The 96460-nt window shown below is 54.0% G+C and carries 82 protein-coding genes; 37 read left to right on the top strand and 45 right to left on the bottom strand.

What is annotated here, in order from left to right; translation table 11 throughout:
• On the bottom strand, positions 1-962 hold a 962-nt coding region (locus AAAH10_RS15035), incomplete at its 3' end, for a hypothetical protein (RefSeq protein ID WP_343565050.1).
• Between the two features lie 286 nt (positions 963-1248).
• On the bottom strand, positions 1249-2175 hold the full coding sequence (locus tag AAAH10_RS15030; protein ID WP_343565048.1) for an OmpA family protein: 927 nt from the start codon (positions 2173-2175) through the stop codon (positions 1249-1251).
• Between the two features lie 504 nt (positions 2176-2679).
• Here AAAH10_RS15030 and AAAH10_RS15025 point away from each other — a divergent pair.
• Positions 2680-3279 carry a trypsin-like serine peptidase gene (locus AAAH10_RS15025; protein ID WP_343565046.1) on the top strand — a complete coding sequence of 200 codons (600 nt, stop codon included), beginning with the start codon at positions 2680-2682 and terminating at the stop codon, positions 3277-3279.
• Positions 3280-3358: 79 nt separating this feature from the next.
• Here AAAH10_RS15025 and AAAH10_RS15020 read toward each other — a convergent pair whose 3' ends face one another.
• From AAAH10_RS15020 to AAAH10_RS15000, 5 genes are all read right to left on the bottom strand, one after another.
• Positions 3359-4354, bottom strand: a complete 996-nt coding sequence (locus tag AAAH10_RS15020) for a hypothetical protein (protein WP_343565044.1) — start codon at positions 4352-4354, stop codon at positions 3359-3361.
• Positions 4355-4490: 136 nt separating this feature from the next.
• Positions 4491-4862: a hypothetical protein gene (locus AAAH10_RS15015; RefSeq protein WP_343565042.1), complete on the bottom strand. Its 372-nt coding sequence runs from the start codon at positions 4860-4862 to the stop codon at positions 4491-4493.
• Positions 4863-4899: 37 nt separating this feature from the next.
• Positions 4900-5235: a hypothetical protein gene (locus AAAH10_RS15010; RefSeq protein ID WP_343565040.1), complete on the bottom strand. Its 336-nt coding sequence runs from the start codon at positions 5233-5235 to the stop codon at positions 4900-4902.
• 93 nt (positions 5236-5328) lie between these two features.
• On the bottom strand, positions 5329-6093 hold the full coding sequence (gene panB / locus AAAH10_RS15005; protein ID WP_343565038.1) for a 3-methyl-2-oxobutanoate hydroxymethyltransferase: 765 nt from the start codon (positions 6091-6093) through the stop codon (positions 5329-5331).
• 167 nt (positions 6094-6260) lie between these two features.
• Complete coding sequence (locus tag AAAH10_RS15000) at positions 6261-7592, bottom strand: acetyl-CoA hydrolase/transferase family protein (RefSeq protein ID WP_343565036.1); 1332 nt, start codon at positions 7590-7592, stop codon at positions 6261-6263.
• A gap of 296 nt (positions 7593-7888) precedes the next feature.
• Here AAAH10_RS15000 and AAAH10_RS14995 point away from each other — a divergent pair, with 296 nt between their 5' ends.
• The 3 genes from AAAH10_RS14995 (at position 7889) to AAAH10_RS14985 (ending at position 9945) form a co-directional block, all read left to right on the top strand.
• Positions 7889-8224, top strand: coding sequence for an ArsR/SmtB family transcription factor (locus AAAH10_RS14995; protein WP_343565034.1), 336 nt, complete (start codon positions 7889-7891; stop codon positions 8222-8224).
• Positions 8225-8227: 3 nt separating this feature from the next.
• Complete coding sequence (locus AAAH10_RS14990) at positions 8228-9436, top strand: MFS transporter (RefSeq protein ID WP_343565032.1); 1209 nt, start codon at positions 8228-8230, stop codon at positions 9434-9436.
• A gap of 95 nt (positions 9437-9531) precedes the next feature.
• Positions 9532-9945, top strand: a complete 414-nt coding sequence (locus AAAH10_RS14985) for an OsmC family protein (protein WP_343565030.1) — start codon at positions 9532-9534, stop codon at positions 9943-9945.
• Between the two features lie 65 nt (positions 9946-10010).
• On the opposite strand, the gene AAAH10_RS14980 is transcribed toward AAAH10_RS14985, so the two are convergent.
• The 5 genes from AAAH10_RS14980 to AAAH10_RS14960 all read right to left on the bottom strand — a co-directional run bounded on the left by AAAH10_RS14980 (position 10011) and on the right by AAAH10_RS14960 (position 17926).
• A complete protein-coding gene (locus AAAH10_RS14980; protein WP_343565028.1) occupies positions 10011-11132 on the bottom strand; it encodes a M48 family metalloprotease in 1122 nt (373 codons plus the stop codon).
• 431 nt (positions 11133-11563) lie between these two features.
• Positions 11564-14233, bottom strand: coding sequence for a pyruvate, phosphate dikinase (gene ppdK / locus AAAH10_RS14975; RefSeq protein WP_343565026.1), 2670 nt, complete (start codon positions 14231-14233; stop codon positions 11564-11566).
• A gap of 105 nt (positions 14234-14338) precedes the next feature.
• Positions 14339-16438 (bottom strand): glycine--tRNA ligase subunit beta, encoded by a 2100-nt coding sequence (gene glyS, locus AAAH10_RS14970; protein ID WP_343565024.1) that lies wholly within the window; start codon positions 16436-16438, stop codon positions 14339-14341.
• 5 nt (positions 16439-16443) lie between these two features.
• Positions 16444-17424, bottom strand: coding sequence for a glycine--tRNA ligase subunit alpha (locus AAAH10_RS14965; protein WP_343565022.1), 981 nt, complete (start codon positions 17422-17424; stop codon positions 16444-16446).
• 250 nt (positions 17425-17674) lie between these two features.
• A complete protein-coding gene (locus tag AAAH10_RS14960) occupies positions 17675-17926 on the bottom strand; it encodes a hypothetical protein (protein ID WP_343565020.1) in 252 nt (83 codons plus the stop codon).
• Positions 17927-18092: 166 nt separating this feature from the next.
• On the opposite strand from AAAH10_RS14960, the gene AAAH10_RS14955 reads away from it, so the two are divergent.
• Positions 18093-18752, top strand: a complete 660-nt coding sequence (locus tag AAAH10_RS14955; protein WP_343565019.1) for an SDR family NAD(P)-dependent oxidoreductase — start codon at positions 18093-18095, stop codon at positions 18750-18752.
• Between the two features lie 129 nt (positions 18753-18881).
• On the opposite strand, the gene AAAH10_RS14950 is transcribed toward AAAH10_RS14955, so the two are convergent.
• The 3 genes from AAAH10_RS14950 to AAAH10_RS14940 all read right to left on the bottom strand — a co-directional run bounded on the left by AAAH10_RS14950 (position 18882) and on the right by AAAH10_RS14940 (position 20870).
• The gene (locus tag AAAH10_RS14950) at positions 18882-19736 is read right to left on the bottom strand and encodes a S49 family peptidase (protein WP_343565017.1); all 855 of its coding nucleotides are present in this window, start codon (positions 19734-19736) and stop codon (positions 18882-18884) included.
• 85 nt (positions 19737-19821) lie between these two features.
• Entirely contained in the window at positions 19822-20592 is a 771-nt protein-coding gene (locus tag AAAH10_RS14945; RefSeq protein ID WP_343565015.1) for a tRNA1(Val) (adenine(37)-N6)-methyltransferase, read from the bottom strand.
• Entirely contained in the window at positions 20589-20870 is a 282-nt protein-coding gene (locus AAAH10_RS14940) for a putative signal transducing protein (protein ID WP_343565012.1), read from the bottom strand. Before AAAH10_RS14940 ends, AAAH10_RS14945 begins: the two co-directional genes overlap by 4 nt.
• 110 nt (positions 20871-20980) lie before the next feature.
• Between AAAH10_RS14940 and AAAH10_RS14935 the strand changes: the two genes are divergently transcribed.
• Positions 20981-21988: a polyprenyl synthetase family protein gene (locus tag AAAH10_RS14935; protein WP_343565010.1), complete on the top strand. Its 1008-nt coding sequence runs from the start codon at positions 20981-20983 to the stop codon at positions 21986-21988.
• A gap of 32 nt (positions 21989-22020) precedes the next feature.
• Here AAAH10_RS14935 and AAAH10_RS14930 read toward each other — a convergent pair whose 3' ends face one another.
• Positions 22021-22500, bottom strand: coding sequence for a cupin domain-containing protein (locus tag AAAH10_RS14930; protein WP_343565008.1), 480 nt, complete (start codon positions 22498-22500; stop codon positions 22021-22023).
• A gap of 93 nt (positions 22501-22593) precedes the next feature.
• Between AAAH10_RS14930 and AAAH10_RS14925 the strand changes: the two genes are divergently transcribed.
• Entirely contained in the window at positions 22594-23346 is a 753-nt protein-coding gene (locus tag AAAH10_RS14925) for a hypothetical protein (protein WP_343565006.1), read from the top strand.
• A gap of 5 nt (positions 23347-23351) precedes the next feature.
• Here AAAH10_RS14925 and fahA read toward each other — a convergent pair whose 3' ends face one another.
• Genes fahA through hppD form a run of 3 tightly spaced genes read right to left on the bottom strand, consistent with a single transcriptional unit; the run spans position 23352 to position 27070 of the window.
• Complete coding sequence (gene fahA, locus AAAH10_RS14920) at positions 23352-24569, bottom strand: fumarylacetoacetase (protein WP_343565004.1); 1218 nt, start codon at positions 24567-24569, stop codon at positions 23352-23354.
• A gap of 27 nt (positions 24570-24596) precedes the next feature.
• Positions 24597-25970: a homogentisate 1,2-dioxygenase gene (gene hmgA / locus AAAH10_RS14915; protein ID WP_343565002.1), complete on the bottom strand. Its 1374-nt coding sequence runs from the start codon at positions 25968-25970 to the stop codon at positions 24597-24599.
• Positions 25967-27070 (bottom strand): 4-hydroxyphenylpyruvate dioxygenase, encoded by a 1104-nt coding sequence (hppD, locus tag AAAH10_RS14910; protein WP_343565000.1) that lies wholly within the window; start codon positions 27068-27070, stop codon positions 25967-25969. The genes hmgA and hppD overlap by 4 nt, the downstream gene beginning before the upstream one ends.
• A gap of 108 nt (positions 27071-27178) precedes the next feature.
• On the opposite strand from hppD, the gene AAAH10_RS14905 reads away from it, so the two are divergent.
• The 3 genes from AAAH10_RS14905 to AAAH10_RS14895 all read left to right on the top strand — a co-directional run bounded on the left by AAAH10_RS14905 (position 27179) and on the right by AAAH10_RS14895 (position 29920).
• Positions 27179-27637 carry an Lrp/AsnC family transcriptional regulator gene (locus AAAH10_RS14905; RefSeq protein ID WP_343564998.1) on the top strand — a complete coding sequence of 153 codons (459 nt, stop codon included), beginning with the start codon at positions 27179-27181 and terminating at the stop codon, positions 27635-27637.
• A gap of 193 nt (positions 27638-27830) precedes the next feature.
• Positions 27831-28724, top strand: coding sequence for a DMT family transporter (locus AAAH10_RS14900; RefSeq protein ID WP_343564996.1), 894 nt, complete (start codon positions 27831-27833; stop codon positions 28722-28724).
• A gap of 80 nt (positions 28725-28804) precedes the next feature.
• Positions 28805-29920 (top strand): methyl-accepting chemotaxis protein, encoded by a 1116-nt coding sequence (locus AAAH10_RS14895; RefSeq protein WP_343564994.1) that lies wholly within the window; start codon positions 28805-28807, stop codon positions 29918-29920.
• A gap of 98 nt (positions 29921-30018) precedes the next feature.
• Here AAAH10_RS14895 and spbR read toward each other — a convergent pair whose 3' ends face one another.
• Complete coding sequence (spbR, locus tag AAAH10_RS14890; protein ID WP_343564992.1) at positions 30019-31128, bottom strand: SpbR family protein; 1110 nt, start codon at positions 31126-31128, stop codon at positions 30019-30021.
• A 311-nt stretch (positions 31129-31439) separates the two neighbouring features.
• Here spbR and AAAH10_RS14885 point away from each other — a divergent pair, with 311 nt between their 5' ends.
• From AAAH10_RS14885 to AAAH10_RS14860, 6 genes are all read left to right on the top strand, one after another.
• A complete protein-coding gene (locus tag AAAH10_RS14885; RefSeq protein ID WP_343565056.1) occupies positions 31440-31958 on the top strand; it encodes an adenine phosphoribosyltransferase in 519 nt (172 codons plus the stop codon).
• 252 nt (positions 31959-32210) lie between these two features.
• Positions 32211-32885 carry a transglutaminase-like cysteine peptidase gene (locus tag AAAH10_RS14880; protein ID WP_343564990.1) on the top strand — a complete coding sequence of 225 codons (675 nt, stop codon included), beginning with the start codon at positions 32211-32213 and terminating at the stop codon, positions 32883-32885.
• Between the two features lie 50 nt (positions 32886-32935).
• Complete coding sequence (locus AAAH10_RS14875; RefSeq protein WP_343564988.1) at positions 32936-35032, top strand: HD-GYP domain-containing protein; 2097 nt, start codon at positions 32936-32938, stop codon at positions 35030-35032.
• 138 nt (positions 35033-35170) lie between these two features.
• A complete protein-coding gene (locus AAAH10_RS14870; RefSeq protein ID WP_343564986.1) occupies positions 35171-36229 on the top strand; it encodes a trypsin-like serine peptidase in 1059 nt (352 codons plus the stop codon).
• Between the two features lie 218 nt (positions 36230-36447).
• Entirely contained in the window at positions 36448-36867 is a 420-nt protein-coding gene (locus AAAH10_RS14865; RefSeq protein ID WP_343564984.1) for a hypothetical protein, read from the top strand.
• A 172-nt stretch (positions 36868-37039) separates the two neighbouring features.
• Positions 37040-37357: a PilZ domain-containing protein gene (locus AAAH10_RS14860; RefSeq protein WP_343564982.1), complete on the top strand. Its 318-nt coding sequence runs from the start codon at positions 37040-37042 to the stop codon at positions 37355-37357.
• An 81-nt stretch (positions 37358-37438) separates the two neighbouring features.
• Here AAAH10_RS14860 and AAAH10_RS14855 read toward each other — a convergent pair whose 3' ends face one another.
• The 3 genes from AAAH10_RS14855 to AAAH10_RS14845 form a co-directional block, all read right to left on the bottom strand.
• Complete coding sequence (locus AAAH10_RS14855; protein ID WP_343564980.1) at positions 37439-41662, bottom strand: ATP-binding protein; 4224 nt, start codon at positions 41660-41662, stop codon at positions 37439-37441.
• Positions 41663-41755: 93 nt separating this feature from the next.
• Positions 41756-42691 (bottom strand): GlxA family transcriptional regulator, encoded by a 936-nt coding sequence (locus AAAH10_RS14850; protein WP_343564976.1) that lies wholly within the window; start codon positions 42689-42691, stop codon positions 41756-41758.
• Positions 42692-43208: 517 nt separating this feature from the next.
• On the bottom strand, positions 43209-44408 hold the full coding sequence (locus AAAH10_RS14845; protein ID WP_343564973.1) for a glycerophosphodiester phosphodiesterase family protein: 1200 nt from the start codon (positions 44406-44408) through the stop codon (positions 43209-43211).
• 260 nt (positions 44409-44668) lie between these two features.
• On the opposite strand from AAAH10_RS14845, the gene AAAH10_RS14840 reads away from it, so the two are divergent.
• Positions 44669-45931, top strand: a complete 1263-nt coding sequence (locus AAAH10_RS14840; protein WP_343564970.1) for an aminotransferase class V-fold PLP-dependent enzyme — start codon at positions 44669-44671, stop codon at positions 45929-45931.
• Positions 45932-45973: 42 nt separating this feature from the next.
• Here AAAH10_RS14840 and AAAH10_RS14835 read toward each other — a convergent pair whose 3' ends face one another.
• The gene (locus tag AAAH10_RS14835; RefSeq protein ID WP_343564967.1) at positions 45974-46885 is read right to left on the bottom strand and encodes a LysR substrate-binding domain-containing protein; all 912 of its coding nucleotides are present in this window, start codon (positions 46883-46885) and stop codon (positions 45974-45976) included.
• A 183-nt stretch (positions 46886-47068) separates the two neighbouring features.
• On the opposite strand from AAAH10_RS14835, the gene AAAH10_RS14830 reads away from it, so the two are divergent.
• Together AAAH10_RS14830 and AAAH10_RS14825 are read left to right on the top strand one after the other, a co-directional pair.
• A complete protein-coding gene (locus tag AAAH10_RS14830) occupies positions 47069-48415 on the top strand; it encodes an MmgE/PrpD family protein (protein ID WP_343564964.1) in 1347 nt (448 codons plus the stop codon).
• A 31-nt stretch (positions 48416-48446) separates the two neighbouring features.
• Positions 48447-49412, top strand: coding sequence for a D-2-hydroxyacid dehydrogenase (locus AAAH10_RS14825; RefSeq protein WP_343564962.1), 966 nt, complete (start codon positions 48447-48449; stop codon positions 49410-49412).
• A 64-nt stretch (positions 49413-49476) separates the two neighbouring features.
• On the opposite strand, the gene AAAH10_RS14820 is transcribed toward AAAH10_RS14825, so the two are convergent.
• Genes AAAH10_RS14820 through AAAH10_RS14805 form a run of 4 tightly spaced genes read right to left on the bottom strand, consistent with a single transcriptional unit; the run spans position 49477 to position 55032 of the window.
• Positions 49477-50217 carry a maleate cis-trans isomerase family protein gene (locus tag AAAH10_RS14820; protein ID WP_343564960.1) on the bottom strand — a complete coding sequence of 247 codons (741 nt, stop codon included), beginning with the start codon at positions 50215-50217 and terminating at the stop codon, positions 49477-49479.
• Complete coding sequence (locus tag AAAH10_RS14815; RefSeq protein WP_343564958.1) at positions 50214-51281, bottom strand: pyridoxal phosphate-dependent aminotransferase; 1068 nt, start codon at positions 51279-51281, stop codon at positions 50214-50216. The genes AAAH10_RS14820 and AAAH10_RS14815 overlap by 4 nt, the downstream gene beginning before the upstream one ends.
• Positions 51278-52933 carry a hydantoinase B/oxoprolinase family protein gene (locus tag AAAH10_RS14810; RefSeq protein WP_343564956.1) on the bottom strand — a complete coding sequence of 552 codons (1656 nt, stop codon included), beginning with the start codon at positions 52931-52933 and terminating at the stop codon, positions 51278-51280. Before AAAH10_RS14810 ends, AAAH10_RS14815 begins: the two co-directional genes overlap by 4 nt.
• Positions 52933-55032 carry a hydantoinase/oxoprolinase family protein gene (locus AAAH10_RS14805; protein WP_343564954.1) on the bottom strand — a complete coding sequence of 700 codons (2100 nt, stop codon included), beginning with the start codon at positions 55030-55032 and terminating at the stop codon, positions 52933-52935. Before AAAH10_RS14805 ends, AAAH10_RS14810 begins: the two co-directional genes overlap by 1 nt.
• 377 nt (positions 55033-55409) lie before the next feature.
• Here AAAH10_RS14805 and AAAH10_RS14800 point away from each other — a divergent pair, with 377 nt between their 5' ends.
• Complete coding sequence (locus tag AAAH10_RS14800; protein ID WP_442490279.1) at positions 55410-56603, top strand: GNAT family N-acetyltransferase; 1194 nt, start codon at positions 55410-55412, stop codon at positions 56601-56603.
• A 56-nt stretch (positions 56604-56659) separates the two neighbouring features.
• On the opposite strand, the gene clpA is transcribed toward AAAH10_RS14800, so the two are convergent.
• Both clpA and clpS read right to left on the bottom strand, forming a co-directional pair.
• Positions 56660-58963 carry an ATP-dependent Clp protease ATP-binding subunit ClpA gene (gene clpA / locus AAAH10_RS14795; RefSeq protein ID WP_343565054.1) on the bottom strand — a complete coding sequence of 768 codons (2304 nt, stop codon included), beginning with the start codon at positions 58961-58963 and terminating at the stop codon, positions 56660-56662.
• Positions 58964-59412: 449 nt separating this feature from the next.
• Entirely contained in the window at positions 59413-59739 is a 327-nt protein-coding gene (gene clpS, locus AAAH10_RS14790) for an ATP-dependent Clp protease adapter ClpS (RefSeq protein WP_343564952.1), read from the bottom strand.
• Between the two features lie 391 nt (positions 59740-60130).
• Here clpS and AAAH10_RS14785 point away from each other — a divergent pair, with 391 nt between their 5' ends.
• Positions 60131-60502, top strand: a complete 372-nt coding sequence (locus AAAH10_RS14785; RefSeq protein ID WP_343564950.1) for a helix-turn-helix domain-containing protein — start codon at positions 60131-60133, stop codon at positions 60500-60502.
• Positions 60503-60575: 73 nt separating this feature from the next.
• On the opposite strand, the gene AAAH10_RS14780 is transcribed toward AAAH10_RS14785, so the two are convergent.
• The gene (locus AAAH10_RS14780; RefSeq protein WP_343564948.1) at positions 60576-61304 is read right to left on the bottom strand and encodes a hypothetical protein; all 729 of its coding nucleotides are present in this window, start codon (positions 61302-61304) and stop codon (positions 60576-60578) included.
• A 434-nt stretch (positions 61305-61738) separates the two neighbouring features.
• Between AAAH10_RS14780 and AAAH10_RS14775 the strand changes: the two genes are divergently transcribed.
• Positions 61739-62983 (top strand): serine hydrolase, encoded by a 1245-nt coding sequence (locus AAAH10_RS14775; protein WP_343564946.1) that lies wholly within the window; start codon positions 61739-61741, stop codon positions 62981-62983.
• A gap of 151 nt (positions 62984-63134) precedes the next feature.
• Here AAAH10_RS14775 and pgmG read toward each other — a convergent pair whose 3' ends face one another.
• From pgmG to AAAH10_RS14755, 4 genes are all read right to left on the bottom strand, one after another.
• Positions 63135-64529 (bottom strand): phosphoglucomutase/phosphomannomutase PgmG, encoded by a 1395-nt coding sequence (gene pgmG / locus AAAH10_RS14770; protein ID WP_343564944.1) that lies wholly within the window; start codon positions 64527-64529, stop codon positions 63135-63137.
• Positions 64522-65850 carry a UDP-glucose dehydrogenase family protein gene (locus AAAH10_RS14765; RefSeq protein WP_343564942.1) on the bottom strand — a complete coding sequence of 443 codons (1329 nt, stop codon included), beginning with the start codon at positions 65848-65850 and terminating at the stop codon, positions 64522-64524. Before AAAH10_RS14765 ends, pgmG begins: the two co-directional genes overlap by 8 nt.
• A gap of 57 nt (positions 65851-65907) precedes the next feature.
• The gene (gene galU / locus AAAH10_RS14760; RefSeq protein WP_343564940.1) at positions 65908-66780 is read right to left on the bottom strand and encodes a UTP--glucose-1-phosphate uridylyltransferase GalU; all 873 of its coding nucleotides are present in this window, start codon (positions 66778-66780) and stop codon (positions 65908-65910) included.
• Between the two features lie 65 nt (positions 66781-66845).
• Positions 66846-67328 (bottom strand): DnaJ domain-containing protein, encoded by a 483-nt coding sequence (locus AAAH10_RS14755; RefSeq protein WP_343564937.1) that lies wholly within the window; start codon positions 67326-67328, stop codon positions 66846-66848.
• A 175-nt stretch (positions 67329-67503) separates the two neighbouring features.
• Here AAAH10_RS14755 and AAAH10_RS14750 point away from each other — a divergent pair, with 175 nt between their 5' ends.
• Together AAAH10_RS14750 and AAAH10_RS14745 are read left to right on the top strand one after the other, a co-directional pair.
• Complete coding sequence (locus tag AAAH10_RS14750) at positions 67504-68301, top strand: type 2 periplasmic-binding domain-containing protein (RefSeq protein ID WP_343564934.1); 798 nt, start codon at positions 67504-67506, stop codon at positions 68299-68301.
• A gap of 278 nt (positions 68302-68579) precedes the next feature.
• On the top strand, positions 68580-69149 hold the full coding sequence (locus AAAH10_RS14745) for a type 2 periplasmic-binding domain-containing protein (RefSeq protein ID WP_343564931.1): 570 nt from the start codon (positions 68580-68582) through the stop codon (positions 69147-69149).
• A gap of 9 nt (positions 69150-69158) precedes the next feature.
• On the opposite strand, the gene AAAH10_RS14740 is transcribed toward AAAH10_RS14745, so the two are convergent.
• Positions 69159-70043 carry a division plane positioning ATPase MipZ gene (locus AAAH10_RS14740; protein ID WP_343564929.1) on the bottom strand — a complete coding sequence of 295 codons (885 nt, stop codon included), beginning with the start codon at positions 70041-70043 and terminating at the stop codon, positions 69159-69161.
• A 238-nt stretch (positions 70044-70281) separates the two neighbouring features.
• On the bottom strand, positions 70282-72348 hold the full coding sequence (locus AAAH10_RS14735) for a methyl-accepting chemotaxis protein (RefSeq protein WP_343564928.1): 2067 nt from the start codon (positions 72346-72348) through the stop codon (positions 70282-70284).
• Positions 72349-72507: 159 nt separating this feature from the next.
• On the opposite strand from AAAH10_RS14735, the gene nth reads away from it, so the two are divergent.
• The 5 genes from nth (at position 72508) to AAAH10_RS14710 (ending at position 77125) form a co-directional block, all read left to right on the top strand.
• Entirely contained in the window at positions 72508-73161 is a 654-nt protein-coding gene (gene nth, locus AAAH10_RS14730; protein WP_343564925.1) for an endonuclease III, read from the top strand.
• Between the two features lie 137 nt (positions 73162-73298).
• Positions 73299-74846 (top strand): amino acid permease, encoded by a 1548-nt coding sequence (locus tag AAAH10_RS14725; protein ID WP_343564924.1) that lies wholly within the window; start codon positions 73299-73301, stop codon positions 74844-74846.
• A 21-nt stretch (positions 74847-74867) separates the two neighbouring features.
• Positions 74868-75674 (top strand): SDR family NAD(P)-dependent oxidoreductase, encoded by an 807-nt coding sequence (locus AAAH10_RS14720; protein WP_343564921.1) that lies wholly within the window; start codon positions 74868-74870, stop codon positions 75672-75674.
• A gap of 61 nt (positions 75675-75735) precedes the next feature.
• Positions 75736-76344: a hypothetical protein gene (locus AAAH10_RS14715; RefSeq protein ID WP_343564919.1), complete on the top strand. Its 609-nt coding sequence runs from the start codon at positions 75736-75738 to the stop codon at positions 76342-76344.
• Positions 76345-76441: 97 nt separating this feature from the next.
• The gene (locus AAAH10_RS14710) at positions 76442-77125 is read left to right on the top strand and encodes an orotate phosphoribosyltransferase (RefSeq protein ID WP_343564917.1); all 684 of its coding nucleotides are present in this window, start codon (positions 76442-76444) and stop codon (positions 77123-77125) included.
• Positions 77126-77153: 28 nt separating this feature from the next.
• On the opposite strand, the gene AAAH10_RS14705 is transcribed toward AAAH10_RS14710, so the two are convergent.
• From AAAH10_RS14705 to AAAH10_RS14695, 3 genes are read right to left on the bottom strand one after another with little or no spacing between them, the layout of a single operon-like run.
• Positions 77154-79472 (bottom strand): ABC transporter ATP-binding protein/permease, encoded by a 2319-nt coding sequence (locus AAAH10_RS14705; RefSeq protein ID WP_343564915.1) that lies wholly within the window; start codon positions 79470-79472, stop codon positions 77154-77156.
• Positions 79469-80521 carry an ABC transporter permease gene (locus AAAH10_RS14700; RefSeq protein ID WP_343564913.1) on the bottom strand — a complete coding sequence of 351 codons (1053 nt, stop codon included), beginning with the start codon at positions 80519-80521 and terminating at the stop codon, positions 79469-79471. Before AAAH10_RS14700 ends, AAAH10_RS14705 begins: the two co-directional genes overlap by 4 nt.
• 14 nt (positions 80522-80535) lie before the next feature.
• Positions 80536-82149, bottom strand: a complete 1614-nt coding sequence (locus AAAH10_RS14695; RefSeq protein WP_343564911.1) for an ABC transporter substrate-binding protein — start codon at positions 82147-82149, stop codon at positions 80536-80538.
• Positions 82150-82328: 179 nt separating this feature from the next.
• On the opposite strand from AAAH10_RS14695, the gene AAAH10_RS14690 reads away from it, so the two are divergent.
• From AAAH10_RS14690 to AAAH10_RS14680, 3 genes are all read left to right on the top strand, one after another.
• Entirely contained in the window at positions 82329-83843 is a 1515-nt protein-coding gene (locus tag AAAH10_RS14690) for a thioredoxin-like domain-containing protein (RefSeq protein WP_343564909.1), read from the top strand.
• Positions 83844-84264: 421 nt separating this feature from the next.
• Positions 84265-85497, top strand: a complete 1233-nt coding sequence (gene hemA, locus AAAH10_RS14685) for a 5-aminolevulinate synthase (RefSeq protein WP_343565053.1) — start codon at positions 84265-84267, stop codon at positions 85495-85497.
• Positions 85498-85637: 140 nt separating this feature from the next.
• Positions 85638-86198: a hypothetical protein gene (locus tag AAAH10_RS14680; protein WP_343564907.1), complete on the top strand. Its 561-nt coding sequence runs from the start codon at positions 85638-85640 to the stop codon at positions 86196-86198.
• Between the two features lie 176 nt (positions 86199-86374).
• Here the strand turns inward: AAAH10_RS14680 and AAAH10_RS14675 are convergent, their stop codons facing one another.
• The 3 genes from AAAH10_RS14675 to pdxH form a co-directional block, all read right to left on the bottom strand.
• Entirely contained in the window at positions 86375-87139 is a 765-nt protein-coding gene (locus tag AAAH10_RS14675) for an SDR family oxidoreductase (protein WP_343565052.1), read from the bottom strand.
• A gap of 107 nt (positions 87140-87246) precedes the next feature.
• A complete protein-coding gene (locus tag AAAH10_RS14670; protein WP_343564905.1) occupies positions 87247-88173 on the bottom strand; it encodes a cation diffusion facilitator family transporter in 927 nt (308 codons plus the stop codon).
• A 36-nt stretch (positions 88174-88209) separates the two neighbouring features.
• The gene (pdxH, locus tag AAAH10_RS14665; RefSeq protein WP_343564903.1) at positions 88210-88824 is read right to left on the bottom strand and encodes a pyridoxamine 5'-phosphate oxidase; all 615 of its coding nucleotides are present in this window, start codon (positions 88822-88824) and stop codon (positions 88210-88212) included.
• 323 nt (positions 88825-89147) lie between these two features.
• Between pdxH and AAAH10_RS14660 the strand changes: the two genes are divergently transcribed.
• From AAAH10_RS14660 to AAAH10_RS14650, 3 genes are all read left to right on the top strand, one after another.
• Positions 89148-89627 (top strand): RT0821/Lpp0805 family surface protein, encoded by a 480-nt coding sequence (locus AAAH10_RS14660; protein WP_343564901.1) that lies wholly within the window; start codon positions 89148-89150, stop codon positions 89625-89627.
• Between the two features lie 135 nt (positions 89628-89762).
• On the top strand, positions 89763-90746 hold the full coding sequence (locus AAAH10_RS14655) for a DnaJ C-terminal domain-containing protein (protein ID WP_343564899.1): 984 nt from the start codon (positions 89763-89765) through the stop codon (positions 90744-90746).
• Between the two features lie 98 nt (positions 90747-90844).
• Positions 90845-91186 (top strand): chaperone modulator CbpM, encoded by a 342-nt coding sequence (locus AAAH10_RS14650; RefSeq protein WP_343564897.1) that lies wholly within the window; start codon positions 90845-90847, stop codon positions 91184-91186.
• Positions 91187-91287: 101 nt separating this feature from the next.
• Here the strand turns inward: AAAH10_RS14650 and AAAH10_RS14645 are convergent, their stop codons facing one another.
• A complete protein-coding gene (locus tag AAAH10_RS14645) occupies positions 91288-92523 on the bottom strand; it encodes a YihY family inner membrane protein (RefSeq protein ID WP_343564896.1) in 1236 nt (411 codons plus the stop codon).
• 179 nt (positions 92524-92702) lie between these two features.
• Between AAAH10_RS14645 and fabI the strand changes: the two genes are divergently transcribed.
• Both fabI and aroC read left to right on the top strand, forming a co-directional pair.
• The gene (gene fabI, locus AAAH10_RS14640) at positions 92703-93542 is read left to right on the top strand and encodes an enoyl-ACP reductase FabI (protein ID WP_343564894.1); all 840 of its coding nucleotides are present in this window, start codon (positions 92703-92705) and stop codon (positions 93540-93542) included.
• Between the two features lie 119 nt (positions 93543-93661).
• Positions 93662-94744 carry a chorismate synthase gene (gene aroC / locus AAAH10_RS14635; RefSeq protein ID WP_343564892.1) on the top strand — a complete coding sequence of 361 codons (1083 nt, stop codon included), beginning with the start codon at positions 93662-93664 and terminating at the stop codon, positions 94742-94744.
• A gap of 424 nt (positions 94745-95168) precedes the next feature.
• Here aroC and AAAH10_RS14630 read toward each other — a convergent pair.
• The coding region (locus AAAH10_RS14630; RefSeq protein WP_343564890.1) for a hypothetical protein at positions 95169-96460 on the bottom strand (1292 nt) is incomplete at its 5' end.

Below are 96460 nucleotides of genomic sequence, written 5' to 3'. Positions count from 1 at the left end.
GACCCAAAGTTTTCAGGCGTGATAATAACAGGCAGGGCAGTCACTTCGAACTCGGGCCCAAAACCACCAACAAACAGACGCGTTGTTCCTGCATCTCCGGAGCCGTCAAAACCTTCAATACCTGCCAGTGTCACAGTATCCAGCGTTTCGTTATCGGCCGGAGCAAAGGTAAAGATCAGCTGCATCGGTGCTGCAACGGCTTCCTGAGAACCCTCAACAAAGGGATTGTCATCAGTGCCGTCATCACCTTCACTGCTCTGGTCGCCATCAAGATCGAGATTCTGGTTTGGCAGGGCATCTTCAAAACCGCCGGCAAAAGTACCGGAAATCCCGGCTCCTTCCAGAGAATCAACCACAGGAACAACGGTCGCGGCAGACAGGAAGCTCAGGGTAAAGACACCTTCGGCAGGATCGGGAACAACCGTTTCAAAGCCGACACCATCCAGCGGGCCACCGTCTGTGCCGTCCAGACCATCCTGGGCATCCAGCAACCCGATAACGCTGCCCAGATCATCGTTGTAGGAGGAACCACCGCCCCCCTGGGGACCGGCAGCAGCACCGGCGGCTGTTTCAAGAGCGGCTTCGGAGGCCAGCGCAATCACCTGCTCGATCAGCTGATCAGCCGGAACTTCAACGCCACCAACAATCAGTGTCGGCATGTTGGCTGCAGAGCTCTCGCTTGCAATCCCGACGAGGTTTTCAAAAACGATGGACCGTTCGGACACACCATCACCATCCTCGTCAAAGGACAGGACAAAGTTTGTTCCATCAACGGACGGCGTCGCGGCATCAGCAGGGAAATCAAGCGAGATTTCCTGCCCCGGAGAAACAGAAACAATCTCCGCTCCTTCGGAAGAGGGAACCGATACGGCCTGGCCAATCAGGGATGCACTCCCTTCCTGACCCGAGAGACCCTCTTCAACTGAAGAAACGCCAGAAACATTGATTTCATTTTTGTCCATCGTCGTGTACTCCGGATTTTGAACCACATACCCCCGGAGTGGTTGCGACAGCGCTTGCATATCAATATCGCGATACCACTCCTATTCTCGAAGATAGTAGGGTTTGCAGATAAAGATCACAAGGAAAAGAACCCCAAAAAACATAGCAATATGTGTTATATTTAAAAAGCTGTATAGATTTACATAGTATGCAAGAGAAAAGACGACAAAAAAGGCGCTCCAAAACGGAGCGCCTTTCGCATATACAAGCTTTCAAAGAAAGCGAAATGTTCCTGTCGAGTTGTTGTTACTCGATAAAGATTTCCACAACGCGGTTGCCCGGTTCACGAACACCGTCTTCTGTCGGGATCAGAGGCTGGTTTTCACCAACAGCATCAGAAACGATACGACCGACATCAATACCTGCATCAGCCATGGCTTCCATCACGATGGACAGACGACGCTGAGAAAGAGCCTGGTTGTAATCAACTGTCCCGGAGCGGTCAGCGTGAGCAACAATGCGCAGTGTCGTGTTCGGGTTCTCGGACGCAGCAACCAGGGCTTCATCCAGGGAAACACGACCGGAGGACGTTGCAACAGTGCTGTCAAAGTTGAAGAACACCAGATAGGCATCAGAGCGTGGATCGAAAGGCTCGACAACCGGCGCAGGCTCGACAACGGCAACCTCGTAAGGCGCAAACTCGGTCAGTTTGAAGTTTGCAACGTTATCAAGTGCAGCCATCGCCTCATCAAAGCGCTGCTTGCAATCACCTGCTGTGGAGGAACGATATTCAGTTGCCTCAATCCAGCAGTCATAGCTGACCTGTGCTTCAGCAGCGAGGTCCGGAGCAACAACAGTCGCACCGCGATCGAACATCTTGTTCATTTCCAGCAGCGCAGCTTCAAACTCAGCAACCTGACCGGCATCAAGGATACGGTCCATCGGAGAATCAGCCTGGACAGCAGAACGGGAACCGGCAGCGCGGGCCTTGTGGTTGAACAGCTCGGCATCGCGGCCATTGCTCGGGAAATCCACATCAGCAGAAAGCTGATTGTAGCCTTCAAACAGCGCATTGCTGAACGCGATACCTTTTGCTTCTTTCTCATGGGCGGAATCTGTATCAAAAAAACCACCAAAGAGAGCATCAAGAGGTCCGGCCTGTGCAGGCAGCACAGCCAATGGCCCAGCTACCAGAAGTGTCGCTGCAACACCTTTTTTAAGAGACTTGATCATTACGTTATGATCCCCAATGTAATCGAATCGAAGAAGCTCGTTGATAAACTAACATTGTTATATCTGATTCAAAGTCAGGGAACAAGTGACTAGAAAATTAAGCAAAATCTTTATAAAGAGCGATTTTACTATAAAAAGCAGACCTGAACGTTAACCGGTTAACCTTTTCTTAAATCCCGTGTCATCAAATCACAGAAATGCCACGCCTTTGACACTTCAGGTGAGCCCTCCTCCCCTGCTAATGAATAGGCATCGCAAAGCTTGGAATATCAGGGTTTTCTCCGATCCCTGAGCTCCTCTGCCTGAAACCTGACTGTCTGAATTTGGATCTGCCTGGTGCCCCTGTTTAAAAGCTCGCTGAAATCTCTGCCTTTCCACCGCCTTTCTGCACAACATCTCTTTCACTTTTCCAAAGTTCTCGCATGTGTGGCTGTCCTGCACACAACAGCAGTCGATTCTGTTGCGGCAAATTCAATCGCCACATCAGACAGGAATTCACAAAGAGTGGACGCTTCCAGCTACCCCTGGAGTTCGATGGGACGCCTGAACATTGGTGGCCAGGGACATTGCACAGCGGTCATGGTTCACAGCGACCGGATGCTGGTCCGGGCACGCTGCCTTTACAATGCTTCAGAAGGCAGGTGGTGGTCTCCTTCCGAACTGTTCTATCAGGCGGGCTATCAAAACGATGAAAGTCTGGCAGGATCTGCAATTTCCGAATACAGCATTCCCGCCAGTTACAATCCGAAAGAACGCACCACACTCTCTTCCGTTATCAAACGCGAACAGGAAGGCTGGGCCATGGTGAAGCTTCAGGAACCCCTGGGTTACAAAACAGGCTGGATGAAGCTGCGTTTCAGTGACAAAGCCAGTGAAGACTATGCCTTTACCGCCGGCTACCGTCCCGGCTTTCCGCATGCCCTGCGCGTTTCAAGCAATTGCAGCAATCCTGTACAGTTCAACAGTGGCAGTTTCCCCTGTTCACGCATGGGAACAGCAGGCGCCCTGCCCAAATTTATCACAACCTTCAAGGGGCTCGCTCTGGTCCTGCCAAAGGCAGCCCGGAAAAACATGAAATCCATGGTGCGTATGCACAACGGGTAACGATGTGCTCCCGGAATAAAAGACAAAAAAGAAAAGCCTTCCGAAAAACGGAAGGCTTTTTTCTATTCGGGAAAGCTGTTCAGGCGCTTTCGCTAAGTCTGGAGCCCAGCGGGTTCTGCGAGCTCGTCTTCAAGGGCAGGGCCTCTCCTTCTATCGGCTGGAACGAAGCCCCCAGTCGCCCGTTTCTGTCAAAAAAACCAAGGGGAACCTGCAGATCAACCCGTAAACGCTGAACGCTGTCACTGACATCTTCGAGTTCACGCGGGACCAAAAGGAACGGAGCAGGTTCATTTTCCCCGCCTTGTTCCCTGGCAACCTCCACGGCTTCATTCAGAAAATCCTCAAGTGCCTTCGAAACGGCATCCTGCCCGCTTTCCACAGCATTTGAAAAGGATTTGCGGCTTTCAATCAACCGATCCAGCACACTCGAGAGCTGCCCGGCGGAAGGCGCCTGCGCAACTGCAACGGTGGTTGTCACTTCAATCTGTGCAGACGTGAAATCAAAGGAAAACTCGCCAGTATCCTTGTTGATATAGATATCAAGCGACTGAAAGGCAGAATAGGCCTGCTCCGTCTCCGCAAAACCCGCTCCGTCCGCTCCCGCATAGGCAACAGAGCTGCTGGAAAAGCGCGCAAAGCTTTGCTCGAATGAAAAGGAAAACTCGCCTTCCGCAGAGGCAATGGCCTCCTTGAGACCGGCAACAAAGGATCTGGCCTTGTTCAAGGCCTCCTCAAACGTCCCCCCCACTTTCGAGAAGACCTCGGCCAGACGTCCGACAATCGCATCAAGGGACTCCCCGATTATCCGCTCGCTAATATCGGCCTGCACCTCTGCAAGCTCCTTTTTGGCCTCTTCGCCCACAGGAACGTTCAGATCTTCAGCGACAAGGTTGTTACCGCTCAGTTGAACCTGATCCCTGGGCACAGGCGTCGGACGACGCTGATTTTGACCAGATACATCGCTTTGCGCAGCAGCATCCGCCGCTGCGGGCTTCCGTTCTGAAAAAGCCTCGCGCAGAGCCTGCAATTGATTTTGAGCATTGTCGAAAAGGCTCGACAGACCGCCGATTGCCATTGGAAAACTCCTCTTCCTGAGAAGGCTGAACCGAATTCAGATGTAAACAGACTACTTGCCTTGTACGAAAGGTAGCACAAAAGCAAAAACGCTGCAATCCGGGGATTGCAGCGTTGTCACCTGAAAACAGCGGGAACTAGGCGTCGCAGAAACGCTCGTCCTCCATCACTGCTGAGAAAACCGCTTCATCTTCGCGCATTTTCACATGGCGTCCGGCGATCACATCATCAACGAAGAGGATAAAGAGGTTCCACTCAAAATCCTTGAGCTTTTCCCCCTGAAGATTATCAACACCGATCTTGATATCCCGTGCCACTTTCTTTTCTGTCGCACGAACGATAGCCTTGCGCTGGGATCCCTTGATGCTGAGCTGGTCACGCACTTCCTGTTCGATCAGTTCCCGGGTGACCGGAAAACCGTATTCCGTTCCCCGGAAAACAAAGCGCGCACTCCAGCTTCCCTCGCCGTTCGGATCAAGATCGGGGCGTTCTTCTGCAAGATCACTCATGGTTGGTTCTATTCCTCGTTTTGAGACAGCAGTTTTATCAATCGTTTTTCTTGCCGGAGCCTGAAGGGCGGCCTGACGGTTTCCCCCTTGGCTTTCCAAAAGGCTTCCCGCCTCTGGAGCCACCAGCCGGACGATTGGGCTGCGGAGCGTTCAAACCATGTTCGTCCCGGTAGGATTCCAGATAGTCTTCCAGCATGTCCGCAAGCAGGGCCGGATCATCCAGGGAATCCCAGATGGCCAGTTCCAGCTCATCATCGTCATCATACCTGACGCCAAAAACGATGAGATCATCAGCCCCGAATTCCTGCAGTTCCTCTTCAAGTCCTTCAAGAAGGCTTTCTTCCTGCCCAGACTGATCTGTCTTGTCTGTCATGCCCTGATCCTTTCAAAGACAGGCGGGAACTCCCGCCCTGTGCTTCCTTTTGGAATGCCCGGAAGATAAAAGCAACGGGATTTTCACAGCCCTCTAGAATTTTCCGGTCCTGACATCGGCTGCATAGTTTTCCGCGGCCTTTGAGATATCCTCGTGAACCCTTGCATACTGACGCACAAAGGAAGGCACATAACCGCTGCCCTGACCAATCATGTCTTCTGTCACGAGCACCTGGCCATCGCAGGAACTTCCGGCCCCGATACCGACAACCGGCACGGAAACAGCATCACAAACCTCCCGGCTCAGGTCCTCATCAACACATTCCAGTACCATGGCAAAGGCACCAGCCTCTTCGACAGCCCTGGCATCAGCAAGGATCTTGTCCCTGTTTTTCTGCTTCACAAAGCCACCGACAACCTGCGCATGCTGGGGCATCAGGCCAACATGACCAAAAACGGGAATACCGCGCTCAACAAGAAAGGCAATGGTTGCAGCCATTTCTGCACCACCTTCAAGTTTCACAGCAGAAGCTCCGGTTTCCTTCATGACACGTGAAGCCGCCTCAAAAGCCTGCTGCGGAGATTGCTGATAGGCTCCAAAGGGAAGATCAACGGCAACAACCGCCCTGTTTGATCCCCTCACAACAGCAGCGCCATGGGCAATCATCATGTCCAGGGTGACCGGCAAGGTTGTATCAAAACCGTACAGAACCATCCCCAGAGAGTCCCCCACCAGCAGGAGATCAACATGATCATCAAGAAGACTGGCAATCTGGGCACTGTACGCCGTCAGGCAAACCAGCGGTCTTTTCTCACTTTTGAAGGAACGAATTGCCGGGCAGGTCAGCCGCTTGGTCATGGGATCATACTCTTTTCTGAATGGGACACCGATTGCTCCAAACCACAATCTGTTGTCGGCATCTTAGCGTCCCTTCGCGAAAGCGCAAGATTTGCGCCGCCACAGACAATCCCCGGTCCTGCTTCGGGAACCATTCCATGAAACCAAATGAAAAACTCGCCGGTTGATCAGGATGCAATATAACCGTTCTCAATCGCCTGAAAACGCAGTTCATCCCTGAATTTCGGCTCGGCAAGACCAATCAGTTTTTCTGCACGCTGGCTGATGGACAACCCCTTCAGGTTCACAATGCCATGCTCGGTCACGACATAATGCGTGTCCATGCGGGGATCGGTTGCCGCTGTTTCCAGCCGGGGGACAATTCTGGAAATACTGCCCGCCCGTGCGGTTGAATGCAAAGCGACAAAGGATTTCCCCTCTCTGGATGCAAAGGCACCCCGCACAAAATCAAGCTGCCCGCCCGGACCTGAATATTCGCGTCCGCCAATAGCCTCTGCATTGATTTGCCCGGTCAGGTCAATCTGAAGCGCTGAGTTTACCGAAATCATGCGATCATTTTTTGCGATCACTTCCGGGTTGTTGATATAGGACGCCGGATAACCTGCCAGAGACGGATTGTCGTCCATAAAATCATAAAGCTCCCTGTTGCCAAGGGCCAGAGTGAAGAGATGCTTCAATCTGTGGAGCGTCTTTTCGCGGCCTGTAATATTTCCGCGTTTGATCAGACCCATCAGTCCCGGCACCATCAATTCCGTATGCAGGCCCAGATCATTGTGATCCTTCAGATAGCTCGCAACAGCATTGGGAACGCCCCCTACCCCCATCTGGATGGTTGCCCCGTCCGGGATCAGCTCAACAATATGCTGTGCGATAATCTCGTCTTCCGTTCCCGGACTGGTTGGCAGAACCTCCGGCACCGGAACAGAGTTTTCCACCAGTGCTGTGACCTCTGAAACATGGATCAGCGCCTCTCCAAAAACCCGAGGCATCGTGTCATTGACCTCGACAATGACCTGCTTGGCGGAACGAACAAGCTCCGTTGCATAGTCACAGTTGGTTCCCAGAGACATGTAACCATGCCGATCCATCCTTGAAACAGTCACCATGAAGCTGTCACAACCAACGGATTCTGTCAGCAGGCGCCCAACCTGGTGGAATGTACAGGGGACATGCTGAAGCCAGATTTTCCCCTGCTCCAGACCAGCCTTTTGAATGCGGCGATCACTGGCAGAGAGAAAAAGGGAATGCGGTTTCACCACATCCAGACAAACCGGGTGGAACAGGTTGCCGACCGAATGGGAGGCGCCATGCATGTAATAGACAGGCAAATGCGTCATGCTGCCGCGTCGTACCCGATCCGCAAGAGCAGACATCAGGGCTGGTGGCTGGGAAACCCCCATGGAGAGAGCCAGCGGCTTTCCATCCACAATCAGTTCCACAGCGTCTGCTGCTGTTTTTTTCTTGAGGCGATAGAGCTCTTCGGGGCAATTGACCGGCATTGTAAAATCTTTCCTGTCAGACAAAACGCTTCAGGCTGCTCAACAAAAGGGAGCAGGAATTCGGGGCGCTTTCAATGAAATAAAAAAAGGGTGTTCTTCCGCTACCACAGTTCAGGACAGGACGGATCACCAGGATCGGGAAGAACACCCGTTACGGTCATCGCCGCAACATCTGAACCATAAAACCCTATTATTATTGTGACATTGATAGAGATCAATTCTCCGGAATGAATTGACAAAAAGTTTCAGACAAAATATCCATAAAACCGGTTTTATAGTTTTATGGAGCTTCCCCGATGAACAACACGATCACTCCCCTGACTGAAGACATCATGGCTCCAAAGCTGGATGCACTGGGCAATCCCGTCCGCCTGAAACTCTATCGCCTTCTTGTCAAAACCGGTGAACAGGGCCTGGGGGTCAGCACAATTCAGGAAAAGCTGGGGATTCCGGCCTCAACACTCGCACACCATCTTGGAAAGCTTGTTCAGGCAGAACTGGTTTTGCAGAGCAGATCGGGGCGGCAGATTATTTCCTGCGCCAACTACCCGATGATGGATCAGCTTGTAAACTTCCTCACAGAAGCCTGCTGCCAATACGAAGAAGCCCCCCGCCAGAACGATCAGGACTGAGCAATGAAAACAGCTGTCAGCCTTGTTGCGATCGGGCAAACACTTCTGTGGGGAGGTCTCTATTATATTTTCCCTGCATTGCTTCTCGACTGGGAACAGAGCTATGGCTGGTCGCGCCCGGAAATGACCTTTGCTCTGGCTCTGGCCGTCATTGTTTCTGCTCTCTTCGCTCCAATCGCAGGGGCCCAGATTGACAGGGGACGCGGTGTCCTGTTGCTGACAGGAAGCGCCCTTCTGGGAAGCCTGCTTCTGCCGTTGTTGCCCTTTGCAGAAAATCTGACGACCTTCTATCTCATCTGGGCCGCAATCGGTGTGGCCATGGCAGGATGCCTCTATGAACCCTGTTTTGCCTTTATGGTCTACTATCACGGAGAGCAGGCAAAACGCAGCATTACGCTTGTGACACTGGCAGCAGGCTTTGCCAGCACAATCTGTTTCCCCGCCGCAAACTATCTCAGTGACCTGATTGGCGTTGACCAGACTGTAAGGGTGATTGCTGCTGTTCTGGTTTTTATCGCTGTCCCGGCTCTTGGCATTGGATCCCATCTGATGAAAAACGGCAGCACACTGTGTTGCACAGCAGAACCGACAACACTTTCAAAAAGCACAGTCATCATTCTCAAACGTCCGCTTTTCTGGTTTCTGGCTTTCGGTTTTTCCTTCATGGCGCTCAATCATGGCGCCCTGCTCAACCACTTCCTGCCTCTCGTTCGGGACAGAGGTCTCTCTGCAGAACTGTCGATCCTGGCTGTTTCCATGATCGGCCCCATGCAGGTTGCCGGCCGTATGGTCTGGATGGCCTTTGACAAAAAGCTGAAACTGCTTCAGGTCACCCTTGCCTGCTTCCTGTCACTGACACTGGCTTCCATTGCGCTTTGGGGATCAGCAAACTGGCCTGTACTGATTGCCGCCTTTGTTCTGCTTCAGGGCTCTGCATACGGCGTGGTCAGCATCATCAAACCCCTGGTTGCCCGCGAAGTCATGGGCCCGGGACAACTGGGCAAGGTCACAGGCCTGATGGCCGTTCCCTACCTCCTCTGCTTTGCGCTTTCTCCCTATGCGGCCTCACTCCTCTGGGAAGAAGGTGGATACGATCTGGTCATTCTCGCCAGCACGACCTGTTGTCTGCTGAGCATGGGATGCCTGATCACAGTCATCCGCAAGCACAGAACAGAGACTGTTTCTGCAGATCCCGACAAAAAACCGGCCTGAATCCCTTTCGCCTTGATCCATCAGGCAAATTCAACAGAATAAGGCGCAAGAAGGTTCTGAACATCGAAGAAACATCCAGTGTAAAGGGGAAAGCGGTGAAAACACGTATCAAGTGGGTTGAACAAAAAGCATTTCTGGCTGAAAGCGGGTCCGGTCATGCTGTCCTGATGGATGGGGCTCCGGACGCCGGAGGACGCAACATGGGACCACGTCCAATGGAAATGCTGCTGATGGGACTGGGAGGCTGCGCATCCTTTGATGTCGTCTTTATTCTGGAGCGTGGGCGCAAGACGGTCGAAGATGTTGAATGCGAGATCACGGCCGAACGTGCAGACACAGACCCGAAGGTCTTCACAGGCATTCATCTGCACTTCAAGGTCAAGGGCGCAGAGCTCTCCGAGGACGTTGTCGGGCGTGCCATTGAACTCTCGGCCGAAAAATACTGCTCGGCCTCAATCATGCTCGGCAAGTCGGCAAAGCTGACACACAGTTTCGAGATGGTGTCCTGAAGATCAAAACAGAAAGCCCGGCACAAAGGCCGGGCTTTTCATTACAGATTGATCCTGCTTCAGGATTACTCTTTCGGTGGGGTACCGGTTTCCTGCTGTTCTTTGTAATTGGGTTCCAAAGGCTCACCTTTGAGAATTTTCTCATCAATTTCCGAGGCATAAGCTGCAATTTTCAGATATCGCTCGGCAGAGCTCGGATGACTGGTACCATGCGTGATATTCTTGTCGTTGACGACAGCAAAATCCCGCCAAAGCTCTTCGACACCATGATAGGGCAACTTCGCCCTGGCCATGATGTACATTCCGACATAATCAGCCTCTGATTCAAACTCTTGCGAATAGGTCGTTGCACCAATTGCTCCGCCAAGGTCAGAAAAGGCTCCTCCTGTATTCACACCAACAACGGCCAAAGCGATATCAAAAATAAAGCCACCCACCTGACCAGCTGCAGCATTTGCTCTCTTGGCATCAAGGTGCCCCATCGCATTGTGGGCGATCTCGTGTGCAATAACCAAGGACAGCTTGTTGTCTTCCTGCAGATAGCGGTTAATCCCGGCTGTAATATGAACGTTTTCCCCGTCTGCATAAGCGTTAATTTCAGAATCGTTTTTCTTGTAGATCAATCCATACGAGCACTGTTCTGAAAAGGCCAACGTCACCTCGTCTTCATGCCCATCCCGCTCAAACCGGATTTCGTAATCTTCCCTGGCCTCATAAACTGTCCTGAATGCCTGCTCGAGGCTGACACGTTTGTCTTTTGTCGACTGCCCCGACCAAATCTCCTGACCACCAACCTCAAGGATACGATCTCCTGCCTTCAAGCCAGCAGCATCTGCAGGAGAACCTTCAACCATATATCTGATCTGGTAAACCTCGCTCAACCCATACTCCTGAAGAATAAGAGGCTGATACTGATCATCGGCACCAAACTTTTCATTCCATACAGAGAACCCGTAATAGGCTGTACGCTCATCATCATCACAAAAGTCAACAGATGAAACCAGCAAAGGTATACCCAACCGGTTTACACGGTCCCACTGCTTCAGATTTTTCTCGATCGCATAAAGTTTCTGCTTGTGCTCTTCACGAGAGAGATCAGCAGGATCAACATAGACTGTTGCTGTTCGGGGAGAAGCGCACCCCACAAGCAGCAACCCTGTCATAACGGCACAAATTGTTCTTTTCATTCCTTGCCACCCATTTGGTTTTTTTGAATTAATACAACCACTAAGTTAAGGAAAGGTTTCCCGGGATTTGAAACCCCGCACCCCTGTCAAAAGAATGTCGCGCGAGACAGCACAGCTTCCAGTACCGGAAGCACCGGGCAATGATGCAGACAACGCATCAGGACAGCATCTGACCAGACACTCTCCCGCTTCATCACCCGAACCGAAACAGGCCCACGAGGTTAACCGGGAACAAATCCTTTAAAACCCGGGGAAGGGTTACAAGTCGCAACAGGCAAGGCAAAAGGATAAAGCAAAGGACCTTTCTCGCAGATGGCAGTACAACAGGCAGATTTTTTCCTGCCGTCACGGAACAAAGCTGTTGGACCATCAAGCAAAAAGCCTGCCTCGTAACGAGACAGGCTTTTTTCAAAGGGGAAACGCAACCTTGCCTATTCGCCTTTCAGGCTTGCCTGTGCAGCAGCCAGTCTGGCAATCGGCACACGGAACGGGGAACAGGACACATAATCAAGACCCGTTCTGTGACAGAAGGCAACAGAAGCCGGATCACCGCCATGTTCTCCACAGATGCCAAGCTTCAGATCAGCCCGCGTGGAACGTCCACGCTCCGACCCAAGAGCAACCAGTTCGCCGACACCATCCTGATCAAGCGAAACAAACGGATCCTTTTCAATGATGCCGCGCTGCTCGTAGGTTCCCAGAAAAGCCCCGGCATCATCGCGGGACAGGCCAAAGGTTGTCTGGGTCAGGTCATTCGTTCCAAAGCTGAAAAAATCGGCCGAACCGGCAATATCCGCAGCACGCAGGGCAGCACGGGGCAGTTCGATCATGGTACCAACCAGATATTTCACCCGGGCACCCTGCTCTGCAAAGACTTCATCTGCCACACGCTCGACCAGAGCGCGCAGAATTTCAAGCTCCTTGCGCAAACCGACAAGCGGGATCATGATCTCGGGCTCAACCTGATCCTTGCCTTCCTTTTGAACGGCAATGGCCGCTTCAAAGATCGCACGCGCCTGCATTTCATAAATTTCAGGGTAGGAGATCCCCAGACGACAGCCACGGTGACCGAGCATCGGGTTCGCCTCTGCCAGCTTGACCGCTCTTTCGTGCAGCTTGGACACAGGAACACCCGCAGCATCTGCCACCTCCTGCATTTCCGCATCACCATGCGGCAGGAACTCGTGCAATGGAGGATCCAGCAAACGGATGGTTACGGGCAGGCCGGACATAATGCGGAAGATCTCTGTAAAGTCCTGACGCTGCATGGGCAGGATCTTTGCCAGAGCCTTGCGACGCCCCTCTTCACTGTCCGCCAGGATCATCTCGCGCACGGCAACAATCCGGTCGGCATCAAAGAACATGTGCTCCGTGCGGCAAAGCCCAATGCCCTCGGCCCCAAAGTTCCGGGCCACCTGGCAGTCTGCAGGTGTTTCGGCATTTGTACGCACTCTCAGACGACGGGTTTTGTCCGCCCATTCCATGAGCTTCGCGAAGTTTCCTGTCAGTTCCGGCTCGATCGTCGGAATGGAGCCCAGCATGATTTCACCGGTCCCGCCATCAAGGGTGATAATATCCCCTTCCTTCAGGGTCAGTTCACCAACCATAATGGTGTTGTGCTTGCTGTCGATGCGCAGTTCGCCCGCACCGGACACACAAGGGCGCCCCATGCCGCGCGCCACCACAGCAGCGTGAGAAGTCATACCACCACGCGCTGTGACGATACCGGTCGCAGCATGCATGCCGTGAATGTCTTCCGGTGAGGTTTCCAGACGACAGAGGATGACTGAAGCACCAGCAGCCGCCTTCTTCTCCGCGATATCTGCAGTAAAGACAATCTCTCCGGACGCCGCTCCCGGTGATGCAGGCAGACCACGTGCGATCACCTTGCGCTCTGCATCCGGATCAAGCGTCGGGTGCAGCAACTGATCCAGAGACGCCGGCTCAATCCGCTGAACGGCTTCTTCGGGCGTGATCAGGTCTTCCTCGACCATATCGACCGCAATCTGAAGCGCGGCCTGGGCTGTGCGCTTGCCATTTCTGGTTTGCAGCATGTAAAGCTGTCCGGCCTGCACCGTGAACTCGATATCCTGCATATCACGGTAGTGCTTTTCCAGCCTCGTGCGGACTTCATCAAGCTGTTTGAACACCTCCGGCATCACCTCTTCCATGGCAGGAAGATCGGAATTGTTGTCTTCCTTGCCCTTGAGGGTCAGGTTTTGCGGCGTACGAATACCGGCAACAACGTCCTCACCCTGTGCATTGATCAGGAATTCACCGTAAAAGGCCTTCTCTCCGGTGGAGGGATTGCGCGTAAAGGCAACGCCCGTTGCACAGTCATCGCCACGGTTGCCAAAGACCATCGCCTGAACATTTACAGCTGTGCCCCATGAACGCGGGATATCATGAAGCTTACGATAGGTTTCCGCGCGCTGGTTCATCCAGGACGCAAAGACGGCATTGATCGCTCCCCACAGCTGGTCTCGCGGATCCTGCGGGAAGGGAGAGCCCGTTTCTTCCTCGACCTTGGCCTTGTATTCAACGACCAGTTTTTTCCAGTCCTCTGCGCCCAGATCCGTATCAAGGATCAGTCCGTTGTCTTCCTTGTAGAGATCAAGAATGTCCTCGAAGTGGAAGTGATCAACCCCCAGCACAACATCCGAATACATGGTGATAAAACGGCGATAGCTGTCATAGGCAAAGCGCTCGTCACCGGATACAGCAATCAGACCGGCCACAGTTTCATCATTCAGGCCCAGGTTCAGCACGGTATCCATCATGCCCGGCATGGACGCACGCGCCCCCGAACGGACAGAAACCAGCAGGGGATTGGACGCATCACCAAAACGGGAGCCGACAACGCCTTCCATCGCCTTCAGCGCTTCATCAACCTGCGCGGAAACACCCTCGGGATAAGTCTTCTCGTTGTCGTAATAGGCATTACAGACTTCGGTTGTGATCGTAAAACCGGGCGGCACCGGCAGACCCAAAGACGACATTTCAGCCAGATTGGCTCCCTTGCCGCCCAGAAGATTTTTCATTTCGGCACGGCCTTCCGCCGCTCCGTTGCCAAAGGTGTAGACCCACTTGGTCTGAGGCATCTGTGTCTCCTGTTGGATTGACAGAGCCTCTTTCATGGGGACAGGCTCTGTCAGGTTAATATCTTAAACGCTTACAAGCCTGTTCACACTCTTATGCATGGTCGCTTACCCCTCAATCCGGGAGAAGTCTGCAACCGCGCCCAACGTTTGCCCGATCATGGACAGAAGCGCCAGGCGGTTTGCTCTGACCTCGGGGGCCTCTGCATTCACAGTGACCTGGTCAAAGAAATCATCCATTGCAGCCCGCAACCCGGACAGGGCTGCCATCGCTGCACCAAATTCCTCTCGCTCCAGTGCAGGTCGTGCCGTTTCAAGGGCAACCAGCAAGCCGGAATGAAGAGCCTTTTCCTCGGCCTGTTCCAGCAAGTCCGGCCGAACAGGTCCATCGTGTTTCGTTTTGTCCTTTTTCTCTTCAATGCGGACAATATTCGCAGCCCGCTTGTAAGCTGCCAGAAGATTGGCGCCTTCCTCTGTCGCCAGCATGGAAGACAGAGCCCCGACCCGGGCCAGCAGGCGCACCAGATCATCCTCGTCGCCCCTGGCAAAGACGGCGCTCACAAGATCATGACGCACGCCCTTGTCTTTCAGTGTGACTTTCAGGCGATCCCCGAAGAACGCCATCAGGGCTTCAACTGTCGCCTCCCTGCCCTCAGTGAGAACACCGGCCTCGTACAGATCATAGGCAAAGGCAAAGAGATCACGCAGGTTGAGACGCAGGCCGTTTTCGGTAATCAGCCTGATCACCCCAAGCGCGGAACGACGAAGGGCAAAAGGGTCCTTGGAACCTGTCGGGAGTTCACTGATCCCGAAGAAGCCGACCAGGGTATCAAGCTTGTCCGCAAGGGCCACCGCTACCGAGGCAGGCGCAGACGGGCAGTCATCCGAAGGTCCGGCAGGTGCGTAGTGCGTTGCGATTGCATCGGCAACAGCCGCATCCTCGCCACCATGTTGTGCGTAGTAGCGCCCCATGATCCCCTGCAGCTCGGGAAACTCATAAACCATGCCACTGGTCAGATCTGCCTTGGAAAGCGTTGCAGCACGTTTGGCCTGCGCAACATCACCGGATGTTTTACCGGCAATCAGTCCGGCCAGCTCAACCATACGGCTGACTTTGCCCCAGACTGTGCCAAGCTGTTTCTGGAAGACAATCTTCTCAAGCGCCGCGTTTCGATTTTCCAGAGGCTCCGCACGATCCTGATCCCAGAAGAAGCGCGCATCGGAAAGACGGGATGAAAGGACCCGCTCATTTCCTGCAACGATGGTCTTCCCTCCATCTTCCGCCTTGGTGTTCGCAACAAAGACAAAGCGGTTGGCCAGAGAACCATCAGCCCTGAGCGTGGAAAAATACTTCTGGTGCTCCCTCATCGAGGTGGAAAGAACCTCATCAGGCAACTCCATGAAACTGTCCTCGATCGTCCCGATCATGACAACCGGACGTTCGACCAGACCCGTCACCTCGCGCAAGAGGCCCTTGTCTTCCTTCAGACTGAGACCTTCCGCAGCACACAGCTTCGCAGCCTCGTCGACGATAAAGGCCTCGCGCTCGGCGGCATCAACCATGATGTTGGCTTCTGCCATTTTGGAACAATAGTCCTCCAGGCCTGAAACCTCGATGGTTTCCGGAGAAATCTGTCCTGCTTTCGGGAAACGGAGTCCCTTGGTGCTGTTACCGAACTCCAGTGTCCTGTCACCCAGTTCGAAAGCACCCTGAAGCACCTGACCATCCAGAAGCGCCACAATGGAATGCAGCGGGCGCACCCAGCGCTGGGTGTTGTGCCCCCATTTCATCGACTTGGGCCAGGGGAAGGCATTGAGCGCTGAAACGATGACGTCCGGCAAGACATCTGCTGTCGGTCGCCCGGCGATGTCCTCGACAACAAAATAGAACTGCCCCTTTGGCGTTTCCTGAACCGTCGCCTCGGAGATGTCGTTCAGACCATTGGCACGCATGAAGCCTTCAAGCGCCTTTTCAGGCGCACCGACCTTTGGCCCCTTGTTCTCTTTCCTGACATCCGGCTGCCTGTCCGGCAGTCCAAGGACGGAGAGCGCCATACGACGCGGCGTAAAGAGGTTTTCAACAGCGCCATGCTCCAGACCTGCTTCTTTCAGCCGTTCCGTTACCAGCCGGGCCAGATCATCCGCAGCCTTGTGCTGCATGCGCGCAGGGATTTCCTCGCAGTGAAGTTCCAGAAAAAAGTCAGCCATGGCTCTTACACTGTCTCCGAAGAAGCTGTTGTCTCGTTTTGGGTCTGGGTGGCGAACCACGCCTCACAGCAAAGCTTTGCCATGTCGCGGACACGGCCAATATAGGCCTGACGCTCCGTTACAGAGATCACTCCCCTGGCGTCCAGAAGATTGAAAATATGGCTGGCCTTCATGCACTGGTCATAGGCTGGCAGCGGCAGAAGACGCCCCTTTTCCTCACCGTAGTTCAGAATGTTTCTGCATTCCCTTTCAGCATCAATAAAATGCTGGAACAGGACATCGGTGGTCATGATCTCGAAGTTGGCCGTGGAGTGCTCGATCTCTGATTGCAGGAAGACATCTCCATAGGATTTTCCCCCGTCTTCAACCGGAACTCCATCCCAGTCAAGATCATAGACATTCTCGACACCCTGAACGTACATGGCCAGACGCTCAAGACCATAAGTGAGCTCCAGTGGCACCGGATTACAGTCAATCCCGCCAACCTGCTGGAAATAGGTAAACTGGCTGACTTCCATGCCGTCACACCACACCTCCCAGCCAAGACCCCAGGCACCCAGCGTCGGGCTTTCCCAGTCATCCTCAACAAAGCGGATGTCATGAACAGAGGGATCCAGACCGATGGCAGCCAGAGACCCCAGATAAAGCTCCTGCGCATCGGCGGGAGACGGCTTCATGATGACCTGAAACTGATAGTAATGCTGCAGGCGGTTCGGGTTCTCGCCATAGCGGCCATCCGTCGGACGGCGGGATGGCTGCACGTACGCTGCTCTCCAGACCTGTGGTCCCAGCGCCCGAAGGGTTGTCGCCGGGTGAAAGGTCCCCGCACCAACTTCCAGATCATAAGGCTGCAGGACGACACAGCCCTTGTCAGCCCAGTAGCTTTGCAGGGTCAGGATCAGGTTCTGGAAACAGGTTTTCGGGTTGGGGACCTTGTTCTGCCCCGGTTTTCCGGGAGCACTGGTCTGTTCTGCGTGTTCGGTCATAGGGCGCAATCAGCTAAAAGACTTTGTTGGTTCCAATTCCTGCCCATCAGCAACAGACAGGAATTTAATTCACTCTGGCTTCAATCTGTCTCATCTTGAAAAAACAGCAGAAAACAGTGCAATCGCGGCAACTTTAGTGCCTGCTTCGGCAAGAATCAACCGCTGATCTGAAAGAATTTGAAACAGTTCTCTCCGGCCGTTTCATGTCGCAATCAGACCGGGTTCCAAAGAGCAGGACAGTCTGCAAAAATCAGGACCGGCCACTGCCACACGAACAGTTTGTTCCGGAAGGAATATAGGCCTGACAGGCCGGGCACTGCACCATGTCGACCGACGAACCGTCCGTTTTCCGGGCGGCCTTTGCTGCGCCACCCCCGGAAGGGCCTTTCCCCTGGCTGTTGCGCTGCTGCTCACGGCCAGCCTTGGCCTTGTAGAACAGCCAGATGCCACCCAGCACCAGCGCCAGAATCAAAAGCTTGCCTATAGAGGGGACCTGCAACATTGCCTTTTCTGTTCCTCAAGTCTGTTTTCTTCTTTCAACTAAGCCTCTTTTGGTCCGCAAATCAAGATGCAGTGACAAAATAGTCTGATTGTTTTGGCCCCCCGTTTCTTTGTGCTATCGTTTTTCCACAAAAAGAATGAGCAAAAAGACGAACCGGGAGGCAAAGATGACAAAAACCGTTCTGGTCACTGGTGGCAATCGCGGCATCGGGCTGGCTATCGCAAAGGGACTGATTGCGAACGACCGCAGGGTTATCATCGGGGCAAGGGATCTTGCTTCGGGAATGGAAGCTGCTGAAACCATCGGTGCCGAAGCCGTCGAGCTGGATGTCAGCGACAGGCAATCCATCCAGCGTTGCGCAGAATATATCGGTCCTGTGGACATCCTCGTTAACAATGCCGGCGTCCTTTACGACAGGAGGGTTCTGCAAAATCCGGGAGACTTCGATGTCTCCATGGCAACCATGGTCCACGGCCCCTTCTATCTGATCCAGCAATTCGAGGACCACATGCGCAAGAACAACTTTGGCCGCATCGTCAACATGTCTTCCGAATGGGGGTCCTTTTCCGAGGGACTTCTGGGACCAAACGCCTATGGTATTGCCAAGGCGGCCCTGAACGCCATGACCAAGGCTCTCTCGGCCCAGCTTCCGAACAACGTAAAGATCAACTCGGCCTGTCCGGGATGGGTGCGCACAGGAATGGGCGGCTTTACGGCTCCCCGCTCTCCCGAAGAGGGCGCAGACACACCAATCTGGCTCGCTACCCTGCCGGATGACGGACCGACCGGAGGCTTCTTCCGCGACAGGGAACCACTGGGCTGGTAAACGACTGACTGCAAAAAGGGAGATCCAGAGATCTCCCTTTTAAAACCCTCAGATTATTGCCTGCAAAACAGGCCTGACAGCAACCGGGGAAGCTGCAAGGTCCATCCACACGGCAACCATCCTGAAAATCTAGAGGCCAAAACGGCTGAAGAGGCTTCTGCTTTCCAGTCGCTCCTCAAAAGTCGTGACAAAAGAGCGGGCCATCGGATCACTGAAGGCCCCCATCAGACGTTTCATCAGGGGCTGTTTGGCCTCTGCTTCAAAGAGCTTCACATCCTTGCCGTATTCCTTGCGCAGGACACTGTGCAGATCACCGACCTCATCCACCAGCCCCAGATCGACAGCCTTGCGACCGGCCCAGAACTCACCGTTAAAGAGAATGTCTTCCTCATCCTGCAAGCGACCGGCCCGACGGGTACGCACCCAGTCCTTGAAGTCTTCGTGAATGTCACCAAGAATGCCCTGAAGACGCTCAATGTCCTCTTCTTTCTCTTCCTTGAACGGATCAAGGGTGGATTTGCTGATCCCGGCTGTGCGGACACGGCGTTCAATTCCGTAGCGCTTGATCAGCTCCGGGAAACCGAAACCGGCAGAAATAACACCGATGGAACCGATGACAGAAGACGGCAGCACGTAGATCATGTCTGCAGAACAGGCCAGCCAGTAACCGCCGGAAGCCGCAACATCCTCACAAAAGGCGATCACACGCACTTCGTTTTCCTCCGCCAGCTGGCGAATGCGACGACCGATCAGATCGGACTGTACAGGCGATCCGCCCGGCGAATTGATCACCAGCGCGACAGCCTTGACGTCCTTTCGTGTAAAAGCCTGCTCCAACTGCTCCTGAACCGATGCGAGGGTCAGGCCCTTGTTGAGCGCTCCACCGCTTCCAATCACTCCCTTGAGGTGAACAACCGAAACCTCCGGATCACTATCAAACAGCTTTTTGATCAGAGGCAGTTTCTTGAGCTTTGAGAGCTTCATGTCTTTTCTATTCCAACTATTTTCGGAGTTTTATCTTCAACAGAACAAATAGGTTTGTTTTTTCAAAAATCAATTCCCTTGCCCTTCAGAAGGGCAAGGCTGCACCTTCCGCAAGTACAGCCCTTATCTCTGGTGGATAGCTGCCATCTTTCTGATGCATCACAACACCCGGCAGCAGGGTCATGGGCGTCCTGACAGAACGGCGCGCGCGAACCAGCACCCGTTTGGCAGGTTCCCCCGATGCAGGCCAGAGCGGACAGACATGAATGTCACCGGCCTTTTTGGCCTGCAGAATGGACAGAATATCCCCCAGACGATCACTGCGGTGGATCAGCGTCAGTGTTCCCTTGTGCTTCAGGAGCCTCAGGCCGACATGGATCCAGTCTTCCAGAGAGGCCTCGCCTTCATGATTGGCCAGCAAACGGATGGGGTCCTCGCTCGGGTTGGATCGCCCCGGCGGCATGAAAGGCGGATTGCACATCACATGATCAAACGACGCATCCTCAAGCCTGCCGCCTTCTGCATCTGCAAGCTTCAGAATATCCCCGTTCAACGCTGTAAAGCGCGCCTCAAAGGCATTTTCCACCCTGTTTTTGAGCGCAAGACGGTACAACACCGATTGCAATTCCAGACCGCACGCCGTGGTTTTCGGAACCCGAGCCAGCAGGCACAGTGCCGCAGTCCCGACACCACACCCGAGGTCCAGAACACGCTCACCCTCCTTTGCCGGAACAGATGCCGCCATCAAAACCGCATCAACACCCGCCCGAAAACCCTTTTTCGGCTGCCAGACACGGATCGCCCCGCCCAGAAAGTCATCACAACTCTGTTCAACAGAAGGGTTTTCACCAGTCATTCTCTACCAAACCATCTCTGCCAGAACGGCAGCTTCGGGCTCTTCCCGATGAATTGATTGTCCGTAACAGGCTCCAGTTCGCCGGCATCCTGCAGGATGCGAATTGCCCTGGAATAATCATCTCCCAGAACCATGATCCGTCTGGGGATCGCACCGATAGAGCCCTCCAGGACAGAGGCGTGCAGGTCCATTTGATAGCTGTCAATTCCGGCTTCGGACAGAAGAGCTTCAATCCATGACAATTTCACAGGATCGTTACTGCGATAGATTTCTTCCATCACCCTCCCCTCATCAATAACAAAAAGCCCAACAAGACAGTTTACTCTGCCCCCCGCATAGGATAAGAGCATGGTGACTTGAACAGTTACCAACAGAAAGACTGTCTGCCATGGAAGCCGCGCAAAACAAGCAAGCCAAACCAGCCGGACTTGATACTCTTCTCAATCTTGTCAGTGATGACCTGAAAAAAGTCAATGCGCTGATTATGGATTACATGCAGTCTGACGTTGTCCTGATCCCCCAGCTTGCAGGTCACCTGATCGCGGCGGGCGGCAAGCGCCTGCGACCTCTGCTGACACTGGCGGCATCCCAGCTCTGTGATTATCGGGGTGAGCGCCATCTCGGGCTTGCGGCCTGTATCGAGTTCATTCACACGGCAACGCTTCTGCATGATGATGTTGTTGATGAAAGTGATCTGCGCCGTGGCCGGGCGACAGCCAACGCAATCTTTGGCAACAAGCCAAGCGTTCTGGTGGGTGATTTTCTGTTCAGCCGCTCCTTCCAGCTCATGTCTGTCGACGGCTCCCTTGAGGTCATCGAAGCCCTGTCCAGCGCCTCTGCCATTATTGCCGAGGGCGAAGTTCAGCAACTGATGATCCAGAATGATCTGGACACAACACTGGAATCCTATCTGGAAGTGATCAGTGGCAAAACGGCTGTTCTCTTCGCAGCAGCCTCGCGCCTGGGTGCAATCGTTGCCGAGCGTCCGGAAGCGGAAAAGGACGCCCTTTCCAGCTATGGGCAAAATCTCGGTGTTGCCTTCCAGCTTGTCGATGACATTCTTGATTACTCGGCAAAGCAGGCCGAGCTGGGCAAAACCATCGGGGATGATTTCCGCGAAGGCAAGATGACCCTTCCCGTTCTGATCTGCATCAGGAATGCAGAAGAGGAAGAACAGGCATTCTGGCAGCGCACAGTCGGCGATCTGGAGCAGACAGACAGCGATCTGGAAAAGGCTCTTGAGCTGATGAAGAAATACAACGCGCTGGAAGAAAGCATGCAGATGGCCCGCGACTACGTCAGCAAAGCCATTGACGATCTTGCAATTTTCCCGGACAGCACAGCCAAGACAGCGCTGATCGAAGCTGTGGAATTCAGTGTCGCCAGAGAGTTCTAACTTCCCTGTCTGCAGTCAAAATCTGCCCCTGTTTATTTTTCTCCGGCCTCGGGCTTTGCAAGAGCATCATGAGGAACAAGGTTCCAGTCCATGCCCTCGTTGCGGAAAATGCGCTGCCCCCTGTCTGTGTAATCCGCAACATCGTGGGCCAGTCTTTGGCCGACCACGATACACCTCAGCACCTCGCTGCCTGAATTATAAAGGCTGTGAGGAAGGCCACCGGCGCGATAGCCGATAAAATCCCCTTCCGAGACATCAAAAACCTCATCTCCAATCGTGGCTTCTGCCTGACCGGAGAGAATATAGAGGCATTCGTCCTCGAAATAATGGACATGTTTTTCCGTCGACCAGGCCCCCGGCGGCACCTCGATGATGTGAAAACCCAGCCCCTTCAATCCTGTCAGATCACCGAGAGACCAGTTTGTGCGACGCGCTTTATTATTCATGAAGTGCACCTTTTTGGTGCCTTCCATCGAGGCAATGTCGGTTTTTGTCAGGATGTACCCTTTCATGCCTTTACCTTTTCTTTGCGAACAATGGAGTAGAAAGCCATTCAGAATATTGATAAATTTTAAAGTGATCCGCAAAACAAAAGCGACAGGCCCATGCGTCTTCTCCATCCCTCCAGTGCTGTGAACCGTCTGGCCATACTGATTGGCGCCATAGCACCACTGGTTTTCCTCGGCACGTTGTTCCTGCGCTCCGGAGCAATGCCTCTGGGACAGGATTTGCTGGAATATACCGGTCTGGCTGCTGCGATAGGCTTCGGCGTCTGGATTGTCATTCACCTCTGCGCTCTTCTGATCGATGCCCTCTCCCCACTCCTGAACCGCTTTTTCCGCAAGCTTGCAGAGCTGCTCGGTTTTCTGAAAGCTCGGGAGAAGAAAGAGGCCGGCGACAAAGGCCTCAGAAGCAACAAGGCCCCTGCAAAAACATCCGGATCAGACAGCGATGACCTGGCAAACGCAAACACCCGTGACGCTTCAGTAAAAGCACTGTCGGCACAGGATCACTCTGCTACAAACCGGACAACAGAAAACACGCTGCACACGGACCTTTCCACGCAGGCTGACAACCCTGACGATCATCTGGCAGAGCCTGAATGGGCAAGGAGAGACGAGACCGGGAAAAGTGCCCGGCAAAGCTCTCAGCTCAAGGGAACGCCCCGCAAGAGCAAGGGCACGCCGGAATCCCGCACCTTTCTGATACTGCTGGGCGCCGGGGCCTTCCTGATCATGATTGACATGATCATGAGCTCCTTTCTCGCCTATCTTCTTTTCGGTCTGGTTGGCTTCATCACAATTGTTCTGCTCTGGTTTATCTGGTCACCCGAAGATGACGACGAAACAGAGCAGTAACAACATCAATCTGCTGGCAAAATCCGGCCTTTGCAGGCGCCGAAGCCAATAACATAGTCTTCGCCAACAGCCTGTCCATAGAGGCTGACACAATCTCCGTCTTCAAGAAAAGAGCGCGCGCCCCCGGCAATTGACAGGGGTTCCTTCCCCCCCCAGGACAGTTCCAGCATGGAGCCGCAGTTTTGCCGCTTCGGGCCGGAAATGGTTCCGGACCCCAGCAAGTCTCCGACCCGCATGGGACAACCGGAGGAGCTGTGATGTGCAAGCTGCTGGGCCGCCGAATAGTACATGTGCCTGTAATTCGTTCGCGTCACAATCGTCTCCGGGCCGCTTCCCGGTTTCAGTCCCACTTCCAGCTCGATATCATAGAGCATCGGTCCGCAGTCCCTGAGATGATCAAGCAAATCAACCTCCCGCTCGGGCATCTCTGCTGCAAAGGGCTGAAGAGCAGCAGACGGGACGATCCACGGACTTACTGTTGTTGCCGTGGCCTTGCTCTGAAAAGGCCCAAGAGGCTGATACTCCCAGGCCTGGAGGTCACGGGCGGACCAGTCGTTCAGCAGTACGTAACCGAAAATCATGTCATGCGCATCCTGAACGGAAAGTGGCCGGGATGACGATTGCCCGACAACAGCCCCGAGTTCCAGTTCAAAATCAAACCGACTGGAAGGCGCAAGGACTGGCCGCCCCGGATCCGGTTGCCAGATCTGTCCGCGGGGGCGTCGTATGTCCGTCCCGCTGATCACAACACTGGAGGCCCGCCCGTTGTAGCCGATTGGCATGTGTAGCCAGTTTGGGGGCAAAGCGTTTTCAGCCCCCCGGAACATGGTTCCAACATTGGTGGCGTGATGACGGCTGGCATAAAAGTCGGTGTATTCGCAAACAGCAAAGGGCATCAGAAGCCTTGCCCTTTCCATCGGCACCAGAACAAGCTGATCCTCCCGACCACTGCCTTCGGAAAGCACATCCTGCAACTCTGCCCTGAAAGCAGCCCAGACATCCGGCCCCTCTGCCATAAAAGCATTCCAGGAGGGATGATCAAAAAGCTGAACGGCAACAGACTTCCAACGGGTGGCTGTCACATCCAGTATCCGGTCCCCGATCGCCACACCACACCGCGCCCCGGAACCGTCATCAAAGACACCGTAAGGCAGATTGTTCAGGGGAAAGGGACATCCCCTTTCATTGGCAGCCTGCACCCATGATCTCAACAGATTGCTCACATCAACCCTCCCCGGGGCACTTGTCCTTTACTTCAGGCCGCTGTTGCCATCGAATTTCTTTTCGATGTCCGTCCAGCATTCCACATAATCGTCCTGCAAAGGCGCTTCCTTTGCCGCAAAGGCTGTCAGGTGCTGAGGGAAACGTGTCTCGAACATGAAACTCATGGTCTGATCCAGCTTCACCGGCCCGAGTTCCTCACCGGACGCCTTTTCAAAAGCCGTCTTGTCCGGCCCGTGAGGAAGCATCATGTTGTGCAGTGACATCCCCCCCGGAACAAAACCCTGCGGTTTTGCGTCGTATTCGCCATAGATATTGCCCATCAATTCACTCATGACATTCTTGTGGTACCAGGGAGGCCGGAATGTATTTTCGGCAACCATCCACCTTTCCCGAAAGAGGACAAAATCAATATTGGCCGTTCCCTCAACCCCGGACGGAGCCGTCAGAACTGTGAAAATTGACGGATCGGGATGGTCAAAGAGAATGGAACCAACCGGACAGTAATCCCGCAGGTTATACTTTACCGGCGCATAGTTCCCGTGCCAGGCCACGACATCCAGAGGACTGTGATCAATAACAGTGCGATGGAACTGCCCGCACCACTTGACGGTCACGGTCGAAACGGCCTCCCGATCCTCAAAGGCGGCAACAGGGGCCTTGAAGTCACGCCGGTTCGCCATGCAGTTCGCGCCAATCGGGCCGCGGCCGGGCAGATCGAACTTCTGTCCGTAGTTTTCACAGACAAATCCCCGACAGGGTCCCTTCAAAACCTCGACCCGAAAAACGATGCCCCTCGGGAGGATCGCAATTTCCCGGGGTTCAAGATCAATGATCCCCAGCTCGGTATAAAAGCGGAGACTGCCTTCCTGCGGCACGATCAGCAACTCGCTGTCCGCGCTGTAGAAATAGTCATCAACCATGGAGGCATTGATCAGATAGATATGACTCGCCATGCCGATCTGGGTGTTAACATCCCCCGCAGTGGTCATGGTCCTCATCCCTGTGAGGAAAGTCAGTGTTTCATCCGTATAAGCAACCGGATCCCAGCGGTACTGCCCCAGAGAGACAACATCTTCCAGCACATGGGGAGCTGTTTCCCAGTAAGGCAGATCGATCTTTTCAAAGCGGTTCACATGACGAACCGAAGGGCGTATCCGATAACACCAGCTGCGCTCGTTCTGATGGCTCGGAGCCGTGAAGGCAGTGCCTGAAAGCTGTTCACCGTAAAGCCCGTATTCACATTTTTGCGGAGAATTCATGCCGACCGGCAAGGCACCGGGCAAGGCCTCTGTTTCAAAATCATTTCCGAAACCCGGCATATAGCCGGGGAGCACTCCGGAGGATGACTGATCCTGAACCACACCACGACGAAAAGGAACCGGTGTCTCCATAGGCCTCATGCTCTCCCCTCAATATTCAGTTCACCATCAGCCAGTTGCTGGGCCTCGATACTTTCGAACAGGGCCTTGAAGTTCCCTTCACCGAAACCATCGTCTCCCTTGCGCTGAATAAACTCGAAAAAGATAGGTCCGATGACGGTCCGGGAAAAAATCTGCAGCAGAATTCTGGTTTCACCGCCGTCAACAACACCTTCACCGTCAATCAGAATGCCATGCTTCTTCATGCGGTCAACAGGTTCCTCATGTCCGGAGACGCGCTCTAGGCTCAGATCATAGTAGCTGTCCGGCGGAGCCTTCATAAAGGAGATTCCCCGTTCGGAAATGGCATCCGTGCTGTCATAGATATCCTTTGCCCCGACAGCGATATGCTGGATACCCTCGCCCTTGTACTTTTCCAGATAGGCCACGATCTGCCCCTCTTCCCCCCGGTCTTCATTGATCGGAATGCGAATACGCCCGCAGGGGGATGTCAGCGCGCGGGAATAAAGCCCGGTGTACTTGCCCTGAATATCAAAGAACCTGATCTCCCTGAAATTGAAGAGATCGCCATAAAACCTGAACCACTTGTCCATGTTCCCCCTGAAAACATTGTGTGTCAGGTGATCCAGATAGTAAAAGCCGACACCGGCAGGATGGGCCTTGTCAATCCAGTCGAACTCCTGATTGTAGGGGCTCGTGTCATAGTAATCCTCAATGAAGTAGATCAGACTGCCGCCGATACCAACAATCGCCGGAACATCCATTGTCTTTTCAGAACCTTCAAAAGCTGTTGCGCCTCTGGAGACGGCGTGCTTGAAAGCATGCTGAGCATCGACAACCCGCCAGGCCATGGACGGAGCGCAGGGCCCGTGAGCCTTTGCAAAGGCTTCGGCATGGCTTCCGGGTTCGGCATTGATCAGATAGGTGATGTCACCCTGCTGCCAGATCTCGATCTGTTTGCTTTTGTGATTGGCCACATGCCTGTACCCCATTTTCGTGAACAGGGTGCGCAGTTCCTGCGGATCGGGATGCGCAAACTCGACAAATTCAAAGCCATCGGTTCCGGCAGGATTTTCTTCTGAAATGCTGGCCCTTGGGGCATCATGCGGGAAAGGTCCCATTTTATCCTCCACTGTTTTTTTATGATTCTGCCCCATTGAACGTGATTTTTGCGCGCAATATTTCTTGTTTCCTGTTGATATCTGCATGTTTTACGCACAAAATAAGAAATGCTTGATAATTTTGATCGAAAAATACTCAAATACCTTCAAATCAAAGGCGATGCGACAAACGCAGAACTGGGCGAGGAAATCGGGATCTCGGCATCCCAGGCAGGCAGGCGAAAGGCCCGCCTGGAAGGGGATGGGGTCATAAGCGGCTATCGCGCCCGCATTCAAAAGGCGGCCGTCAATCTGAACATACAGGCCTTTATCCAGCTCTCGCTGAACACCCACTCCAAGAGCAATGCAGAAATTCTGCACAGTTTCCTCATGACCCAGGAAAACATTGTCAACATCTGGACCATGACAGGCCGGGCAGACTATCTGCTTCAGGTTTTTTGTCGCGACCTGAACGAATTGAACCATCTGGTCCACGACGTCTTGCTCAGTCACGAAAACATCGCCCACGTTGAAAGCCAGATTGTCATGAACCATCTCAAATCAGATGGTCACCTGCCTGTCCGCTAGAATGTCGAAACAGCACTGCCCAGCCTCAAAGCGAATGGCAAAAACCGTTTTTAATCAAAAACAAGCGATCTTTTTTCACAATTCGTCTTTTTCAAAATTCCCCTCTTCTTTTTTGTAGAAAATCCTCTAGTGTGCTTGGGAAACAACAAGCAAGACACTTCGTTCAGGTGCAGCCGGGAACAGGGGATCACTGATGTACGTTTATGAATTGGCTGCCCTGGGCGCAGCAGCCTGCTGGTCAGTCGGTGGCATGATTTCCTCCATGCCGGTTGAACGGCTGGGAACCATTGGTTTCAATCGCGTGCGCATGCTGATCCTGACAGTGCTCATGGGGGGCTGGGTGACCATCACAGGAGGCTGGCAGGTCTTTGACAGCAGCGTCACGACACAGATCCTCCTGTCAGGGCTGGTCGGCATCCTTCTGGGAGACACTGCACTGTTCGGGACGCTGAACAGGCTTGGTCCGCGCAGAACGATGATCCTCTTTACCACCCACGCTCCGATGACGACCCTGCTGAGCTGGTTCATTCTGGATGATTCCCTGCCAGCAGCAGCCCTGACCGGAATTCTTGTAACAATCCTCGGTGTCGTTCTGGCAATTGCCTTCGGAAAGCGCAAGGACCAGCTCCACAAATGGGAGCATATCAAGGGCAGCCTTCCCGTTGGTATTGGCATTGGCCTTCTGGCAGCACTGGGACAATCCTCGGGCACACTGATCCTCAAACCCGTCCTCAGCGAAGGGCTTGATCCCTTTGCCGTCGCCAGTCTTCGCATTGCCGTGACAGCCTTTGGTCTGACACTTTTCTCCTTTCTGCCTGTCAGGGCTTTCAAACTGAACGAGCCCCTGACCATGCCGGTCTTCACCCGCGTTGCCCTTTCAGGCATTGTCGGCATGGGGTTGGGCATGACCCTCTTTGTCCTCGCTCTGGAAGGCTCCAACCCGGGTGTGACGGCCACGCTTTCGGCCACCTCTCCCGTTCTGATGCTGCCCATTATGTGGCTGAAGACCAGGGAACGTCCGGCTCTGGGTGCATGGATCGGTGCAATCGTCGTTGTCATCGGGACCTCACTGATTTTAACTGCCTGACGATCTTCGCTCTTTTGGTCATTCTTCATTAACATCCGTCTGTCAGACTGTCTGGCAGTTTGACGATTAAGGATGTCCCCATGCCTGCCTCTTCTTCCTCCCAGGACAATTCACTCAAAAAACAGCTGTTGACCAGTTGCAGTCTGGTCGGTGTCGGTGCCCTTGCAAGTGGCACCCTGCTCGGCTTGGGGCTCGCCTCTGCAGACGCCCTTTTTCTGTCTGGCGCTGCAATCGCTGCTGCGGGAACAGGGTTTTACCTCCTGCGCACATCCCGCAGTTTCTCCCTTTCTTCAGAAGCTCCCGATCCTGCAGCCAGCCCGGAGCGAACAGAACCTGTTGTTGAGCAGGATACCGTTCAGGATCTCCAGCCACATCCTGCTGAACCTGAGGCCTCTCCTGTCGTACAGACAGCCCCCTCGGACTTGAGCGAACTGGCACAGAAGCTTGTCACCACTGCAGAGACCTCCAGCACAGGCATGGAAGAGCTTCAGGAAATTGCAAGCATCTCCAACGAGGAAGCTTCCTCGGTGATGGAAACCTCCCAGGTGGCAACAAGGCATGTCCATGAAGCGGCATCAGCCTCGCGCTCGCTGGTTGAAAGCATCGCATCCGTGCGCTCCCAGGCAACGGACTCTGCAACGGTGGCCCGTGAAGCCGTCACCCAGATCGGATCAACAACAGAAGATGTCGCCAGCCTTTCCGAAGCCGCTCAGCGCATTGGTGATGTTGTGGAACTGATCGCGGCAATTGCCAAGCAAACGAACCTGCTGGCTCTGAACGCCACCATTGAGGCAGCCAGAGCCGGTGAAGCAGGCCGCGGCTTCGCTGTTGTGGCTGAAGAGGTCAAGTCCCTCGCAGGACAGACCCAGAAGGCCACAGAGGAGATCGAGGCACAGATCACCTCCATGCAGGATGCCACCAACGGTGCTGTCAGCTCAATCGAGGGCATTCAGGCTGTCATCGGCAAAATGGAGAGCATTTCCGCCGAGATCGCCCAGGCTGTCGACAATCAGCAGGATCTCACGCAGACAATGGACAGTTCCATTCAGAATGCAGCAGCAGGCAGTGGCCAGGTCACAGACACCATTGACCGCATTCGCAGCATGATTGAAAACACAGCAGCAGCTTCCTCGGCCATCCGGGACATGCTGGAAGGCTTCAAACAGGACGCAGGGAAACTGACAAGCCTCAACTAGGACGGGAGGCTTCTCCTTCCCTCCCTTGCTCCATACCGACAATAAAAAAGGCCGCATGAAATGCGGCCTTTCCTGTGTCTTGATTATCAATTGTCCGTTCAGACAGCGCTCATTTTCAGCTTGTTCAGCAGGAAGTCGGCATCTTCTTCGGTCAGAGTTGATTCAGGCTGGTCAAACTTGGTGATCACACGCTCGATCAAGCGTGCATTGAACCGGGCGCGATCGTTGCTTTCACCGTCGTAATCCATGTCATTCAGCAGCTCGACAGCAGCAAAAATGGCCGGATAGTAGAGGTTTGGCAGGCCACATTTCTGAATGAGAGCCTGAATACCCAGTCCACCCTTGTCGTAGATCAGCTTGTGCGCATTCATCAGCGGAATGCCGGCAAGGCGGGCCAGGGCAAATTCGAAGAAACGGAAATCACCATTGCAAATGGCGCGCAAAAGAAGGGACGCAGTCAGTTCGCCCTTGTTGTACAGCTCGCGGACCAGTTCAGCCAACTGATTGTCGCTTGAGCCTTCTTCAAGCAGCGTTACCGTTGCACGCTCACGCACCTGCAAAACCAGCGAAGATGCTTCCGTGGAGGACAGCGCCATCTTTTCCTTGAAATAGTTCTCAAGTCTCTCGGACAGGCTGGTCATGAGCTTCGATGCAACAGCAGGCGGCAGGGATGGACGGCTCGTCATGGACGCGTTAACCAGCTCGGATGCCTCAAACTCGCTTGAAACCCGTTCAAAATGCTGTTCATTCAGATCAGCACCCTCGTTTGAGACCAGATGAGCGACGGCCATTTCATGACCTGTGTCGATCACGGCAGAAGAAACGGCATCGGAAACCTGCGGGCGCTGGGCAATCGCAGAGGCCTTGCTTTCGCTCTGTCCATTCAGGATGGAAATCAGATCCTCGTCCGTCAGAACCTCGGATGATTTCAGAACCGGAAGCGATACAGAATCGACATCCTTTGCCAGTGCGACAGCAACATCCCGCGGCAGATCGGTTGAATTCTGCAAATTGACGGCGATGGCTTCACGAACACGCACCTCCGCGTCCTTGACCAAAGCGCGAAAAATATCCTCGGCAATTTCACGTTCTGCCTCGGAGAACCTGTGCTCATCAAAATGGGTGGCAATCTTCTTTGTCGTCTCAACCCTGTTGTCTGCAGATGGATCAGACAAAAGTTTCGCGACATCACTTGCTGAAAGGGACATATGACCTCGTCTCGATTTCAAGCCACCGCCTCAGGTAGCGCGTTGTGTAACACACCGAGTATGTCCGAAAGACAGTTAAATGATACTTAACAATTGTATTCTATTTGAAAGATCTGAAAAGAAAAGTCCTCTTTTCCCGAGCAAAAACCTTGCTTTGCCAGCGATCTTTATGCTTAAAAGCACACAATTCCTCACAAGCAGCAGACAGAAAACCCGGGGAAATTGCCGGGGGTCATGCGAACTTGCGCTCACCGGGGCCCAAAGCCAGAAAACAGACACACTGTATTGAAACCATGACAGACAACACGACCATCGACCTGAAAGATCACATTCGCCACGTACCGGATTTCCCCAAACCGGGTATCCTCTTTTACGATATCTCGACACTTCTGGCACATCCGGCTGCATGGCAGCATGCCATTGATCTCCTGGCTGAAGAAATTGCCCGGCACAAACCCGATGTCCTTGCCGGCATTGAGAGCCGCGGGTTCCTTCTGGCGGCCCCGCTGGCACTGAAGCTGGGTCTTGGTTTCATCATGGTTCGCAAGAAAGGCAAACTGCCGGGCGAGACCATTCCCTACACTTACGATCTGGAATACGGAACCGACACGATCGAAATCCAGAAGGACGCCATCAAGCCGGGTCAAAAAGTTGTGATGCTGGACGATCTTCTGGCAACAGGCGGCACCATGGCAGCTGCCATCCATCTGCTGAGAGAATCAGGCGCAGAAGTTCCCCTTGCAGCCTGCCTTGTCGAGCTGAATTTCCTCAAGGGTCGGGAAAGACTGGACAATATCGAGGTCAAAACACTCATCCAGTATGACGAATAAGGGAAGCCAATCCGGATCATCTCTGCAGAAGCCCGCCTGAAAAGAGCGGGCTTTATTTTTTGCTTTTATCTAAAAAGTACCCCGTTTATTAACTGAACATTAAAATTCTTTCTGCCAAGACTGAACAGAATGGCGAGCAGGATTGTTCCTGTAATGAAACAAGCCCGAATTGGATCAACGTCCCTATGATGGCTTTTAACCTTTAGCGCGCGGTCAATGTCTGTTTTTTCGGTTTCCAGATACAGAAAAGCAATGCTTGTACCGGCATTGGCTGCCCTTGTCTGTCTTGGCACCGCCCCCGGCGCCGAGGCCCAGACGCTCGGGGATCTGACAAGGGGCATCAAGAAATCCGGCAAGGGAACAGCCCTGTTTCAGACAGTCGAGTTTCAGTCCAAGACCTTCAAGGCCCTGCCACAGTGGGCACGCGTGGTCAGATCTGCCCGTCGCGATGTCAGATCGTTTCGCCCCTGTGTTCAGGACGCATCCCAATGTCAAAGCAAGCAAGCCAAGTCATGGCGTGCTATTGTAACTGCGGCGCGCGCGATGTCCCGCAAGGAAAAACTGATTGCCGTCAATAAATTCTTTAACCGTTGGCCCTATAAACTGGATCGGGAGGTTTATGGTGTCAGCGAATACTGGGCCGGAATATCGGAGTTCATGCGCCGATCCGGTGACTGCGAAGACTACTCCATTGCAAAATATTATGCGCTGAAGGAACTGGGGTTCAAAGAAAGCGAGTTGCGTATTGTCATTTTGAAGGACAGAATTCGAAATATCGGGCACGCTGTACTGGCAGTTTACGAACCCAATGACATTCTGATTCTCGACAGTCTGTCAAACCTGATTCTGAGTCACAAAAAATACAAGCACTACGTGCCTCAGTATTCTATGAATGAAACAACGCGTTGGGCACACATCAAAAGCTGAAGGCCCGGCAGATAAAAGATACGTTCGGTCCAAGGGGGAACGACCAGAAGATGAATGACAGCAATATGAATGATTTCGATTTTGACGTTGCACAAGGCAACGACACGAATTTCAGGCCCCGCTCTCAAAAGGCCCTGATTGCTGCCGGTCTGGTTCTGAGTGTCCTTCTGATTCTCAGCTTTGTCATTCCGTCCATTCTTCTGGACAAGCGCGAGACAGAGCTTCGTGAAAACCTGATGGAAAGACAGGCTGTACTGGCTGACAGCCGGGCAACGCTTTTCCGGCAGTGGCTCAATTCAATCGAGCGCCAGACGGACCGTGTTGTCGAAAACGAGCTGTTCCGTCTCTTTGCCTATGAGGTTGATCTTGTCGGTGGCGATCTGACCCTGGTGGCTCCCGGAGCAGACGACAGCGATTTGAGTGTTTCCCTTTTTGACCAGCTTCCCTTTATGGAACGCGTCCTGACAGATTTCACTGCGAACAGTGACTTTCTGGCAAGCTATCTCTACGGTCGTTCGGGTGTGGCCTATCTGGTTTCCGGCGGTGCACCAAGCCTTGGGCTGGAACAGGCGCAGCTGGCCGAAGCAGCGATCAAAAGCGGCCGCAGTCTCTTTGGCCCTGTCAGACAGGAACAGTCCGGCCTTGTCATGGATCTGGTCGTTCCAATCCTCCCTGCCCAGTCAGAGGAAAACCTGGATGCACCAGTGGCTGCCATGCTTCTGACCTTCCCGGTCACGACACAGATTGCAGAGTTCCTCGCTCCCCATCCGCTGGATCAGGAAGGGGAAAGCTTCCGGCTGGTTCAGCAAAACGGGGACATGTTCCAGGAACTCGCTCCACAGAAACTGCCCAATATCCAGACCCTGAACCAGGAAGTCATCAGCCTGAGAGGCGACCAGGTCTTCGGATTTGGCCTGCGGACCTCCCTGACATCCGACCAGCAGGTTTACCAGACAGGCGCCTATATCCTGGATGATCTGATGTGGGTTGTTCTGGAAAAGGACAAGGATCTGGCCGAACAGGAACTGAACAACTTCAATACAGTCGTTGTTGCCCTGGCTGTCCTGATCATCCTGATCGTCTCCGCTCTCTTTGTTGCGTTCTGGTGGCGCCTGAGCAGCGAGCACCACGCCCAGATGCACAACCAGTTCAAGGCCCTTGCCCAGAAGATCAATCAGCAAAAGCAGTTTCTGGACAAGATCAACGGCTCTATTGCCGACTACATTGGCCTGAAAGGCTCCGATGGCAGCTACCGCTATGTAAACCGGGCCTTTTCACAAGGAGTGGGACGCCCTGAAGAACAGATTATCGGCATGGATGATGCGGCGCTCTTCGGTTCCGGCACGGCAGCGCGCATGGCTGTTTCCGATCAAAGGGCACTGACATCCCAGTCCGCCATTACATCGAGCGAGCGCGTCTTCCTGAACAACAAGGAACACCACCTGCAGATCAGCAAGGTTCCCTTCCTTGGAAACAACAACGAGGTTTCCGGGCTGGTTTCCGTTTTCCGTGACGTCACGGATCTGGTCGAGGAGCAGAGAAAACGCGAAAAGGCGGTTCAGCAAACCGTCACAGCCCTGGTGCGAGCTGTTGAACTGAGAGATCCCTATCTGGGCGGTCACTCCCGCCGTGTCAGTCAGTTTGCCGTGATGGTTGCCAACCAGATGCAGCTGGATCACAGGCAGGTTACAACCGTAGAGATTGCCGCCAACCTCTCCCAGATCGGGAAGCTGGCCATCCCACGGGACATTCTCAACAAGCCCGAGCGTTTGTCTCCGGAGGAAATTGCACAGGTTCAACGCCACCCGGAACACGCCGAGCGTCTGCTCAGGGATATCGATTTCGATCTGCCTGTTCTGGATACAATCCTGCAAATGCACGAACGCCTTGATGGCAAAGGCTATCCTAAGGGACTTCAGAACGATAACATCCTTCTGACAGCACGTATTCTCGGAGCCTGTGATGTCTTCTGCGCCCGGATTGAGCCACGCTCCTACAGAAGCGGCATGCCGACTGAAGAAGCGCTGGAAATTCTGGAGAGCAATCTCAGTCGTTACGACAGCAATGTCGTCAAGTCACTGCGTGAAATTGCCTACTCTGTTGATGGAGAGAAACTGATTGCCACAATCCAGGCCAATCCTTTCTGATTGAACATCACACATCCGAACGACTTGTATGAAAAGGCTTTTCAGGTGAGAATTACCCCTGAAGAGCCTTTTTCGTCTCAGAAAACCAAGGGATTTCCTCTGTTGCAATTTCCTGACTCAAAGCTTTGTGCCTGCGGAATGTCCCTCCTGTCTTTTCTGATCCTGCTTTGCGCTTTCGCCCTCTCCCCGGCCCAGGCCGACCGCTTTGGCAGGGAACACAGGATTACCCTGGATGCCATGGAGTATCCCTGGAGCACAATTGGCCGCCTCAACGCAGCAGGACGCGCTCACTGCACGGCCTTTCTCGTTGGCCCCCGTTCTGCCCTGACAGCGGCCCATTGTCTTTATGAATTCAAAAGCGGGCGCTGGCTGCATCCAAAGGAACTCTTCTTTCTTCCGGGCTTTCAGCGGGATCAATACATCCTGAAAAGCCCGATAAAATCCTTCGTCATCTCCAGGAGTTACCAGCCGGAACTTCAGGCGGGAGAGGAAACAACACGGACAGACTGGGCCCTTCTGACCCTTGAAAAACCGATCGGACAGGATGCCGGATGGCTTCCAATGCTCTCTCTCGGCTCCCGACAGGTCGAGAAAATCAAAGCGGGAAAAGCCCGCCTGATGGTTTCCGGCTATCGCGCTGGCGCTCCCTATGCACAGTCTCTGGCTGCGAACTGTGACATCCCGCGGTATTTCAAGACAGGGGGCATTGCTCACTTCTGCTACCTGCAAAAAGGGGACAGTGGCTCCCCCCTCCTCTATCTGCAGGACGGGACAGTCAGCGCCATTGGCATCAATGTAATCGGAATTCAGCCAGAACGCAGCAAGCCACAAAACATCGTTGCCGGGGCCCTGCCCCTCACCCTGCTTTCCCCTGAACAGGGCAGGACTTCCTATCTGCAACAGATCAACGCAGACCCCGACAGCCCTTCCGTCGCAAAGCTCTGGAGTTCGGGACAGAAACCGGCTTCCTCCAGCCCTGTCGCCCTTGAGCCCTATCAGAGCCTGGCCTTCATGCTGAAGAAACTGGGACATCTGGATACCAAGAGCGTTCGCGCCTTTTCCGCCTCCAGACAAAGCGTTACAGACGGCTTGAAAAGTTTTTACGCCCGGAAAACGTCCAGACCGGCTTCCAAAGCCCTAGAGGATGTCATCAAGGCTTTTCCTCCCACCCTGTCAGCCGAGGATTTCATGAACTGAAAACGGTGAAATCTCATAAATATTTATAAATATCAGTATCCTGAACGGCTATGCCTCATTTTTGTCCCCTTCTATGACACGCCCATAACACAAGACAAAACATCTGAAACCTTCTTACTATTGCTCTATAGCAGCGAGCTAAAATTATCTTAAAATTTAAGGATTTTTTTATCTTTGTTTGCTGCAATGGATACAAGAATAGTCCAAGGGGTCAAACAATGTCTGCACTCGCACGCATAGAAGATCATGAATACTGTTCTGGCTTTCTGCCGGAAGCCAAAGCTCTCTTCATTCCAATGGACGAGGCTGAAGACAGCTTTATCCACTATCCGGGTGAGACAGAAAATCCCGTACACGAGATGCAGCGAAACTTGCAGGATCACCTCCACATGCAAAACAGCCAGGACGCTTTCTACAGCGACCAGTTTGATCTGAACCACGCTTTGCGCCAGGCTTCCTCAGCACCCTGTGCAATGAGCATCCTGGTGGAAAACAGTGAGCTTCTGGCTGCAGAAGAGGATTTCCCGGAACAGGGCCAGCGCACTGAAGAGGAAATCCAGCAAGAACAGGATGCCTTTCTCGGAATAGGAATGCTGTCCTATATGATGCAGTTTGAAGCAGGCGAAGACTGGCAATAAGCCAGTCTTTTTTATCTGGACATCAGGACTTGTTCTCAAGGCCTGCTCCCGTTCGCATTCCACACCTTCAGCTCAATATATAGCTTTTCTTCCTGAACAGATGCAGTACACTTCTGTATGTATTCCAGAGGTCGCCGAGACCTCCAAGGCATCTGCAGAAAGTGTATTCCTCATGTCAGAAACATCAGTTCAGGAACGTCGTAACCACCCACGGGGCACGGTCCTTCTCAGCGGTTCGGTCCGCTTTCCCGAGCACCATCTGGACTGTGCTGTCCTCGACATTTCCTTTACAGGCGCCAAACTCGAGCTTGATCGACCGCTTGAGCCCCAAGATGAAGTGGAAGGTCTGCGCTTTTCGCAAAGCGAGGTCATGCCTGTTGAAGTGGCCTGGAAGGATGGCGTCTTTATCGGTATCCATTTCAGGGAATCTCCGGAAACGGTTGCCCTGATACTGGAACCCCTCCTGCCTGAAGACTGCTTTTCCCGGTAATTTCCGGCAAGAAAACAGTGACAAAAAACGCCTTGCTGTCCCTTTGCAGCAAGGCGTTTTTTAACAGCTGCCCCAAGGCCCTTATTTTCCAAGCGAAGACAGGGATTCCAGAATATCGTTCAAACTGCTCTCGGCCTCCTCCGTCAGAGGAGCTTCCTCTTTCTGCTCCTGCAAGGGCGCATCCTCGCGCGCACCAGTCATCAGCATGGAACTGGATGCCAGATGTCTTGAAATGGCAGCCATCAGGTTTGCTGCGTTAATCGGCTTTGAAATATAGTCATCCATCCCCGCAGCCAGACAGATCTCCCTGTCGCCCTCCATGGCATTCGCCGTCATGGCAATGATCGGAAGCGAAGCCAGTTTGCTGTCTGCAAGCTTTCGGATGCGCCTCGTTGTCTCCAGACCATCCATGACAGGCATTTGCATATCCATCATGATGATGGAGAAACTGTTTCCGTGCTCTTCAAGCAGATCAAGCGCCACCTGCCCGTTTTCAGCAATCTCCACTGTAAAGCCCGCGCGCAACAGCATGGCCTGGGCCAGTTTCTGGTTGATGGCATTGTCCTCAACGACAAGAATATGTGCGTTGTCACCCTTCAGGCTTTCGACAGAACCCTTTTCGTTTTCTCCATTGAAATGTTTACCGGGTCCCGGAACAATCAGGCCTTCCGTATGTGTCTGACTGGAATCACTCAGGTACAGCTGCTGGAGCATGTTGCTGATCTGGCTGTGCGTCACCGGCTGGTTCAAAACGGCATCATAACCCATGTCGGCAGCACGCTTTTCACGTTCGGACGAGATCTGGCGGGTCATCATGACCTTGCTGCACTTTGCAAAGCGATCTGCAAGCCCGTTGATCTTCAGGGCAATATCATCCGGTTTGCGATCACACACCATCACCAGGCTCAGTTCACCCTCCAGACTGTCCAGGTGCTCAAGCACTTCGTCTGTTTTGCGAATGTAGGTCAGATCAATCCCCGCATCCTCGAAGTATCTCTGAATGGTCTCGATACGGCTTCCTGCCGGAAGCGTGACCAGAGCACCATCCCCGAGCCCCTGACTGATTTCCGGTGTTGCAATCGGACCGATGGTCTGCGGGAAGCCATCCTGTACCCTCAAAGGCAATCTGAACCAGAAACGGCTGCCCTCTCCAACAACGGAGGACACGCCGATTTCGCCGCCCATCAAACCGACAAGCTGCTTGCAGATTGCAAGCCCCAGTCCCGTTCCGCCAAAGCGGCGTGTTGTGGAGGCATCCGCCTGTGTAAACTTGTCAAAGAGCCTTTCGATTGCGTCCTCGGCAATACCGATCCCGGTATCCACAATCTCGAAGAGAACCGTCTGTTCCTGTCCTTCCTGCTCGGATTTCTCGCAGGGGCAAAGCGAGAGTGTCACGGAGCCTTCTTCCGTAAATTTCATCGCATTGCCCAGCAGGTTGAGCAGAATCTGCCGCACCCGACCACCATCACCAATGACAAAGCGTTTCAGATCCGGATGGACATAGCATCCGACATCCAGTCCCTTGTCATGGGCCCGGGAGGCCATCAGATTGATGGTGTTTTCGGACACTGAGAGCAAATCGAAATTGCTGTACTCGATGTCCATACGCCCGGCTTCGATTTTCGAGATATCAAGGACGTCATTGATAATGTCCAACAAGGCCTCGCCAGACTGACGGATCATGTTCAGATATTCCGCCTGCTGCTCGTCCAGATTGGTGTCCAGCATCATCTCGGCCATCCCCATCACACCGTTCATCGGTGTTCGGATTTCATGGCTCATTGTTGCCAGGAACTCTGACTTGGAGCGGTTCGCTGCATCGGACTGATCGCGGGCCACTGAAAGCTCCTCGGCCATTGTCGCCAGATCATAGGACTGTTTTTCGAGGGCCTCGTGCGCCATCTGCAAATCGACGAGGTTCTGCTCAAGGGCAAGTTCTGTCTTCTTCTGGCTGGTGATATCCAGGAGGATACCATCCCAGACAATCTCGCCATTCTGGCCGGCAACCGGGCGCGCAAAGGATTTGATCCATTTGCCGTCGCTGTCTCCCGCAACATCGACCCTCATTTCAAAGGCATCAGGAATGAGGCTTCGCTCTGCCAGATCCAGACTGTCCATCCACGCCTGGAAATCATCCCTGATAATCCGGGCCTTGAGATCCTCGATGGATTCAAATTCCTCGTCAACACCGGCACCGATGAGCGACAGGGCACCTTCACTGATATAAAGCAGATCCCGATGATGATCATCCGGTTTGGTCACCATCCTGTAAATGGCACCGGGCAGGTTGCTTGCCACAGACTGCTGGAACGCCTCCGCTTCCAGACGGGCAGAGATATCAGCCAGGGACAGGACAAGACCGCCGTTCGGAACCGGAAAACCATTGATCAGGACCTGTCGTCCGGATTTCATCTTGCCCTGCAGCGAGAAAGCGTCCTGCTTGCGTACCTTTTCCATCAGATTGATGATCAGGGACAGATCATTGCTGTCTGAGACACCTGATGGCAACAGATCACCACGCTGGGTCAGGGCACGCATGACATCAACCAGCTCGCTTCCGACAGGATAATAGACTTCATCAAGTTCAAAAATCCTGTAGAAGAGCGCATTGACAGCAACGATCCGTCCCCGGGGATCAGCCATACAAAGCCCCTGGTCGATCGCTTCCATTGTCGTTTTCAGGGTTGCGTTGTGCCGGCGGATTTCATCCGCCTTGCGATTGGTTTCGGAGACATCACGCCAGGAGACAAGCTCCCTGTTTTCCAGCGATGAAATGATCCGGGTGATGGTCATTTCAATGGGAACACGACGGCCCGAGATTGTCTTCATATGACATTCAAACCGGGCAATGCCCTCGTTTCGGGCCTTGTCCATAAAACCGGATATGTTGCGGTCGGCGGCCTCATCATTGCCTGTTTCGAGATAGGTCAGGTCTTCCAGCCGAAGACGCAGAAACTCTTCTTTCGAAACATAGCCGCTCATGTGAAGGGCAGCCCTGTTGCAGTCAATGATGCTTTGTCCGTCAATCAGAACAAGAGCATCCGAGGACAGCTCGAAAAGGGAACGGAACCGCCCATCCGAAATAATCCTTTTGGTCACATCCGATGCTGCACCACGATAGCCACGGACAGAACCGTCCTCGCTGAGGACAGGCTTGCCGCTGACAGAGACCCAGCTCAGGGCTGCCAGAGACGGCTTGATCCGGCAATTCAGTCCCCGGAAACTGCGACCATCATTAAGGGACTTCTTCATCAGGTTCAAATCGGTATCGTCTTCCGCGAAGAAAAGCGCCGTGATGCTCCTGCCGCGCATCTCCAGCGCATCATAGCCCGTCATCTTCAGGAAACCGGAACTCAGATAGGTCAGTTTGAGGTTCTCGTCACATTCCCAGAGCCAGTCAGACGCAATTTCTGTAAAGCCCTGGAAACGCTCTGTGCTCAGTTCAAGTGCTCCATTGACCTCCTGCAGGGTCGAAGCTGTACTCCGGGCAATATTGGCATAACGCACCAGCAGACAGATCAGACTGGTCATGGAGAGCCCGAACAAAAAGACAATCAGAGTATAGGCATGAGAACGGCCATCCAGAATTTTCGGGCCGGGCCAGACCGACAGTGACAGGAGGCTGCCACCCGGTGTTGTCAGAGTCTGGACAGCTTTCCATTGCAGCCCCTTCACATGATCATGGGAGTGCCAGTAATAGATTTCCTGATCGGCAAAGCTGAGTGACAGGGACAGTCCCCGATCCTCGAGACGTTCAGAGAAGGTTCCCATCAAATCCTTGAGATTGATATTACCGCTCACATGACCCGCATAACGCTCCCCGAAATCGACCGGAAATTTCGAGAGTATCTGGTATTTCTCACGCAGCTTGAGCACAGGGGAGATAATCTTTTCTCCCGCCTCGACGCTCTTTCTGAGATTTTGGAAATTCGGGTTGGTTTTCAGATCCATTCCCAGAACCAGCTCGTTGCCGATCAAAGGGAAGATCCACTGGACAACATGGTCCTGATTGACCCATGCAATCGCCTGAAAACCGGGATAATCACGCTGAATCTGATCAATTTCCTCGACGATATAATCCTTGTCGACGATCTGGTCCCGTTTCAATCTCCAGGCCAGCCGTTCAATGACGGAAATCCTGGCTTCAAGCCCGGCCTCAAGCTCCTGGGCGATCAGCCGCGCCTCGTATTTCATCTGCGATTGAAGACTGTCGTTCTGCCAGCGCCAGACAAGACTGGTCCCGACAAAAGTCAGAGCCAGACCGACACAAAAAACAATCCACAGGTTGAGGCGCAGTCTCTTCATCAGGATCACCAACAGTTCATGACAAACGAGGATAGCCCGCAGATTATGAAATATTGTTTAAAACGAAAAGCCTAAGCTCTCTGTGCAATCCCATTAACCCGCTTCATGCGGCAGGGAAGGCAATCCTCGTTCCTTGCGTGGCGTTTTCCCGAAGAAATCACGATAGCACTTTGAGAAGTGTGATGCAGACACAAAACCACAGGCCAGCGCCACATCGATAACGGACATGTTGGTTTGCAACAGCAACAAACGGGCCTTGTTCAGGCGCAGCTCCAGATAGTAACGCGCTGGAGAGCGGTTCAGATATTTGCGGAACAGACGCTCCAGCTGCCGTGTCGACAAACTGGCATCCCTTGCAAGCTGCATTCTCGTCAGGGGCTCTTCCAGATTTTCTTCCATGAGCTGAATCACGTCGAGAAGCTTGGGATGTCTCACCCCAAGTCTGGCAGGCAGGGACATGCGCTGCTGATCATTCTCATCACGAATACGCTCGTGCAGGATATGATCCGCCACTGTCGTTGAGAGCTCGTGACCATGCTGCATTGCGATGAGGTTGAGCATCATGTCAATTGCAGCAGTTCCACCCGAACAGGTAAAACGGTTGCGGTCAATCTCGAACAGATCCGGAACAACGTTCAGATCGGGGAACTCCTCGGTAAAGCCCGGCAGGTTTTCCCAGTGAATGGTACAGTTATAACCATCAAGAAGGCCTGCCCTCGCCAGAATGTGCGAAGCCGTACAAACCGCCCCGAGGCTGATCCCCTTGCGATCCATCCGGCGCAGCCAGGAAATAAGTCTGGTGTCTTCGGCATACTGAACCTCGACACCACTGACCACGGCGATCGCAAAAACCTGTTCAATGTCATCCAGCTTGCACGTCGGGCTCAGGGGAATTCCGGATGACGACATAACAGCCTCATCATCCGCAGAAACCAGATCCCACTTGAACAGTTCCTTCCCGGTAATCCGGTTGGCCAGCCTCATCGGCTCAATAGACGCCGTGAGCGCAATCAGAGAGAATTTAGGCACCAGAAAAAAAACAAATCTTTGCGGCAATTCGCGCGGAGCCTGGTTCAGCATGAGCACAATCCTGTTGTCGACATCTCAAAAAAGCTGACAGAGCCAGCTTAACATGACGTAAATAAGCCAAGACCCCAGACAGTATTGAACTGCCTGGCCTGCAGCTTTGGCATGCCTCCAATGTCAGACCTCAAACAAGGATCTGGTGTCTCGTTCCGGCCTGCTAACTTCGGGGACATCTTTTTGCTGCATGAGGCCTTTGTTCCTTTTCGCAGCCTGTTATCAAAGAAGATCATGCCACACAACGCAAATCTTCAAAAGAGCACAAAGCGATCAGAAAAAAATGATCCGGGCAGAAGTAAATTTGCTGATGCAAGCAGGGAATTCTTCAATCAACAGACTTTATTGATTGTAAACCCAATAAAATCGATAGAATCTGAAAGAGAGATAAAAGCGCATCACAAACAGCCCCTTCCATCCCTTGCCTTCCTCCTCAAGGCTTTGGCCGGATTGTCGCGATCCCCTTTCAAAGCCCCATACAGTTTGCATAAAACGTCACTGTCGCGGGCCAGTCTGAAAAGACCCCTTCAACACCAACGTCCTGCGCCAGAACATGAAGAGCCTCCAGATAAACACCTTCATTATCTGTCACATTCGCAATCGACTGGAAGTACCAGCCACCTCCGTTGTTCAACGGGCCGGAACGCTCCAGGGTCCAGGTGATTATTTTCAGACCGGCTTCCCTGGCTGCCCGGGCATAGGCCGAGGGAACGATACGCCCCTCCTCTTCAGAGAGCAGAACCCACAGGGGAGGTGCGATATAGCGAACCCCCATGGAGGCTAGCGCTGTCATATCCGGGGAAAGACGCGTGACATCGGTTTCACGACGACCATCCAGATAAACGGCCTGCTTCCCGAACTCGGGTTCATTTTCAATCCAGTAAAGCACATCTTCCAGATTGAAACTCTGCAGCCAGACATCTTCGGGCGGCACAGCGGCCGCCTTGTATTCATCCACAAGTTTTTGCGCGTAATCCTCCTGCGAGAAGCCTTTGAAAGGCATCCCGACAACCGGCGCCTTCAGCTCCGGCATGAATTTGCCCCCGAGATCACGGAACAGGCGGATGGACTCAGCGTGGGTCATCAAAGTGCCACCGGACGTGGCATAGAGTTCAGTCCTCCAGGGCGCGGTGCCCCCGAGGTAATCCTCCACTGACGTTGCCGTCTTGTCGGCTCCATCCATTTTTCCCCTGAGGCTTTTAAACTCGCTCAGGGAGATATCAGTGGTGCGACACTCTGCTGTTGCCTCGCTTCCTCCCCCTGCAGCCCTGAAAGGCTCCGTACATTTTGCTCCCAGATCCGTAGCAAGAATATTGGTCGTCGTGTGCAGGTCATTCTGGGAGTGACGGCAAACCAGCTCCAGATCCTCCGTAAAGGTCACATCACATTCCAGAATGCCGGCCCCCATTCTTGCAGCCGCCACATTTGATTCGACCGTGTGCTCGGGAAACATCAGGGGTGCGCCCCGGTGTGCAATGGAAAACAGACTGCGTTCCGACTTTTGATCCAGACACTGCTCCAGCCGTTCCTTCAATCCGGACTCCTTCATCTGTCCCACCAGAAACTCCGGTCTTGGTCCCAGTTCCACCTCCGCAGAAAAGGCCGTACCTGCACTGGCTAACAACACAAAGGCAAAGACACTCTTGTTAAGCAAATCCGCTTTCATCACCTGAACCCCGCATGATCTGAACCTGTTGACACGGCAGAAAGCCCTGTCCCCCTGTAGCAACGCCATGAATCTTTTCAATACAGAGACTTGTATCACGTCTTTTGCCCAATCTTCAGCTTTTTCACCCCGCCCGGCAAAAGAAAACCCGTGCAGCAGGAACAACGTTTTCTGCCCTGATGACTCAATTTTATTTGTGTGTTCAGGCCGGATTTACGTTTTACTGTTTTTACAGCTCAATCTGACTTGGTGAGAAGACAATGAACAGGATTACAGACGAACTGCTTGAACGCATCCGGGACCGCTTTGCCCAAATTGACCACTGCCCCCAACAGGGTCCCCGCGTTTTCTTTGAAAATGCAGGGGGAGCGCTTACCCTCAAGTCTGTCACCGAAACCTCTGCCCGCTACGCAGCAATCCCCGACAATCAGGGGCGTGACAATGAAGGCAGTCACGAACTGGTTCGCGTCATCAACAAGGCCAGGGATGACATGCGGGAGTTCATGAACGCGCCTGGCGGTCAGTTCTTTGTTGGCGAAAGCGGCACAGAGCTTCTGTTCCGCCTGATCATGAATGCCTGCCTGGGAACGGACGAAGGCCTTGTTCTTGGCTCCACCCTCGAGCATCCGGCAACACGCTCTGCCTGTCACCGTTGGGCTGCAGTGGGAAAGCACAGCCATCTTTTGATCGAGCATGACAATGTGACAGGAACAATCGAGGCCTCGGCCTATGCAGAGGCCGTCACTCCCGAAACAAAGGTCGCAACAGTGGTTCACACCTCTCCTGTCACAGGCATGGGGGTCGATCTGGCTGCAATTTCAGCAGCCATTCGCAAGGTTTCACCGGACTGTTTCATCATTGTCGACGGGATCCAGCACGCCGCTCACGGCAGCATTGACCTGACAGCCTATGATGTCGATGGCTATGTTATTTCCCCGTACAAGATGTTTTCCAGACATGGCTACGGTCTGGCCTGGATATCCGAGCGCCTGACGCGCCTGCCTCACAACGCCCTGATTGACGGACCGGAAGACAACTGGGAAATGGGCACACGGGACACCGGAAGCTATGCAACCCTGTCCGATGTTGCCGATTATCTGGAATGGCTGGGCGGAGAGGTTTCCGGTGCTCCGGACCGCCGTTCCAGATTTGTTGCTGCAGGCGAGGCCATTCACGCCCAGGAGAAATTCCTGACAGACGCCATGCTTTACGGCACGGGAAACCTTCCCGGCCTTTCAGAAATGAAAGGCGTGACGATCATTGGCGGCGTTGACAACCCTGCCCGTGAGGGTCTGGTGTCCCTTGTCGTCAAGGGAATTCCCTCTGTTGATGTCGTCAAGAAGCTGAACCTGTCGGGTGTTCGCACGCACCTGCGCAAGGCAGATCACTACTCCGGAAACATCCTGACACCTCTCGATCTGGACAGCTGTGTACGCGTTTCCATGTGCCACTACAACTCTCTTCAGGAAGTGTCCCGTTTTCTCTCCATCATGAAGGAAATTTCTGAAGAGGCTGCAGCCTGAAACGGTTCCGTTTGAAACGAACCTCCTAAAACCGGGACATCCCTAGAGCGGAGATGTTCCGGACGTTTCCTCCTGCATCAGCAAAGCCTCCTTTTGAAGCCAGTCAAACAGGGCTGTTGCAGCGGAGGATTTCACGCCCTCCCGAATGGAAAGGTAGTAGGCCCAGGGCACAACAATGTTGAGGAAAATCGGTTCACGCAAACGTCCCTCCCGCAGATACGGCAGGGCCAGAGAACGGGGCAAGGCAGCAACTCCCGCCCCATTACAGGCCATCTCGAGCGCCATCCCGGAAGCATTGGTCCGCATCAGGGACGGATTGTTCAGCCGTTCAAGCCCCAGGGACAGAGCAACATCTTCCCAGTATTCCGAACGTCCGAGGATCTGGATCAGGGACGCCTTTTCAAGCTGTTCAGCCTCGCAAAAGGTTTCGCCGTCCACCTGATATCCCGGGGCACAGACCAGCGTCAGGCGATCAGACCACAGTCTGTAACTGTTCGCCGGCGGATCATCATCATGCCCAAGCACAATGGAAAGGTCAGAGACATCGGCCTGAACATCGTGCCAGACTGTTCCGTGAACGGTGATCCTGACACCGGGATTTTCCCTGCCAAAACCAGCCAGCACAGGAGCCAGCCACTGCTCGGCCAGCGTCATGGGACAGGATATCGCAACGGTTTGCCGGGAAGATTTCGACAGAACTGATTTTGTTGCCATGTCGATCTGCAACAGAGCCTGCCGCACCGAAGGCAGATAGGCTTCCCCGAGATCTGTCAGCTCAAGCGAGCGGGAGTGCCGAACAAACAGCGGACGCCCGAGAAAGCTCTCCAGCGACCGGACATGATTGCTCACCGCAGAGGATGTACAGTTCAGTTCTTCCGCCGCAGTCGTAAAGCTCAGATGCCGTGCCGACGCTTCAAAGGAACGCAAAAAGGTCAAGTGAGGTAAATTCATCATGCGGGCAAAACCTGCAACCCGTTTCAAAACAAAAGGATTCTAGCCTGAATAGACTTTTCATACAAATTGTAACCCCATAACACGCAAAAAAATCCACCCCAATGCAGCCGATAAGTTTGCGCATTGTCCGATGCCATTCCCCTAGAATGGACAGAGATTGTTCAACCCTCCATCCGGCAGACCATGACTCACACCTTCGAAAAAGTCGCAGACTTCACCTTCGGGCTACAGCCTGATCACCTGCAGACATCAACAAGACAGGCCGCAGCCCGTATGCTGCTGGACACCCTCGGCATTGTCATCGGCTCAAAGGAGATGGAAGCAGGACGCATTGCCCGCGAGACGGCGGTTGCCCTTTACAGCACAGGCGATCCGGCCCTTTCCGCCCGCCTTCCCCTTGACGGGCGAAGGGTCAGTCTGGCCGGAGCAGCCTATGCAACAGCAACGCAAACAGACAATCTGGATGGGCATGACGGCTACAACCCCACCAAGGGACACATCGGCGTTGTTGTCATCCCCGCACTGCTGGCCCTCGCCGAGACCCTTCCGGATTTCTCCGGACCGGAAGCCCTGACCGCTGTGACCATCGGATACGAAATCGCGGGCCGTGCAGGCATTTCCCTGCACGACACAGTCAATGACTACCACACCTCAGGCGCCTGGAATGCCCTCGGTGTTGTTGCCATGGCCGCCCGGCTGCGAAAGATGTCCGCAGACCAGCTTCGTCAGGCCATGGGAATTGCCGAGTATCACGGACCGCGCAGCCAGATGATGCGGGAAATTGCCAATCCAACCATGCTGCACGACGGTTCCGGCTGGGGTGCCATGGTCGGGCTTTCCTCTGCAATCCTGGCAGAAAAGGGCTTTACCGGCGCCCCGGCAATCACCATCGAGGAAGAAAGGGTTTCCAGGCACTGGGACGATCTGGGGCAGTTCTGGCAAATGGAACACCAGTACGTCAAACCCTATCCCGTCTGCCGGTGGGCCCATGCCGCCATAGATGCTGCACGGGCACTCGTTCTGGAGCACAGCTTCACCCACAGGGATATCGAACGGGTTCAAATCAACACCTTTCACGAGAGTGCATGTCTGTTTCAGGACATGCCGGATAACACTTCCAAAGCCCAGTATTCCCTTCCCTTTGCCGTTGCAACCATGTTCGCCTATGGCCGGATCGGCGTTGAACACATTACAGGCAAGGGCCTGTCTGATCCGCTGATTGCCTCAATTCTGGAGCGGATCACAACAGCGGAAGCAGACCGTCACAATGCCCGCTTCCCGCAAAGCCGCTTTGCCGATGTCATTGTAACGCTTCATGATGGTCGCGTTCTTGTGTCCGGCGATGTTCACGCAAGGGGAGGCCCCGAAGCCCCGATGAGCGATCAGGAGGTCAGCACCAAGTTCATGGAATTCGCAAGCCCGGTCGTGGGTGAAAAGCGTGCAGGCCTCATCCACGATGCCGCTCTGGGCCTTGTCAATCCGGACAGCAACTTTTCCGATTTAAGTCGCTTGCTCTATGATATCCAGTAAACAGGAAAACACCGGACAGGAATGCGCCTTTATGAAATCCCCCACCGTTATTCTGCACTGCGACAATCCCGATGCTGCAAGGGACATCCTGCAACAGCAGCACCCTGACCTGTCGCCTCATCTTTGCAGAAACTACGAAGAACTCTCCCGCCTGATAGAAACAACCGATGCCGAAGTTGTCTATTCGGTTCGAACCCATGGAACGCCGACCTATCCGGGGCAGCTCATCCGGGACAGCGCAACGGTAAAATGGGTCTCTGTCGGAGGGTCCGGGACGGATCACCTCAACCCCTGGGATCCAGGGCAGCTCACCATCACCAACGCCGCAGGTGTCGCTGCGGACATGATGGCCCAGTATGCCCTGGGTTCCATGCTGCATTTTTCTCTGAACTTTCCACTTTTCCAGCAGGCGCAAAAACGTCAGGAATGGCTGGCAGGCGAAGTTGAGCCCATTGACGGCAAGACCGTCCTGATCATCGGTATGGGCAAGACAGGCGAAGCTGTTGCCAGACGCTGCAAGGCCATGGACATGCAAACCCTCGGCGTCAGGGCCCGTCCGGCGCCGGTTCCCCATGTTGACGAGGTTCACGGCATAGAAACACTTCCGGAACTCTGGAAACGCGCCGATTTCATCGTGGTCTGTGTTCCACTTCTGGACAGCACCAGGAATCTCGTCGACAGCGTGGCCTTTGAAGCGATGAAAGACACAGCTGTCATCATCGATGTTTCCCGCGGGGGTGTCATTGAGGAAAACGCCCTGCTCAAGGCCTTGGACACCAACAGAATTCGCGGTGCTGCACTGGACGTCTTTGCAACGGAGCCCCTGCCGGAAAGTCACAGGCTCTGGCGCTGCGAAAACGTGATCATCACACCACACTGTTCCTCGGTTTACAGAGGGTGGGATCTGAAGTCCGTCGCCATGTTTTCCGACAATCTTCTGCGTTATCGCAAGGGAGAGGCCCTGAGCAACATCGTAAACCCTTCCCGGGGCTATTGAGCAGCCTCAACTCAAAAGCGGGCAGGAAAGGATATCTCCTTTCTCACCCGCTTTTTCTTTGCCTTCAGAGCAAATCAAACAAACGCCCCGGAAGGTTTTCGTGCCGGGGAAGCTTCAACGCCTTCACAAGGCTGAACATCATGGCCTGATTGGAGGTAATGACAGGTTTGTTCAAAGCGGCCTCAAGCCTTTCAACAGCCTCGACTGATCGCATGTCCGTACAGCTCAGGACAATGGCCTGGGCATCCGGGTGATCAGCACCCAGCCCCAGTTCAAAAACTTCATCCGGGCTCAGCTCACCCTGACCGTAGTTGCCAAGCTCCCTGCCGACATCGTGGCACTTGAGGGTTTCAATCCCGTTCAGCCGGAAAAATCCCATGGCCTGCTCGTTGATCTCCCCCAGATAGGGCGACGAAAAGCCGATCCTTGTGACCTCCAGCGCCTGCATTGCAGAAATCAGGGAAGAGGCCGCTGTAAAACAGAGCGCTCCGCATCGCGTCCTGATCTTTTCAGCCAGATCACTGTCAAAAGACGGTCCGTGCGTCAGGGTGGCAGAGGTACAGCCATAGAGGACAACATCGGGTCTCACGCCGGAAATCATCCGCAGGTCATAATCGATGTCCGATGCCCCCAGCCCGGCCATCTGGTCCGAACCGGGAATCTCGTCGACATCATACCCGCCCAGTCGCTGAAAGTGCACCGTTGTATCCGGCGCACGCATCACCATCATGTCTGCTTCGAGGTTGGTGTTCGTAAAGGGCACCAGAACCCCGATTTTGGCCGCCCGTCTGGTTTCAGCTTTCATGACAGAACCTCCCGAAGGATACGAACACACTGCTCCATGATCTCCTCCCGGCAGACCGTGGCCCGCAGACAATCCGAAAGGCCATAGCCCCCCATCCCCCGCATCAGAAGCTTCTCCTGACGCAGAGCACTATCGGCAGCCTTTGCAAGGGCTTCGTCCGGGAACCTGATCAGGACAAAGTTTGTATGGCTTTCGGGAACCTCCAGTCCCAGTTCGCGACACTGCACGGCAAAGCGGTCCCGAAGAGCAGAACTTTGCCTGACAATCTGCTCCGTATAGTCCCCATCGCGCATGGCAGCCGCGGCCATGGCCTGTGAGGCAACGGAAACATTGTTCGGGTTCAGCAGCTTCCTGACCTCGCGGGCAACAGGCAGGGGAAAACATCCCCACCCGACGCGCGCACCCGCCAGGGCATAAGCCTTCGAAAAGGTCCGGGTCACAACGGTGTTTCCCTGCTCCACCAGCGCAAAGATTTCTGACGGATCATGCTGTGCATCTGCAAATTCTGCATAGGCCTGGTCAACCACCAGCAGGACATCACCGGGCAACTTTTCACGCAGTCGAATGATCTCACTGTTGGGCAGGAGGGTTCCTGTCGGATTGCCCGGATTGCAGACAAAGACAATGGAGGTCTTTTCTGTCACGCAGTCCAGTATTCTGTCGACGGACACGGTCAGACCAAGCTCCGGGGCTTTCAGGTACTCTGCCTGTGCCTGAGCCGCAGCAGACGCCACATAGGCATAGCCAAACTCGGTCCCGAGCACCTGTCGGCCCGGTCCGGCATAAGCCCGCACCAGACAGCCAATCAGTTCCATGGAACCTGCTCCGCAGAGAATCTGCCCGGCAGACAGCCCGTGTCTTTCTGCTATGGCTGTCCGGAGGTCCGACCAGTCCGGATCCGGGTAAAGATGCGCCTGCTCCATTGCTGCCCGCCCTGCTGCAAGCGCTGCCGGACTGGCAGGAAAGGCACTCTCATTCTGAGCGAGGGAAACCGTTTCCACATCACCCAGATCGGCAAGAGCATAGGCAGCCATAGCCTTCACGGAAGGGATGGATTCAATCATTTGCTTCCTCCCTTTTGATAAAGCCTTGCTCCCTCTGTCGTGACCAGACCGCGCTTCATATCCAGCGCCAGAGCATCTGCTGCACGCTCTTCCGGTCGACCAAATCCTCCGCCTCCCGGCGTTTCAAAAATCAGGTAGTCATCCTTCTCCACTCTCAGTTCACCCTTTCCGGGGATATCCTCCGCTCCCTCCCTGAAACGAATGCGGCCCGGAGCACCCGGCAAACCGCCAGCGCGGCCCAGCGCAGGAAATTTCAGACGCTCAACAGAGAGGAAAACAATAAAGGGTGCACCGTTCGAAGAGGTCATTTCGATCCGCTGTCCCAGACCTCCGCGATATTGACCGGCACCGCCGGAATCAGGTCTGAGTTCCCGCTTCCACATCACCACTGGTGCAACAGCTTCCGTGATTTCTATCTGTGATCCGAAAACCCCCGAAGGATAGGCAGTCGCGGACAAACCGTCGGCATGAGGCCGCGCGCCTGTCCCCCCGTTGTGAACAGGCTCGATTGCGAACTCGCGCCCGCCATCCCTGGCCACTTCCGGAGCATGGCGCATGGGAAGGTCAAACATACAGGACGCGCCTTCGGCAGGCACATCATCCGGCAGGGCCTGATGCAGGCAGCCCAGCACCAGATCCGGCGTCACCTGTCCCAGCGTATGACGCATGGCAACAGGAACCGGACGCTGTGCATTCAGAATGCAGCCCTTCGGACCATCAACGGTGAAGGGCGCCAGAGAGCCGGCATTGTTCGGAATATCGGAGCCGACAATACAGCGCAGGGCAAACACGGTGTAGGCTGTCGCATAGTTCAGGGGCACATTGATGCCCTTGTTTGAACAGCCGGATGTTCCGGAAAAATCGACATGCATACTGTCCTTGCCAACCGTCAGGGTGGCGTGCAGTTCAAGCTCGTTTTCATAGCCATCCATTTTCAGGACGTTTCTGTAAACACCCTCCGGAACCTCTGCGATGGCCTCGATCGTTCCTCGTCTGGAGGTCTCAATGATGTACGCGCCCAGCGCATCAAGATCATCCAGACCAAACTCCGCCATCATATCCACAAGCCTTTTGCTGCCCGCTTCACAACAGGCAATCAGGGCATAGATATCCCCTTCATTCGCAACAGGTTCACGGGAATTGGCCCGGATAATATCCAGCAAAAGCGCATTGGGGGTCCCGGCCTCGACCAGCCTGCACGGTGGAATCAGAAGTCCTTCATCATAGATATCGGAGCCTTCCGGTCCCATGCCCAGGCCTCCCAGATCAACAAGGTGCGAGGTACAGGACGTAAAGCCGACAACCCTGCCTGCCTTGAAAACCGGCATCATCAGCAGGAAGTCGTTCAGATGCCCCGATGCGAGCCAGGGATCATTGGTCATATAGATATCGCCCGGCTTCATGGTCTGGACAGGAAAGGCCTCTCTCAGATGCAGCACGGCTTCAGCCATGGTGTTGATATGCCCGGGCGTTCCTGTAACAGCCTGTGCCAGCATCCGTCCTTCATAGTCAAAGATACCTGCCGAGATATCCCCGCATTCCCGGACAATCGGGCTGAAGGCCGCGCGAATAAGCGTCTGTCCCTGTTCCTCGACAACCGCCAGAAGACGGTTCCACATCACTTGCAGGCGTGCAGCAGAAAGTTCAGTCATCACAGTTCTCCTTTCTGGTCGCGAACAAGAACCAGATTGCCGATAGCATCCACATGGGCAGAAAAATCACTGGAAACCAGCGTTGTCGTCTGAGGTTCCGTGATCAGGGCCGGACCGGGAATATGATCTCCCGGCAGAAGAGACGCCCGGGATACAAAAGCCGCAGCCTTTTGAGTTCCCTCCAGATCACAGATCACAGGCCGTGTTTCGGCAGGCGTAATGGTTTTCAGTTCCGGCAGATCCGGAGCCGAAGGCACTTCGCCTTCAAGCGTGGCAACACGCACAGCCCAGTTCAGGATTTCAATTTCCATTCCCGGTACAGGGCGGGAAAACTGTTTGCGGTATTCCTCCTCGAAGGCTGCTGTCAGCGGCGCAATATCTTCCCTGCCCAAAGGGCGATCCGGCAGGGATATTTCAATCTCGTGCCCCTGCCCGTTGTAGCGCATGAAAGCCGTGCGTCCGGTTCCGGTTTCCGATGTCCCTGCCCCCTGGGCAACGACATCCCTAGCTTCAGCGATCATCTCCTTAAAGAGATCGTTGATGGCCTTCAGGTCCATTGTTTCCAGCAGGGTATAGCGTGAGCGCACAATCTCGAAACTCACAGGTGCAAACAGAAAACCCACTGCAGAGCCAACGCCCGGATTGGGTGGTATGACGATTCTGGACACTCCGGCCGAGCGCGCCACCCGGCTGGCATGGAGAGGGCCGTTCCCGCCAAAAGCAATCATGGTGCGCGGCCCCAGATCCTTACCGGACTCAACCGCGTGCATGCGCCCGGCACTGGCCATGCTTTCATCCACAATCCTGCTGACACCGTCTGCTGCACCGACAGCATCGGTCTCAAGCCTGCTTCCAATCACACGCTCCAGCGCCTCTTTTGAAGCCGCGGTATCAATGTCGATATGCCCCTCGGCAAAGGTATCGGGCACAATATAACCCAGGGTTATATCACTGTCTGTCACGGTCGGCTCCGTGCCCCCGCGCCCGAAGGCAACCGGTCCGGGTTCGGATCCGGCCGATTTGGGGCCAACAGTCAGGCGACCAAGACGATCCACACCGGCAATGGAACCACCACCGGCACCAATTTCAATCATCTCGATCACCGGGATGCGAACAGGCATCCCCGATCCCTTGATAAAACGGGCAGCCCTTGCAATTTCAAACTGTCTGGACGTCTGGGGACGCGCATTGTCGATCAGGCACAGCTTGGCTGTTGTCCCCCCGACATCAAAGGACAGCACTTCATCGAGACCGGCACGCGCAGCAATGCGGGCCGCCAGAATGGCACCTCCGGCAGGTCCTGATTCGACCAGACGGATCGGGAAACGCGCCGCTGTTTCAATCGTGCACATCCCGCCACCTGCCGTCATCATCAGGATCGGACAGGACACCCCTTCGCCGGAAAACGTCTTGCGAAACCGCGCCAGATAACTCTCCATCAGGGGCTGGATATAGGCATTGGCAACAGTGGTACAGAGCCTGTCAAACTCCCGCGCTTCCGGGCTGACGTCGGAGGAAATGGACAGGGTCAGTTGCGGGCGACGCCTTGCCAGTTCATCGCGCAGACGCCGCTCGTGATCCGGGTTGGCGTAGGAATGGATCAGACAGATCGCCACCGCCTCTGCCTCGCTTTGATCGAGTTCATCAACCAGCCTGTCAATGGCGCTTTCGTCCATTCCGATCAGCACAGTTCCTTCAGCAGACATACGCTCGCGAATGGTGAAACACCGCTCTCTGGGCACCAGATAGTCCGGCTTTTCCAGATTGATATCGTACTGTGAGTAACGGCGTTCATAGGCGATCTCGAGGATGTCCCGAAACCCTTCTGTCGTGACCGTCGCAACCCGTGCCCCGCGACGCTCAATCAGAGCATTGGTTGCCAGCGTGGTGCCGTGGATAAAGCCGGTCACCTGATCCAGTGATCGTCCGGACTGTTGCATCACCCGCACCGCGCCTTCCATGGCACCGTCCGCAGGATTTTGGTGAGTTGTCAGAGTTTTTGTCGAAGCAAGGATGGTCTCTTCACCTTCCACCAGTACGGTATCGGTGAAGGTCCCGCCAATATCAATGGCCAGACGCAACGCAGAAGAAGCAGTCATATCATATTCCAGAAAACAGGTGAGGGAAATCAGTCACTTACCCTTTATCAGGGCAGACTGGATTCAGGCGACGAGGTCGCATCCTGTTGCACGACGATCCAGACGACGGGCGATAATTTCTGAAATGTGTTTCTTGCTCATGAAAAAAGCTTAACGCTGATTCTCCACTCAGCGTCAAGCACCAAAATTGATGAGCTCCCCGATTTCAGGGAAAAGACAGTCTTCATATTTTTGTGTTCCAATGGATTTCCTGTTTATCCCCCCAAAGGTTTCCAGCACAATAAAACCATTGCTTTCAGAGACTTGAACCACGGGTTCAAAACACCATCTTCCTGTAATCCACCCTTGCCCCCACGTTCCAGAGATCAAAGAGAAAAATGTCGCCATCACCAGATGATATGGATCTCAAAAATCTGCCCATTGTGATGAACCTCTTTACCGACATCGGCAAGATAGAGGCCTCCAGGTGGGATTTCTGCGCAGGGCAGGACAATCCCTTTGTCTCTCACGGGTTTCTCTCTGCCCTGGAAAGCAGCGGCTCTGTCACTGCAGAACGGGGCTGGCAACCCTGTCATCTCTTTCTGGAAACAGAAGATGGCAGGCCGCTGGCTGCAACGCCGCTCTATCTGAAAAGCCATTCCTACGGCGAATACGTTTTTGACTGGGGCTGGGCGCGGGCCATGGAACAGGCCGGACGTCCCTATTACCCCAAGCTCCAGTGTGCCGTCCCCTTTACACCGGCAACAGGTCCGCGCCTTCTGGTTCCCGAAATTTATCAGGAACAAAACCGCAAGACACTCCAGCAAACCCTGCTGAACGGCATGCTGCAGATCATGCAGGAGCAAAAGGCTTCCTCGCTGCACATCACCTTCCCCACCGTTCAGGAATGGAAGGATCTGGCCCAGCCCGGCATCATGCAAAGAACGGGACTGCAATACCACTGGCAGAACAGGGACTATTCGGATTTTGGAGACTTTCTGAACGACCTGTCGTCCAGAAAACGCAAGGCCATCAGAAAGGAGAGAAAAGCTGCACAGGCATCCTGTTCAGACATCAGATGGCTCAGAGGCAGCGAAATCACGCCTGAAATCTGGGCACGGTTCTACAGCTTCTATCTTTCAACCGTGGACAAGAAGTTTGCCTACGCCTACCTGACACCGGACTTCTTTGAAAAGCTGGGCCAGTTGATGGGCGACAGGGTTCTGCTGTCCACGGCCTGGCAACAGGATGAACTGGTGGCTGCAGCCCTCAATCTGGAAGGTCAGACAACACTTTACGGGCGCTACTGGGGCTGCAAAACAGAGCTGTCCCATCTGCATTTCGAGCTGTGTTACTATCAGGCCATTGACCATGCCATTGAAAAAGGGCTTTCAACTGTTGAAGCGGGCGCACAGGGCGATCACAAGCTCCAGCGCGGATACCTGCCCACAGAAACCTACAGTCTTCACGCCATTGCCGACCCGGGCCTGCGCAGAGCTGTCGAGTTTTCTCTCAGGGACGAAAACCGGGCCATCAAAGCCGAGATCGACGCGCTTTTGGAACTCTCCCCTTTCAAAAGGGATATCCCGTAAAAAAGGCCCGCTTTTGAAGCGGGCCTTTCGGTTTTTCAGGACAGCTGACTGATGCTCTAGGCAGGCTCTGTGGATTTTTTGGTTTTTCTGCCCGCTTCGCCTTTGGGGAAGGAAAAGGACAGCTTCCCTCCGGCAACATCGACGATCACCTTGCCGCCCCGGGTCAATTCGCCAAACAGGAGTTCCTCGGCCAGCGGCTTCTTGATCTCGTTCTGGATCACCCGCGCCAGCGGACGTGCACCATAGAGCGGATCGTAACCTTCCGCAGCAAGCCAGTTGCGAGCCTTGGTCGTCAGTTCGATTGTCACATTGCGATCTTCCAGTTGGTTTTCCAGCTCCAGAACGAACTTCTCGACAACCTTGCCCATGACCTTCTGCGTCAGGTTTGCAAACGGTACGATCGCATCCAGACGGTTTCTGAACTCCGGTGTGAAGATCTTGTTGATCGCTTCCTCGTCGTCACCTTCGCGGATACCACTGCCAAAACCCATTGCAGGCTTGGCCATGTCAGAAGCACCGGCATTGCTGGTCATGATCAGGATCACATTGCGGAAATCCACCGTCTTGCCGTTGTTGTCCGTCAGGCGACCATTGTCCATGACCTGCAACAGAATGTTGAAGATATCCGGATGGGCCTTCTCGATCTCGTCCAGCAGCAACACACAATGCGGAGACTTGTCGACAGCATCGGTCAACAGGCCACCCTGATCAAAACCGACATAGCCCGGAGGCGCACCGATCAGACGGGAAACGGCATGGCGTTCCATATACTCGGACATATCAAAGCGTGTCAGTTCAACACCCAGGGAATGCGCCAGCTGTCGTGCGACCTCTGTCTTGCCCACACCGGTCGGTCCCGAGAAGAGATAGCTGCCGATTGGCTTGTCCGGTGTCCTCAGGCCTGCACGGGCAAGCTTGATCGCCGAAGCAAGGGCTGTAATGGCACCATCCTGCCCATAGACCATGGTCTTCAGATCCCGCTCGAGATTTTTGAGCATGGACTTGTCATCTTTGGACACGGATTTCGGCGGGATGCGCGCAATCTTTGCGACCACTTCCTCGACATCCTTGACCCCCAGGGTCTTCTTGCGCTTGTCTTCCGGCAGCAGCATCTGGGACGCACCGACCTCGTCGATCACATCAATGGCCTTGTCCGGAAGCTTCCGCTCGCCAATATAGCGCGCTGACAGCTCCACAGCCGTGCGCAGGGCCTCATTGGAAAACTTCACCTTGTGGTGCTCTTCATAATAGGGTTTCAGTCCGCGCAGGATCTGAATGGCATCCTCAATGCTTGGTTCGGCCACATCAATCTTCTGGAAACGACGCACCAGGGCGCGATCCTTTTCGAAGTGGTTCCGGTATTCCTTGTAGGTTGTTGAACCGATACAGCTGAGCGTTCCGTTCTGGAGAGCCGGCTTCAAAAGGTTGGAGGCATCCATGGAGCCGCCCGAAGTCGCACCGGCACCAATAACCGTGTGAATTTCATCAATGAAGAGAACGGCGCCCTCCTCCTTCTCGATTTCCTTCACGACCTGCTTCAGGCGCTCCTCGAAATCACCGCGATAACGCGTCCCGGCCAGAAGAGACCCCATATCCAGAGAGTAGATCGTCGTGTTCAGCAGAACAGCGGGGACCTCCCCATCAACGATTCTTTTGGCCAGACCTTCGGCAATGGCTGTCTTGCCCACGCCCGGATCACCCACGTAGAGCGGGTTGTTCTTCGTCCTGCGACACAGAACCTGAACAGTCCGGTCCAGTTCCTTCTGGCGACCAATCAGCGGGTCAATACGACCTTCCGCAGCCTTCTGGTTCAGGTTGACGCAATAGCTGGCGAGGGCTTCTCCGCCTTTCGAGGCCGGGCCTGTGCTCTCGTCATTTTCGCTTTCTTCATCCGCGCCGCGCACAATGCGGGTTTCTTCCATGCCGTGCACCTTGGCGATGCCATGACTGATGTAGTTGACCGCATCCAGCCTGCTCATCTCCTGCTCCTGCAGGAAGTAGATCGCATGGCTTTCCCGTTCAGAGAACATGGCAACCAGCACATTGGCACCGGTTACCTCCTCCCGACCGGAAGACTGGACATGAAGGGCAGCGCGCTGCAACACTCTCTGAAAACCGGCGGTTGGCTTGGCTTCACCAAGATACACCGTTGTCAGGTTGCTCAGTTCATTTTCAAGATAATCACCCAGATCTTCCTGCAGAGCCTCGACAGACACACCACAGGCTCTCATCACTGCAAGGGCGTCAGGATCTTCTGTCAAAGCGAGCAACAGATGCTCAAGAGTGGCATATTCATGGCGACGCTCGTTGGCATGAGCCAGAGCGCGATGGAGAGATTGCTCCAGATTATTTGACAACATAGCCATAATATTACCCCTTTCACTGCCGGGTTCGATCTAGCTCTCTAACTGTCTTTACAAAAGCATTGTTACCGATGCTTTCGCAATCTCCAAATAGGGAGCCCTTGTTCTTGAACCTTACGTTCAAAATACTCTGTTCAGATGACCTGCCTGAGCAATTCAGCGCAACCATTTCACAGAGAAAGAGCGTTCGGTCGTTCCATAATATTAAGCTGGGAATAGTTAACAGAGAAACAAGTCTTGAAATTCAATTTGCCAGACTTACAGCAGAGCTGCTGATTTGTATTTTCCGCAAAACGTGAAGCAACGAGAGTTTTAAAAAGCAAATCAACCGCTTATTTTCATCCCCGCCCCGGACAGAAAACCCTGTCAGCCTGTTCACAGACCATCAAAAAAAAGTGCCGGGAACTTGATGGGCTGTTACAGACTCCTGACCAATCGAAAAGCCGTTATTCCTTTTCGATTGTGCACTGGAGGGGATGCTGGTTCTGACGCGCCTGTTCAACAACCTGCATGGCTTTGGTTTCCGCCACATCAAAACTGTAGACGCCGCAAATACCGACACCCTTGTGATGCACCTCCAGCATGATGTTGGTGGCTTCATCTCTGGATTTGCCAAAGAACTGCTCCAGAACCATGACCACAAACTCCATTGGAGTATAATCATCGTTCAGCAACAACACCTTGTACATGGAAGGACGCTTCGTTTTCGGCTTGGCTTTTGTCAGCAGGCCATCAGACGTTCCTGGTCCATCATCATGAGGATGATCGGTCATTAATCGCAAACTCGTTCACTGTCATATTGAGAAAGTAAGCTGTTTATAGCGCCATTTGCTCTACAAAACACGATTTTTCAAGAGCCTCTCCTGAAAAAGTCTCCCCTATTATATAAATGGCCGCCACAGGCTTCAAGACATCACCTGCAACGATCAAAAACAGAGCAATAAAAAATCGAGAAAACAAATAATAGAACATCTTTAATAAGCAATAGTTTTACCCTAAAAAAAACACAACAAATTTTTAATCTGAAAAAACTTGAAAATTGCTTTCAAGTGTGTACCTTTGGGAGGGGTCAAACGGCATCACTTGCCAAAAAATTATTGTGTTTATCCTTCCTGTATTTCTCACAGGGCTTAAAATCAAAATAAAACAACCAAGGAGCTTTTTATGACAGCCACTACACTCGGCGAACGTATTCTTGCCGCCAGAGAAGCCAGAAACCTGACAGCTTCACAACTGGCTCGCCGAATGAGCGTAAAACCCAGCACTGTTGCAAACTGGGAAAAGGACAAGTCGTCACCGGCTGCCAACAAAATCACTGCAATGGCAGGTATCCTCGGGGTCAATCTGATGTGGCTTCTCGACGGTGACGAGACAGACAAGCCGCGCAACTTCAACATTCCCGAAACAGCAGACCTGCAAAGCAAGCTCAAACGCCTGCAAATCATGCACGACCGGATGACACAGCTGCTCTTTGAAATTACCAGCGAAGTGAACCGCGTCCAGCGCGAAATTGATGTCGAAGCCTGCGAGAAGTAGGCTCCATCACAGCACTTCAGGAGCAAACAAAAAGGGCAGGATTTGATCCTGCCCTTTTTGTTTTTATCCGGTGCTAGTAAAGACCGTCTTCCCCGACCTTCAGGGAAAAGTGGCTGTGTCTCTCGCTGCGTTCCTCCCTGCTCCTGCGAAAGGTTTCCGACCCGATATCCCTTGCCTCACGGAACTCCGGTTCCAGTGAATCACGTTCTTTCAGGAATTCGGCAAACTTCAGTCCTTCAAAGCGACTGTCCTGCCGGGGCCAGGCGTTCACAACAAAGGCGCCGTCATAGCAAAGAGCCGAGACCCAGTAAAAATCATCGGAAACAAGATAGTTGCCCTCTGTGCTCACCTGACCTGCATTGTCGCGGGACAGGGCGTCATTCAGTTGAACCAGTTCTGTAAGGGACAGATCTGCATCCTGCTGCTCCCACTGGTAGGGCTCAAGCGGATTGGACAGATCCAGTGACAGACCATAGCCGCCATTTCCCCTGACACGACTGGTCATTTGAGCTGTCTGTCCCACGGTTCCGACGATCTCGTAGGATCTGACCTGTTCATTGTACTGTCCATTATAGACAAAACGGTATTCCAGATGACCTGCATCACATCTGTTCCGGATGTCCTCGCCTTCAAGATAGGAAAACCAGCTCACTTTCCTCTGAAACAGCCCCGCAACCGAACCGTCATCTGTTCCTCCCTCGTAACTGCATGCAGCCACTGCTCCGGCCAGAACAGCCATTGCAGTTCCTCTGAACAAGGCCGATCCGAACCGGTCACCTGCCTGTTTACGGTTTCTCTGCATCCAAAGCCCCCTTTTCATACCCTCAAGATTTTTTCCTGTTTCGAAGGTCCTGCACAAAGGTGACTTTTTTCAGGCAATTCCTTCCTTTTCGGCCGCATTTCTGCCTTTTCAGTGGCAAATCACACAGTTCTTCGCCGACACCAGAGGCCGCAGAACTGCGATCAACAGAGGGCATGCCACAAAGACGTCACAGTCTCCTGTCAAAAAAATCGTGTGATTCTGGGCGTTTCCGTGTTTTTGTTAATGGAAGTAAACGTTTTTTAAAGAATTTACCTGCAATAGTTAACCAAACTGGACAGAACTCTTGTCCTGCCGTAGTCTGATTGTCGATTTTCGTCACTAAGACCTTGGCATGAAGGGTTTTTCATTCCTTGATCTGTCCAAGGCTGCTGTCGCAGTTGAAGAAAACAGGTTTTTGATTGTTCGGGGGCATTATGCGTCACCATTTGAGGCTTTTTTCAGCGCTGGCACTTCTGGCAACTCTTTTTGCCGTTGGGCCACTTTCATCAGCGCAAGCCAAGTATGCAGCGATTGTCGTTGATGCTGATACAGGCGATGTCCTGTTCAGCAGAAATGCAGACACGCGCAATTACCCTGCATCCCTGACCAAGATGATGACCCTCTATATGGCTTTTGAAGCCATTGAAAACGGCAAGCTCAAACTGAACCAGAGACTGAAAGTCTCACGCAGGGCCGAGGGCATGGCGCCTTCAAAGCTCGGTCTGCGCAGAGGCCAGACCATCAAGGCTGAAGACGTCATTCTTGCTCTTGTTACAAAGTCTGCCAACGATGCAGCTGTTGTGATGGCCGAAGCTCTGGGCGGTACTGAAATCAAGTTTGCCCAGATGATGACCAAGCGCGCCCGTCAACTGGGCATGAAGCGCACAACGTTTAAAAATGCCTCCGGTCTTCCCAACCGCGGACAGCTCAGCACAGCGCGAGACATGTCCAAGCTGGGCAAGGCCCTGATGCGCGACTTCCCGCAGTACTACAGCTATTTCTCGACAACGCGTTTTACCTACAACAAGCGCAAATACAAAAACCACAACAAGCTGCTGAGCAGCTACAAGGGCACGGACGGGATCAAAACCGGCTACACACGTGCTTCAGGGTTTAATCTCGTAGCCTCTGTAGAGCGCAATGGCCGCCGCCTGATCGGTGTCGTCTTTGGCGGACGCACCGGCAAGTCTCGTGACCGCCACATGAAGGAAATCCTGACAAAAAGCTTCAAGCGCCTGCCGGAAATTCGCAGCGCCGCCGCAAAGCCCCCCCTTCCAAAGCGCAACCCGGTACGCCAGTCTGAAACGACACAGATTGCTGTCGTCACAGCACCGGTAACGCCAACACCGCGTCCGGCCAGTGCCATTGCCGACACAGCCATTCAAACGGCAAATCTCGGCACAGCTGCCGTTCTGCCAAAGGCACCAACAGGTCAGTGGGGCATTCAGGTTGGCGCCTTCAATGACTTTGAAAAGGCACAATCCATTGCCAAAACGGCTCTGGAAAGCCTCGGTGAGCGTGCCAGCTTTGCCTCCACGAATGTGGAGCCCTATGCTCAGCAAAACAAGCGCATCTATCGCGCGCGCATCGTCGGTATGAATGAAAGCTATGCCCGCGAAGCCTGCCAGTCCCTGCGTGCAGAAAACATCACCTGCCTTCCCGTTCCACCACAGGGTTGAACGGGTCAGAGCAGGAACAGCCAGTTTGCATCAAGGAAGGGGTGGCAGATAAACCTGTCACCCCTTCCTGATTCCGGAACCGGAAAAAGCGCAGAACCCGAAAGAGTGTTCTGCGCTTTTTGTCTTTTCAGGCTTTGGAAAACCAGAGCCTTTATTCAGGAAGCTGAACCCCGCTTTTTTCAAGCTGTGAAGCCAGAATGGAACGCAGACGCTCAAGCCCGGCAGTATCTTTCGCCTCACAACGGGCCACCAGAACAGCCTGGGTGTTGGATGCTCTCAAAAGCCACCAGCCGTCTTCAGTAGAAACCCGAACACCGTCCACATCGCAGACATTCGCGCCTTCATCCTTCAAACGTGCAGCAACCTCGTCAACAACAGCAAACTTGCGGTCTTCGGAAATATCAAACCGCATCTCAGGAGTGTTAACCGCCCTGGGCAGCGACTTGCGGAAATCAGCCAGGGACTGGCCGGTCTGCGCAACAATATTCAGCACGCGGATTGCCGCATAGAGGGCATCATCATAGCCATAGTAACGATCTGCAAAGAACAGGTGAGCAGACATTTCACCAGCAAAAGGCGCCTGCAACTCAACCATCTTGTTTTTGATGTGGGAATGCCCTGTCTTCCACATGACGGCCTTGCCACCGGCACGCTCGATCTCGTCAAACAGCACCTGTGATGCCTTCACATCGGCAATAAAGGTTGCCCCCGGGCGTTCCTTGAGGATATCCAGCGCCAGGAGAAGCATGATCTGATCACCCCAGAGGATTTCGCCCTCTTCATCAATCAGCCCAATGCGATCCCCATCCCCGTCAAAGGCAACTCCGACCTGGGCTCCGACCTCGGCCAGACGCTTCTGCAGATCAACAAGATTCTTCGCAACTGTCGGATCGGGATGGTGATTGGGAAAGCTACCGTCAACCTCTGCAAAAAGCGTCTCATGCTGCCCGGGAAGTTCACGGACCAGACGACTGAGAACATCACCGGTTGCACCGTTCCCCGCATCCCAGACCACTTTCATGTCCGGATCGGAAAAACGCACCTCTTCCAGCATGCGTCCGAGATAGGTATCTTCCATGGGGTGGGAGGAAATCTGTCCACGACCCTGCTCGAAATCACCTGCGGCCGCCAGCGCGGCAAGCTCTCTGATCCTCTCGCCAAAGAAAGCCTTCTTCTGCAAAACAATCTTGAAACCGTTGTGCGTCGGAGGGTTGTGAGAGCCCGTCACCATAATGCCGCCATCCACATCAAGGGTATAGGCTGCAAAATAAAGCATCGGGGTCGGGCCACGCCCCACCTGCACAACATCCACTCCCGTAGAGGCAATGCCCTCGCTCAGGGCCTGTGCCAGTGCAGGAGAAGTCAGACGTCCGTCAAACCCGACAGCAGCCTTGAGGCCACCCGCACGACGCATCATCGTCCCATAGGCACAGCCAATGGCGTAGGCGTCACTTTCCGAAAGCGTTTCCCCGACAATCCCGCGAATATCATATTCACGGACAATCGTCGGATGAAGCTGATGGGCTTTCTGCGCAAAATCAGACATGGGAAATCCCCTTCAGAGGGCGCCCGACACAGCTGTAGGAAATCCCCTTTTCAGCCATTTCGTCCGGGTTGTAGATGTTACGCAGATCCACAATGGACGGCGCAGACAAAAGGCTTTTCACACGCTCCATGTCCAGGCCTCTGAATTCGTTCCATTCCGTCACGATCAGAAGAACATCCGCACCCTGCATGGTCTCATAGGCCGAAGAGCAGTATGTAACAGGAGCCAGAACCTTCTTTGCTTCCTCCATCCCTTCCGGATCGTAACCACGGACAGTCGCGCCGGCTCCGACAAGCTTCGCAACGATGTCAATCGCTGGAGAATCACGCATGTCATCAGTGTTCGGCTTGAAAGTCAGACCCAGCATTGCAACGGTTTTGCCTTCAACGGATCCGCCCAGTATTTCAGTGACACGGTCTGCCATGCTCTGCTTGCGCTCGGCATTGTAGCGGATCACGTCTTCCACCAGGGAAACCGGTCTGTCAAACTGACGCGCTGTAAAGGCCAGAGCCTGGGTGTCTTTCGGGAAGCAGGAGCCGCCATAACCGGGACCTGCATGCAGAAACTTGCGTCCGATACGCCCGTCGAGACCGATCCCCTTGGCTACATCATGGACATCGGCTCCAACAGCCTCGCAGAGATCTGCCATCTGGTTGATAAAGCTGATTTTGGTCGCCAGGAAAGCATTGCCGGCATACTTGATCAGTTCGGATGTCTCGAGCTTGGTGAAAACAATCGGCGTCTCGATCAGATAAAGCGGGCGGTAAAGTTCGGCCATCACAGCACGGGCGCGCTCACTTTCCGCGCCAATGACCACACGATCCGGACGCATGAAATCGTTGATTGCCGCACCTTCCCTGAGGAATTCCGGATTGGACACAACATCAAAATCCGCATCGGGGCGCTCTTCGCGAATGATGCGCTCAACTTCACGCCCTGTTCCGACCGGTACAGTCGATTTGGTCACAATAACGGTGTGCCTGTCGCCCAGAACCGAGGCAACTTCACGGGCGGCGGCATAGACGTACGTCAGATCAGCCTGGCCATCCTGTGGCCCCGGCGGTGTACCGACTGCAATAAAGATTGCATCAGCATCCTGCGCAGCCTCTTTGAGATCCGTTGTGAACGAGAGGCGCCCTGCCTTTACGTTGTTTGCAACCAGAGTATCCAGCCCGGGCTCAAAAATTGGAATTCCGCCGTTTTGCAGTGTCTCGATCTTTGACGGATCCTTGTCCACACACACAACATCAATACCAAATTCCGAGAAACAGGTTCCGGACACCAGTCCGACATAACCTGTACCAATCATGGCAATACGCATTTTAAATCTATCCAATCAGAGCAAAAAACAGTTGAACAGGAGTGCCTCCCTGTCCGGTTATTTTGCGTAACGGTTCACAATGTCCTGCATAGCATCACTCAAATCAGGCCGTTCCAAGGCAAAGGAAATCGTGGCTTCCAGGAAGCCGCGCTTGCTGCCGCAGTCAAATCGGGTGCCATCGAACTGCAGCCCGTGGAAGTCGACACGATCAAGGGTTCGGGCCATGGCATCGGTCAGCTGGATTTCTCCGCCTGCACCGACATCGTGCCTGTCCAGTTCCTTGATCACGGAAGGATCAAGGATATAACGGCCAATGATGGACATGGTGGAGGGCGCCACAGCCGGATCAGGTTTTTCAACAAGATCCCTTGCCTTGACGAGGTTGCCTTTTGTCTCGACAACATCCAGAACACCGTAACGGTTCGTATGCTCGCGCGGAACATTTTCCACAGCAACCAGATGACCACCGGTTTCATTATAGCGATCAATCATCTGCTTCAGACAACCGGTCTTAGCCTGAACAAGATCATCCGCCAGCAGAACGGCAAAGGGTTCATCACCAATCCAGTGGCGTGCACACCAGACAGCATGGCCCAGACCGATGGCTTCCTGCTGGCGCGTGTAAATCACATTACCGGCATCAAGCATCAGCGCCTGAAGATCATCAAGCTCCGCTGTTTTTCCGCGACTTTTGAGAACCTGCTCAAGTTCGATGTCACGGTCAAAATGGTTCTCGATCGCTGTCTTCCCGCGCCCTGTTACAAAGATCATCTCTTCAATGCCCGCTTCACGCGCTTCATCAACGGCATATTGGATGAGAGGCTTGTCAACAACCGGAAGCATTTCTTTCGGCATCGCCTTGGTTGCCGGGAGGAAACGGGTGCCGAGGCCACCGACAGGGAAAACGGCCTTGCGTACGCGCTGAGACATTAAAAAATCCGTAAGTAGAAGTCTGCTGTTATCGATCCTTCTCTTGCCACAAGCGCAACAATCTTTCAACCGTCCAGCAGGACTTCTTTTGCCTTGTTCAACTGCGCGGCCAGATAGGTCGTCCCGCCCTGATCGGGATGGAGCTTCAGCATCAATTGCCTGTGAGCCTCATTGATTTCTTCAACCGACGCCCCCTCTTCCAGACCGAGCAAAGCCAGCGCTTCCTCCCTGGTCATCTGTCGCGACAATTCCGCGCTGGGACGGCTCTCTTCCTTTTGCCCCTTTCCAAACCGGAAGGAAGAAAGGGATTTCAGCAGTCTTATGACCGGCAGCCACCGCACGATCAAAGCGGCAATGGCTGGCAGCGACACCACCAGAAACCAGAAGCGCCCTGTCAGAATCAGCCAGACCGACACGACCAGCAGAACCACAAAGAGAGAGATCTTGCCCAGCTTCATGATCTCGGAGGGTGATGCAGACTGAAACCACCTCATGAAAAAATATGCCGCAACCAGCAGGGCAAGCCCCAGCAAAATCATGGGGATCATCAAAAGGTCTCCTGTTCAAGTCGCATGATATAAAGGTCCTGTTTCAGATGTAAGAAGACTGCCAAGAAAATACAGCCCTGCCCAGCCCGGAAATTCAAAAGACCCATATCACTATAATCATATTCCTGTAAAAAGAGGACTTTACCTGCAGGCAACCCCTGACAATAATCCTGTCATGATCTTCTATCGCTTCAAATCCACCTTTTATGAAAACCCCTTGCGCGGGGCAGAGACCACCCTGTCTGCCAGAAAGCCGGGAAACACAAACCCGATCCGGACACTGTTCGCAGTTTTTGTTCTTCTTTGCCTGCAGGCTTCCGTTCTTCCGGTTCACGCCTGCGAGAACAGTGAGTGTCAGGAACAGAAAAACACTTTCAGGATCGGCTATGTCGAAGGAAGCCTTCTTCTTCAGGAATTGCTGCCGCTTCTGGACAGGGCTTACCGGCAAATCGGCATCACGCCCGTTTTTCAACCCCACCCGGCCAACAGAAGCTTGAAATCAGCCGATCACGGTCTGCTTGATGCCGAAGCCGGGCGAAGCTCTGCCCTGCCGGAAGAATACACGCATCTGGTTCGCGTGGATGTCCCCCTGCACCACTTCAGGGGATACGCCTACACAAACAGGGCTGACATCACAGCCTTTGATCCTGAAGAACTGCACAGATACAGAGTTGGCCAGGTCAGGGGGATACTCTGGACAGACAAGCTTTTAAAAGAACTGGAAACCCTTGAGGTCTCCTCCTCCCCGGAGCTGGTACGCATTCTCGGGAAAAACTGGGTCGACATAATCTTCATGGCAGAGAAAACCATGAAGATGCTGGAACAGGAACAGGCTCTTGAGAGCATCAACATAAAAAAACTCAATCCTCCCGCGAAAGAGCAAAGCGTTTACCACTACATTCACAAAAAGCACGAGGATCTTGTTCCCGAGTTGGAAAAAGCCCTGGCAGAAATCCTCCAGACGAGGGAATAAAATGAAAAATAACCCCGGAAACCTGTAAAACGGGGAGACTTATAAAAAAATTAATATCACCGCCCTATGATCAATCCTGTTCATGCAAAACAGATCAGAAGTGCGACAACGGAATGTTTTGTTTCAGGGAAAAAATAGCCGGCTTCTGCCGCAAAGCCGCTATGGTCCTGATTGCCTGCCTCCCCGTCTTTCATGAAGCCGGGGCACACGACTGCACAGAAAATTGCAGCAGGGAAAAAGGACATATCCAGATTGGATACACCGTAGGCAGCGCGCTGATGGAAAGCCTTATCCCGCTTCTGAGCAAGGCCTACAAGCAAATCGGACATGATGTCGTTTTCCTGCCTCATCCCTCAAACAGAAGCCTGTCCCATCTTGAAGACGGCATTCTGGATGCGGAAATCGCAAGACTGTCTGTTGTCGAGAAAAAAATCGGCAACATTGTCAGGATCAACATCCCCATCCACACACTCAAGGGCTTTGCCTACACAAATCGCGGAGAAATCGAGGAATACACGCCTGAAATTCTGGGCCATTATCGTCTGACCAGCCTGAGAGGTGTCCTGTGGTCGGACAGGGTCGTCACAAACCACCCCAGAAGCAACCAGATGACACAGCCTGCCGATCTGCTCAGGCTCCTGCAGGAAGGGCGGACAGACATCATCTTTCTGGCCGAGGAAACCATGGACAGGTTGCTGGAGAACCATCCGGCCACATCCGTAAAAATCAGGAAACTTTATCCGGCAATCGCCATACAGCCCATGTATCACTACATTCACAAGAAACACAGAGATCTGGTTCCCGAGCTGGAAAAGGCAATTTCAGATCTTCTCAAAAACCGGAAATAATATCGGCAATCAGGCCCGTTCTTCCGTCAGCCCCGCCGCCTTGAGCAGGGAACGCACTTCCTGACGAGCAGCAACATGGCTCATGCTCATCTGCACACCTGTTCGCTGGTTTTCCAGATCCAGCAGTGTCAGGCCCTTGGGGAAAAGCTCCCGGAAAATCACTCGTTCTCCAAACCCCGGAGCCAGACGGAACTGCAGCCGTCTGGCCAGATGTCCCAGCAGCACTTCCATATCCCGCTTGTTTTTAGCATCGATATGCGACAGGCGATTGCGCATGACAATCCAGTCAATGGGAGGCTGGCGGTCCACAGCCCTCTTCTGCCGCTGTTCCCAGACCATCTGGCTGTAGGTGCTGGGTGTCAGCTTCAGTTCTTCCTGTTCAATGGCCACTCTTGCCAGCATATCCATATCCAGAAAGCTGTCATTCATTGGCGTGATGAGAACCTCGGCCAGTGAATGGCCAAGACGGGACAGATAGCTGTCACTTCCCGGGGTATCAACGATCAGATAATCATTGGCCCACAGTGACATTGCCGCTTCTTCAAGGTTGGCCTCGTCTTCTGCCTTGCGCTCCTGGTCTGTCGCCTTTTCTGAAATGTAGACCCTTCGATGCTGTGGCATCAAAAGCCCCATGTCATGGTTCAGGTTGGAAGCCTCCCGGTTTTCGATATAGCGCGAAAGCGTGCCCTGCCTTGCATCAAGATCAATGGAACCAACCGCATAGCCCTGATTCAGCAAGGCTGCAATAATGTGCATGGAGGTTGTTGACTTGCCGGAGCCGCCCTTTTCATTGCCAATCACAATAATGCGTGGTCTGTGCTCGGTCGGCAAAAGCATGGAAGGGCTCAAGCTGTCCCGGTCCTGTGCCGCTGTACCCTTGCCTGTCTCACCCATTGCAACCCCTCATATCCGGCTTTTTGATTTTGGACCATTCTAGCCTCTGGATAATTAATCTGCAATCCACCTGCAAGACGAATAATCCAGTGATTCCAAAAACAAAGGCTCTCATTTCCCGAAGTGCCCACCTTTTCACAAATCAGATGCGCTCTTTCCCGCAGCACAGATCCTTCCAGCAAAACAGGGGCCTTGATCCTTCAAGGCCCCTGTTCCTCATATACAATCTTGCCGAACTTCAAAGCTGTTGGATATCCGCCACGAAGCTGTCCACTTCCTGACTGAGGCGCTTGCCCTGTTCCGTCAGGTCGGAAACAGCGGACATCACAGCAGCAGATGCTTCGCCGGACTGATCCGCAGACTGGCGAACTCCGTCAATGTTTTCGTTCACTTCCCGCGTCCCGCGTGCAGCCTCAACAGTGTTGCGGGCAATTTCCTGCGTTGCCGCGCCCTGCTGTTCAACCGCAGCAGAGATACTGGAAGAGATTTCATTGACCTGCTGAATAATGCCCGTAATCCCGCTGATTGCCTCCACAGCGTGATTGGTCCTGTTCTGCATTTCGGAAATCTGTGCGGAAATTTCCTCGGTCGCCTTCGCCGTCTGATTGGCCAGGGATTTGACCTCTGTCGCAACAACGGCAAAACCCTTCCCGGCTTCACCGGCACGGGCAGCCTCAATGGTCGCATTCAGGGCCAGCAGGTTTGTCTGATCCGCAATGTCATTGATCAGGCCGATCACCTCGCCAATCTTGTTGGCTGTCTCGGACAGTTCCTGCACGGAACGACTGGAGCTTTCCGCCTCGTCCGCTGCTTTCATCGCAACATCGGCAGAGGTGCGGACCTGACGGTTGATCTCGGCAACAGAAGCTGACAGTTCCTCTGCAGCCGAGGCCACAGTCTGAACGTTGCTTGAAGCCAGCTCCGATGCAGAGGAAACAGCGGAAGACTGGACCTTTGTTTCCTCGGCCACCGAAGTCATCATGCTGGCCGTTGATCCCATATTGCGTGTGGCTGTGTCCAGACCGGCCAGAACATTCGCAATGGAACTGTTGAAGTCCTGCGTTCGTGTCTCGAGCTTTCTGGCACGGGCTTCGCGGGCCCTGGACTGTTCCCTGCGCTCCTGCTCATCCCGGGCTCTTTGATGGAGGTTGTCCTTGAAGACAAGCAGGGCACGCGCCATCTCGCCAATTTCGTCACGGTTTTCAACAGCAGGAATGGCTGTTTCCAGCTCTCCCCCCGCCAGACGTGACGTTGCCTGTGTGATGGCCCGAACCGGGCCCGTCAGGGATTTCAGCACCATCAGGCCAAGAATGAGGAACAGAACAAAGGTAACTGCCGCAACAGAAAGGATCAGAATCTGCGCATTCCTTTCAACTTCTGCCGTTTCAATCTTCACAGCAGACACCCGGGCCTGAACCTCGGATTTCATCGTATCGATCGTCGGCAGAAGTCCTGTGTATACGGACACCAGATCAGCACTCTGCTTCCCGAGATCCTGAACCGTATCGGCATATCCGCCAAAAGCCCTGGCGTACTTCTTGATCGCCTTCACCAGTTTCTTGACGGTTTTCGGCTCCGCTTCAGAGTCTTCAACCGTTTTCTGGAAGGTCGGGAGGCTCTTTTCAAAACGTTCCCGCTCTGACTGGGTCTTGGAGGCAACAAAATCACGTTCGATCAGGCGCAGCCCCATAAAGGCGACCAGCAGTTCTGTCTGCTCTTCCTTTTTCAGTGTGCGCTCAATGCGCGAAGCCGACTGGTTCAGCTTGCCCTGAAGACCGTCTGTTTTCTTGATACCAATCTGCAGCTTCAGATTGATCACCTCGTCAAAAAGCCCTTCGTAACTCTCCAGTCCGGTTTTCAGAACAACAAGATGCTCCTGAAAGACAGCATCATCGGGATTGGAGGCTGCAAGGGCTTCCAGAGCACTCAGCTGACGATCCAGTTGATCCCAGAAGAGATCTTCATCATCAAGTGAACCGGTCAGCAGGTGGTTTTTCTCGTTCACAGCGAGCGTTGTCATACCGGCCCCGAAGGCCTCGACACTCTGCAAAAGCTCCTGTGACGCAGCGAGTTTTTTCTGACCGGACTGAATTTGCTGATTCGCAAAGAAATAGATGGCACAAATCACAACAAGCGCAATCGCACCAATAGCAACCAGAGAGTAAATGCGGCTGGAAACTTTCACAGACCCCAGAAAGGTTTTGAGGGGGACAACCTCTTCATGCTTCTCATCGGAAGCATCAACCCCATGACCTTCAGGTTTCACAGAATCGTTCATCACACTCTTTCCTGTATCAATAGCCATTATTATTATCCTTGAGGGCATTCCTTAGATCGGAAAAATGCATGAAAAGCTTTAAAAATGGGTTACGGAATGCTGAAAAAACACAATTGTTCTTGATTTGAAAAGAAGTTTTGCGTTGCCTTTATGTAAAATTCGAAACACCGCAAGGAAAACAGAATAGTGCTTAAAAAAGAACGTGTTGAATACATCGACAAGAGACTTGCAGAACTCTATCCCGTTGTTCCCGTGCCCCTGGATCACAAGGATCCCTACACCCTGCTCGTCGCGGTTCTGCTGTCCGCCCAGTGCACGGATGAACGGGTCAACCAGATCACTCCGGCACTTTTCGCCCGGGCAGACAATCCCTTCGACATGCGAGAGGTTCACGTGGAGGAAATCAGGCAGATCATTCGCCCCTGTGGCCTGTCCCCCAGAAAATCAAAAGCCATTTCAGAGCTGTCACACATCCTCGTCAACAAATACAACGGCGAGGTTCCCGTCGACATGGACGCGCTGGAAGAACTCCCCGGCGTCGGGCACAAAACAGCCTCTGTTGTTCTGGCCCAGGCCTTCGGTGTGCCCACCTTCCCGGTTGACACTCACATCCACCGCCTTGCCCAGAGATGGAGTCTGACCAACGGGAGGTCTGTCGAACAAACCGAAAAGGATCTGAAGCGCCTTTTCAAAAAGGACCGCTGGAATGACTTGCACCTGCAAATCATTTTTTACGGCCGGGAGTACTGCACAGCCCGCGGTTGCGATGGCACAGTGTGCGAAATCTGCACGACCACTCACCCCGACCGGAAGAAACCCAAGAAGACCAGGAAATCCTGATTTCGCGAAGTTTCCGCAAAAAAGAACAGGTTATTGGAATTGCCAGCTTGAAAAAAAAGACAAGGCATTAGACACTTGAAGCAATCAGGGAGATAAAAAAGAGAAATAAAGTTACAGAAAGCAGGGAGAGCGCTGTAATGGAAAGCAAAACGATTAACGGGGTGACATACAAGAAACAGGAGCGTGATTACTTTCACAATCGCATCCTCAATCGGCAGGCCGGCTTTTTTTCTTTGTGGGCTCTTGGCGTTGCCGCTGTCATCTCCGGTAATTTTTTTGGCTGGAACCTCGGCCTTTCCAGCAGCGGCTTTGGCGGCCTTTTCATCGCGACCATTCTCATCACCGTCATGTTCTTCGGTCTCTCTTTCTGTCTGGCAGAACTTTCCCCGGCCCTGCCCCATTCCGGAGCCGCCTATTCCTTTGCCAGAACGGCCTTTGGCCCCTGGGGTGGTCTGCTGGCAGGCATGGCTGACACCATCAAATATGTCCTGACTCCTGCTGTCATCGTCGTGGGGATCGGACACTACATGGGCACCATTTTTGAAGAACTCTTTGAGATCAGACTGACTGACCAGCTCTGGTGGCTCATATCCTACGCCCTCTTCATTGGTCTGAACATCATCAGCACGCGCATCGTCTTTGCCCTGACAATCGTTTTCACCTTTCTCGCTCTGGGGATCCTCATTGTCTTCTGGGTTGGTGCCCTGCCCTACTTTTCCCTGGATCATGCCCTGAACTTCCAGCCGGCTTCTCCCGATGCCTCGCTCTGGCTGCCCTTCGGCTGGGAGGGTGTCTTTCTGGCTCTGCCCTTTGCCATCTGGTTTTTTCTGGCGATTGAACAGATCCCCCTTGCTTCCGAAGAGGCCCGTGATCCTGTCAGAGACGTCCCCCGTGCGCTGATCGTCGGGTTGCTGACGCTTGTTGTTGTCGCCTTTCTGACACTTTTCCTCAATGCAGGCATTCCACCCGGCGCCGCCCTGATCGGCAAGAGCACGGAGCCTCTTCTGACAGCCTTCAAATCACTTCACGGAGACGGAATAGGGTCCCTGATCCTCTCCCTGATCGCAGTGATCGGGCTTGTCGCCAGCTTTCACACCATCATTTATGCCTATGGGCGCAACATCTTTTCCCTCTCGCGCGCAGGCTATTATCCCAAGTTCCTCTCCCTCACCCTGGACGAAAGAGGGACCCCCTACATCGGACTGGTTGCAGGTGGAATTGCCGGGTATCTGGTTGCCATCCTCGTCCAATCCAGAACAGCCATCTTCGGCGACATGGAAACCGGCGCTGTTCTCCTGAACATGGCTGTCTTTGCAGCCCTGATCAGCTATAGCCTCCAGTGTCTGTCCTTTATTGCCATCCGCAGGAAACTGCCTGACATAGAACGCCCCTACAAAAGTCCGCTGGGCAACGCCGGGGCCATTGTGACGATCGCCATTGCTGTTGTGACAATCATCTCCATGCTCATGGTTCCGGAAAACATTCCCGGCCTGATCGGTTGCCTGATCTGGTTTGCCGTCGGCGGTGTCTACTACCAGTTTCACGCACGACACAACATGGTTCTCTCCCCCGAAGAGGAATACGCCATCACAAAAGGCTACACAGATCCCGGGCAACTTGATAAACCGGATGATACGTCGCAGAAAACCGGTCTTTCCGGCACCACTGCGATTTCACAATCCTGAAAGAACAACCCCGGTTATCCCATGACGACGCCTACCCTCTTTTCTGCAAGCCATCCCGACCTTTTCAAGAACAGGGTTGCCCTGGTGACCGGTGCAGCCAGCGGTATGGGGCTCAGAATTTCAAGCGAACTCCTTGCCTGTGGCGCAAAGGTCGTCATGCTCGACAAACAGGGCCTTCTTGAGCCGGATCTGCTCACCAGATACCCGGACAATGCAATCTTTCTGAAAGGGGATGCCGGACAGGAAGGTTTTGTTGCCGAGGCCTTTCAGATCCTGCAGGAACGCTTTGGCACGCTTGATCATCTGGTCAATGCGGCCGGAGTGCTCTGGTTTGATCGTGACCGCTCCTTCGAAGACAGTGACCTGTCTGCCTGGCAGGATGTCCTGGACAGCAATCTGAAGTCCATGATCCTGACCGTGCGCTATGCCATGCCGCTGTTCCGGGCGAATTACACGGACAGAGCCTCCGGCGGCTCCATGGTTCATATTGCCAGCACACAGGCCCTCAGAGGAGATGACAAGCCGCAACTGGCCTATCAGGCCTCAAAGGCAGCCATGATCTCCCTGTCCAAGACAGCGGCAATGGAAGGAGCGGCCCATGCAATCCGGTCAAACGCCGTTTGTCCGGGCCCGACCGTCAGCCCGATGCAGGACCGATGGATCAGGGACCCGTCCATACAGACTGCAACAGAAGGCGTGATTCCGATGGGACGTGCAGGCGAGGTTGAAGACATCTCAAACGCCTGCCTGTTCCTGCTTTCGGATCTGTCCAGCTACATCACAGGAACCGAGCTTGTTGTCGATGGAGGTTTGACAGCTCGCCCCTGAAAAAACCGGCAAAGCCGGAAAAACCTCTCTGAAGAGGGGCAAAAAACAGGAGAGCATCAGGATGATAAAAGCCTATGAAGACCCGAAGGAGCGCGTTACAGAGGAGCTCCGGGAAGGAGAGACGCTGATCTGGGCCGCCAGACCTCACCCGGAAAAGCGCATTCAGCGTGCCAAGCAAAAAGCGCATGTTGGCCTCTACATGCTCTGCGGGGCCGCGATCTGGATTGCGACAACACTGGTTGCCACCTTCTCGGACTACAATCCTGAAATCATTATCCTTGCGCCTCTTGGCCTGCCCTTTCTCCTGGTCGGTTACTATCTGCTCAGCGAGCCTGAAAAAGCAGCCTTCAAGGCCAGACGGACAATTTACGCCATCACAAACCAGCGCCTGATCATCATCAAGGACCGTCTGCATCCGAAGATTTTGTCCTTTGACCGGGAAGACTGCAACACCCTCGAACGTTTTGATCTGGACAACGGATGCAGTGACGTCGTCTTTCAGGCGCGTGATCTGATGACCAATGCCCCGGCACAGCGTCTTGAACACTCCGAGCACAGCAACCGGCAGGTCACCAAACGCCGTCGTGTCGGTTTCTTCGAGGTCGAAAACGGAGCGGAAGTTCAGGAGATGATTGCGCACTTTATGGGCCATGACAGAGAAACAGCCTGAAGCATTGCGCTTTGACAAAAGACAGGATAAGAACAGGCAACGCCTGAAAGGCTATCCTGTGTGCAAAAAGCACTGATCCTGCTCGAGAGGTCCAACAATGAACACTGCTGCCCCGCAAATCAGCGATACAGCCCGTACGACAGCCTCCATCCTCATGGAAATCGAAGCTGTCCTCTTCCGTCCGGATGAGCCTTTCACCTTCACATCCGGTCGTGTAAGCCCTGTCTACGTTGATTGCCGCAAAATCATCTCTTTCCCGCGCGCCCGAGCCAAACTGATGGATCTTGCCGTTGATCTGATCCAGCGCGATATCGGTTATGAGTCCCTTGATGCCATTGCCGGTGGTGAAACAGCAGGTATTCCCTTTGCTGCCATGATCGCTGAGCGCATGGGTCTTCCCATGCTCTATGTCCGCAAGAAACCGAAAGGGTTCGGACGCGATGCCCAGATCGAAGGTCACATGCCCGAAGGCAGCCGTGTCCTGCTCGTCGAGGACCTGGCAACAGATGGCGGTTCAAAGATCAACTTTGTCGAAGCCATCCGCAAGGCCGGTGGCGAAATCGCCCACACCTTTGTTTTCTTCCACTATGGCATTTTCCCGCAGTCTGTCTCCTCCCTGGAAGAGGTCGGCGTCAAGCTGCACGCACTTGCCACCTGGTGGGATGCACTGAACGTTGCAGAGGAACGCGGCTATCTGGTCGGCGACCAGATCGGGGAAGTACGCTCTTTCCTGAACGATCCCAACGGCTGGTCCAAAGAACGTGGCGGTGTCGCAGACTGACAGCCATTACCTCTTTGTAATCCAGAGATTAAAAGGGTGCATCCTCAACGATGCGCCCTTTTTCCATTCGCACAACACGGTGGCACAGACTCGCGATCTCGTCCTTGCGATGAGAGACATAGACAATTGCTGTTTCAGGAATTGTTTTCAGCAACTTCAGAACCCGTTCCCGGTTGCGGCTGTCCAGTGCAGAGGTCACTTCATCACAGATCAAAAGCCCTGGCGGTATCACAATGGCCCTGATCAGAGCCACACGCTGGGCCTGCCCGCCTGACAATGTTGCAACCGGTCGCTCCAGAATGTCCTCTCCCAGATCAACCAGAGCCATCAGCTCCAGCATTCTCAATCTGGCCTGATGACGTGCGCTTTCTGTTTCAAGATAAAACGAGAGCGGCTCTTCAAGGCACCTGCGCACAGTGAAAGCGGGGTTCAGGGAGCCACCCGGATTCTGGAAAACCTTTGCAACAGCAGGAACAGCGCCCGCTTCCGGGACACTCCAGTGCACCCCTCCGGAAAAGTCTTGCTCCAGGCCGCACAGCACATCCATCAGCGACGACTTTCCTGCGCCACTCCTGCCCCAGACGCCAAGCCGTTCCCCTGCGTGCAGTTTCAGGGAAACATTCTGCAGCCTGCTGTTCGCACCGGAACCAAGACCAACAGCCTCCAGCGTCACAATTTCAAAAGAACGGTCAGAAGACCCGGGCTGTTCGACAGCCAGCCTGTCAGGGATCCCGGAGCTTTCAGCGGGCTGACCAAAGTCCAGCACCTGATCAGAAAGGGCATCGTTTGCCTCCTGATCATGCGTCAGTAACAGGAAACCTCTCCCCCTTTCCTTTTCCCGTTTCAAAATCTCCAGCACGACAGACTTGTGATGCGCATCCAGAGAAGCCGTTGGTTCATCAAGCAGAAGAAACCTCGCCGGTGTCATCAGCACAAGCGCGAGAACAACTCTCTGGGCCTGCCCACCCGAAAGCGCACGTCCCCGTTTTGAAAAGATCTCGTCAGGGTCCTCGAAACCAAGCTGATGCAGGAGCTCCACGGCCTCTTTCCGGAAAGAGGCCGCATCGCTGTTCCCGGACTTCTCGAGATCTTCAAAAAGTCTGCCTATCGTCCTGACAGGGTCCAGTGCCAGCCTTGCATCCTGTGGCATCATCGCAAGACAACTCCGCTCGGTCAGAGTATCCGCTCCGGGATCAAAATTGACAATCCCGGCTCCCCGGGCCTCCGGCCCCAGAATTCCGGCAGACCGAAGAAGCGCATGGGCCAGCGAGCTTTTCCCGGCCCCGGACGGTAACATCAGGGACCGGCATTCCCCGGCACCCAGCTCAAAGGACAGGCCACGGAACAGCTTCTTACCACTCGCGAAGCCGACATCTGCATTGTGGACAGAAAAAACCTCATCCGTCAGACGCAACTGACAGGACGGCCTTGCACTTATGACCCCTTGCTCTCTTGCCATGAAGAAACGGGACAGCCAGTAGCTTCCCGAAGCAATCGCGATCAGGGCAAGGGCAGGCAGAACAATTGCATAGAAACGTCCTTCAAAGATCAACTCCTGCCCGACCTGTATCAGCCCGCCCAGGGAAGGATCCATTTTTTCAAGTCCAAGCCCCAGATAGCTCAGGCTTGCCTCTCCGAGTATCGACAGGAGCATTACGGTCGAGGCAAGAGCCAGAAGGGTGTTCCGACTGTTTGGCAGACAGTGATACCACAGTCTTCCTGCAAGACTGCGCCCCATGATTTCAGCCGTTCTGGTGTAATCGGCAGACAGTTCCTGCAAAAGCGACAGGCGCACTGTCCGCGCAATCAGGGGCCAGTTTGCCAGAGCGAGCGCAAGCACCAGAATGTAGGGGTCCCAATGTCTGGACCAGCTTTCCTCAACCATCCGGGACACAAACCCCTTGAGCAGAAAAGCCACCATCAGAAGCGGAAGTGTCAGCTGAATGTCTGCAATTGCCAGCAAAAACCTGTCAAACCATCCGCCTCTTGCAATCGCCAGCACGGCAAAAACAGCACCGATCACCATGGAGAAAACTGTCGCCAGAATGCCAACCGACAGGGAAAGCAGCGCTCCGTTCAAAAGCAGGAGCAAAAAGCTTCGTCCCAGATAATCGGTTCCAAGAAGATAGTCCGAACCGGAATTCCCGTACCAGAATGGAGTGGTCGACAGGTTCAGAAAATCGGCTTTCAGAAGAACCCTGCTCCATTCACCTGTTCTGAGCCCGGGAGACAGAAAAGCAACAGCACCGGCAACAACCAGCAACACGACCAGCCAGAACAGCAGCAGATGCCCCTGTGCCTTTTTCACGGGAGCCTCAACAGGAAGAATGGCCTCTCTTTCACTCACACGCCCACTCCCTTGCCCAGCAGGGATGAAGGTCCTGTGCGTACATCAAGAAGAGAAGACAACAGGTTCGACAATCCGGACAGGATAACAAACAGTCCCGCCGTCACCAGCAGGAACCCTGCAATCACGGGAACATCCACCAGCAACAGCGCCCTGAGGATCAGACTGCCAAGTCCGGGCCACTGGAAAACGGCTTCGGTGACAACAGAAAAGGCAATCAGCCCCCCGAATTCAATCAGGGAAACAGGCAAAACCGACACAACAACCTTTGGCAACAGAACCTTCCAGTACAGGCGGGAATCACGAATTCCCAGGCTACAGGAAAAACTGTAAAACAGCTGGGTTTTGATCTGCCCTTTTGCAGCTTCCATAATCCGGAAAAGCTGGGCCGCATAAAAGAGACCAAGCGTCATGGTCGGCAGGATCAGTGCCTTTATGCCGGCTACACACAAAAGAGAAGATGAATACCAGCCGAACTCGACCAGTTCTCCCTGTCCGAAAACAGGTGTCCAGCCCAGCCAGACAGAAAAGACAACCATCAAAACCAGACCAATGACAAAGGTCGGAACAAACAAACCAACGTTGGCAATCGCCCGGGCATAGAGCGTTCCACCCCGACTTCTGCCATCAAGATAAAGAGCCAGAAGGGAAACACTCCAACCGAAGGCAACAGCCAGAAAGGCCAGTTCCAGTGTGGCAGGCAATCTTGTGAGCAGCATTTCCAGAACAGGTTGGCCCGTTTGATAGGACACCCCCCAGTTTCCCTTGAAGACAGAGCCGGCATAGCTGGCGAACTGCTCAAAAACCGTATCGTTCAATCCAAGTTCGGCCCTGATGCTCTCTTCCTTGCTTTTCGTGCTGTCAGCAGAGATGAATTGCGCAACCGGATCGCCGATCAGCCGGGAAATCACAAAGGACAGAAGCACAACAGCCCCTATGGTTACCAGCGCACGCCCGGCAAAAAGCGAGAAGGCCAGAACCACGCGCTTCAATACTCCTGTCCTGTCGGCCCGAGACCTGCTCAGACGATCTTCTCCGGTCAAATTCATGAACCAATCCGGTATTATGGTGCTGCTTTATGGCTCTTGTAGAGCAAAACCTGATTGTCTGGTCGAACCGTCACATCAACATTGCGACGGCTGGCCCATGAAGTCCCCTGCTGATAAAGCGGTATGTAGGCGACATCCGCAGCAAGAATATCAAATGCCTCGGCAATCATGGCAGCTCTTTTTTCAGGATCAATCTCGGCCTGCCCTTCCCGGGTCAGGAAATCCAGCCGCGCATTGGAATAGCCTGTCTTGTTGTACACACCGAAAAAGCCGTCATCGAGAGGGGTGGCAGCCAGTGCCCGCAACACATTCAGCCCTTCATAGCTGGCCGGTAGCCAGCCAACCAGATAAAAACTGGTCATGCCGGACCTCAGGCGTTTGAAAAAACGCGCTTTTTCCATAACAGCCAACTGTACATCGATACCAACATTCGACAGCATGGCGGCAATGGCCTGACAGATTTTTTCATCCTCGACATACCGGTTCATCGGGCAGACCAGCTCCAGCGAAAAACCGGCCGGGTACCCTGCCTCGGCCAAAAGGCTCCTGGCTTTTTCAGGATCGAAGGGCAAACGCTTCAAATCACTCACGCCGGGACTGAGAACCGGCGCAATCAGACTGGCTGCCGGTGCCGCAGCACCCTTCAGAATACCTTCCGTCAGAACCGACGCATCAATGGCATGATAGAACGCCTTTCTGACCCGGATATCCCTGAAAGGGTTCTTTCCTTTCACATCAGAGTAAAGCAACTCGTCCCGGCCCTGATCCATCCCCAGAAAAATGGTGCGAATGCCAACGATCGAGTCCGTTCCCGTCGCCTCTTCCCTGTCGAAGAAATCGGCATTTCCGGGCTTCAGAGGCGTCACCAGATCAACATCACCCTGGATCAGGGCAGCAGAGCGCGTGGAATCAGACTGAACAATCAGCAGTTCCACCTGATCAACATTCCCTGACATGCTGTCCCACCAGCGGACATTCTTCTGCAGTTTCAGTGAAATGCCTTCCTGATAGGCTGTAACCTGATAGGCCCCTGTCCCGTTCGCATGCGTTGCAGCATAGTTCACCAGACCTGTCTCTTCCTCCCCTGCGCCGGTCACAGGATTGGTCGGCCTGACAGCCCGGAACTCCTCGGCCCATTCCCTGTCCATGATCAAAAGGTTTTCCCACTCTGCGAAAAGGAGCGGGTAGGGTTTCCCGCTCACGAAATCAACAGTAAAGGGATCGACCTTCACAACCTCGACGTCGGACGGAATATATCCTGAAACATCGGACCACTGATCGCGGGCACGCTGAAAGGAAAAGACAACATCGTCTGCATCAAAGCTGTTTCCATTGTGAAATTTCACATCCCGACGCAGATGAAAACGCCAGCGTTCCGGGGAAACATTCTCCCACCGCTCTGCCAGTGCAGGTTCAATCCCCAGCTTTTCATCCCTGCGGATCAAGCCTTCATAAACATGCTTGAGAACGTTGAGATGGAACGCTTCGCGCAAGGTATGAGGATCAAGATTCCCGATCCCGCTTTCATTGGCCCAACGCAATTCTGCCGCTGAAAGGGAAGAGGCAAAACCCAGAACGCACAAACCGGAAACCATCAGCATTCTTTTCAAGGCTTTTAACATTTTCATCCCTCATTCTTTCAAAGATAACGCACGGCAAGGATATTGCTTGTTCTCTATCTTCTGATATTTAGGCTTCACTAACAAACACTTAATTCCGTCCAACTCTTTTGGACAAAGCATCAGGCTTGGCGACTTGCCACACACATGCTAGAGGTCTCGACACCCTACAAATATGGAAAGATGCCATGTTCGGTTCAGTGCACGCCCCGGAAATCAACCAGCCGGACCTTGAATGGTTCAACTGTAAAGCACCCGTTTCCCTTGCAGATTTGCGGGGACGCGTGGTCATTCTGGATTTCTGGACCTACTGCTGCATCAACTGTCATCACGTTCTCCCGGCGCTGAAGGCCGCAGAGGAAGCCTTTCCGGATGATCTGACCGTTGTCGGCGTTCACAGCCCCAAGTTTGATGCGGAAAGGGACAGTGAACACCTGAGGCAAGCCATTCTGCGCCACGACATTCGTCATCCTGTTGTTCAGGACACCAACATGACTCTCTGGCAGCACTACGCCGTCAGAGCCTGGCCCACACTGGTTTTCATCTCCCCGGACGGCTACGTGATCGGCAACCACAGCGGCGAGGTTGACGCAGACGCCCTGATTGTAGCCATTGCAGACATCAGGACAAAGGCACAGTCGGCCCATCTGATCAGCCCCTCTCCCCTGGAACTGGTTCAGGAGAACCGGGATTCCGAAAGGCTGTCCTTCCCCGGTCAGATCAGAGCTTTTTCCTCCGGAAATCCCGGACTTCAAAAAGCAAAATGGATGCTGGCAGACAGTGGCCACAACCAGATTGTTCTCTTTGAGGACAGCACCGATGGCAAACCGGAAGAAACCCTGAGACTGGGAACTGGACAGGATGACCTTGTCGACGGTTCCTTTGAAGACTGCTGTTTTTCAAATCCGCAGGGGCTGGTGGCCCACGAAGACTTTATCTATGTCGCAGACACAGGGAACCATGCCCTGCGCCGCATTGATCTGAAAAACAGGATTGTCGAAACCCTTGCCGGAGATGGCAGACGGGGACCTGTCATTGCCCGCAGCTGGCGGGGAGACGACAGCCTGCTGGCCTCTCCCTGGGATCTGGCCCTGAGAGATGACATTCTGTTCATTGCCAACGCAGGAACCCATCAAATTCTCGGCTATGATCTCAACAAAGACATGCTGTCACCCCTTGCCGGCAATGGAATCGAGGGCCTGCTGGATGGCGATGCAATGGCAGCCCAGCTGGCCCAGCCCAGCGGCCTCGCCCTCGACAGCAACGGCCAGCGCCTTTATTTCACGGACAGTGAAACCTCCTCCATCCGCTTCGTGGAACTGGAAGGCCACTCCACAGTTCACACAATTGCCGGACAGGGACTCTTTGAGTTTGGTTTCAGGGATGGCGACGCCGGCGAAAGCCTGTTCCAGCATCCACTGGCTCTCGTCTGGCGTAAAAGCCGGGAAGAGGAAAACACCAAGGGCGAGCTTGTTGTGGCCGACAGCTACAACAATGCCCTTCGGGTCATTGATCTGGAAGATCAGACCGTTACAGACCTGCCCTACAACAGTTACAGCTGTTCGGACGACCTTTGCATTCCCCTGATGGAACCGGCCGGAATTGCCGTCACAGAAAACGGGATTCTGGTCAGCGACTGCAACAATCACCGAATAGTGATGATTGATGAAAAGAAAGAAAAGAGATCCACTCTTTACAAATAACGCTTCATATCTCAAATGAGAGAGTGAAACGAAGAATAAATGATTAATTGCTAAACTTGATCGAAATCAAAGTCACGATGATCAGTCTGCGACATCATGAAACCTCCTACCTGACGCGTTTTTGTGAGATAAAACCTGTCGGACGGATTTATGATCAGGGTCGGGGTTTGTGAATTAAAGTTTAATCAGGCAGAACAAAGACTGCTATAATGGACTTTGGTTTCAGAAACTGCCAGCCTCAGGCAAAGATACAAACGTATCCTTCAGGACAGATGACATGGCATTCGAAAGCAAAAGCAAAGCACAGCAGAAGACAGAGAACGGTTCTGCAGCACTCTATCTGGCGCATCCGCTGAAAAGCAAGGCGACAGAGGAAATGCACAGCCTGGCGGATGCTGGTGTGTCTGAACGAGATGACATGATGAATTACGAAGATTTTTTTGGCTCTGCCGTTGATGCTCTCAAACAGGAAGGCCGCTATCGCATCTTTGCGGACCTTGAGCGCAAAGCCGGAAGCTTCCCCAACGCGACCTATCACGAGACAAGTGATCCCGCCCTGAACAGCACGTCCAAACGTCCTGTCACAGTCTGGTGCTCGAACGACTATCTCGGCATGGGTCAGCACCCCTCTGTTCTGGCTGCAATGCACGAAGCCATTGACAGCTGCGGCGCAGGCGCAGGGGGAACCCGCAATATTTCAGGGACCAATCACTATCACGTTCTTCTGGAACAGGAACTGGCCGACTGGCACCACAAGGAAGCCGGACTGCTCTTCACGTCCGGCTATGTCTCTAACTGGGCTGCTCTGAGCACGCTGGGCTCCAACCTTCCCGGCTGTGTCATCCTTTCGGATTCCATGAACCACGCCTCCATGATTGAAGGCATTCGTCACAGCCGTGCCGAAAAGGTTATCTTCAATCACAACGACGTGGCCGATCTGGAAGAAAAGCTCAAGCAGATTGACCCATCCCGTCCAAAAATCATCGCCTTTGAATCCGTGTACTCCATGGATGGTGATGTCGCCCCGATAGAAGCCTTCTGTGACCTTGCAGACAAATACGGTGCGATGACCTATCTGGACGAGGTTCACGCAGTCGGACTTTACGGTCCGCGTGGTGGCGGTATTGCCGATCAGCTGGGGCTTTCCCACCGTATCACCGTGATCGAGGGAACCCTGGGCAAGGCCGTCGGCGTTGTCGGAGGCTACATCACAGGGTCTGCTGCCCTGGTTGATTTCATCCGCAGCTATGCTTCCGGTTTCATCTTCACAACAGCCCTGCCCCCTTCCATTGCGGCAGGAGCGCTGGCTTCCGTTCGTCACCTGAAACAAAGCTCTGTCGAACGCGAACAGCACCAGCTTCGCGCAAGAACTGTACGGTCCCGTCTTCAGGCTGCAGGTCTGCCTGCGATGGAGAGCGAAACCCACATTGTTCCGGTCATGGTTGGCGATCCACAGATCTGCCGCCAGATCACCGACATCCTGATGCTGCGCTACAACATCTATGTCCAGCCGATCAACTACCCGACAGTCCCCCGGGGTACAGAGCGCCTGCGCCTGACACCCTCGCCGGTTCACAGGGATGAGGATATTGATCATCTGGTCAGGGCCCTGCGGGAAATCTGGCAGGAAATGAACCTGAAGCTCGCTGCCTGAAAAAATTAATTGCGAATCATTATCAACAATTGGACAAGTTGGATTCCCTGACCTATATTGAAACTGGCTTCAGTCATCTTCTGGAGCCCGTTTCAATTTCCGGCCATCAAGAGCCGAACAGGCAACCTACGGAGCGAACCATGTATCGCGACAACACTCTGGTCCCTTCCGAAGCCATGCGTCTTCTCGCACTGGGCTTCCTGAAAGAAGGTCATCTGGATTACGCAACACTGGCTGAAAAGACACGCCAGTTCACACTCCGTATTGTCGGCCCGTCCCTTGATCTGATCGGAACACCACTGGAAGTCCTCAAGATTGAAGGACTGGTTGAGAGCAATCCGGCCTTTGCGGCACAGGAAAGCCTGGTTCTGACATCCCGTGGTTCCGGAGAATTTGAACGCCTGATTGCCTCAAGCCTCCGCGCTCCGCTGAACGACATGAGCAAACTGGTTCTGTCCATCAAGATGCGGTTCCTGCATCTGGCAGCCCCGAAGACACGGCTGGAGCAGTACCTCCTGCTGGTTGACATCTACGATCGTCAACTGGAGCGGCTTCAGGCTCTGAAAGTTCAGGAAAAGGATCAGTCTGCTGAGGACTTTGAAGCCTGGCTGGACATCGAGATCACCCAGACACAGGAACTGCTGCGCCGTTATGAGGAACTTTCCCTCGATGCGGAAGCCCAGGCACAACTGAACAGCTGAACAGCTTCCGGTTCTTCACCCTGCCCACTTGACGACATTGTGCAGGCTCTGACTGATCGTGCTTGTGAAGCCTTCCGCCGGGACCGGCTTTTGGCAAAAATTTCAAAGATGATACTCTGTGCAGTCGGCGTTCCTCTTTCGGAACGCTTGTTACCCGGGCAAAACGGACAGAAACCTCAATAGAGGTGTTGTCCGCCTGTCACGAAGACCTCTGTCCCGGTCACGTAACTGAAATCAAGCCCGCAGAGCTGGTAGACAGCAGAAGCGACCTCCAGCGGCTGCCCCATCCTGTTCATCGGGATCCGCGGGATCAGAGTTTCGTATTCCTCACCAATCATTGCCGTCTCAATCTCGCCCGGTGCGACAGCATTGACACGCACACCTATTCTGGCCATCTCGACGGCCAGTTCGCGCGTCAGGGCGGAGAGCGCAGCCTTGGAAGTGGAATAGGCAGAGCCGGCAAAGGGATGAACCCCGTGCCCGGCAATCGAGGTGATGTTCACCACAGCGCCCTGCCCCTTGCCCAGCGCAGGTGCGAGACTGCGGGCAATGGTCAGAGGCGCGAAGAAATTCAGTTCGAACACTTCACGCCAGGTGTCGACATCACCGTTCAGGCAACCCAGACGCTCCTTGTATTGTGTTTTTGGTGAAATGGCGGCATTGTTCACAAGGGCATGAAGCGGCTCGTCACCCAGAATATCCAGTGTCTGATTGAGAAAGTCCTGGGTGCTCGCAGCATCGGACAGATCAGCGACGATATGATCCGTCCAGTTGGTATCCTGCTGACAGGCCGGAGGAACCTGATCACGCGAGCAGGTGATAATACGCCATCCCCTTGCCGCGAAATACTGCACCGTCGCATGTCCGATTCCCCGGCTTGCGCCAGTCAGGACAAGGTTGCGAACAGTCCGTTGTGAGGCCAGGCCATCATCTTCCAGCATTCCCAGAGAGTCCATGTCTGATATATTCTGCATTGTTCGGCTCTAATCTGTTTCCGTCTGTTTGCTCGGGAACGCACTCTACGATCTGGTGTATTCAAGGTTTTAATTCAAGTCCCGTCATTCCGGGGAACAGCGCGCGACCCCCATTTGGTCTTGAGGTTCTCCGGCTCGGGAAAAATAATCATGTCAATCACGCGATGCCTTTCACGGACCAATCTTTCAATCGACAGCATGATGTCATAGGTCTCCTGCAAGGAGAGTTTCCCGTCCAGCTCGATGTGACACTGAACAACCCGATCCGGCCCCGACTGGCGCGTTCTCAGATCGTGGACACCATGAACGGCATCATGCCCCAGAATATCCTGCTCAATCGCCAGTCTCTCGTCATCCGGCAGCTCCCGGTCCATCAGCATATCCAGGGCTTTCCTGAGAATCCGGAAGGCATAGAACAGAACAAAACCGGACAGCAACAGGGCAATGATGCCATCGATCATTGCCTCTCCTGTCATGGCGACCAGCACAAGTGCAACGATCACCAGCACGTTCATCAGAAGATCACCGACATAATGAAGGGCATCGGCCTCTACTGCCAGGGAACCGGTTTTCTTCACCACATAAAGCTGAAAACGGGTCAGGGCAAAGGTTGTGATAATGGAAACAACCATCACCCAGATTCCGGCCTCTGTTGCCTTGAGAGCCTGCGGTGACAGAATGCGCTCCACAGCCTGCAACGCCAGAAAAATACCGGAACCGGCCACAAAGGCGGATTGCGCAAGGGCAGAAAGACCCTCGACCTTGCCATGACCGTGCCTGTGCTCATCATCGGCCGGCGTCAGGGCGTGACGAATAGCCAGAAGACTGAGAACGGAAGCCCCGCCATCCAGCAGGGAATCAACCAGTGTTGTCAGCAGGCTGACAGATCCACTGAGCCACCAGGCTCCCAGCTTCAGCACGATCAGAAAAAGAGCGACCAGAACAGAGGCATAGCTGGCAAGCCGCATCAGGCGTGCTGTTTCGCGATCGACTGCTTCCATCTCTGTGTCTCTGTCCTGCTTGCTGTTTTTTGCGGATCAGGGGAACAAACGTTCCGTTCGCCATGCGGTTATCTGTTTCTGCTCGTTCCGTTCCTCCACGTGATAGGTCAGACGATCATGCAGGCGGAACGGACCATCCTGCCAGAACTCGATACGTCTGGGCAAAACCCTGAAACCGGACCAGTACTCCGGACGGGGAACAGTCCCGACCACGTATTTGGCTGCATAGACAGCGACTTTTTTCTCCAGCTCGAACCGGCCTTCCAGAGGGCGCGATTGCGCGCTGGCCCAGGCGCCGATCTGACTTTGACGCGGGCGGGAATGGAAATAGTCATCCGCTTCCTGGTCACTCACCTGCTCGACATCTCCTTCAATGCGCACAGAGCGTCGCAGGCTCTTCCAGTGAAAGGTCAGGGCAGCCTTGGGGTGGGCAAGAAGCTGCTCTCCCTTCCGGCTCTCATAGTTTGTGTAGAACACAAAACCGGTTTCATCCCAGTCTTTCAACAACACCATTCTGGCAGACGGCATGCCATCTGCACCAACAGTCGCCAGACACATCGCTGTCGGATCATTGGGTTCAGTCTCTGTTGCTTCAGCAAGCCAGTTCTCAAAAACACTCCAGGGTGTTTCAGGTGTGTTGTCTCGGATCATCCTGTCTGACCTTCTCTTCATCGGCTGGGGTCCAGCCTGTCACAATTCAATGAAAAATAACGTCTGGTTCATGAAAACAAAAGACATTTCGCCAGACATCTTGTCTCATGAAGCTCTACGGGAAAGTCGTGAAACCGGTTTGTTTTCAGATATCAATTTCACCGGATGCTCACAGAACTGTGGCTTGATCTCATTCCCGCCTCAATCCAGATACAATATGAACACAGAAAAGAAGCACCCAGATCGGTATAACCGGCTGGACTTGAATGGGTCCGGCCTATGAAATAAGGCTCTCGGGCCTCACTTTAACAGGAAGCAAAACAATGATCAGCAAATCGGCTTTCAAACCTTTCGTCCTTCTGATGGTCGCAAGTCTCGCTTTGGCAGCCTGCTCGGGGAACCGGGGCACAAAGGAAACTGTCGGTGGCATCGGCGGCGCTGTTATCGGCGGCCTGCTGGGTTCGCAGTTCGGTGGCGGAAGCGGCCGGGTTGCAGCGGCAGCAGCAGGTGCTGTTATTGGCGGCTTCCTCGGCAGCGAACTCGGCGCATCCCTCGATGAACAGGATCGCCAGAGATCGGATCGCGCCTACGAGCGCGCCCAGACGGCTCCGGTTGGGCAGACCATTTCCTGGAACAATCCGGACAGCGGGAACCACGGTACAGTGACCCCTGTTCGCGACGGGACCTCGACTGACGGTGAATACTGTCGTGAATTCCAGCAAACCGTGACAATCGGCGGTGAGCAGGAAGAAGCCTACGGTGTGGCCTGTCGCCAGCCGGACGGTTCCTGGGAAATCCAGTAGCTCCGGTTTCAGTCTGATCCTTCAGACAAATCACCAGAAGAATTGATCTTTTGATCCGTTCCCGGTTAAGATTGTGGACAGCCTGTCTGAACAGCAGACAGGTTGTCCTTTTTTCGAAGAGTAAAACAATTACCCATGCGCAATCCCTATTCTGTTCTTGGCATTGAGAAAACAGCGACTGAGGCCGAGATCAAATCTGCCTATCGCAAAATCGCCAAGAAATACCATCCGGACCACAATCAGGGTGACCGCTTTGCCGAGCAGCGCTTCAAGGAAGCCTCTCAGGCCTACAATCTGCTGAGCGATGCAACCAGACGAAAGCAGTTTGATCAGGGGATCATTGATGCCAATGGTCAGCCCAAGGGCCCCTTCGCTGCATCACGCAACAGCAACTCCCAGAACCGCACAGCCTCCAATGCCTACAACAGCAAGGGTCAGGGAACAGGACAGGCCTCCTCTGCCCGGAGCGATAGCGGCAAGGGCAATCCCTTCAAGGGCTTTGGCAAGGAAAAGGACATGGGAGATATCTTCTCAGACCTTTTCGGAGCCAGAAAGAAAGCCCAGAAAAGCAAAAAGGGAAGCGATCTGCGCTACAGCTGCAGCCTGAACTTTGTTGAAGCCGCTGCGGGCGTCAAAAAACGCATCACCATTGCAGACGGAAAAACGCTTGAGGTCACAGTTCCGGCAGGGGCCGAGGACAAGCAGGTTCTGCGGTTGCGGGGTCAGGGTCTCAAGGGCCAGGGCGGCGGCTCGGCCGGGGATGCACTGGTGGAGCTCCGGATCGAATCCCATCCCCTTTTCAGGCAGGAGGGAACCGACGTCTACATGGATCTCCCCCTTTCCATGCGCGAAGCCATCAACGGAACCAGCATCACCGTCCCGACAGTCACAGGCAAGGTCAAGGTCAAGGTGCCGCCAAAGTCCAACACCGGCACCATGCTGCGCCTGAAGGGAAAGGGACTCGAGGGTATCAAGTCCACGATCCGCGGCGATCAGTACATCCGTGTTCTGGTAACCCTGCCCGAAGACAGCGATACCGAGCTGGAAGCCTTTGTGAACTCGTGGAAAGACCGCAACAACTACAACCCGCGCAGCAAACTGGACCTCTTTGACGATTAATCGCTTGTCAAACAGTCCTGTCCTGCTTAGTGAAGGGCATCTTTATTGATGCTGTTACAGTACAATACAAAAACGCGTCTTTGCAGGATTTGAGAACCATGAAAACCTTTGACGATGTCGTTCTGGAGCTTGATCTCCCGGCAAGCGAACTGTCCGAATGGATTGACCGCAACTGGGTCTTGCCGGACATCAACAATTCCACCCTGTTCTTTTCGGAAGAAGACGTTGCCAGAGCGCGCATGCTCAAGGAACTGATCCATGAGATCGGCGCAAACGAGCCTTCCGTTCCGGTTATTCTCCGCGCCATGGATCAGGTCTATGAACTGCGCAAGATGATGAACTCCCTGACCGATGCCATCGCCACCCTGTCCCTTTCCGCCCGTCAGGAGCTGGAACAGGCCATCCGCGAGCAGCAGGCTGAAAGAGCCCGCGAGGAATAAGCCCCCGGGACAGAGCATATACCGCAGACACTGTGCTGCAGGTGTTATCCGGTGGTGCAGAACCGGACAAGAGAAAGAGGGAGGCCACAAAGCCTCCCTTTCTATTTTGCAGGCTCGCCCAGAAGAGGCTGGATCACTTCCAGCACAGAGCGCTCGAAGGCCGGAGCAAACTCGCTGTTGAAAGCGCCCATCAGCTCCTGAAGGGTCTCCGACCAGTTTTCATCCGGCTCCAGCGCAAATCCCAGCCCCTGGCAAAGCTCCAGCATGGTCATGGCCGACAGGTCCTTGCACAGCAACCAGCGGCCATTGTGCGTCTTTTCAATGCAGCCCTCGGAGCGCAGGGTATAGAGAACATCGCTGACGACATCCAGAGGTGCGGGCATTACGGCCAGAACCTGACGCTCGTGGAGCGACTGCCCCCGCTGCCTTGCCTTTTCCAGATGGGACAGCATCGCCAGCGAAAGGGCCAGATGATCCCCCACAGCGGAACGGTGATGCTTTCTGCGCCGGGCGGCCTTCCATTCCGGCAGGGAGGCCGCAATCTCCGCCCCGAGAATGACAACACACCAGCTCAGATAGAGCCAGACCAGAAAGATCGGCACCGTTGCCAGTGCGCCATAGATGGCCTGATAGGACGGGAAGTTGGTGATGTAGAGGCCAAAGGCCTTCTTCAGCAGCTCGAAAATCACAGTGGCAACAACAGCACCGATCAGCGCATGGCGCCACTGGACCGCGCGATTGGGCACGACCGCATAGAGAATCGTAAAGCCCACAGACCCGAATAGAATGGGCAGCAGGAAGCTGATCACCGTACGCGTGTAATCGACCTCTCCGACCCACCGGGTCATGGCATAGCTGTAGCTGGACAGGCTCAGCGATGTTCCCATCAGCAAGGGCCCCATCGTCAGCAGCGCCCAGTAGACCAGCATCAGCTGAAAGAACGGTCTTTTGTCCCGGATGCGCCAGATCATGTCAAAGGAGCTCTTGATGGTGTTCAGCAGCATCAGGGCGGTAAAGCCCAGAACCAGAATACCGATTGCCGTCGTTTGCCGCGCGTTCTGTACAAAGGAGTTCAATTGCTCGGCAATCTGCAGCTCTGCCGATGGCAGCAGGGATGACAGCAACTGGTCCACCAGCTGCTCACGCTGGCCCTCGAACCCCGGAAAGGCAGAAAGCAGGGCCAGGGCAATGGTCATGAGGGGCACCATCGCCAGCAGGGAGGAGTAGCTCAGGGACGCTGCAACCCGGGGTCCGTTGTCTTCTCCAAAGCGCTTCAGAACATGGCGGGCAAACAGTCCCAAATCCGATATTTTCGTCACGGATGCTTGCTTGGGCATACTCAAACTCTTTTCTTTCGCAGGCAAATTGAAAACAAACACTAGCCATTCTTGTGAATTAACGCTAATAAATTGCTCCAATTCATGCGACTGCAGAGACGAAATCACGATCTTGAAGGCGATTCCCTCTGGCAGGCGCAGATCAAACAGGAAATAAGCTCTAGCGAGGAATAAGAGGTATGTCCAATCCACAACCACTCATGGCGGGCAAACGCGGACTGATCATGGGCGTCGCAAACGACCGTTCAATTGCCTGGGGCATTACAAAAGCTCTGGCAGAACAGGGTGCTGAATTGGCTTTCACCTATCAGGGTGACTCTCTCAAAAAGCGTGTACAGCCACTTGCAGAGTCCGTTGGTGCAAACATCATCATGGAATGTGATGTCACCAACGACGAAAGCATGGACGCTGTCTTTGCAGAGCTGGAAGAAAAATGGGGTTCCATCGATTTTGTTGTCCACGCTGTGGCTTACGCCAACAAGGAAGAGCTGAAGGGCAAATACGCTGACACCAGCCGCGAAAACTTCCTGCAGTCCCTGGACATCTCCTGCTACTCCTTCACAGCTGTTGCACGCCGAGCAGCACCGCTGATGACACAGGGCGGCAGCCTGATCACCCTGACCTACTACGGTGCCGAGCAGGTCATGCCGCACTACAACGTCATGGGTGTTGCCAAGGCTGCTCTGGAAGCTTCCGTTCGCTACCTCGCAGCGGACCTCGGTCCGGATGGCATCCGCGTCAACGCGATCTCTGCCGGCCCGATCAAGACACTGGCTGCTTCCGGCATCGGTGACTTCCGCCACATCCTGAAATGGAACGAGTACAACTCTCCCCTGCAGCGCAACGTCAGCATCGAACAGGTTGGTGGCGCAGGCCTCTACCTGCTGTCCGACCTGTCCGGCGGTGTCACAGGCGAGGTTCACCACGTTGACTCCGGTTACCACGTTGTTGGTATGATGAACGTCGACAAGTCCAAGGAGCTGGCCGAGATGCTGTCAGCCTTCAATCCGCAGGATTAAGCCGACAGATCAGGGCAGTTCCACAGCTGTCTTTTGCTCAGGAAAGCCGGGTCTCCCGGCTTTCTGTCCGTTTTCCGAACGCCACTTCGAGGCATTCCTTTTCTGCAAAGGTTCAAGCAATGGCTGGCAACGCATTTGGTGAAGTCTTCCGCTTTACAACCTGGGGCGAAAGCCACGGCCCCTCCATTGGCTGTGTGATCGACGGCGTTCCGCCTATGGTTCCCATCACGGAAGAAGAAATCCAGCACTATCTTGACCAGCGCAAGCCCGGTCAGAACCGCTTTACAACCCAGCGCAAGGAACCGGACCAGGTCAAAATTGTTTCCGGCGTTTTCGAAGGCGTCACAACCGGAACCTCCCTGGGACTGATCATCGAAAACACCGACCAGCGCTCCAAGGACTATGGCGAGATTGCAAAGGCTTTCCGCCCCGGACATGCCGATTACACCTACTGGCACAAGTACGGCATTCGCGACTATCGCGGCGGTGGACGTTCCTCTGCACGGGAAACAGCCATGCGCGTCGCAGCCGGTGCCATTGCCCGCAAGGTTCTGGATGCCCGCGTGGAAGGCGGCATCAAGATCCGCGGTGCCATGGTCCAGATGGGTCCCCACAGGATCGATCGCGCGCGCTGGGACTGGGATCAGGTGTCTCAAAACCCCTTCTGGTGTCCGGACCCGGTTGCGGCAAAGGAATGGGAGCTCTATCTCGACTCTGCGCGCAAGTCCGGTTCGTCCATGGGCGCGGTTGTGGAAATCGTGGCTGAAAACGTTCCTGTCGGCCTCGGCAGCCCGGTCTATGACAAGCTGGACTCCGATCTGGCCAAGGCCATGATGTCCATCAATGCCGTCAAGGGCGTGGAAATCGGCGACGGCTTCGCATCGGCAGCCCTCTCCGGCGAGGAAAACGCCGACGAAATCCGCATGGTGGATGGCAAGCCTGTTTTCTCGGCCAACCATGCCGGCGGTATTCTGGGCGGCATTTCAACCGGTCAGGACGTCGTGGTGCGCTTTGCCGTCAAACCGACCAGTTCCATTCTGGTTCCAAGAAAGACCATCAACACAGATGGTGAAGAGACAGAGATCATCACCAAGGGCCGTCACGACCCCTGCGTTGGCATTCGCGCCGTTCCTGTCGGGGAAGCCATGATGGCCCTGACCCTCACCGATCACCTGCTGCGCCACAAGGCACAGTGCGGATAAAATCTCCGCTCCACCGGGCACAGACGGGCACAAACACAGCAAAGCTGCAACGCTGAGATTGCACAGCGTCACAAAACAGGGCCGCACGACCTCACAGGGTTGGAGCGGCCCTTTCGTTCAGTCAGACCAACCGGAGACATGCCCCTTCACCACAACAGGCCCGGAGTTCCGAACTGAAGCACTGCAAATGGAAAACTGATTCTTTTGCCGGAACAGGCATCAGGACAGAAGCAAGGTCTTTGAGCACTGCAGAAACAGCCCGCGCCTGAAGCACGCCGGACAGGAAGCCGTCCTGGTCGGCTCAGACCTTTTTGCCAAAGGGAAACAAGACAAGTCAGCAAAACAGCAGAAAAGGCTGCCTCCTCAAGAAAGAAGACAGCCTTTCCCGTGTCGGGTTGCCCTGCAACTCAGGGTTCAGAACCCCTTACAGGTTCTGGTTGATCAGGCTCTGTTCATCCTGATCACTGTTCTCGAGAGTGACAAAGCCAAAATCTGCTCCTCCCCTCTCGGCATCCTGTGGTGCTGCAGGTTCAGTCATGGTCTCGACCCGCTTCTGTTCGGACTGGAGGAAGTCATCCAGCAACTGCTCATCCTCCCCGGCCTCCTGATCCAGCAAATCGGAAAGCTGGAGCGCCGGTTCGGCAGAGCGTGTTTCCGGATCGACATCATCCCCATCCAGAGTCAACACAGGTGGCTGATTGATAGCAACAATACCAATGATTGTGCTGACAGACTCACTGTTGCCACTGCCATCGTTCACCTGTGTGACAATGGTACGCTCCGGATCGTCACCATAGTTGTCCGGATTTGCAGAATTGTTCCTGTACTGAATGTTACGCATGGCTTCCTGATAATCCGCAACGGAACCGGAACCACTCAGCGTACCGATGCCAGTCTCCGGGTCATACTTCCAGCTCATGCCCGCAGGCAGGGTATAGCCATCTGCAAGGACAAGCTCGTCGGAGCCCCTCAGGAAACCCTCTGTAATTCTGACCGTTGCGCTTTCCATATTCTCGCCATCGACATCAGCAAGTATCACATCGGGCAGGACGGGCACGGCCTCTCCGCCTTCGGTAAAGTGATCAACCACTGTGCCCCTGGTCTGAATTGGCAGCCAGTCGCTCTGCCCCTGTGGCCGGTACTGCAACCTGTAATCAACATTGCGATTGTTTGAATTCAGCAGGAGGAAGTTAAAGTCATAGAATCCGGATTCCGACGGCGTGAAGCTGTCCTGTGGAACCTCCCAGTCTCTTGTCTTGTCCAGAATTGTCTGACCACCAATCGTCAGTCTGCTCAGATCACCGCCGAATTCTCTGAACTCATAGGTTTGCCCCGCCTCCAGCCAGATTTTTCCGGTGATTTTGGTCAGGGTATGCACGCCGAGGGCGCCAGTGCCTCCAAGACCATCCCCGGAAAGAGGACGACCCGGATCAAAGGCGGGATTATTCGCCAGAGCTTCATCAACAGTCGATGCTCCACCGCTTGATGCCTCGGTCACCTTCGCCCCGTAGAGAACAGCTGTCAGATAGGGTCTTTCCAGCACAGCGGCCTGATTGACACCCTCGACACCAACGTCCGAGGTCACAGTGTTGCTGTTGCCCTCTCCGTCAGTGACCTCAGCAGTCATGGTGCGCAGGGTGTCCTTGCCATAGTTGTCCGGATTGTCCGAATTGCTGCGATAAACCAGATTGCGCAGAGCCTCCTGATAATCAGCCT

Origin of the sequence: Carbonatibacter coralli, assembly GCF_039592655.1 — a bacterium.
In the GTDB taxonomy this organism is placed as follows: domain Bacteria; phylum Pseudomonadota; class Alphaproteobacteria; order Kiloniellales; family Kiloniellaceae; genus Carbonatibacter; species Carbonatibacter coralli.
The sequence above is the reverse complement of the archived record's forward strand: the minus strand, read 5'-3'. Positions and strand labels throughout refer to the sequence as shown.

What these genes read in the sequence shown, in the direction of transcription:
- AAAH10_RS15030 (WP_343565048.1), bottom strand. Translation starts at nt 2,175, where the DNA reads ATGATCAAGTCTCTTAAAAAAGGTGTTGCAGCGACACTTCTGGTAGCT.
- AAAH10_RS15020 (WP_343565044.1), bottom strand. Translation starts at nt 4,354, where the DNA reads ATGGCAATCGGCGGTCTGTCGAGCCTTTTCGACAATGCTCAAAATCAA.
- AAAH10_RS15015 (WP_343565042.1), bottom strand. Translation starts at nt 4,862, where the DNA reads ATGAGTGATCTTGCAGAAGAACGCCCCGATCTTGATCCGAACGGCGAG.
- AAAH10_RS15010 (WP_343565040.1), bottom strand. Translation starts at nt 5,235, where the DNA reads ATGACAGACAAGACAGATCAGTCTGGGCAGGAAGAAAGCCTTCTTGAA.
- panB (WP_343565038.1), bottom strand. Translation starts at nt 6,093, where the DNA reads ATGACCAAGCGGCTGACCTGCCCGGCAATTCGTTCCTTCAAAAGTGAG.
- AAAH10_RS15000 (WP_343565036.1), bottom strand. Translation starts at nt 7,592, where the DNA reads ATGCCGGTCAATTGCCCCGAAGAGCTCTATCGCCTCAAGAAAAAAACA.
- AAAH10_RS14995 (WP_343565034.1), top strand. Translation starts at nt 7,889, where the DNA reads ATGAACAACACGATCACTCCCCTGACTGAAGACATCATGGCTCCAAAG.
- AAAH10_RS14990 (WP_343565032.1), top strand. Translation starts at nt 8,228, where the DNA reads ATGAAAACAGCTGTCAGCCTTGTTGCGATCGGGCAAACACTTCTGTGG.
- AAAH10_RS14980 (WP_343565028.1), bottom strand. Translation starts at nt 11,132, where the DNA reads ATGAAAAGAACAATTTGTGCCGTTATGACAGGGTTGCTGCTTGTGGGG.
- ppdK (WP_343565026.1), bottom strand. Translation starts at nt 14,233, where the DNA reads ATGCCTCAGACCAAGTGGGTCTACACCTTTGGCAACGGAGCGGCGGAA.
- glyS (WP_343565024.1), bottom strand. Translation starts at nt 16,438, where the DNA reads ATGGCTGACTTTTTTCTGGAACTTCACTGCGAGGAAATCCCTGCGCGC.
- AAAH10_RS14965 (WP_343565022.1), bottom strand. Translation starts at nt 17,424, where the DNA reads ATGACCGAACACGCAGAACAGACCAGTGCTCCCGGAAAACCGGGGCAG.
- AAAH10_RS14960 (WP_343565020.1), bottom strand. Translation starts at nt 17,926, where the DNA reads ATGTTGCAGGTCCCCTCTATAGGCAAGCTTTTGATTCTGGCGCTGGTG.
- AAAH10_RS14955 (WP_343565019.1), top strand. Translation starts at nt 18,093, where the DNA reads ATGACAAAAACCGTTCTGGTCACTGGTGGCAATCGCGGCATCGGGCTG.
- AAAH10_RS14950 (WP_343565017.1), bottom strand. Translation starts at nt 19,736, where the DNA reads ATGAAGCTCTCAAAGCTCAAGAAACTGCCTCTGATCAAAAAGCTGTTT.
- AAAH10_RS14945 (WP_343565015.1), bottom strand. Translation starts at nt 20,592, where the DNA reads ATGACTGGTGAAAACCCTTCTGTTGAACAGAGTTGTGATGACTTTCTG.
- AAAH10_RS14940 (WP_343565012.1), bottom strand. Translation starts at nt 20,870, where the DNA reads ATGGAAGAAATCTATCGCAGTAACGATCCTGTGAAATTGTCATGGATT.
- AAAH10_RS14935 (WP_343565010.1), top strand. Translation starts at nt 20,981, where the DNA reads ATGGAAGCCGCGCAAAACAAGCAAGCCAAACCAGCCGGACTTGATACT.
- AAAH10_RS14930 (WP_343565008.1), bottom strand. Translation starts at nt 22,500, where the DNA reads ATGAAAGGGTACATCCTGACAAAAACCGACATTGCCTCGATGGAAGGC.
- AAAH10_RS14925 (WP_343565006.1), top strand. Translation starts at nt 22,594, where the DNA reads ATGCGTCTTCTCCATCCCTCCAGTGCTGTGAACCGTCTGGCCATACTG.
- hmgA (WP_343565002.1), bottom strand. Translation starts at nt 25,970, where the DNA reads ATGAGGCCTATGGAGACACCGGTTCCTTTTCGTCGTGGTGTGGTTCAG.
- hppD (WP_343565000.1), bottom strand. Translation starts at nt 27,070, where the DNA reads ATGGGACCTTTCCCGCATGATGCCCCAAGGGCCAGCATTTCAGAAGAA.
- AAAH10_RS14905 (WP_343564998.1), top strand. Translation starts at nt 27,179, where the DNA reads ATGCTTGATAATTTTGATCGAAAAATACTCAAATACCTTCAAATCAAA.
- AAAH10_RS14900 (WP_343564996.1), top strand. Translation starts at nt 27,831, where the DNA reads ATGTACGTTTATGAATTGGCTGCCCTGGGCGCAGCAGCCTGCTGGTCA.
- AAAH10_RS14895 (WP_343564994.1), top strand. Translation starts at nt 28,805, where the DNA reads ATGCCTGCCTCTTCTTCCTCCCAGGACAATTCACTCAAAAAACAGCTG.
- spbR (WP_343564992.1), bottom strand. Translation starts at nt 31,128, where the DNA reads ATGTCCCTTTCAGCAAGTGATGTCGCGAAACTTTTGTCTGATCCATCT.
- AAAH10_RS14880 (WP_343564990.1), top strand. Translation starts at nt 32,211, where the DNA reads ATGCTTGTACCGGCATTGGCTGCCCTTGTCTGTCTTGGCACCGCCCCC.
- AAAH10_RS14875 (WP_343564988.1), top strand. Translation starts at nt 32,936, where the DNA reads ATGAATGACAGCAATATGAATGATTTCGATTTTGACGTTGCACAAGGC.
- AAAH10_RS14870 (WP_343564986.1), top strand. Translation starts at nt 35,171, where the DNA reads ATGTCCCTCCTGTCTTTTCTGATCCTGCTTTGCGCTTTCGCCCTCTCC.
- AAAH10_RS14865 (WP_343564984.1), top strand. Translation starts at nt 36,448, where the DNA reads ATGTCTGCACTCGCACGCATAGAAGATCATGAATACTGTTCTGGCTTT.
- AAAH10_RS14860 (WP_343564982.1), top strand. Translation starts at nt 37,040, where the DNA reads ATGTCAGAAACATCAGTTCAGGAACGTCGTAACCACCCACGGGGCACG.
- AAAH10_RS14855 (WP_343564980.1), bottom strand. Translation starts at nt 41,662, where the DNA reads ATGAAGAGACTGCGCCTCAACCTGTGGATTGTTTTTTGTGTCGGTCTG.
- AAAH10_RS14845 (WP_343564973.1), bottom strand. Translation starts at nt 44,408, where the DNA reads ATGAAAGCGGATTTGCTTAACAAGAGTGTCTTTGCCTTTGTGTTGTTA.
- AAAH10_RS14840 (WP_343564970.1), top strand. Translation starts at nt 44,669, where the DNA reads ATGAACAGGATTACAGACGAACTGCTTGAACGCATCCGGGACCGCTTT.
- AAAH10_RS14835 (WP_343564967.1), bottom strand. Translation starts at nt 46,885, where the DNA reads ATGATGAATTTACCTCACTTGACCTTTTTGCGTTCCTTTGAAGCGTCG.
- AAAH10_RS14830 (WP_343564964.1), top strand. Translation starts at nt 47,069, where the DNA reads ATGACTCACACCTTCGAAAAAGTCGCAGACTTCACCTTCGGGCTACAG.
- AAAH10_RS14825 (WP_343564962.1), top strand. Translation starts at nt 48,447, where the DNA reads ATGAAATCCCCCACCGTTATTCTGCACTGCGACAATCCCGATGCTGCA.
- AAAH10_RS14820 (WP_343564960.1), bottom strand. Translation starts at nt 50,217, where the DNA reads ATGAAAGCTGAAACCAGACGGGCGGCCAAAATCGGGGTTCTGGTGCCC.
- AAAH10_RS14815 (WP_343564958.1), bottom strand. Translation starts at nt 51,281, where the DNA reads ATGATTGAATCCATCCCTTCCGTGAAGGCTATGGCTGCCTATGCTCTT.
- AAAH10_RS14810 (WP_343564956.1), bottom strand. Translation starts at nt 52,933, where the DNA reads ATGACTGAACTTTCTGCTGCACGCCTGCAAGTGATGTGGAACCGTCTT.
- AAAH10_RS14805 (WP_343564954.1), bottom strand. Translation starts at nt 55,032, where the DNA reads ATGACTGCTTCTTCTGCGTTGCGTCTGGCCATTGATATTGGCGGGACC.
- AAAH10_RS14800 (WP_442490279.1), top strand. Translation starts at nt 55,410, where the DNA reads ATGTCGCCATCACCAGATGATATGGATCTCAAAAATCTGCCCATTGTG.
- clpA (WP_343565054.1), bottom strand. Translation starts at nt 58,963, where the DNA reads ATGTTGTCAAATAATCTGGAGCAATCTCTCCATCGCGCTCTGGCTCAT.
- clpS (WP_343564952.1), bottom strand. Translation starts at nt 59,739, where the DNA reads ATGACCGATCATCCTCATGATGATGGACCAGGAACGTCTGATGGCCTG.
- AAAH10_RS14785 (WP_343564950.1), top strand. Translation starts at nt 60,131, where the DNA reads ATGACAGCCACTACACTCGGCGAACGTATTCTTGCCGCCAGAGAAGCC.
- AAAH10_RS14780 (WP_343564948.1), bottom strand. Translation starts at nt 61,304, where the DNA reads ATGCAGAGAAACCGTAAACAGGCAGGTGACCGGTTCGGATCGGCCTTG.
- AAAH10_RS14775 (WP_343564946.1), top strand. Translation starts at nt 61,739, where the DNA reads ATGCGTCACCATTTGAGGCTTTTTTCAGCGCTGGCACTTCTGGCAACT.
- pgmG (WP_343564944.1), bottom strand. Translation starts at nt 64,529, where the DNA reads ATGTCTGATTTTGCGCAGAAAGCCCATCAGCTTCATCCGACGATTGTC.
- AAAH10_RS14765 (WP_343564942.1), bottom strand. Translation starts at nt 65,850, where the DNA reads ATGCGTATTGCCATGATTGGTACAGGTTATGTCGGACTGGTGTCCGGA.
- galU (WP_343564940.1), bottom strand. Translation starts at nt 66,780, where the DNA reads ATGTCTCAGCGCGTACGCAAGGCCGTTTTCCCTGTCGGTGGCCTCGGC.
- AAAH10_RS14755 (WP_343564937.1), bottom strand. Translation starts at nt 67,328, where the DNA reads ATGATCCCCATGATTTTGCTGGGGCTTGCCCTGCTGGTTGCGGCATAT.
- AAAH10_RS14750 (WP_343564934.1), top strand. Translation starts at nt 67,504, where the DNA reads ATGATCTTCTATCGCTTCAAATCCACCTTTTATGAAAACCCCTTGCGC.
- AAAH10_RS14745 (WP_343564931.1), top strand. Translation starts at nt 68,580, where the DNA reads ATGGAAAGCCTTATCCCGCTTCTGAGCAAGGCCTACAAGCAAATCGGA.
- AAAH10_RS14740 (WP_343564929.1), bottom strand. Translation starts at nt 70,043, where the DNA reads ATGGGTGAGACAGGCAAGGGTACAGCGGCACAGGACCGGGACAGCTTG.
- AAAH10_RS14735 (WP_343564928.1), bottom strand. Translation starts at nt 72,348, where the DNA reads ATGGCTATTGATACAGGAAAGAGTGTGATGAACGATTCTGTGAAACCT.
- AAAH10_RS14725 (WP_343564924.1), top strand. Translation starts at nt 73,299, where the DNA reads ATGGAAAGCAAAACGATTAACGGGGTGACATACAAGAAACAGGAGCGT.
- AAAH10_RS14720 (WP_343564921.1), top strand. Translation starts at nt 74,868, where the DNA reads ATGACGACGCCTACCCTCTTTTCTGCAAGCCATCCCGACCTTTTCAAG.
- AAAH10_RS14715 (WP_343564919.1), top strand. Translation starts at nt 75,736, where the DNA reads ATGATAAAAGCCTATGAAGACCCGAAGGAGCGCGTTACAGAGGAGCTC.
- AAAH10_RS14710 (WP_343564917.1), top strand. Translation starts at nt 76,442, where the DNA reads ATGAACACTGCTGCCCCGCAAATCAGCGATACAGCCCGTACGACAGCC.
- AAAH10_RS14700 (WP_343564913.1), bottom strand. Translation starts at nt 80,521, where the DNA reads ATGAATTTGACCGGAGAAGATCGTCTGAGCAGGTCTCGGGCCGACAGG.
- AAAH10_RS14695 (WP_343564911.1), bottom strand. Translation starts at nt 82,149, where the DNA reads ATGAAAATGTTAAAAGCCTTGAAAAGAATGCTGATGGTTTCCGGTTTG.
- AAAH10_RS14690 (WP_343564909.1), top strand. Translation starts at nt 82,329, where the DNA reads ATGTTCGGTTCAGTGCACGCCCCGGAAATCAACCAGCCGGACCTTGAA.
- hemA (WP_343565053.1), top strand. Translation starts at nt 84,265, where the DNA reads ATGAATTACGAAGATTTTTTTGGCTCTGCCGTTGATGCTCTCAAACAG.
- AAAH10_RS14680 (WP_343564907.1), top strand. Translation starts at nt 85,638, where the DNA reads ATGTATCGCGACAACACTCTGGTCCCTTCCGAAGCCATGCGTCTTCTC.
- AAAH10_RS14675 (WP_343565052.1), bottom strand. Translation starts at nt 87,139, where the DNA reads ATGCTGGAAGATGATGGCCTGGCCTCACAACGGACTGTTCGCAACCTT.
- AAAH10_RS14670 (WP_343564905.1), bottom strand. Translation starts at nt 88,173, where the DNA reads ATGGAAGCAGTCGATCGCGAAACAGCACGCCTGATGCGGCTTGCCAGC.
- pdxH (WP_343564903.1), bottom strand. Translation starts at nt 88,824, where the DNA reads ATGATCCGAGACAACACACCTGAAACACCCTGGAGTGTTTTTGAGAAC.
- AAAH10_RS14660 (WP_343564901.1), top strand. Translation starts at nt 89,148, where the DNA reads ATGATCAGCAAATCGGCTTTCAAACCTTTCGTCCTTCTGATGGTCGCA.
- AAAH10_RS14655 (WP_343564899.1), top strand. Translation starts at nt 89,763, where the DNA reads ATGCGCAATCCCTATTCTGTTCTTGGCATTGAGAAAACAGCGACTGAG.
- AAAH10_RS14650 (WP_343564897.1), top strand. Translation starts at nt 90,845, where the DNA reads ATGAAAACCTTTGACGATGTCGTTCTGGAGCTTGATCTCCCGGCAAGC.
- AAAH10_RS14645 (WP_343564896.1), bottom strand. Translation starts at nt 92,523, where the DNA reads ATGCCCAAGCAAGCATCCGTGACGAAAATATCGGATTTGGGACTGTTT.
- fabI (WP_343564894.1), top strand. Translation starts at nt 92,703, where the DNA reads ATGTCCAATCCACAACCACTCATGGCGGGCAAACGCGGACTGATCATG.
- aroC (WP_343564892.1), top strand. Translation starts at nt 93,662, where the DNA reads ATGGCTGGCAACGCATTTGGTGAAGTCTTCCGCTTTACAACCTGGGGC.